Below are 115343 nucleotides of genomic sequence, written 5' to 3'. Positions count from 1 at the left end.
ACGAGCCGCCAGCGGCCCGCGCCGGGCTGCGGCGCGCCGTCCAGCGTGGAGCGCACCAGCCGCACCTCGGCGGCCACGCCCTCGCGGAAGAAGCCCTCGTCCGCGTCCACGCGTCCCTCCACCGCGACGAAGCCGAGCCGGAAGGCGCGGTTGGCCGAGCGCGTCTCACCGCCCTCGTCCGTCGCGTCCGCTTCGATTCGATAGCGCCAGGTGAGCCCCGGCGTGCGCGAGGAGCGCTCGTCCACCTCGGGGGTGAAGGTGATGCCGAAGCCGCCGTCCTCGGCCAGCGCGGACGTGCCGGACGCCACCACCTGCCGCTTCACGGGAATGGAGGACGTGTCCCACCACCACCACCAGGGCAGCACCGGCTCGCGGAAGGCACGCCAGCGCACGGTGCCGGACGCCACCGGCAGGCCGAAGTAGTAGCGCGCCTCGCCCTTGAAGGTGGCCGGCCGGTTGATGCGCAGCGGCGCGTCCGGGTCCTTCAGCGTCACCTCGAAGGTGGGCCGCTTGTACTCCTCCACGCGGATGCTGGCGGCGCCACCCGACTCCACCCGCACCGTCCATCCGCCGAGCACGCGGCCGGTGGGCACGACGAACTCTCCCGCCGCCGAGCCGAACCCGTTGGTGCGCACTTCCTTGCGCTCGACCACCTGGTGGTTGGGGTCCATCAGCGACACCACCAGCCGCTCCGCCGGCAGCGTCCGGTAGCGCGCCTGGTCGCCGCGCCCACGGAAGGCCACGGCCTTCCACAGCACCTTCTGCAACGGGCGGTACACGGTGCGGTCCGTGAAGACGAGCGACGAGGTGTGCTCCTTCGGCTCGTCGCGCGAGTAGAACGAGAAGCCGCCGGGGTGCAGCAGCGTGTCGCGCCCGCGCCCCGCCACCAGGATGTAGCTTTGGTACCGCTGCCCCTGGGGCGCCGGGAAGGTCACCTCCCCCTGCGGGTCCGTGGTGGCTTTGGCCGCCTCGCGGAAGCCCTTGTTGTAGTCGACGAGGATGAGCCTCACGGGGACTTCCGTCGCGGGCCGGCCGGAGTCGCCCTGCAGCACCCGCGCCTCCACCGAGGTGCCGCCGGTGCTGCGCGTGACGATGACCCACGGCGACACCGTCATGAACACCGCCTGCACGCGGTTGTCCTTGGTGCCGAAGTCCTCGCGCGCGGAGACGGCGATGATGTATGTGCCCGGCTGCTCCAGCGGCGGCGTGACGAAGGTGCGGTGCTCCCGGAAGTCCTGCGTCTGGGGAAGCTGGACGCTCCACGAGGCCACCGGCTTCTGGCCCGCCATCTGGCGGAGTATCGCGTCCCCGTAGGGCAGGATGTTGTAGTCGTCCACCTTCGTCAGCCGCTTCTCCAGGTCGAAGGCGTAGGCGCGGAAGTGGACGGCCGGCACGTTGCGGTGGGTGAGCTCGACGGAGCGACGGCGCGGGCCATCCGACTGCATGGAGGTCAGGCGGAAGTCCGGGGCCTCCAGCGCGCTCAGCAAGGCGGCGCAGCGCTGCGAGCCTGGCGTCTTGGGGAAGGCGTCCACGCAGGTCTTCGCCAGCGCGTGCGCGCGCACCGCGTGGTCCGCGGCGCGCTCCAATTCCGCGAGCAGCCCCTGCCCCATGCCCCACCACGCCACGTCGCGGAAGGGCGCGAGGTGCGCGGCGAGGTGCTGGCGGATGCGGGTCTGGTCGTCCTTCTCGGTGAAGTGCGCGTACAGCACCTCGTAGCGCTTCAGCCGCGCCTCCAGCGCCGCCTCGCGCCGGCCGGCGGCACGGTGCCACGCCTCCAAATCGCCCAGCACCGCCGTCACCTTCACCAGCGGGTGGACGTTCGGGTCCGTCAGCGCCACCGTCGGCGTGCCCTCCAGGAGCGCGCGCAGGTCCAGGCGGTACACCTCGTTGGCATGCTCGGGCCGCCAGTGGGAGCTGTCCGCCAGCACGCCCACCCACAGGTACGAGACGGCGTCACGCAGCGTGGAGCGGATGCCCGCCGGGTACGTGTTGGGCTGGATGTACTCGGCCAGCGCCTTCACCGGCTCGGTGCCCAGCTGCTCGCGCTGCTTCCACACCTCCTCGTAGGCGCGCTGCGCCTCGGTGAGGATCTGCTCGTACGTCCACGACTTGAGGTCCACCGGGCCGGTGGAGGCCACCGCCTCGCGCTGGCGCACCTCCCACCCGTACGCCTGCGCGTACGTGACGAGCGAGCTCGCGTAGAAGAGGTTCAGCGTGGCGCGCGGCAGCACGCCCTTGGGCCAGGCCTGCTCGCGCAGGAAGCGCACCGACGTCTCGTACCCGTGCAGGGCGGTGCGCAGCTGTACCGTGCGCACCAGCGCCTTCACCCACTCCGCCTCGTCCGCGCGGCCCTTCGCCCGCTCCAGGCGGGCCTCGGCGCCCTGCGCCGCGGCCTCCACCTTCTGCTCCGACACGAGCGCGTCGATGGCCTTCCACGAAGGCGGGGCCTTCCCCTGCCCCAGTGCGGGCGAGGCGGTCAGCAGCAGCGACAACAGCAGCAACAGGGCGGAGGAGGACGCGCGGGTCCAGAGGGTCCGATGCATGGGCGGCACTCTAGACACAGCCGGCCGCTACTTCGTTCCACAATGAACGTCAGGGTGCCGGAGTCTCGGGCGCCTTCCGGCGCAGCCCCACGAGGTAGACCTCCATGCTGGCGCCGCGCGTGGCCTCGGGACGCACCACCTTCACCTCCTCGAAGAGGGCGCGCACCTGGTTGCGGAAGTCCTCGAAGTCCCCGCCCATGAACACCTTGGCCACGAAGGACGAGCCGGGCCGGCCCCGCGCGACGGCCAATTCCAGCGCCTTGCCCGCGAGCCGCAGGCTGCGCGCCTCGTCCGTGGCCTTGATGCCGCTCGTCTTGGGCGCCATGTCGGAGATGACCGCGTCGAAGGGGCCGTCGTACAGCGCGGACAGCTTCGCGTCGAAGTCGTCCGCCAGCACGTCCAGCACCGCGGTCTGCACATACCGCTGGGTGAAGGGACGGATGGCGACGATGTCCACCCCGATGACCCGCCCCGACGTCCCCACCGCCTCCGCCAGAATCTGGAGGAAGCCTCCCGGCGCCGCCCCCAGGTCGAGCACCACGTGCCCCTTCTTCACCATGGGGAAGCGCTTGATGAGCTCGTCGACCTTGAACGCCGAGCGGGCGCGCAGCCCCTCTTGCTTGGCTTTCTGGAAATAGTGGTCTTTAGGACGGTAGGGCTTGCCCATGTCAGGGGGGCTCCCTACCATCCGCTACTGTCTTCGGGAAGCCGGAGCAGTCGCGGGTGTCCAGACCCGCGCAACGGCGGGTCCGGAGGACGTTGAAATGGGTACCCGGAGCGTGACTGCGGCGTTGTGCATCTCCCTGCTGTCAGCGGGTGCGGCGGGTTACTGCTACACGCGCGCGGACGCCCTGCAGGTGCAGGGGCAGTGGCTGATGGAGCGCGGCACCGCCCAGGCCGAGGACTACGCCAACCGGCTGGACGGCACGGCGGCGGACGCGCAGCTGAAGACCTTCGCCGAGCGCCGGGCCGTACTGGGGCGCGCGCACCAGTGGCAGCGCGGCATGATGCTGGGCATCCTCGCGTCGGTGCTGGCCGCGGTGTCCGCCTACATGCTGTTCCTGCTCAAGCGCCTGGACGACCAGCTGGTGGACGCCATGGGCGAGCTGCGCCCGTCCTCGCCGCCGGTGCACGTCTCCTCGGAGCCCACTCCGGCGTTCGTCTCCAGCCCGCAGCGCTGAAGACCCACCGCGCCTCCGCGCGCACTGGCACAATGATGGCCCCTTTCGCTCTTGGAGGTGGCCATGCCCGGCTGCGCGCACTGCGGACGCCCGCTCGACATCATCGCCAACCAGGTGGGGAGGCGCGACACCTGTCCCGGCTGTGATGAGGACGTGCGCTCGTGCCGCAACTGCCGGCACTTCGACCCCGGCGTGGCCAAGGAGTGCAAGGAGCCCTTCGCCGAGGTGCCCAAGGACAAGGACGGCGCCAACTTCTGCGAGCTGTTCCAGATTGGCGAGGGCGGCATCCACGAAAAGGAGAGCCGCGACTCCCTGCTGAGCGCCGCGGAGGACCTGTTCCGGAAGAAGTAGGTCCCTGCGGCCCCAGCTCGCCCCGAAAAAATCAATAATGACGCATCTTTCTAGTGTTGACGTCCTGACACTACTCTCCGGGTATGCACCTGGAACGGCGTCACTTTCTGCGGCTCTCGGCGGTGGGAGCCGCCTCGTTCATCCTGCCCGTCGCGAGCACCGGCTGCTCCGGCTCGCAGGGGCTGACGGCCCTCCAGGTGGGAGGGCGGGACGCGCTCCTGTACTTCGACGCACAGGGGAGCGTCCTGGAGCTGCGACCGCGTGAGCACCAGGTGCTCGTCCGTGACGTGGCGGGCGCGGAGGTGGCGAAGCTGGGAGGGTTTGGCCGTGGGGCCCGGGAGCTCAACGGCCCGGCGGCGCTGGCGCTCGGCACGGAGGGACGCGTGTACGTCGTGGACCGGGGCAACCACCGCGTCCAGGTCTACACCCGTGACGGCGCGCACGTGGGCCAGGTGGGCCGCGCGGGCAAGGAGGACGGGCGGCTCCTCTACCCCGCGGGGGCGTGCGTGGATGCTCGGGGGCGGCTGCTGGTCGCGGACTCGCTGAACCACCGCGTGCAGGTGTTCTCCGCCGAGGGCGACTGGCTGGGCACGTTCGGCGTGGGCGAGCTGCAACTGCCGCGCGCCCTCGCCGTGGGTCCGGACGGGCGCATCCATGTCGTCGACTCCGGCCACGCGCGCGTCGCTGTCTATGACGCGAATGGGCGCGGCGTGGGCAGCTATGGCCACTATGGCCACGAGGGCGCGGGAATGCGGTGGCCGCGCGCGCTCACCGTGGACGCGGCCGGCACGGCGTACGTGGCGGATGCCACCTGCAACGCGGTGCACGTGTTCGACGCGGACGGCGGCTTCGTCGAGCGGCTCCCGCTCCAGCGCGAGAGCGGCCCCGCCTCGGCCGTTCACCTCGCGCTGTCACCCGCGGGGGAGCTGAAGGTCGCGGGGCGCGCGGGAAGGCCGGACTGATTCACCCGGCCCGCCGGGCTCCCGGCGTGGCACGGCTGCGCACGTGAGCCCGGCGTTCCCTCTACCGCGATGCCAGCTTCGGATACTTCGCCAGGCGCGCGTGGATGCGGCCACACGCGTGACACTGGTACACGTTGAAGCTGATGCAGGGCTCACGGCCCGCGCGCACGTCCTCCAGCGCACCCATCCAGAGCCCGGAGTAGCGCAGGTCATCCAGGGCCTCGGCGGAGAGCGGCAGGTGGCTCCGCTCCCAGTCCGCCAGCTCTCCCGCGGTGGGGTTGACCAGCGTCAGCACGACAAGCCGTTGGCAGCACACGGGCCACCACGTGGGCGCGAACTCCGCACCCACTTCGCGCGTGGTGCTCAGCCGCTCCTGCTGCGCTTCCAGGGGGCCCTCGGGAGGGACAGGCGCTGCCGGGTCGACAGGCGCTACGGGTGCGCGTGCGAACAGCTCCGGCGTCACGGGGACGGCCAGACTGCCCTCCTCGCCGATTCCGACGAGCTCCGTCTCACGCAGGTTCTCGAGGGCGAAGCGCGACCACTGGCGACGCTGCCTCCAGACGCGGTCCGCCACCCAGGCATGCGGTGAGGGCTCGTCGAACTCGGGTTCGGTGACGACGTACGGGGCCTCGGCCTTCGGGTCCGTCATGGGGCGCGCTCTCTCAGCGAATGGGCCCCGGGCCGACCGCCACAGCCGACCCGAAGAACGGGAGGACGCTCGAGAAGTTCTTCGGCGTCGGGGTGATGACGGTGGGGCCCGCCTCGCCCCACTGCGTGATTCCGTGCGGCAGCAGCCGCCGCAGGTCATACCGCTGACCGTCGAATTCGAACTCCGTGGTCCACACCAGTCGGGCGGTAAAGACGTTGAGCGAGAGCGCCCGCTGCGTGGCGGGCACACCGCTGAACGCGCCGCCCGCGACGACGCTGGCCCTGCGGAACGTGGCGATGCGCAGGCCGTCGGAGAACGACTCCGGGTCGTCGAAGGACGCGCCCACGTGCTTCTCGCGCTTGAGGTACAGGCTGAAGTCGCCCACCGCGTCGAGGCTCAGCGACAGGTCCCCATTGGTGACCTTCCTGGCGGTGAAGGGCTCGGACCTGAACGTGAGCCGCGCCGTCGCCTCGCTCGGGTTCTTCGGGTCCGTGAAGAGCGCGCCGTCCAGCCCTTCCAGGTGGAGGAAGTAGCCCAGGTCCTGAGACGTCGTCCCGTCCAGCGACGCGTAGAACCGGCCCGTCACGTACCACACCACGCTCGCGGCCATCAGCGGTGTCATCAGGTCCCCTCACCTCTCCGCGACACGTCGGCGCGGAGGAATCCAGCCCGACACGGGCCGGGAGCCCGAACGTACGTCAGAAATGCCTCGCTTCCTGCTTGAGCAGGTCGATGGAGTGCGAGCGGGTGGACTTGCTCGCATGGTCGCTGCCCGCCGGGTACGGGAACGAGTAATAGACGGGCGTGGCCGCGCCGTGCTCGCCATGGTCCGTCAGGAAGTTCTCCATGGTCGCCCGGCAGTTGCGCATGCCGCTGCCCGCGCCGCAGCACTGCAGCTCGGTGTAGACGAACTCCACCGTCTTGCCCGCCGCTTCCATGGCGTAGCAGTCGATGAGCACCTGCTCCGCGTGCTTCGCGTAGCCCAGGCCGATGCCGGCCACCATGGAGGACTCACTCATCTGCGCCATCCAGGTCCCGTCCGTGAACTTCAGATACGCCACGCACCGGCCACCCATGGACATGTTACCGAACAGGCCTGGAAAGTTGCTGAGGGTCTCGCGGTAGTTCGTCGCGGGCTCCGCGCGCGGGTCGCTGTACGCAACCGCGATTTCGTTGAGTGCCATGAGGTGTGCTCGTTTCGTCTCGCCGGGCGCCAGTGCCCGGCCCCAAGTTAATTGAACGGGCGCGCTCCCGGATAGCCGGGGGGCACGAGCGCCAACGCTCCGGTTATTGTCGGGCCATGGCCGCCATGGAACCCGAAGCCCTCCGGGCCGCTGTCCGTCGCGGCAGCCTTCGCGGCCCGGCGCTCGCGGCGCTGCTGGAGTCGCTCCCGGTGTTCGAACGCGATGCCTGGGTGGAGCGCCTGCTCGGCATCGACACCGTGCCACTCACGCCCCACACGAGGCACGGGGAGCTCATCGGCCACCATGCGAGCGGAGTGGGCGCCCTGCTCCAGCTCCTCCGTGACGTGCCCGTCCGCGCGACGGATGTGTTCGTCGACCTCGGCTCCGGGCTCGGCAAGGCCACACTGCTCACGCATCTGTTGACGGGGGCCACCGTGGTGGGCCTGGAGCACGAGCCCGCACTGGTCGACGCCGCGCGACAGCGGGCCACGGACCTGGGCCTCACGGGCGTCACGTATGTCCTCGGGGACGCGCGCGCGTCCGTGCCGGAGGGAACAGTCTACTACCTCTACCTTCCCTTCACTGGCGCGGCGCTCGAGGCCGCCATGGCACGACTGGAAGCGGCATCCCGTGGGCGCGAGGTGGTCGTCTGCACCCTCGGGCTGGACCTCGCGCGCTGGCCCTGGCTCCGCGCGCGAGAGTCCTCCGACTTCTGGACCTGCATCTACGACCGCGAGCCCTAAGTCCCCGCCCGTGCACAGCGGTACGCGCGCGCGGGAGGCACCGCACCAAAGAGAAGGGACGGGAGCGTCGCCGCCCCCGTCCCTGAGTCACTGCTCGCCGTCAGCTCACTGGAGGAACGGCGTGTTCTCCGCGAAGTACTCGTGGTTGTCGGCGTTCCCCAGGGCCTGCGTCGGGTTGGAGATGGCCAGCGACTTCGCGCCGCTCTGGCCGTAGACATGGTCGTCCGTGCCCGCCACCACGTTGAAGTGGCTCAGCTCGTGGATGAGCGTGCCACCCTTGGAGTCGGTGCCCGTCATCGGCGCGGACCAGAAGGCCTTGCAGACGTAGATCTTGTACGGCTGCGCCGGGTACACGTAGGCGTAGTAGGTCTTCTTGCAGCCGCAGTCGATGGTGATGGGCCTGGTGTCGAGCGCGTCCTTGATGGCCACGAAGTGCGTCTTCGCGGTGTTCCAGCCGCTCGACGAGAAGGCGCCGAACCAGGTGGTGTAGCGCGGCGTGCCCGAAGCCGTGCCGTTGAGGTACGCCGCCGAGTTGTTCGCCATGTTGGTGGCGGCGTTCAGCGCCTCGAGGGCGGTGGCCTGCTGCGTGGTGGTGCACTTGGTGTACATCACGGCGCCCAGCGACACCGTGCCACCCGGCGCGGCTGAGGCCTCGCGGAGGGCGCTCTCACGGCCCTCCACCCACAGCTCCACGTCGTTGGAGCGGAACGCGGAGACCTGGCCGCCATGCAGCTCGGCCGCGTAGCGCACGCGGTAGGTGCCCGTGCGTGACAGGTCGTAGAAGGAGGACAGCGACACCGTGCGCGTCAGGCTCTCACCCGGAGCCAGCGTGAGGTAGTCGCCCGCGCCCGGCGCCGGGCGCTTGTAGTGCGGGCCCTCGAAGGCGACCGCCTGCCCATCCACCGTCACGTCGAACAGCGCCTCCTCCACGTCCTCCGCCGGCGTGTGCCACTTGAGCAGCCGCGCCGTGCGGCTCCCCTCGTTGCGCAGGGTGACGGAGATGAGGACGTCCTCACGCGCGCTGAGCGCGGCCTTCGGCACCGACAGGCTCACGGAGATGTTGCCCGCCTCGGCCGTGTCGGCCGCCACCTGCGCGTCGCCCGCGGGGACGGTGTCTTCGGGACCGGCACAGGCACCCAGCAGGGACGCACCGACCAGCCACCCGGCCAGCCAGCGGGAGGGAACGCGAAGTTGCTTGCTCATATAGGGCTTCCTTGTGTGACGAGGATGCCCGGTAGCGGCGGGGACGCGGCCGGGGTGGGCCGTCTACAGCAAGCCTCGCGCCAACTTCAGACCTGTGAGGGAACGCGGGGTTGGCGAGGCTGCCTCGTCACACTGGAGCACCGCTGCTCCAGGCCCGACGCAAAGAAACCTTGCAAACGCACCCGTGCAGAGAGGAATCCCCAGCAGAACCCAGGACTTGCATGGGGGCCGGGGTGACCTGGAACAGATCAGCCGCCCGTCCCACGAATGCAACGCGAGGCGGGAGGCACGGCCTCGCGCGGCCCCGCCTCCCGGAGCCACGCCCGCGCGTGGCCCCGGATATGCCCCGGAACACGCACACTCCGCGCAGCGCGCTGCTTCCTCCGCACCTTCGCAGCGCCAGCAGGGGCCTCGGCGGGCGGTGTTCGCCCTGCAGCGGCGGAGGGCACGGCGGCAGGGTCCGTGGGGTGGGCAGGTCGGGGCCGTGTCGTGCATCCCATTCTTCGGCTCCGCCTTGCAGGTAAGGCCGCACTTGCACTCGCTGGTACCGGACGGTGTCTTCGAGCCGGGGGAGGGCGGCGTGCGCTTCACTTCTGACATCGTCGAGCGGGGCCTACTCCTGATGGATGTCGATCCAGATTTCGTTCGACACGAACGTGTCGAGCACGGCCTGGGCTCGGTATCGGCCCTTCCCGCGCGGAAGGTCGAAGAACGCCAGGTCCGCGTCGAAGGTCGTCCCCACTTCCGTGGTGTCCTCCGTCGCGGCGAGTAGCTCAGGCGTCAGCGGAGGGACCCTGGAAGGCTCCAGGTACGCAGGACTGATGTTCATCCCTCGCGGCTGATCGAGCGCGGAGAACGTGTTCTCCCAGCGCCTGCCTCCGTCTTCCTGGGTGACGATGAGCCGGAGCCGCTCGGTGGCGCCGTGGAGCACGCCGGGGAGCGTGACGTGCGCGGTGACCATGTCCACGGGGCCCACCCACTCCGCGTGCCGTTTTGGGGCGGGCAGATGCAAGACCGCGGGGCCTTGAAGCTGGAGCTGGAAGACGTCCGTTCCGCGCACCGTGAAGGCCCTGGGAGCCTCGCTGGGCGGGGTGCGGTACCAGACGACTCCCGCGACCAGGAGAATCACCAACACACCCGCGAGTACCCAGAGCATTCGCATCAGGCTAGCAGAGCGTCAGAGTTCGGCCGAAGCGTTCAGGAGCGTCAGTCCCCGAGCTTCGCCTACGTATAGGCGGACTTGGCGGCCACTTTCACCTCGGCGGCCGGTAGCCGCTCTGTGCGCCCCCTCGGACGCTGGCGGGCCGTGGCCCTCGAGGGGGCGCACGGCCCCCCGCCGCCTGCCTGCGCGCGCACTCCTTGCCTGTCGGGCGGCCTCTGTGGCCCTGCCGGTGCCGCTGAAACCGAGGTGTCGGGGGGGCTCTGCCATTCAGCGCAGCCACTCCCCTTGGGGCGGGCCTCGTGCAGAGGCCAGGGGCAAGGGGACGGTGGGCAACCCCAGGTGCCTCAACACCTCCTTGACACCGGGGCCTTTGAGCACCGCCAGTACCGTCCGGCGCCCGCCGCAGCCAGGACAGGTGAAGACGTCGAAGTCGAAACTGCGCTTCAGCGGCGTCGCCCAGTCCAACCGCGCGGCGCGCTGCTTCCTCCGCACCTCCGCAGCGCCAGCAGGGGCCTCAGCAGCTTCTGGAGCGACTTCACCTCCTCGTCCAACTCCCGGGCTCGCTCATGAGCCTCTGCTGTCTTCTCCCAGACCTCCTCCTACTTGGCATCGGCCTGGAGCGACAGGCCGTACTCCGTGGCGGCCTCCTTCCACTCCATTCTGCTCGCATGCTCGAGGCCCTTGGTCCGGTGGAGTTCCGCTGACTCGAGCCGCGACGCGCTATCCGTCGAACTCGCAGCAGAGAAGGAAGAAGAGGAAGTACTGCTCCCTGCGGGACCGGGGGTGCCCGGTGAGGCACAGGCGGCGAGCACCAAGAGTGGCAGCAAGAGGCGCGAGTTCACAAGCGTGCGAGGTTCCAGGACGCAGCCGGAGAATGCAACCTGCTTGAGGATGTGCTGTGGGTTCGATCCCCGCCGCTGCGCATAGGACGAATAGGAGGCCTGTTGGGGTGCGGGCTGGAGCAGAGGGGCCGAGGAGGACCACTGACGGGTGCGGTGGCCCGAGTACGAGTAGTTGAGGTCGCCCCTGTCGCTCCCGGTGAACAACATCAGTTCAGCAGGGAGCGAACGGGACTGGTCGCGAACAACATGGGTCCCCCATTGCCCAACTGCCCATCGGAGTTGGAGCCCCAGGACGTCATCGTGCCATCGCCGTGCACCACCAACCCGAAGGGTTGCGAGAGATAGGCATTGCCAGCGGTTACGGCCTGGGCTCCACCCAGTCCTGACACCTGCACGGGCACGGAGCTGTAATGAATGGCGGTGCCATTCCCCAATGCACCATATGCATTGTTGCCCCAGGCCCACACAGTCCCGTCATAGCGCACCGCCACGGAGTGCTTGGCGCCCGCGGCCACGGAGACGATTCCGCTCAGCCCGGACACCTGCACGGGCGGGGAAGTATGGATCGTGCTGGCGATTCCCACCTCACCCACGTGGTTGAAGCCCCAGGCCCATACGGTGCCGTCATAGCGCATCGCCAGGGAGTGGGCCTGACCCGCAGACACGGCAACGACATCGCCCAGCCCCAACACCTGCACCGGCAGCGTGCGAAGGGTGGTGGTGCCATCTCCCAACTGGGCCACGGCGTTGCGTCCCCAGCCCCACACGGTGCCGTCGTAGTGCAGCGCCAGCGAGTATCCCTCTCCTGCGGACACGGCCACGATGCCGCTCAACCCGGGGACCTGCACCGGTGTGGTCCGGGGGCTCGTCGTCCCGTCTCCCAGTTGGCCGTCCGCGTTCTTGCCCCAAGACCACACGGTGCCGTCGTAGCGCACCGCCAGCGAGTGGTATTCCCCGGCATCCAGCGCCACAATTCCACTCACTCCCGGCACCTGGACCGCGGAGGTCCGGCTGCTCGTACCAATGCCCAACTGGCCATGGGCGTTGTTGCCCCAGGACCACACGGTGCCGTCGTAGAGCAGCGCCACCGAGTGGTATCCCCCTGCGGACACGGACCCCACATTGCTCAACCCCGGCACCGGCACCGGAAGGGAGCGGCTGCCCGTGGCGCCATTCCCCAACTGCCCGAAGGTGTTGTAGCCCCAGGCCCACAACGTGCCGTCGGAATGCAGCGCCAGCGAGTGGAACGCCCCCGCGGACGCAGCGAGGACCCCGGACAGGCCCGACACCGGCCCCGCCGTCGCGGGAATGTTCGAGACGCCATCCCCGCGCTGGCCCTGGGTGTTGGATCCCCATGCACTCAGGGTTCCATCGGAGCGCAGCGCCAGTGAGTGGTATCCGCCTGCGGCGACGACGACCATTCCGCTCGGTGTCGCAACCTGTGTGGGATTGGCGAGCCCCAGCCGGGTTCCATTCCCCAACTGGCCTTTGGCGTTCTGGCCCCAGGACCAAACGGAGCCGTCGGAGCGCACCGCCAGCGAATGGAACGCTCCCGCGGACACGGCGGCGACCCCGGACAGTCCCGACACCTGCGTGGGAAAGGAACGGGTGAGTCCACTCGACCCGTTCTCCACTGTCTGGAAATAGAAGGTCGAGCCCCAATGCCATACCGTCCCGTCGGAACGCACGGCCAGGGAGTGGTAGCCGCCCGCAGATGCCGACTTGACCCCGCTCAACCCCGCGACCTGGCCTGGGATGAGGCGGCTGTTCGAGGTGCCGTCCCCCAGTTGTCGAGAGGTATTGGATCCCCACGCCCACACGGTCCCGTCCGAGCGCACCGCCAGGGAGTGCGCATGGCCCGCAGCCACGGCGACGATTCCGCCCAGCCCCGACAGCCGGACGGGCACGGCGCTGTTGAGCGTCGAACCGGTGCCCAGTTGGCCCTCGGAGTTGGAACCCCAGGCCCACACCGTGCCATCAGAATGCAGCGCCAGTGAGTGGTTGCCCCCCGAGGCATAGGACGAGCCCGCAGCTACCGCCACGATTCCATTCAGCCCCTGCACCTGAAGTGGTGTTGAGCGGCCGGTCGTCGTGCCGTTGCCCAACTGGCCTGCGCTGTTGTTGCCCCAGGCCCACACGGTGCCGTCGGAGCGCAGGGCCAGCGAGTGGTTTGCCCCAGCGGCCACGGCGGTGATTCCGCTCAGGCTAGACACCTGCACCGGCGAGGCGCTGCTTATCGTGGTGCCATTGCCCAACTGGCCAGAGGCGTTGTACCCCGCCGCCCAGACGGTGCCATCCGGGCGCACCAACAGGGAATGATCCGCGCCCGCCGCGATGCAGGCCGCGCTGACGCAGGGGTGCGGGCGGTTGAGGAACTCCTCGTTCACGCTCTTGCGGTGCGGCAGGAAGACGGTCAACAGCGCCGGGGAGAGCCTGAAGCGGATGCCGTCCGGGCCGCTCTCCGTGAACTCGCTGGTGTGGGTGAAGCCCAGCGACCGGGGCCACGTCTGCGGGGTGCCCACGTTGGCGCTGTTGCTGAGCTCGTGACAGCCAGCGCACGAAAGGGCCTTGGCGCGCTGGACGATCTGCTCCGGGGTGAGCGGACTGCCAAGGCGGGTGAGCTCCGCCTGGATGGCGACCTTGAGCGTGCCGCCCGTGCCGAACTGGCTATTGTAGTTGTTCTCCGAACCCTGCGCAAGGCTCTGCCCGCCGTTGAAGCGGTCCGGCACCTCGTAGTTGAAGCGATTGATGTCCGGCGTGGCCAGCATCGCGACCTGTCCCGGCAGGAAGGCCCGGAAGTCCGCCGTCAACGGGTGCGTGGAGGATGGGCTGAACAGGCCACCGAACGGGTTCACCTTGTCCGTGACGATGACGGCCTTGAGCTCGGTACAGCTGGTGGGGTCGCAGGTCTTGCGCAGCTTGAACTCACGCAGCAGCCAGTTGCCCCCCATGAACATGTTGACGCGGAGCTGCCCCGTCCCCCGGGCGATGTCCGCACCATAGTTGTTGAGGTGCACCACGGGCGAGAACCCAGGCAAGCCCTGGAAGTAGAACTTCTTCAGGGCGGCGGCGCGCGAGGCCAGGTCATTGTTGGTCGACAATCCCTGCCAGAACCTCGCCACCGGCAGACAGCCTTCCAGACCCAGGGCGGGATTGGGATTGGGCAGCGCTGCCTCGAAGATGATGAAGTTGCGATTCCCTCCGTTGGTCACCCCCGAGCGCTTCGCGAAGACGATGCGGTACTCCCCGCACTCAGAGCCATCCACCGGCGCCAGGTCGAAGCGGTTGAAGAGCCCCACCGCCATGTAGGCATTGCCCGAGTTCGGATCCGTGAAGGGATCCGTCTGCGCTTGCGCCCCCTCGCCCGGGCGACACTCGTAGCGATAGCCGTTGAAGACAGGTTGATTGTTGGAATCCACTTGGTCGTTGCAGTGCCCTCCCAGTCCGAGCCCCGGCCCCGGGTTCTGGGTGTCCCAGAGCTGGCGGAAGAGCTGGAGGCTGGTGAGGCCCGGGACGCCTCCTTGCGCCACGAGCTGATCCATCACCTCCTTCAGCGTGAAGTTTTGGACGATGTCCTGCTCCGTCACGGCCAGCGAGCGCCGGATGTCCAGGGCCACCAGTGGATTGAGCGTCGTCGTCCCGGGCGCGTGGAATTGCAGGCCAATCCCTCGACGTTCGGAATGGAGTAACGCGCCCTTCGTGGTCGTAGGAGATGCCAGCTCAATCCTCGCCTCAGATTCCAACGGGGCCAAGTCGGATTCAGCGGGCGGAACAGAACAGCCCGCGAGCAAGGCGAGCGCGAGCGCCCACTTCCGGTGGTGAAAGGTTCTTCGCATGGATGGGTCTCCGGTCCTGGAGCGGAAAAGCCATGCGGAAGAATTCCGAGGGCTGCCAGGGATGCGCTCCGGGTGAGTCGCACGCAAAGCGTAGCAGGCAAGTATTTCTCGTATTGTCCTCCCCCGGTGCGACGGGTCATTCATTGAGAGACAGTCGGATCCATGTCGCCGACGACGAGGTGGGGCCCCCATCTCACCGAAATCGCCGGTACCCAGGGACCCGCCCGGTGATTTCGGCCCGGTTCTCCGCCCGAGCCGACAGCGCGCCGAAGCCGCAGGGCCGTGTTCCGTCCGTGGTGGCGGCGGTTCCGAGGTGCACTGCGCCTCCTCGGTGAGGGCCGTGGTGGGCTCCAAGTCGTTCGCTACGCAGTTCCTCGGCTCCGGGGCGGGGGCCTACAGCCCCCGAGCCCCCAGTGGCTCCCGATCGGCCCGCACGTGATGCTGCGCGGCCCGTTCCGGAGCTTGTAGCGGCTGATCGTGCGGGAGAGGAAGCTGAACAGGCGCTCCGGTCTCTGGCCTTCTCTATGCCCGGCTCGGTCTCATCGAACGGTCACGCGGGGTTGGTCCCCTGGTCCCCGGTGATTCCGGTGGAAGTTGTCCCCTTTCTGGTCGGTGGTGACAGATCCACGTCGCGCACATCTCCGCGAGGCGGTGGGAGTCCGCACCCAGGGGAGGGGAATTCGTCCGGAACTCCGGGATCCTCGTCCCATGCACTCGTCTCAGGTGTTTGCCCTCTCCGTTCCGCTCATGCTCTGCGGGTTCTCGGGCGTGGCCTCGGCCCAACGTATAGGCGGACTTGGCGGCCACTTTCACCTCGGCGGCCGGTAGCCGCTCTGTGCGCCCCCTCGGACGCTGGCGGGCCGTGGCCCTCGAACAACCAACCTGGTGTCTTAACAATCCGGTGCGGTACATCGCGCAGCAGCCCGCGGTGGAGTTCGTGGACCGCTACGCGAGCGCCGAGTCGTGCCTGTCGTTGCGCGACTCCGCGAAGCGCCTGCGCATTCCTCCGATGACGCTCAACCGATCACTGGTGGAGGACCGCGTCCTCTTCCGGAACCCGCGCAAGGTGTTGGAGCCCTACGCCGACTTCATCCAGCGCGGGCTCTTCGTCTTCCCTCCTCACCTCGTTCCGGTGAAGAAGCCGGAGGGCGAGGTGATGAAGGACTTCTCCCAGACACGCGTGACGACGGCGGGCGTCGTGTGGCTCGGGGAACGCTACGCCCACCTTTCGGCGCCGCTGCCGCACTGAGCAGCGTCCGGGGCCGCTGTACGGCAAGTACAACGGCCCAGCGGTCATCATCACGGCGGGTTGTTCCCCTGGTTGGGCTCCTTCCGCGGCGGCGCGATGACGGCGGCAGGCGTCGAGGGGTGATGGTGCTCGGTGGGTACGAGCGTCGAGATGTCGCGAGGACTGAGCAGGATGAAGAAGACGTCAATGACGCGATAGCAAGAGAGTCCTGCCGTGATGACCAGGAAGAGCCATGCGAAGACGACGAGTTCCCACACCAACGTCGAGTGGTTGAGCGCCTTCTCCAGGAAGACGGTGACAAGGCTCCAGGTAGCCAAGGCAAAGGCCGCTCGAATGGCCTTCAGGATGAAGCGGAGTAGCCCCTCGTACAGGCCACTCCCACGCATCTTCGTGACGGCAGGACTCCCTTGAATGGAGAGTAGCACCGTCTTCGCAGTTGCCAGGAAGCCAATGGCGATGGCTCCAATATCCATCGTCGAGGAGAAGAGCTGGCCCAGGTCATTTGGAAGCTTCCACTCGGGATACCTCCAGCGAGCCACGGCCGCACTCGCAGTCACAAGCACGCCGATTGCGCTGGGGTACACCCGCTCCCAGATGATGGCGGCTTTTTTCCGCTTGGACGGCTGTGTCGGCTGTGTCGGCTGTATCGAAGAAGCCGGGGTGCTTTGCGTCGTCATGTAGTCACTCTGGGGCCATAGACGCTTCGAAGTTCCTGCTCCATGGCTTCGTAGGCCCCTTTAACGAGGGGACGCCGCACAGTATAGGGGACGTATCTGTCGTCCCATTCGTACCGCAGATAGGAGACCATTCGTTGGGAGAGCAGGTCGATAACTGGCGCCTCGACATCCTCACCAGTAGGTCCTCCTACCCGCAGCTTGCGGATTGCGTTTTTTCCGTGCTCTTCCTCGGCGAGGACTCGCAAGAGGCCACTGAGGATGTTGTCCACGAAGCCGCGTCCGATTGCGCCTCCGCGAGTCCTCCCCATTCCCATCGAAAGGGTGACTCGAGTAGCCCCCGACTCTGCCTGCGCCCTCGCCAGCGCCTTCAACGTGTCCATGCCGTGGAACACGTCCGTCGGAACCGGAGCAACCTCTACCTCGAAGGTCTTCACCTCAGTCAGGCGCGTCATCTGCCGGATTGGGTCGTTGTTCAGCACGACTTCCAATCCGAACGCTTCTGACCCGTTGGCGAGGAAACGACGGAAGTACTTCGCGAAAGCACCGGCGGAGACCCCGCCATGAACTTTCTGAAGTGCCAAGATGTTCAGCTGCGAGTCGTAGATAAAGGCCGTTTCCTCACCGATGAGTTCATCGTCCGCGAGCCCAAGGTCGGTTGCCCCTTGCTCGTCCATGCGGTACTTGCCTGGGTGGTAGTCCTCGCGCAGGCGAATCATCTCCCCTTCGTAATACCGGCCACTCGCAATGAGTGTCTCCAGTCGATAAGGGACGGCGCTGACTTCGATAGAGCGTATGGCGGTTGAGAAACCGAACACGCCGGTCAGAAGGTCTTCGAAGTTCTGACCGTGAGGCATGTTCACACGATAGAAATGAACTGTCATCCGACGCGCCGTCGCCATCCTGCGATTCCCCCGTGGTTCGTTCGAAGAGTGGGCGCGGAGCGTGTGATCGGCTGGTGCGCGAAATCAAGCAGCTACGAATGAGTCTTCGGCCACCCTGGCTTTCGCATTGCGCGTCCTCGTTAAGATGGGTGGAAGGCGCCCCCCTCTTTGGGAGTATCGACACGGGCTCTGCGCTACCGTCGTTGAACCTCCGGCGCGACGAACTCCGCAGCCTTCGGGGCCCACGGGCGCAGGTAGTCGGCCAGGGCCTCCTTATTGAGGACGTTGCCCTCCGCGTCTCGAAGGACGTAGCCATCGGGCGTCGAGTCAACGGAGAGGTGAGTCCCGGGCGTCAACACGAGGGTATCCACGCGGTCCCATCCGATGGACTTGGCCCCCGCGAGCCGGTGCCGCCCCGACAATGCCAGGAAGTGGAACTTCTTGTTCGGCGACGGCACCGCGACGAGGGGACGACGTATACGTAACGCATAGGCGGAATTGGCGACGACGTATAGGCGGACTTGGCGGCCACTTTCACCTCGGCGGCTGGTAGCCGCTCTGTGCGCCCCCTCGGACGCTGGCGGGCCGTGGCCCTCGAGGGGGTGCGCGGCCCCCCGCCGCCTGCCTGCGCGCGCACTCCTTGCCTGTCGGGCGGCCTCTGTGGCCCAGCCGGTGCCGCTGAAACCGAGGTGTCGGGGGGCCTCTACCCTTCAGCGCAGCCACTCCCCTTGGGACGGGCCTCGTGCAGAGGCCAGGGGCAAGGGGACGGTGGGCAACCCCAGGTGCCTCAACACCTCCTTGACGCCGGGGCCTTTCAGCACCGCCACGACCCTCCGGCGCCCGCCGCAGCCAGGACAGGTGAAGACGTCGAAGTCGAAACCGCGCTTCCGCAGCGTCGCCTGGTCCCACCGCGCAGCGCGCTGCTTCCTCCTCACCTCCGCAGCGCCAGCAGGGGCCTCAGCTCCGCGATGGCGTTGCTCACGGCGGTGCCAATGGCGCCCGACGAGCTGTCGACGTGCTCGAGTGCCGGCGAGACGCGCTCGAGGAACGCGATGGCGCCTTCGGCGGCGACTGCCGGGTCCTTCTTTGCGACCTTCTTGACCTCGGCGACGGCCTGCTTGACGCGCGTGAGCGCCGGCTGCGACTTCCAGCCGAACGCGTGACGGCGGAACCGCGCCTTGAACTCCCACGGGTGGGCTACGGCCGGCGGCGTGGGTCGCTTCGCGCTCATGAGGCTCCCAGTGCTCGGTCGAGCTCGGCGCGGAGCGCCGGGAAACGCCGGTGCTCGGCCCTGAGCGCCGCGACCCAATGCGCCGTCTCCGGCGACGGCTCACACCCCACGCAGGCCGCGACGAGCTCGGCCGCGTGCGCATAGTAGCGGCGCCGCTTCTGCTCGGTGACTCCGGTCAGCCGGCGCTCCGCGGCCTTTCGCATGGCGGCGAGCACGGCGCGCCGAGCCGTGGCCTCCGGGATGCCGTCGATGCCAGCCTGTCGGAGGAGCTCATCGGCCTCGGGCGCGGCGAGGCGGGAGTCCTCGTCGTCGGCCGTCATCAACGCGAGCTCCTCGAGGTCCATCCCGCGGTGCGCCAGCAGCTCGCTGCCTGGCGGTGTCAGCCCCCGCTCTTCGCCGAGGAGGCGTGCGAACAGCGGGAACAGCAGATGCCCGGGATGCTCGCCGTCGGACCACCCGAGCCCCGCGGCCGTCGCGAGCGGCTTCGCGGCCGATTCGAAGTCGCCCTGCAGCAAGTGCAGGAACGCGCGCTGCCGGGACGCCTGCTTCGGGCACGCTTCGAGCGCTTGCGCTGTACGCTTCCGCAGCGCCGCCTTGCCGCTCGCCGAACCGAGCCAGCGGCGAAGCCGCAGCATGCTCGGACCGGCGCGCCACGCACGCTCAAGCCACGCGGGGAGGTCGCCGCGACCGAGCTTCTGCGCAGCGAGCGCGGCGCCGTCCAGTAGCTCAGCTCGCGCGGACTCCTTCTCGGCGACGAGTCCGGCCGCCTCGTCGAACGCCGAGAGCGCGGCCTTCCAATTGCCGGCGTCGACCAGGCTCCGGCACCACGCGCGCAGATCTTCGGCGCGCCTCGTCGATCTCGCGACCTTCGCCAGGCCCGCGGAACCCTCCAGCCGCTGGACGACCTCGCGCAGCCATCGGTGCTCCTCGGTGTCCCAGTCGCGGGTGCGCTCGTCAGAGGGCTTGCACGCGATGAGCGCCCGCCACCGTGGGAGGAAGTCCTCGATCCCTGGAAGCGGCTCCACGGCCGCGCGCTCCAGCTTCCCTCCTTGCCGAGATGCGACCCACAACGCGTGAGTGGATGGTCATGGCCCCCTCGGTGAGCGTTTCAGAGTTGGGTTCGATGCGCGGACCTCCTTGTCCGGCGAGAGCTGCGCGTACAACTCGTGGAGCTTCGCGCGGAGCAGTTCCTTCGGAGGCAGGAACGTCTGGTACTCGGCCACGAGCGTGGGCGACGTCGTACGGGCGAGCGCGTACTCGACGACCTCGTCGTCCTTCGTCGCGCAGAGCAGCACGCCGATGGAAAGACGCTCATGCGGCTTCTTCACGTCGCGGTCGAGAGCCTCGACGTAGAACGAGAGCTGACCGAGATCGGCGGGCTTGAACTTGTCGACCTTCAGCTCGAAGGCGACGAGGCACTGCAGCCCGCGGTGGAAGAAGACGAGGTCGATCGCGAAGTCTTGATTGCCGACCTGCACCGGGTGCTGCGAGCCCACGAAGCAGAAGTCACGACCGAGTTCGGCGAGGAAGCGGCCGAGGTTTCGGAGCAGAGCGCCGTGGAGGTCGGCTTCCGAGTGTTCGGCAGCGAGGCCGAGGAACTCGACGTTGTAGGCGTTCTTGAACTCGTCGATTGCCGTCGGGTGAATTTGTCCTACCGCTGGTGAGACCCTCTTCGTGGCGTGCACCTCTCGAAGGACGGCGCCCGACCGGATCTGTCGCTCGAGCGCGCGCTTCGACCAGCGCTCCTTGATGGCGGCAAGGATGTAGAACTCCCGCGTCTCGACGGGCTTCGCCTGGCTGAGGATGATGAGATGGTGGGTCCAGGGCAATTGTCTCACCAGTGGTGAGACTTTTCGGTTCGAGCGGTACGCCTCGTAGAACTGGCGCATCCGAAAGAGGTTCGGGCGCGTGTAGCCCCGGACGCCGGGGTAGCGCCTCGCGAGATCGGCGGCGAGCTCCTCGACGACGCCGTCGCCCCATTCGGCGCTCGCGATCTTCCGGCTGATGTACTCGCCGAGCTCCCAGTAGTGGGCGACGAGCTCCGTGTTCACGGCTTGGTACGCCCGTCGTCGAGCCGCCTCGATGAGCGCGATGACCTCGGCGAACCGCGTGTCCCCGCCGTCCACGAGCGCCCGCTTTGCACGAGGCACGGCAAGCGCCGTCGCCTTGGTGGCGGTGGGCTTCGCGCGAGCGACGCGCTTCTTCGGGGAGGTCTTCGTGGTCATGCGGAGAGCGCACATGTTCCGGCGAGGCTCACGATTTCACAAGCGAATCTGCCGGGCCGATTTCGTGTCCCGTTTCGGCGGGGAGGACCGCATTTCCCTCTCACACCCCGAAAGGACACGTCCATGCCCAGACCCCGCACCACCTTCACCATGGTGGCGATCCGGTGGACCCCAGCAACATCATCCCCGTAGAGCCGGGCGTGCACACCGTCTTCACCAGGGCTCAGGCACCACCCGGGGCCGCAGCGCCGCGCCCGGGGCAAAGAGGCCATGGAAGCGGACAAGGTTGCTGCCGGGCGGAGGTACCAGCGCGGCCAGACGCCGCAGGAAGGCGTCCACCGGCAGCACCAGGTGCCTGGTGCCGTCCGGCAGCGGCCGCTTCATGCGGTAGGAGAGGTACCCCCGCCCGCACGGCCCCGACTCCTGCCCCCCACCCCCACCACCGCCCCTCCCCCCGACGCCTACCCGGAAGGACGCTACCGGGCGAGGCCGACAGAGAGGGCTTCAAGGGCGAGCTGGGCCTGGACCGTTCACGCCTCAGGCTCCTGCTGCAGTAGTACTAGAAGCCGTACAGCTTGGAGAGAATCTCCTTCATCACCTCGGACGTGCCTCCGCCGATGGTGATGAGGCGCACGTCCCGCCACATGCGGGCGATGGGCGTCTCCTCGATGTAGCCCATGCCGCCGAAGAACTGCTGGCAGTCGTAGGCCACGCGCTGGGCCAGGTCTCCGGCGAACAGCTTCGCCATGGAGATCTCCTTCACCGCGGGGACCTCCTTCCGGTCGAACACGTCCACCGCGTGGTAGGTGAGCCGCTTCGCCGCTTCGATGCCCGTCAGGTGCTCCACGAACTTGTGGCGCCACACCTGGAACTTCATCAGCGGCCGGCCGAACGCCTCGCGCTCGTTGCCGTAGCGGATGGAGTCCTCCACCATCCGCTCCATGCCGGCCACCGTGGTGATGGCCCCCACCAGGCGCTCGCCCTGGAAGTTGGTCATGATGGAGTAGAAGCCCTCGTTCTCCTCGCCCAGCACGTAGCGGGCGGGGATGCGGCAGTCCTCGAAGTAGAGGATGGCCGTGTCCGAGGACAGGTTGCCCACCTTGTCCAGCTTCTTGGAGACGCCGAAGCCCTTCACGTCCGTGGGGAACGTCACCAGCGAGATTCCGCCGTAGCCCTCTCCGCCGGTGCGCACGGCCAGGGTGATGAAGTCCGCCCGGGTGCCGTTGGTGATCCACATCTTCGAGCCGTTGATGACGTAGTCATCCCCGTCCCGGCGCGCCGTCGTCTTGATGCTGGCCACGTCCGAGCCACAGCCCGGCTCGCTCACGCCCAGCGCGGCGATCTTCTCGCCCTTGAGCGCGGGCTCGAGGAACTCGCGCTTCTGCTCGTCCGTGCCGACCTCGTTGATGATGGGCGTGGCCATCTGGCTCTGCACCAGCAGCGCCATGTTGACGCCCGCGTTGTAGCTGCGCGCCAGCTCCTCCGCGAAGGCCGTCACGTACCAGTAGTCCAGCCCGCTGCCGCCGTACTTCGGGTCGTGGTTGATGCCCAGGAAGCCCAGCTCGCCGCACTTCTTGAACAGCTCGCGCGGGAAGATGCCGGCCCTGTCCCACTCCAGACCGTGGGGCGTCATCTCCTTCTCGACGAAGGCCCGCACTGACTTACGGAAGGCCTCGTGCTCCTCGGTGAACGGGTTGGGCATGCGCTCCTCACTTGGGGGAAAGGCGGGGGAAAGGATTGATTCTTGAATCAATAACAGGCGCTCCCGAAGGCCACAAGCGCCGCGACTGTCCCACCCCGGACCTGCTTTCCCCCTCTGAGAAGGCGCCTCGAAGGGGCCGTGCACGCTCCCTTGCTCTTCTGCCTGGCGAACGTTAGAGCGGCGCGTTAAACACCCCCCGGTAGAAGATAGTCCGCGTTACGGAGTATCTTCTTGACAGACAGTATAGGGAATGTAGTTTCCGCCCCGCAGACTTTCCAAAAGCAGAAGCCGGAAGGGCCCTACCCGCGAGGTTCGGGGCCGCTGACCGGCAGGAGCAGGACGACCGTGATTCGACGCATGTGGATGGCCGCGGTACTGGCGACGGTGGTGACGACGGGCTGCGCCAAGGGCAGCGACAAGCCGCCCCTTCCGGCGGAGCAGGGCCCGGCGGCGCTGGGTGTGAAGGCGATTACCCCGGCGACGGAGCTGAGCGCCAACGTCACGCGCGTGACGGGTCAGGTGCGCTCCAAGCAGGAGGCCACGCTGAGCGCGCAGGCCACCGGCACCATCGCGAAGATGCACGTGAAGGTGGGCGACAAGGTGAAGAAGGGCCAGTCGCTGGCGGTGCTCGACACCTCCAACGTCGCCATCGGCGTGGAGCAGGCGCGCGCGGTGAAGGCCGCCGCGGACGCGACGCTGCAGCTGGCCACGTCCAACCTGGAGCGCGTGCGCAAGGTCGCCGAGGGCGGCGGCGTGGCCGCGGCCAGCCTGGACCAGGCGGAGATCGGCCAGAAGCAGGCTGCCGCTCAGGCCGCCCAGGCCGGCGCCGCGGTGAAGATGGCGGAGGAGAACCTCCGGGACATGGCCATCATCGCCCCCTTCGACGGCGTCATCACCGCGCGCACGAAGAACATCGGCGACACGGTGGCGATGATGCCGCCCACGCCCGTCTTCACCCTGGTGGACACGACGGGCCTGGAGGTGCGCGCGCTGGTGCCGGAGTCCGTGGTGGACAAGGTGAAGCAGGGCTCGCGCACGCAGGGCACGGTGAGCCCCAGCGGCATGCGCTTCGAGGTGCAGGTGGCCACGGTGGGCGCGGTGGTGGACGCCACCAACCGCACCGTGGAGGTGCTGGCGGACGTGGTGGGCGAGACGGCCTCGCCGCTGCGCCCCGGCGCCCTGGTGGAGCTGGACTTCTCCTCCGCGGGTGAGTCCGACGACAAGGGCGTCTTCCTGCCTGCCCAGGCGGTCAACGCCAAGGGCCAGCAGGGCTTCGTGTGGGTGGTGCAGGACGGCACGGTGCGCAAGCGCGACGTGCGCGTCGAGCGCGTGCTGCCCGGTTATGTCCGTGTGCTCCAGGGACTGGCGGCTGAAGAGCGCGTGCTCGCCGACTCCTCCCTGGACGTGAAGGAGGGCACGGCCGTCCGCGTGGTGCAGTGACGCCTGCCCTCCCCTCTCTTGACTCTGGGACCTCCTGAATGAGCCCGCTTAAGACCTTCATTACCCGCCCCATCTTCACCGCCATGCTGATGCTCGCGGTGGTGGTGTTCGGCGTGAACGCCTACCCGAAAATCGGCGTGGACCAGTTCCCCGACGTGGACTTCCCCATCGTCACGGTGACGACGGTGCTCCCGGGCGCAGACCCGGAGACCATCGAGAAGAACGTCAGCGACCCGCTGGAGGAGGCACTCAACACGCTCAACGGCGTGGACCAGCTGCGCTCCATCAACCTGGAGAGCGTGTCGCAGATCATCGTCCGCTTCGACCTGGACACCAACGTCGACGTGGCCTCGCAGGACGTGCGGGATCGCGTGCAGGCCAGCCTGCGCAACCTCCCGACGGAGATTGAGACGCCCGTCGTGGAGAAGTTCGACATCGGCGCGGCGCCCATCATGACGCTGTCGCTGTCCGGCGCGCTGCCTATCGAGGAGCTGACGCGGACGGCCGAGGACATCATCAAGCCGGCGCTGCAGCGTCAGGGCGGCGTCGGCAGCATCGACGTCATCGGTGGCCGCGAGCGGGAAATCCAGCTCGTGGTGGACCCGGAGCGGCTGCGCGGCTTCGGGCTGGCCATCAGCGACGTGAGCCAGGCGGTGCGCGCCCAGAACCTGGACGTGCCGGGTGGCCGCACCATGGACAGCGGCCGCGAGCGCGTGGTGCGCCTGACGTCCGAGGTGAAGAGCGTGGATGAGCTGCGCAACCTCATCATCGCCAGCCCCAACGGCGCCCCGGTGCGCGTGCGCGACGTGGCGGACGTGGTGGATGGACCGGAGGAGGCCCGCTCGGGCGCCAAGTACGGTGACCGCAGCGCGGTGGCGCTGGTGGTGCGCAAGCAGTCCGGCGCCAACACGGTGCAGGTCGCGGGGCTCATCAAGGAGTCGCTGGGCGAGCTCAACAGCCTGCTTCCCGAGGGCGTCAAGGTGGAGATGGTGACGGACAACGCGAAGTTCATCCGCTCGTCCATCGCCGCGGTGCAGTTCGACCTGGTGCTGGGCGGCTTCCTCGCGGTGCTCATCGTGCTGGTGTTCCTGCGCAACCTGAACTCCACGCTGGTGGCGGCCGTCGCCCTGCCGGTGTCGGTGGTCGGGACGTTCGCCGTCATGGCGGCGCTGGGCTTCACCTTCAACGTCGTGACGATGCTGGCGCTGACGCTGTCCATCGGCCTGCTCATCGACGACGCCATCGTGGTCATCGAGAACATCGTCCGTCACCTGGAAGAGGGAAAGACGCCCATGCAGGCGGCGCTGGAGGGCACGGGCCAGATTGCCCTGGCGGTGCTCGCGGTGACGCTGGCCATCGTCGCGGTGTTCATCCCCGTGGCCTTCATGGACGGCATGATGGGCATGTTCTTCTACGAGTTCGGCGTCACGGTGGCGGTGGCGGTGCTCATCTCCTACGCCGTGTCCATGACGCTCACGCCCATGCTGTCCTCGCGCATGCTGCGCCACCACGGCTCGCCCACGGGCGTGTCCGCGGTGGTGGAGAAGGTGCTGGTGGCCACGGAGTCCGGCTACCGCAATATCCTGGCGGCCATCCTCCGGCGCCGGGCGCTGACGCTGGTGGTGGCGGTGGCGGTGCTGTTCATGACGTTCGGCATGGCGCGCTTCCTGAAGTTCACCTTCATTCCCGAGCAGGACAACGGCAACATCAAGCTGGCGGTGGAGCTGCCCATCGGCTCGACGCTGCAGGAGACGCAGGTGGAGCTGGACCTGCTGTCCGCGCAGGTCGGCGCGCTGCCCGGCATCTCCTCCACCTTCTCCACGGCCGGCGGTGGCGTGCAGGAGGAGGTCCACAAGGGTGAAATCATCGTCAACCTGGTGCCGCTCAAGGACCGCAGCTTCGGCCAGGGCGAGCTGAAGACGTACCTGCGCAAGGTCATCCACCCGCGCCAGGGCGTCAACGTCACGGTGCAGGACATCGCCGGTGTGTCCGGTGGTGGCGCGCGCACGCAGGCGGTGCAGTTCAACCTGCGCGGCGACAACTGGCAGGAGCTGGTGGCGTCCGCGGAGAAGGTGCGCCAGGAGATGCTGAAGAACCCGGGCCTGGTGGACGTGGACCAGACGTACCGCTCAGGCAAGCCGCAGTACGACGTGCAGGTGGACCGCGAGCGCGCGGCCAGCCTGGGCGTGCCGGCCGCGTCGCTGGGCAGCACGCTGCGCGCCTTCCTGGGCCGCGACAAGTTCGCGGACTACCGCGAGGGCGGCGAGACGTACGAGGTGAAGCTGAGCCTGCCGACGGAGACGCTGGCCTCCGCGGACGCGCTGGGCAAGCTCACCGTGCGCGCTCCCAACGGGCAGCTCGTGGAGCTGCGCAACCTGGCGAAGATCACCCCCGCGGATGGCCCGGTGCAGATCGACCGCGAGGCGCAGAAGCGGCAGATCACCGTCCTGGCCAACCTGGCCAGCGGCTACGCGCTGAGCGACGCGATTACGTTCCTCAACGGCTACGCGGCGAAGGAGCTGCCCAAGACGGTCATCTACGACTTCGAGGGCAACGCGAAGGAGATGGGCAAGTCGGTGGCGGCGTTCGGCTCGGCGCTGCTGCTGGGAATCATCCTCATCTACATGATTCTGGCGGCGCAGTTCGAGAGCGTCATCCACCCCTTCACCATCATGATGTCGCTGCCCTTCGCGCTCATCGGAGCCATCGGCGCGCTGCTCATCACCGGGCAGGCCATGTCGATGTTCGCGCTCATCGGCATCATCATGCTCATGGGTCTGGTGGTGAAGAACGGCATCCTCCTGGTGGACTTCACCCTGCAGCTGCGCGAGCAGGGGAAGACGGCCACGGAGGCCCTGCTGGAAGCCGCTCCGGTGCGTCTGCGGCCCATCCTGATGACCACCATCGCGATGATCGCCGGCATGATTCCGGTGGCGATGGCCCGCGGCGACGGCGCGGAGACGCGCGCGCCCATGGCCATCACCATCATCGGCGGCCTCGTCACCTCCACGTTCCTCACGCTGGGCGTGGTGCCGGTGGTGTACTCGCTGATGGATCAGCTGACGGAGAAGTTCAAGCGCCGCCGGGGTCCGGGCCTTGCCTCGGGCACGGGGACGCCGCATGCGGTGGGCCCGCATGGTGAGTCCCAGCCGGGGGTCGCCGCGGCGGCCCGGGTGGAGACCGCCTGATGCGGCGGCCGGACGACAAGCCGGCCCTGCGCGTGCAGCGGCTCGCCGCCGACAGCGACGGCGAGCTGGAGCATGACCTCACCGAGGAGGGCGGCCCGGCGGAAGAGGGCCTCCCTCCCGAGGTGGACGAGGACACGTCCACCCCGGAGTCCCGGAAGCTGCATGAGCTCATCATCCAGCTCGGGCGGTACCGCTCGCTGAGGGATCCGCTCCACGGCATCTGCGAGGACAATCAGCTCACCCCCACGCAGATCCACGCGTTGATGTGGCTGGGGAACGACGGCCCGACGCACGTGGGCGTGCTGGCGCAGCGCATCGGCATCACGAAGAAGACGATTACGGGCGTGGTGGACCGGCTGGAGCACATGAACCTGGTGGAGCGCGGCAGGGACGCCGAGGACCGGCGCGCTGTCGTCGCCCGCCTGACGGACAAGGGCCAGGCGCTGTTCCACCGCATCAGCCGCAGCGTGGACCAGGGGCTGCGGCGCGTGCTGGACCTGCTGGAGCCCGAGGACCGGGAGTCGCTGTTCGGACTGCTGGAGCGGGTGCTGCAGCGGCTGGGTCGCAGCACCGCGCAGGCAGTGTGAGAAAGTAGCGGCGCGCGTCGACGGGACACCCTGTCGACGCGCGCACTGCTTCTTCCGCCTCGCATGCACTCCCCCTCACTTCTCATTGCTGGACTGGTTGCCCTGGGTGGGACTGCGCTGGCGGCGACGCCGGCCGGGTCCCCTGCCCCGGCCTCGCGGCTCGCCACGCAGTGCCGGGCGTGGGCCTCCGACGCGCGCAACCCCTGGGCCCTGGCTCATGGCATGGCCCTCGACGGGCGTAGGTTCCGCGCGCGAGACGGACGGCTCGCGGCGGACGTCGTCATCTCCGACTTCCTGCGCCGGACGCCCCTGTCGCGAGACTCCGCGCCGGAGGCGGGCTCGCCCGGCACCAGAGCGTCGGCCCCCGCCGCGCACGGCGCGGGAAGCGCTGGTGCATCCCGTCCCGGGGACCTCTTCTTCGACGCCTACGCCCCCGACGGCACTCCGGTCGAGCCCCACCCTGCCCTGCACGTGAAGACGCTGCTGCTGGCGGGCCATCCGCTGTCCCAGCGCTTCAACGCGGCCTGGGGCCCGGTGACGCTCCGGGAGCTGGTCGAGGACCTGAAGCGCGACTTCCGTCCCGCCCTGGCCACCTCGCCGGAGGGCGCCTGGACGCTGGATGCGCTGTCACTGGCGCTGAAGCCGGGAGCCACCTTCCGCGACGCCGCCGGCGCCACCGTGCGCTTCGACACTGTGATGGAGACGGCGCTCGCCACGCTGGAGGCGGCCCACGCCGAGCTGGCCGCGGGCCTGAAGGCCCGTCGTCCCGAGGTGCCCAAGCGCCGGCAGGGCATCTACGCCCATCCGTGCGGCGGCCTGCACTACTTCCAGGCCGTGGCCGGCTGGGCCCGGCACCCCTCCGTGCGCAAGGCCTGGCGCAAGCGGCTGGACGCGCAGGTGGACGTGCTGCTGTACCGGCTGGACTCGGAGACGCGGCAGTACGAGAGCGCCCTCGCCGCCGCGCCCGCGTACCGGCTCCAGGTGCTCGTCCAGATGCTGAAGTTCCACGGGCACCTGCTGGAGACGCTCGGGCGCTACCGCGACGACACGGGCTGGCGGCCCACGGCGGACCAGCGACAGACTGTCGAGCGCGCGCGCACGTACCTGGAGGGCACCGTGCGACGGCTGGACGAGGCCGGAGCCTTCAAGGACCTGGAGGCCCTCGCCGCGAGGGAGCGCCAGCTCGCGCTCGACCTCGTGGGGGACACCTGCCACGCCGCGCACGGCGAGGCCCTGTGGGCTGACTGATGCGAAGCCCGTTGACGGGTGCCCCAGGCGCTCGGCACGGACGCCAGCCCAGGTCCGTTGCCAGCCCCCTCAGTGCCCCAGGCGCTTCAGCTCCTCGGCGCTGAAGCCGGCCTCGGAGAGCACCTCCCGCGAGTGCTGGCCCAGCGCGGGCGGCTCGCGCAGCGGCGTGTCGCCCATCCGCAGCGGCGTCAGCAGGTGCGTCACCTTGCGGCCCAGGCGCGTGTCCTCAGCCTCCACGAAGAGCCCCCGCGCGCGGAGCTGCGCGTCTTCCAGCACCTCGTCCCCGTCCGCCACCGGCTCGATGCACAGGTCCGAGCCCGCGAAGCGCTCCTTCCAGTACGCCAGCGGGTGCTCCGCGAACAGGCGCGTCAGCTCCGCCTTCACCCGCGCGCCCGCCTCGCCCGGCGCGTAGGCGTCCTCCATCAGGTCCATCCGCCCCAGCCGCTCACACACCCCCGAGAAGAACTTGGGCTCCAGCGCCCCCACCGCCAGCCACCGGTCATCCGCCGTGCGGTAGAGGCCGTAGCACGCGTACCCGCCATTGAGCGCCTCGCGCCCTCGCTGGAGCGGCCCACCCTCCGGGCCCATGAAGAGCCGCGCCGCCAGGTGCATGTGCAGGAAGGCCAGCGCCCCGTCCGTCATCGACACGTCCACCAGGCGCCCCTTCCCCGTCCGCTCGCGCTCGTGCAGCGCGGCGAGGATGCCCACCAGCGCGAAGAGGCTGCCCCCACCGATGTCGCCCATCTGCACGCCCGGGAAGGCCGGCGCCCCACCCGCCTCGCCGCCGTACCCGAGCAGCCCCGCGCGCGCCACGTAGTTCAAGTCGTGCCCCGCCTTCAGCCGGTCCGGCCCCGTCTGCCCGTAACCGGAGATGGCGCAGTAGATGAGGCGCGGGTTCTCCGCCCGCAGCACCGCCTCGCCCACGCCCAGCTTGTCCATGACACCCGGCCGGAAGCTCTCCACCAGCACGTCGTAGTGGCGCACCAGCCGCTTCAGCGCCTCGCGCCCCTCGGGCGTCTTGAGGTTCAGCGTCACCGAGCGCTTGTTCCGGTTGAGGCCGTAGAAGAGCGCGCTGACGTCGTCGCGCAGGGGCGGCATCTGCCGCACGTAGTCCCCGCCGTCGGGCTCCTCCAGCTTGTCCACGGAGGCGCCCAGGTCCGCCAGCACCAGCGTGGCGTAGGGCCCGGGCAGCAGGCGCGACAAATCCAGCACGCGCAGGCCGGTGAGCGGAAGCGACGACATGGGGACTCCTCCAGGGGACACGGCGAGGGGGGTGGAAACGACAGCGGCGCGGCCCCCGTCAGGAGGACGCGCCGCGCACCGGGAGACGTGGCCAGCGAACCCGCCGGCCGCCGCGCTCCAGGTCGGTACCGCTACGCCAGCAGCTTCGCCAGCTTCATCGCAAGGCCCATGTCCATGGGCTTGAACTTCAGCTTGCCCTGCATGGCGGCCATCTGCGCGTTGAGCTTCTTCTCGCGGATCTTCACGAAGTCCTCGTTGCTCACCGCAACGGTCATCTTCGGCGTGCCCTCGGCGCCCTTGGTGACCCAGTTGTCCGGCTTCGTCAGGTCCACCGTCCACTTGCCGCCGCCGTCGCCGGAGATGTCGAAGTGGATGATCGCGTTGATCTCCTTGGCCAGCTCAGGCTTCTGCTTGAGCACGTTGGGGATTTCGGTCTCGATAATGTCCTGCGCGGTCACGGCTCGCTCCTTGGCGTGGTCGTTGATTTCTGAATCAAGACTGTTGGGACCGTAATGGCGCCCCCCTGGCAGGTCAAGACAAGCGATACGCCATCCGTCAGGCGCTGGTGGAGGCGGCGGCGGGGTTCAGCGAGCGGCGCACCATGTCCAGCAGGTCATTGAGCTCGAAGGGCTTGGCCAGGTGGCCCACCGCGCCGATGTCCGCGGCCTTGCTGCCCACGTTGCGGTCCGCGCTGAGGACGATGATGGGGATGCTCGCAATGGTCGGAGGACGCTGCCGCATGCGCTGGGCGAACTCCCAGCCGTCCATGACGGGCATCATCAGGTCCAGGAGGATGAGGTTGGGCGGCTCGGGCTCGAGTCGCTCCAGGGCCTCCTTGCCGTTCCGCGCGCGGCGAATCTCGAAGCCCTCGGCCTCCAGAATCTCCGAGAGCGCCTCCAGGATGTCCGGGTCGTCGTCGACGACCAGAACCACCGGAGCACCAGCATGCTGTGCGTTGTTCAGGGTCAGAGCAGTCTCCCGAGGTGCGACGCCACCGATTCTCCCACCATCCCTCCACTCGGCGGCGCAAGAAAGTGCGCCCGCCACTCGAAGCTGGGGCACACGTTGCCAAACCGACAGTGGCTGCCCACCCTTTCCGTGACCTGCTGGACTGGAGGCGGAAAACGTGGCGAGCCCGAGGGAGATGGGAGCAGGCAGCACCCCGGTGGCACCCGGTCTCGTCCTCCTCCCCCGCCAGGGGAGCCCTCGCCTGCTAGGCCGCACGCTGCTCGAGCACCTGGGCCTGGAGGAGCTGCCCTCCGCCGCGACGTCGATGCAGGCGCTGCTCGCCGCCGCCGGCTTCCGGCGACGCTCGCGGGACGGGGGCGTCTGGGAGCGGGAGGGCCGCGCGGTGGTGGCGGGCGAGACGGCGCTGGAGGACGGGGCGCGGCTGCTGTGGACCTTCCCGGTGCCCTGGGACGAGGACTCGGTGCGCGAGCACGTGCGGTACCTGGGCCTGGCGTCACATGACTTGCGCGGCTCGCTGGCCAACATCCGCTCGTACGCCGCGCTGCTGCTCAACGGGCGCTCGCCCCTGGATGCCAAGGTGAAGCGCGGGCTGGAGACCATCCTCCGCAACGCGGACCGCTCGCTGTCCTTCGCCCAGGACTTCTTCGACGCCAGCCGCGCGGACCTGGGCTCGCTCCCCTGTGAGCCGGAGCGGCAGTCGCTCCTGCCGCTGCTGGACGCGGCGGTGGAGCGTCAGCGCGCGACGGCCACGGCGGCCAACGTCACGCTGGTGCTGGACGTGGACCCCCAGGCGGGCCTGCCGGACGTGGCCGTGGACGGGGCCCGCATCCAGCATGCGGTGGAGTCCTTCATCCAGTACCAGCTCCTGCGCGCCCAGGCCGGCGAGGTCATCCACCTGCGCGTGCGCCCCTCACCGCCCCACGTGAGGGTGGAGGTGCGGCGCGAGGGGGTGCCCCTCTCCGACGATGACGCCTCGGCCGTCTTCCTGCGCGAGGAGCGCGCCTTCCGCGAGAAGAAGCTGGAGGACCCGCTGCGCATCTACCTCGCCCGGCAGGAGGTGGAGGCCCACGGCGGCGGTGTGGGCGTGGAGACGGACCGCGCCGGTAGCACCCTCTTCCTCACACTCTTCCTGGCCCCCTCGGCGGAGCTTGGTCCTCCAGCGAGCATGCAGGCCTAGTCCGGGCTCCGGACTTGCTGGCGGATGGTGGCGCCCACCGGTATGCTCCGACGCGATTTTCGCGAAGGAGCCGTGTGATGGGTTTGAAGGGAATGGAGATCCTGCTGATCATGGCGGTGCTGCTGCTCCTGTTCGGGGCCACGCGGCTGCCGCAGCTCGGCTCGTCCCTGGGCAGCGCGATTCGCAACTTCAAGCGCGGCTTCGGCGGCGAGGGCGAGGAGACCGGCGCCCCCGGTGAGAAGAAGGCCGGCGGCACGCTCGCCAGCAGCAGCGGCGTGGAGAAGGACGTCTCCAAGGCGCAGACGCCCAGCCACCACGGCTGAGAGCGAGGACCTCCGGGACGGCCGCCCCGCCCCGGAAGCCCCTGAAGCACCAACGCCCGAGCCACCCCGCTGACACGGGTTGGTCCGGGCGTTGTCATTTCCACGACTTGCCGTCCCCCACGTCCCGGCCCCCCATGAGAGGGGCCAGACGGGGCCGGCCCCTCCGTGAGAGGGGCCGGGCGGGGCCGCAGCGTCAGTCGATGACGGCGGCGCCTTCGTACATGGAGTCGATCTGCGGCTTGTACTTGGCGCTGCAGACCTTGCGCTTCACGCTGAGCTTGGGCGTCAGCTCACCCGTCTCCTGCGAGAAGTCCGCCTCCAGCACCGAGAAGCGCTTCACGGTGGAGTACGGCGGCATCTCGCCGTTGACGGAGTCCAGGGCCGCCTTCACCGCCGCGTGCACCTCGGGCCGCTTCGCGTTCTCCGCGTAGGTGCCGACCGGGGCGCCCTTCTCCTGGAGGAGCTTGCGCGCGCCCTCTTCAGAGACGGTGATGAGCGTCACGAGGTACGGGCGCTTGTCGCCGTACACCATGGCCTGGCTGATGATGGGGTGCGTCTTGAGCAGGTTCTCGATGTTCTGCGGCGCCACGTTCTTCCCGCCCGCCGTGACGATGATGTCCTTCTTGCGGTCGGTGATGCGCAGGTAGTTGTCCGCGTCCAGCTCGCCGATGTCACCCGTGAAGAACCAGCCCTCGGGGTTGATGGCCTCGGCCGTGGCGGCGGGGTTCTTGTAGTACCCCTTCATCACACCCGGACCGCGGATGAGGATTTCCCCGTCCGGGGCAATCTTCAGCTCCGTGCCCGGCATGGGGGCGCCCACGGTGCCAATCTTGATCTTGTTCTCGCGATTGACGGTGGTGCCGGCGGACGTCTCCGTCAGGCCGTAGCCCTCGAGCACCTTCAGGCCCAGCAGGTCGAAGAAGTAGCCAATCTTCGAGGACAGCGGCGCGCCACCGGAGATGAACAGGCGCATGTTGCCGCCCAGCTTCTCGCTGATGGCGGCCCGCACCTTGGCGAACACCAGCTTCTTCGCGAGGCCGAAGGCCAGGGTGTTGTACTCGCGGCCCTGGTTGCGCGCCTCGACGTACTCGTCGAAGAGCTTGAAGGCCCAGCGGAACAGCTTGCCCTTGAGGCCCGGCGCCGAGGAGCCGTTGGACACGACGTTGTTGTAGACCTTCTCGAAGACGCGCGGCACCGAGGGCAGCACGGTGGGCTTCGTCTCCACCAGGTTGGCGAGGAGCTTGTCCACCGACTCGGCGATGATGAGCCGGTAGCCCATGGACAGCCAGGCCGCCTTGACCACCTGCGCGAACACGTGCGCCAGCGGCAGGAAGAGCATCACCGAGTCGGTGGGCTCCATCATGCCCACCGACTGGGAGGCCTTGGCCTCGTACGCCCAGTTGCTGTGGGTGAGGATGACGCCCTTGGGCTCGCCCGTGGTGCCCGAGGTGTAGATGAGCGAGTTGGTGTCATCCATCTTGATGGCGGCCACGCGCTCGTCGAAGGCGGCGGGGCGCGCCTGGACCTCGGAGCGGCCCTGCGCCATCAGGTCGGCGAGCGACATCTCCACGCCACCCGCGACGGCGCCGTCGAAGAGGACCACCTTGCGCAGGCTGGGCATCTCCGCCAGCTTCTGGCGGATGCGCGTCAACCGGCCGGCCTGCTTGGCGTCCTTCTCATCGTTGTCGATGAAGAGGAACGACGTCTCGGAGTGGTTGATGATGTAGCGACACTCGTCCGGGGTGTTGGACGAGTAGATGGGCACCGTAATGGCCTGCGCCGCGCTGATGGCGAGGTCACAGATGATCCACTGGACGCTGGTGTTCCCGAAGAGGGCCACCCGGTCTCCGGGCCGGATGCCCTGGGCCACCAGGGCCTCGGAGAGGGCCTTGACCTCCTCCAGGACCTGCACCCAGGTCACGTCCTGCCAGCGCCCGTCCTTCTTGTGCGTGACGCCCACCTTGGAGGCGTTGCGCGCGTTCTGTACGAGCAACTGGACGAGGTTCCCATCTTGCGACCCCCCGGCCGCGGGAGCCGGAGCTGCCATCTGATTCTCTGCTCTCATTTGAGCTCCTCTTCAATGTCCGCTTCGACCTTCTTGGCCAACTCCTGAACGCGCCGACCCTCGGGAGGATCGAACGCGACACTGCCCTGCTTCACCTTCTGGATGGCGTCACGCGCCTTCTCCGCCTTGCCGTCCCGCAGGAGCGTCTCGCCGAGGAAGAGGTACGCGCGCAGCATCTGGGGGTGCTTCGCGATGACCTTCTCGTACAACGCCGCGGACTTGCCCAAATCCCTCTTGGGCCACGGCAGCTCGTAGTAGTAGCGCCCCTTTGCCAACAGTGGAGCCCCCAGCTCGAAGTCGGGATTGAGCTTGATGGCCTTGTCGAGGCGCTCGTTGAACTTGCTCTCCAGCCCCTCGCCCAGGGCCTTCATGACCCCCACGGCCTGGGAATACGCACCAATGCCGGTGGCCGCGAAGTAGTTGCCCTCCACGCGCTCCGGGTTGAGCTTCACCGCCCGCTCCCCCGCGTCCCACGTCTGGCGGCCGAGGACCTTCTTCAGCTTCTCGTCCCTGGCGCCGTCGGCCTGCCAGTGGAGGATGCGGGCCTTGCGCCAGGCGACCTCGTAGTCGTCCGGGGCGGCGTCGAGGGCCTTCTTCAGCTCGGCCTCCAGCTCCTTCACGGCGGCTGGGTCCGCGCGCTTCTCATAGATAGAGTCCAGCGTTGCCAGCAGCCCTGGGTCCGCCGCACCGGCTGGAAGGGCGCCAAGCAGGCACAACGCAAGCAAAATCAAGCGCATGGCGGGTGGGTTTAGCACGCACGCTCGCTTGTACGCAAACCAACCGCCCACCCTTCATCACCAAAAAACAAGGGCGGGGCCGGTCGGGTGGAAGACCCGTCCAGTCCCGCCCTGGTGGGGCAGCTCCCCGGGAGGGGAGGCCGCTGTGACTCAGGCTGCGTCGGCCGAGGCCAGCTCTTCAGGAAACTCCTCGTTCTCGTTGAACGCGGAGAGGTAGCGCTCGAGGAAGTTCTTCGTCTTGAGCTCCACCTGGCGCACGCGCTCGCGCGACACGCCCCAGCGCTGACCCAGCTCCTCCAGGGTGAGCGGCTTGTCCTGGGTGAGACGCTCCGTGAGGATGTCCCAGCCGAGGTCGCCGATGCGCTTGCGGACCTTGGCCAGCGCCTCCTGGATTTCGGTGTCCTGCTCGCGCGACAGGTAGACCTGCTGCGGAGAGGGCCCGCCGTCCTCGATGCGGTCCAGGAAGGTCGTCTCGCCCTCCTCGTCGATGGTGGCGTCCAGGGAGAAGTCCACCATGCTGCCGCGCTCCGCCTCGCCGCCGCGGACCTGGCTGCGGTTGTCCTTCAGGTAGCGGGTGATGTAGGCGCGAATCCACCACACCGCATAGGTGGCGAAGCGCACGTTCTTCTTGGGGTCGAAGTGCTCAATCGCCTTCATGAGGCCGACGTTGCCCTCCTGGATGAGGTCATCCAGGCGTGAGCCGCGGTTGGCGAACTTCTTCGCCACGGCGACCACGAAGGCCAGGTTGGAGCTGGCGAGCGTCTGCCTCGCGGACTCGTCGCCCTTGCGAGCGCGCCGAGCCAGCTCGTACTCCTGCTCACGGGTGAGCTGGTGGTGCCCACCGAGGTTGCGCAGGTAGTGCGACAGGCCCTCGGCCGCGTACTTCGTCGAATTGGCCATGATTTCCCGTCCTCCGTTCGATGCCGGACGCGATCTGCTCGCCGCTCCGCGTCCACCTGTCTCTAGGACGCGCAACGGACGAAAGGGTTTCTCATTCCGAAGTCAGAGGGCATTTCCGTCACTTACCCCTGACACAAGCACGTCAATCTCCAGCCCTTCCCGGCACTTGGAAGGTAAGGGCCGTGACGTCCCGGCGAAAATGAGCCCAAACCGGCTACGAATTAAGAACGCCTGGGCGCGGGGAACATTTTCTCGGGATTGAGCAAGCCTGATGGGTCGAAGAAGGACTTGAGCCGCCGCTGCAGGTCGATGAGCGCTGGCTGCTGCTCCAGCGACAAATATTCCCGCTTCGCGTGGCCTACACCATGCTCGCCTGTGATCGTGCCGCCCAGCTCCACCGTCATCACCAGCATGCGGCGCAGCGCCTCCTCCACCAGCGGCCGTTGGTGCGGCCCCTCATAGAGGATGTTGGCGTGGAGGTTGCCGTCTCCCGCGTGGCCGTACGTGGCCACCGTCAGGCCCAGCTCCGCGCCCATGGCCTTCAGGCGCTCGATGATTTCCGGAATCCGAGAACGGGGCACGACGATGTCCTCGGAAATCTTGTGAGGCTTGAGGGCCCGGAGCGCTGGGGAAATGGAGCGACGCGCGGCCCAGAGTTTCTCACGTTGTGAGTCGTCCTGAGCGACCAGCGTCTGGGTGGCCCCTCGCTGTGTGCAGATGTCACCGAGCTGCGACAGCTCGGCCAGCAGGCCCTCCTCGTTGTTGCCGTCCACCTCGGCGATGACGGCGGCACCGGCGCCCGGCGGGAAGCTGAAGCCACGGCCGTCCACCGCGCGCAGGGCCACGTCGTCGATGAGCTCCAGGCAGCGCGGGAGGATGCCGGCGGCGAGCACCGCGGACACGCCGCGCGCCGCGTCCAGCACGGAGGGGAACACCACCAGCGCGGTCATCACCCGGCGCGGCAGGGGGATGAGCTGGAGGGTGATTTCCGTGGCCACGCCCAGCGTGCCCTCCGAGCCGACGAAGAGGCCCACGAGGTCATAGCCGGCCACGCCCTTGATGGTGCGGCGCCCCACGCGGACGACTTCACCGTCCGGCAGCACCCACTCCAGGCCGATGACGTAGTCGCGCGTGACGCCGTACTTGAGGGCACGCGGGCCCCCGGCGTTCTCCGCCACGTTGCCGCCCAGCGTGCAGAACTCCCACGAGTTCGGGTCCGGCGGGTAGAAGAGGCCCACCGCCTCCACCGCCTTCATCAAGTCGCCAGTCACTACGCCGGGCTCCACCACCGCGGTGAGGTCCTCCACGGAGATGGAGCGGATGCGCGTCATCCGCTCCAGGCTCACCGCCACGCCACCGCACAGCGGCAGCGAGCCCCCGCTCTTCCCGCTGCGCGCCCCGCAGGGCGTGAAGGGCACGCCATGCGCCCCGCACACCTTGAAGACGGTGGACACCTGCGCGGTGTCTTCCGGAAAGACGACGGCGTCCGGTGGGTACACGCCGCTGTCGGACTCGTCGCGCGCATACGCGGCGAGCGTGTCCGCATCGCGGCGCACCTGGCCCGGGGAGAGTGCCCGCACCAGCTCCTCGCACGCGCGCTCCACTCGCTCGGGCTCCACGCGGGGGAAGCTCGCGGGGGTGCCCGGCGGGCTCATCGCCGGGACCCCAGCCGCGCCCACAGCTCACGGCGCAGCGGCCCGTCGCGCCGCAGGGTGCCCTCGTAGGCCTCGGCATGGGTGACGGCGTCACGCTGCTTGTCGCCACGCAGCCGCATGCAGGACTGCTCCGCCTCGATGATGCAGGCGGTGGCGGGGCTGCCGAGCACACGCGACAGGGCGCTGGCCACGTTGCGCGCCAGGTCCTCCTGGAGGGTGAGCCGGTGCGCGAAGCAGTCCACCAGCGCCGACAGCCGGCTGAAGCCCACCACGCGTCCACCCGGCACGTAGGCCACGTGGGCACGGCCGGTGAAGGGCAGCAGGTGGTGCGGACACATGGAGTGGAAGCGCAGGTCCGTCACCAGCACCATCTCCCCGGCCGAGCCCTTCGGTGCGGCATACGTCTTCCCCAGCACCTCCTCGGGCGTGCGGGCATAGCCGTCGAGGAACTCGCACATCCAGGCGTCGGCCACGCGCTGGGGCGTGTTCACGAGGTTGGCGTCCTGGAGGGACAGGCCCGCGGCGCGCAGGAAGTCTTCCACCGCGCGGGCCATGGCCGCGCGGTCCGGGACCACGGAGGGAGACGGGGCGGCGGAGGCCTTGCGGCGGGCTCGGGACGGACTCAAGGGGCAATCGCTCCTGGTGTATGGGCCGGCGTTCAGCGGGCCGGGAAGCTACCCGATGCGGCCACGAGGATGTGCTCGCCCTCGACGCGCACTTCGTAGATGCGGACACGGGCGTCCGGTTGCCGCGAGCACCGCCCCGTCCGGACGTCGAACGGCCAGGCATGCAGCGGGCAGTGCAGCACGTGCCCGTCCAGGTCTCCCTCCGAGAGCGGCCCTCCCCGGTGGGGGCAGGTGTCTTCCAGGGCATGGAGGTGCCCTTCCACCCGGACGAGCGCCACCCGGGTGCCGTCCACCGACACCACCGCCCGGCCCCGGTCGTCCAGGTCGGCCAGCGTCGCTACCGGAATGAACGTTCCGTCCGGGGGTCCTTGCATGCGCGGGTCTCCAACGCCTCGGGGGGCATGACGCATCCCGGCGCCGTGAATGACGCACGGGCAAACACGTCCACCCTCCAGAACACGCCGTGATACCGTGTCTTGACACTTCCGGGGCACCGTCATTACAGCACCCGGACATCCTTCCTTGAAGATGCTCCAGCAAGCCCACACCTTCGCCCGCTGCATCGCGACGCTGCTCGTCGCGCTGTGGGCGTGTCAGCCGGTGGGCGCGCTGCTGCACGGGAGGGACGCCCACGCGCACCGCTTCTGCCCGCAGCACCAGGCCTTCGAGGAGACGGCGGGCGGCACGGGTCCGGGGCTGTCCCGGCTGGCCGCCGAGCGGAGCCCCCTGCTGACCGCGCGCCCCGAGGCGGGGACGGACTCCACGCGCGTCATGCACGAGGCGTGTCCGCTCGTCACCTCCAGCTCGCGCGACGAGGTGTTCGCCTCGCGCCCGGCGGCCTTCCCGCCCGAGCGCCTGACGGTGAGCATCCCCGCCACCGCGCCGCCCCGGGGCTCCCCTCCCCTCGCCGTCCTCGCCACCGCTCCGAAGGCCTCGCCTCCCGCGCGCGGCTGAAGCCGTGTCCTGTCGGGGCCTCCAGCCCCCCTGTATCTGGTCGACGTCCGCGCCGCGGGCGTCCGGTACGAGGAGCATCCCAGGTGTCCACTGTTTCATGGCGTCCCAACGGCGCCTTCATCGTCGTGTCCATCGTCACCCTCCTGTCCGCCGCCAGCGCCGCGGCCCAGGAGTCCACGCCTCCTGACGCGGGCCAGCCCGGGGCCGACGCCGGCACGGCCGCGGAGGCCACGGAGTCCCCGCCCGCCGAGCTCAGCCCGGAGGAGATGGCGGAAATCGAGAAGGCGCTGGGCGGCGACGGCACCGGCCAGCAGAACGCGCCCGCCGGCACCGCCAGCGCGCCGCAGTCCTCGCCCGGTGGCAGCGCGCTCTCGCTGCCGGGGATGAACACCGGCGGCACCAGCTTCCTGGACCTGAGCCTCGTGCTGGACGTGGCGGCGGCGGCCTTCACCGCGAAGGAGCCCCTCCAGACGGGCGGACACGACCCCACCCGCAACGGCTTCAACCTCCAGCAGTTGGAGCTGTCCATCGGCTCGGTGGTGGACCCGTACTTCCGCTTCGACGCCAACATCGTCTTCGCCCAGTTCGGCGTGGAGATTGAAGAGGCGTACGGCACCACGCTGGCGCTGCCCGCGAATCTCCAGGTGCGCGCGGGCCAGTTCCTCACGCGCTTCGGGCGCCTCAATGGCACCCACCCGCATGCGTGGGACTTCGTGGACCAGCCCTTCGCGGTGGGCCGCGTCTTCGGCGGCGAGGGCAACCGCGGCCTGGGCACGGAGCTGTCGTGGCTCACGCCGCTGCCCTGGTACGTGGAGCTCATCGGCAGCATCACGGACGCCACGGGTGAGGGCACCGCGCGCAGCTTCCTGGGCGCGTCCGCCGAGCGCGTGCTGTCGCCGCTGGACCTGCAGCTCACCGGCGCGGTGAAGCAGTTCTTCTCGCTGTCGGATGACTTGTCGCTGCTGTGGGGCCTGTCCGGCGCCACCGGCCCCAACCCCACCGGCTACCGCAACCGCACGGACGTGTACGGCACGGACGTGTACCTGCGCTACCGCCCCATCACCGAGGCGAGCACCACGCTCGTCACCCTCCAGGCGGAGGGCTTCTACCGCCGCCGCCAGGTGCCCGACGACGTGCTGACCGACTTCAGCGCCTACGCCCAGGTCGCGTGGCGCTTCTCCCAGCGGTGGGCCACCGCGCTGCGCTACGAGCTGGGCACGCCCGCGAGCGGCGACAGCGCCGAGGTCGTGGACCCGCTGGACCCGGAGTGGACGGAGGACCGGCACCGCGTCTCCGCCGCCGTCACCTTCTGGCCCACCGAGTTCTCCCGCCTGCGCCTCCAGGGCGCCATGGACAACGCCGGCTGGCGCGAGTCGCCGGACTACTCCGTCTTCCTCGCCCTGGAGCTGGTCACCGGCGCCCACGGCGCCCACGCCTTCTAACCCCCCTCACAGGAGCTCTGCCCCATGCGACCCTTCCGTCTCCTCGCGGCCCTGTGCGCCGCCCTCACCGTCCTCACCGCCCTGCCCGCGCGCGCGGACCTCAACGTCGTCACCACCGTGCCGGACCTGGCCGCGCTCACCAAGGCCGTGGGGGGCGACCATGTCCAGGTGCAGTCCCTGGCGCTGTCCAGCCAGGACCCGCACTTCGTGGACGCCAAGCCCAACCTCGCGCTGGCGCTCAACCGCGCCGACCTGCTCATCAGCATCGGCCTGGACCTGGAGATTGGCTGGCTGCCCAACCTCCAGCTGGGCGCGCGCAACTCGCGCATCCTGGTGGGCAACACCGGCTTCCTCAACGCCTCGCAGTTCCCCCGCATCCTGGAGATTCCGCCGGGCAAGGTGGACCGCAGCGCGGGCGACGTCCACCCGGGCGGCAATCCGCACTACCTCTATGACCCCAGGCAGGCGCTGGCGGTGGCGCGCGGCATCACCGAGCGGTTGGCGCAGCTGGACTCGAAGAACGCGGCGGCCTACCGCGCCAACCTGGCGAAGTTCACCGAGGAGCTGGAGAAGGCGCGCGTGGGCTGGGAGCAGCGGCTGACAGGCCTGAAGGGCGCGCCCATCATCGCGCACCACCGGACGATGGCGTACCTGGCGGACTGGCTGGGCTTCGAGCCCATCGCCTTCCTGGAGCCCAAGCCGGGCATTCCCCCCAACCCGTCCCACATCGCCAGCGTGCTGGTGCAGGGCCGGCAGCGCAAGGCGCGCATGGTGCTCATCGAGAGCTACTACCAGGACACGCCCGCGAAGCTGGTGGCCTCCAAGATTCCGGCCCCCGTCGTCACCCTCCATGGCGGCACGGACTTCCGCGCGGGTGAGACGTACATCCAGCACGTCGGCGAGATGGTGGACCGCCTGGAGAAGGCGCTCACCGGCAAGGGGGGCTGAGCCATGCGGGCACGACTGCTCCTTCCCCTGCTGCTGCTGTCCGGCTGCGCGCTGGACGCTGGCGAGGGCTTCGCCGTGCTGGAGCCCACGGTGAGCGCCGGGTACACGCCCCTGCCCTCGCGCGACGTGGGCAATGGCTTCCAGCAGCTCGCGTCCGACTACCAGGTGCGCGTGGACGCCGCGGCGCTGGGCGTGTCGCACGTCGAGCTGCTCAGCGCCGCCACGGGAGGCGGCGGAGGTGGCGGTGGCGGCGGCACCTTCGACCCGGCCAACCCGCCCCCGGGCTACAGCCTCTGCCATGGCGGGCACTGCCACCGCGATGACGGCGCGCTGGTGGACTATGAGGACATCCAGGCGGAGCTGGATGGCGGTGGCGGCTCGTCGGCGGTGACGCTGGCCGCGCTGCACGTGGACGCGGAGCTGGACCTGCTCGCCTCGGAGACGCTCACTCCCGAGTGCGAGCCGGACTGTGAGCTGCCGCGCGGCACCGTGTCCCGGGCCCGGTGGGACGTGACGGCCCTGCGGCTCCAGGGCGTGGTGAAGGACCGCCGCGCCACGCCGCGCTTCGAGGGCGAGCGCCCCTTCCGCCTGGACCTGGCGGTGGAGGGCGGCGAGGAAGCCGAGCCGCTGATGGAGCTGAGCGCCCCGCTGGACATCCCCTCGGACCGCGAGCACAAGCCGCGCGTGCTGCTGGCGCTGGCCCTGTCGCTGTCCCCCACCGTGTTCGATGCGCTGGACTGGGCGGCCGCCACGCCCGGCGCCGACGGCGTGGTGGACCTGGGCGCGGAAGAGAACGAGGCGCTCTTGAGTGAGCTGCTGGAAGCCGTGGCCGGGCTGACGCCCGAGGCGGAGGTGCAACGTGAAGACCGGTGAACCGACGGAACCCAAGGGCGGCGAGCACGCGGTGCCCCCCACCTTCACGCCCGGCGAGCCGCTGCTCACGTGCGAGCAGCTGGTCATCGGCTACGGCGACAAGCCGATGCTGCCGCCCATCGACATGGTCATCCGGCGCGGCCAGTTCGTCGCGGTGGTGGGCCGCAATGGCTCCGGCAAGAGCACCTGGTTCAAGACGCTGCTCGGCATGATTGAGCCGGTGTCCGGCACCATCCGCCGCGCGTCGCCGGCGATGCGCAGCGCGTACGTGCCGCAGTCGTCCGCCATCGACTCGCTGCTGCCGCTCCGGGCGCGGGAGCTGACCGCCTGGGGCCGGCTGCGCGGGTGGAGCTTCCTGTGGCCGTTCTCCCGGAAGGTGGACCGCGACGCGGTGGAGAGCGCGCTGGAGACCGCCGGAGCCAAGGCCATTGCCCCGCGGCAGTACCGCGAGCTGTCGGAGGGCCAGAAGCAGCGCACGCTGCTGGCGCGGCTCATCGCCACCGAGGCGGACCTGGTGCTGCTGGACGAGCCCACCGCCGCCATGGACGCCGTCGCCGAGCGCGAGACGATGCAGCGGCTGTGCGCGCTGGCGCGCAAGCGCGGCCTGGGCGTGGTGGTGGTGGTCCACGACCTGGAAGTGGCCGCCGAGCACGCCGACATCCTGTTCTTCGTGGACCGGGAGACGTCCGCCTTCGTGGTGGGCGACGCCCGGACCGTGTTCTGCCACCCCGCCTTCCGTCGTCAGTACGGCGACGAGTACTGCCAACGCGCACCCGAGGGACCCCACCGTGGAAACGACGCTCGCTGAACCCTCCAAGTGGCAGGAGTTCATCGCGGGGTTCGAGCTGTTCAGGGACCCGCTGCTGTGCGCCCTCATCGCCGGAGGCGTGCTGGGCTTCCTCAGCGTCTACGTGGTGCTGCGGCGCATGGTGTTCGTCAGCGCCGCGGTGGCCCAGTCCGCCGGCCTGGGCGTGGCCCTGGCCTTCTTCGCGACCATCCACCTGGGTGTCCACGTGGAGCCCGTGGTGGGCGCCACCGTCATGGCCCTGGCGGCCACGCTGCTGCTGATGACGGAGCCCGCCAAGCTGCGGCTGACGCGAGAGAGCCTGCTCGGCCTGGCCTATGCGCTGGCCGGCGGCGCGGCCGTGCTCATCGGCGACCGCATCGCCCAGGAGGCCCATGACATCCAGGGCATCCTCTTCGGCACGGCGGTGCTGGTGACGCCCGAGCAGCTCCACACGGTGATGGTGGCCGGCGCGCTGGTGATGTTCATCCAGCTCTGGTGGTACCGGGGCATCACCTTCGCCAGCTTCGACCGGATTGGCGCCCACGTGCAGGAGCTGCCGGTGCGCCTGCTGGACGCGGTGCTGATGGTCTCCATCGGCGTCATGGTGGGCGTGTGCGCCCGAGCCCTGGGCGCGCTGCCGGTGTTCGCCTTCTCCACCCTGTCCGCCATCGCCGCGCTGATGCTGGACTTCCGGCTGCCAGCGACGTTCTTCATCGCCACCCTCGCGGGCGCCATCTCCGGCGTGGGCGGCTACCTCTTCGCGTACTTCTTCGACTTCCCGGTGGGCGGCTCGCAGACGGTGCTCGCCGGGGCGTTGGTGGCGCTGGCCATGGGCGCCCGTTCCCTCATGGGCCTGTTCCAGCGGGCACGCTGACGGACGCACGGAGGGCGCCAGGAGCCGGCGCCCTCCCCATCACTCCCCGATATACGGGCCCCCCTCGTGGCGTTCTCGCGGAAGAGCATGCTGCTTGCTCCTGGCCGGAGGACATTCCATGTACGCCCGTTGGTTGATGCCGTGGCTCGTCATGTTGGCGGTTGGCTGTGCGCACTCGCCGAAGTCCGCGACGGGAGGGGTGCCGGAGTACGAGCACGTCTTCCAGAAGCCGCTGGCCGAGGCGCTGGCCGCCACGCGTGAGCTGCTGGAGTCGAAGGGCTACACCTTCGAGGAGACCCAGGACCCCAGCCAGCTCCTCACCACCTGGGAGGAGCCGGACCTGAAGGGAAGCCGCAACAACACCTTCACGCGCTACCTGGTGACGGGCATCGCAGTGGGCCCCCGACAGTCCGTGGTCCGCATCTTCCGGATGAAGCAGGAGACGTTCGGAAACGACATCGAGTGGCGCACCCCGTGGTGGAAGGTGCTCGCCGAGCGCCAGGAGGCCCTGGGCCAGGCCTTCGTCAAGCACGCCGACCTGAGCGAGAGCAGCATCAACAAGCGCCTGAGCGCCCTGCGCGGCCTGCAGCGCGGCACGCGCGACCTGGAGCTGGAGAAGGAGCTCACGCTGCGCCTGGAGTCGGGCCCGTCCATCGAGGTCATCAGCGGCAACGTGAAGCAGGACCCGCTGCCCACGCCCGTGCGGGACTCCGACTTCTACCTCGCCCGGTGGAAGGACACGGCGCCGAGCGTGGACGCGGGCCTGTGCGGAGACGCCGTGCGAGGCCTGGACGAGCTGCTGATTCCCGGCCTCACGCTGCTCATCGGCGAGCAGCTCGGCTCACGCGAGGCCCCCGCTGTGGTGGGCAACGTGGTGTGCCAGTCGGCCGGCACCGGACTGCCCGTGGTGCTGGGCCTGTCCATCCCCCGCACGGAGCAGGAGCGGCTGGACCGCTACCTCGCCAGCCCCGGCGCTCCCGCCGACCAGGATGCGCTGCTGGAAGGCCGCTTCTGGCAGCGCCCCTACCAGGACGGCCGCAGCAGCCGCGCCATCTTCGGCCTCATCGACCACGTGCGTGCGATGCGCGCCGCGGGCTTGCGCGTGACGCTGGTGGCCTATGACACCGACACCGCCCGCGCCAGCGAGCGTGACGCAGAGCTGGCGAAGGTGTGGGCGCAGCGCCGCAAGGCCCATCCGGACGAGGTGCACATCGTCCTGGCCGGCAACACGCACACACGCACCGTCTCCGGTACGCCGTGGGACCGCGACTTCACGCCCATGGCGCACCACCTGAAGGAGGGACTCCTCGTGGTGCTGGAGCTGGGCTACGCGCAGGGCACGCGCTGGGGCTGTGACCTCAACCGCGCCGGCAAGCTCCAGTGCGGCTACATCGGCGCGACGCCCTCCGAGCGGGTGGCTGCGCCTCCCGGGCAGTCGGCCTACATCCAGCGCTTCGAGACCCCCACGGACGAGGGCTTCCACGGGCTGCTCTACGTGGGCGAGCTGACGCCGTCGCTCCCGGCCATCTCCAAGGACCTGGCGCCGCCGCCGCCGACCGGCATCCGCCCGCCACCGCCGACGTACAAGCCGCCGTCGATGTACTAGCGGCGCCGGGGCCCTGGCGTCAGCGGACCGCGGCGGAGACCTTCTTGAACTCGGGCGTGCCCGCGCGCCCGAGCAAATCGAACAGCGCGGTCTCCACGGTGGCGACCTGCGCGCCAGCATCCCGGCACAGGTCCAACCCCACCCGGCGGTCCTCCGCCGAGCGCGACAGCACCGCGTCCGCCAGCAGGAAGGGCGACAGCCCGCGCTCGACCAGGTCTCTCACCGTCTGGAAGACGCAGATGTGCGCCTCCATGCCGGCCACCAGCACCTGCCTCCGCTGACCGAGCGCCGCCAGCACCTCCGGCACGGCCGCGCTGAACTCCAGCTTCTCCACCGGCTTCACGTCCCCCAGGCGCATGCGCACCAGCGAGTGCGTGGGGCCCAGCCCCTTGGGGTACTGCTCCGTGAGGATGATGGGGAGGCCGAGCGCGCGCGCCCCTTCGATGGCGGCGTTGGTGCGCATGAGCATCCGGTCCAGTGTGTCCCGGTCCATGGCGGCGCACAGCCGCTCCTGGATGTCCACGACGAGCAGCGCGGTCTGGTCCAGCGTGAGGCGGAAGGTGGGCATGCCCTCCTCTCGCGCGAACCGCTCCGGCCCGTCAAGCGGCGCAAGCAGGGCACCGCCCCCGGGCGACGCTCCGGCTCACGTCGCTTCGGCAGGACAACAGTCCCGGCACAGCGTGCGGTTGCGCCCATGGGCCACCGCCATCACCCCGCCGCCCAGCAGCGTGAGGCCCGTCTCCCACGGCCCGGCGGCGTCCTCCGGCACGAGGAAGGCCCCGCCCGCCAGCAGCCCCACCCCCAGCGCGGCGAGCCCCAGCGCGGAGGCCCGCCGGTGCACGCGCCAGCCCGGCACGAAGGCCGCCAGCGCGCTCACCGCCACCAGCGCGAGCAGCCAGCGGTGGATGGCCTCGTCCGCCAGCACTCCGGCCACCGCCACCGGCAGGAGGCCCAGCACCATGGGCAGCAACACACAGTGGACGATGCACAGCGCGGAGAGGAACTGCCCCACGCCGTCCCAGCGTGAATTCGTCGTCGTCGTCGTATCCAAAGCGGTCAACAAGACACCTTCTCCAGGGCCCGGAAGGCCGGAGCGTCGGCCTCCTGGGCGGTCAGCAGCTCCGCGGGGCGCACCAGTCTCAGGACGCGGCCCCGGCCGGCGATGAAGGTCCGCGCGCGCCGCAGCTCCGGCAGGTGCGCGTCCGCGTGGCGCCAGCAGTCGAGGAAGGCGGTGAAGCCCGCCACCGCATCGTCCCACGCGCCGAGCGCCACGTGGACCTCGGCCTCGAGCAGGCGGAAGTGTCCGCAGCCGGGCCGCTCCGACACCAGCTTGAGCGCCAGCTCCAGGGCCCGGTCCTCGCGGTCCGAGCGCAGCCGCAGGCGGGCCAGCGTCTCACGGGCCGGGCGAGAGAAGGACGCGGGGCCGGCGGCGCGCAGGCGGCGCTCCAGGCGCAGCGCCCGCGTCAGCGTGGCCTCGGCGCGGCCCGTGTCTCCGCGGCGGGCCTCCAGCGAGCCGCGCAGCTCGTGCGCGGCCACCTCCACCACCCGGGCCACGTCGCGCGGGCACAGGAAGCGTCCCTCCGAGCGGCGCTCCTCCGACAGCGGCGGGTGGAGCGCATCGAGCGCATCGCACGCGCGCTCCGCCTCCACCAGCTTCCCCGCCTCCAGCGCGCTCACCCCGCGCGTGTAGTGGCGCACGCCGTCGCGCAGGGCGCGGTCCGCGAGGGTGGCGGACTCCTGCAGCTCCAGGGGCACGTCCGCCGCCGCGCGGCAGAAGCCGAAGCGCAGGTGCGCGGACACCATGGACAGCGCCGCGAAGACGAGCGCCTGGGGCTCGCTCCCCGCCCCCTCCACGCGGTGGCGGAGGCGCCGGGCCCAGGACTGGGCCTCGGTGTACTGCCCCGCCTCCAGGCAGCCCTGGGCGAGCAGCCGCATGGCGGCCTCCGCGCTCGGGGCCGCCGGAGCGGGGAGCGCTTCCCGGGCGAGGTACGCGTCATCCGAGACCACCGCGGCCTCCAGCGCGCGGCGCGCCTCGTCGCCCCGCCCCACCCGCTGCAACAGCCGGCCCGCAGCGAGCAACGCCGGGCTTGCGGCGGGCGCCAGTTGCACCAGCCGCCGCGCGCTCTCCAGGGCCGCCTCGGGCCGCGCGCTGTGCAGCATCGCCTGCACCCACGCATGGTGCACGCCCGCGTGGTCTGGGTGCGTGCGCAGCAGCTCGCGCAGCAGGGCCTGCGCATACGGCTGGCCCTGCCCGGGGCGGCCGTCCGTCTCGTAGCCGTCCAGCAGGAAGCCGGCCAGGAGCAGCCGCGCCTCGGCGTCCTCGGGGTAGCGGTCCACGAGGCACTCCATGTCCCGCACGAAGGCCTGGCGGCCATTGGCGGGGCCCTTGTCCGCGAGCAGGCTGGCGGCGACGACGTAGCGCTGCTCCAGGTCCGACGAGCCCTCGCTCAGCGCCAGCGCGCGGCGGGTGGCCTCCGCGCGAGGGCCGGCGAAGCGCGCGCCCGGGCCCCGCGTCAGGGCCAGGCCCCACCACGCCATGGCCAGCTCCGGGTCCTGCCGCGCCGCCTCGGCGAAGGCGCGGCGGGCCTCCGCGCCCCAGCCCAGGTGCAGCAGCCGCAGCCCCTGGTCGAAGTACGCCTGCGCCAGCGGCACGCGGGTGCGCACCTCCAGGTGCGCGGTGCCCAGCCCCTCGCGCAGCGGAGGAGGCGGAAGGGCGTCATCCGCGACGTCCTCCCAGGGGACCTGGATGTAGATGGACGGCTCGTCGGCTCGGAGAAGTCGCGCCAGCATGATGTCCTCCTCAGGCCCCGGAGACCGGGGCGGTACAGGCGTTGAATCCAGAATCCAGTGAGCGGATGCGCGAGCCGAGCCGCCACCAGGCGGAGGCCAGCGCATCCGCCGGCACGGGAGACGCCTTCCGTCGCGCCTCCAGACAGGTGTGCCTCCAGCCGGGACCCATTTCCCGCGCCACCCATTCCTCATGACGAGCCAGCCAATCCGCCATCGACACCAACACCTCGCGGGCACCTTGCTGCTCCGCGCCCGTGGCGGGCTCGCGCCACGGGCCCAGGTCCTGCACCCGGAAGGCAGGCCGCGCGGGCGCCGCCTCCAGCAGGCGCGGGGTGAAGCCGTCCCTGGGAACGAAGACGGCCTCCCCGCACTCACACAGCACTCCGAAGCCCCACATCACCAGGCGCCCTCCGCCCGGCAGGTCCACCGTGTACGCGCTCTGTCCCTCCATGCCCTCGGGACGCACCTGGCGGACGAGGCCCCGGCGCGCGAGGAGGTTTCCCTCGGGACAGAGGACGTCCCTGCCGAGGCACCACATGGACACGTCGAACAGTCGCTCCCCCTCGCGGAGCAGCTCGCGGGGCAGCATGGGAGTGGACCTCCCGTCGGGCAGGGAGCGCGAAAAGGCATCCATGTGCTGCACCTCTCTGGGGGTAGAGAGGCCGGCGCTCGCGCCGGCCCGGGGTTGTGAGACAGCAGCCGCGGCGGTGTCGCCGGTCCTGCTAGTCGTGGTCGTGGTCCTCGTGCGCCGCCTCCTCGATGACGATGGAGACGGACGCCGTGGGAGTGGGACCGAAGGTGAGCGTGTGCGTGCCCACCGTCATGGGCACCACGTGGCGGCCCTTGATGTCCGTGCACTGAGAGGAGCTCTTCGTGCTCTCCTCGATGTCCACCACGGCGCCGCTGGAGTCGCGCACGGTGAGGGGCACGTCCGCGCCGGTGAAGATGACGTAGTCGGTGGCCTCGTCCGCGGCGAAGGACACGGAGCCCGTCTTCCCGCCCGCGCCATCCACCAGGGTGATGTCGTAGCGGCGGTGGTCATTGTCCACGGCCGGTGCCGTGCCGGTAAGGGTGGCGGTGACGGCGGTGGACGGCCCTTCCTGGAGGTGCTCGCACCCCTCGACGTCGACGTTCTCCTCTCCTTCTTCGTCGTCGCCACAGGCGGTGGCGAGGAGCGCGGTGGACATCAGGAGGGCGGCCAGGAGCTTCTTGTTCATGGTGTAACTCCACGGGTTGTACTGCGGGTGTGCCATGGCCACCACGCCGCCCCGGACACCGCCTGTAAAGGCAGTGCCAACGCGGACGCGAGGCAATGGAAGACGGGGCGTAGCACGCGCCTACAACGGCGAACCGAGGCGGGCGGCGTCAGCGGGGAGCGCGCGAATGGACGTCAGGCGATGCGCGAATGGGCCTGTATTCCCCGCGGCCCAGGGACGACGGGCGCAAGGCAGGGGTCATCCACGGGCGACGGACGCCGCACGGCGTACGGGTGCCGTACCGACGTGCGGAGGAACACGCTCCCAGGGCTCACGCGCGAGGCGGAGACGCCTTGGGAGCCAGGTGCAGCCGGGCCACGGGCTCCGCATGGAAGCGGAACACCGCCAGCGCGGGCGCGGAGCGGGTGGGTGCTACCGAGAGGAGCGCGGTGCTCTCCACCGGAGGCGGGGCCTCACGGCGGAAGAAGGCGTGGACACAGTGGGCGTCCATGCCATGCGCCTCGACGGCTTCCCGTCGGGACGCGACGCGGGCATCGTCGAAGGAGTCCTCGACCTCGCCCGCGCCGTGCGCGCCTGCATCCTCCACGTGAATCACTTCGCCGTGCTCCAGACACGTGACGTGCTGGACGAGGGCGAAGTGCATGACGCTGCCCACGTACGCCAGCGCACACACGAGCGCGAGCGGCAGCGCCAGGCGGCGCGACCGGACGAGACTCACGGGCTGGCGGTGGGTGGAGCGGCTCACGTCGGGGGATTCCTGGATGAAATGCGATTGCATTTCTAAGCCAGACTCACGGCGTGTGCAAGTCAGACCGTGTCACTGATTCACACGGCATACCCCATCGCACCTGCCTTCACCGGAGCGTCCGGGTCCAGCAACACGTTGACGCACGCCACGGTGCCGCTGGCGAGCGCGCGCTCCAGCGCGGAGCGGATGTGCGAGGGCTCCGTCACGAACTCTCCATGTCCGCCAAACGCCTCCACCACCTTGTCGTAGCGCGTGGGCGCCAGCCGCGTGGCGGGAGACTTGTCCTCGCCGAACATCTGCACCTGCGGCAGGCGGATCTGCCCCCACGCCGCGTCGTTCCCCACCACGCACACCATGGGCAGCTTGAAGCGCACGGCCGTCTCGAAGTCGAAGCCGTTGAGGCCGAACGAGCCGTCCCCCTGCACCACCCAGCAGGTGCGCTCCGGATGCAGCACCTTCGACGCGAGCGCGAACGGCGCGCCCACGCCCAGGCAGCCAAGCGGTCCCGGGTCCAACCACCGGCCAGGGCGCCGCAGCTCCAGCACCTTGGCCGCCATGGCCACCCAGTTCCCGCCGTCCGCGATGAACACCGGGTCCTGCCCCGCGGAGTTGGCCACCTCGGACAATTCCTTCGCCAGCCGGTAGTGGTGGATGGGCGTGCTGTCGCTCTTCGCCCACTCGTCGATGGTCGCCTGCCGGCGCGCCTCGCCCTCGCGCAAGGTGGAGAGGAGCGTGTCGCGCCGCGCGCGGTCCGCGCCCTGCTCCAGGGCGGTGAGCGCGCTGAAGCTGTCCGCGATGAGGCCGACGTCCACGGAGCGGTTGCGGCCCAGCTCCGTCGGGTCGATGTCCACCTGCACGATTTTCGACTCGGCGCCGAAGGTGGGCTCCGCGCCGTAGTTGAGGCGGAAGTCGAAGGGCGTGCCGATGACGAACACCACGTCCGCGCCGCTCAGCGCCTCCTTGCGCGAGTGCTGGAAGAACAGCGGGTGGCCCGCGGGCAGGCAGCCCCGCCCCGCGCCGTTGAGGAACACCGGCACCTGGGCCCGCTCCGCGAAGGCGCGCAGCGCGTCCCACGCGCCGTCCCACCAGATGGACGAGCCGGCGAGGATGGCCGGGCGCTCGGCGGCGCGCAGCAGCGCCAGGGCCTCGTCCACCTTGCGGGGGTCCGGCGCCACGCGCGCGTCCGTGCGGTAGCGCTCCGGCATGCGCAGCGACTCCTCGTCCACGCCGTTGCAGAGCACGTCCCACGCCAGCTCCAGGAACACGGGCCCCGGCCGTCCGGAGAGCGCCACGCGGAAGGCCTTCGCCAGGTAGTGCGGCACCGCCTCCGGCGAGGGCACCCGGTCCGACCACTTGGAGATGCGGTGGAACAGGTCCACCTGCTCCATCTCCTGCAGCGCGCCCCGGCCCTGGTTGAACGTGGGCGCCGCGCCACCGAGCAGCAGCATGGGCGAGCTGGCCGCGTACGCATTGGCCACCCCGGTGAGCGCGTCCGTCACGCCCGGGCCCGCCGTCACCACCGCCACGCCCATGCCGCGTGTCAGCCGGGCATAGGCGTCCGCGGCGTGCGCGGCGGCCTGCTCGTGCCGGGTGTCGATGAGGGAGATGCCCTCCTCCACGCACGCGGCGTAGATGGGAGCCACATGCAGTCCGGAGAGCGTGAAGAGGTGCCGCACGCCCTCCTTCTTCAGCATCCGCGCGACGAGCTGACCACCGCTGACCATGCCCATGCCCGAGCCTCCTGTGCTGGAAACAGCGGGCCGGGAGCCACCCACCCGGCGCCAGCCCCCCTGGCGAGGAGGCAATCGTGGCGCAGCGGGTCCTCGCTGACCACGGGTATTCAAGAATCGCGGGGATTGGGGCCACCGGGCGGATGGACCGGTGAACCAGTCCGGGCGTAGGGTGCGCGCGCCCGGGGAGGCCCGGGCCATCCTCCGAGGACAGGACTTCGTGCAAGAGTTCATCGACGTGCTGCGGAGCCAGGCGCGCCACATCGCGCCCGAGCTGGCCCAGCTCGCCTACAAGCGGGGCCTGGCGGTGACGCAGCAGGACGGCACCACCCGGCCCATCCCCATCACCGCCACCCCCGTGGTGCTGGACGCCGCGGAGATTCGCCGCCGCGCCGAGCTTTCCGCCCGACTGGCGTCCGCCACCGTGAAGATGGCGCGCGCGATTCTCGGCGGAGACGATGCGCAGGAGCTGCTGGGCGCCCTCTCTCCGCTCGAGCGCTCCCTGGCGGAGCAGACGTGGCGCCAGTCCGCGCGGCTGACCACCACGCGGGTGGACTACTTCGTCGCCGACGGCAAGCCATGGGCGCTGGAGGTCAACGCCACCATCCCCGCCATGCAGGGCTATTCGGACATCGCGGCGCGCACCTTCATCGAGGTGGTGGGGCGCTACTTCCGCTACCCGGAGAAGGCCCTGGGCTCGCTGCTCGCCCTCAACGGCAGCAACTCGCTGGCGCTGTACCGCGCGCTGCTGGACGGGTACGCGGCGGAGCGCAACGGGAAGCTGCCGGACACGGTGGCCCTGCTGTGCCGCCGCAACGACGCGCAAATCACGGAGCTGCGCTGGCTGTGCGAGCGCTTCCGCGAGTACGGCGCGGACGCGGACGTGGTGCACCCGGACGAGGTGTCCGGCGACGACGCCTTCGTGGTGCGCGGCAAGAAGTATGACCTGGTGTACCGGCACCTCTTCGTGCGGCGGCTGGAGGAGACGCCCTCGCCGTGGGTGGAGGACTTCCTGCGCGTGGTGCCGGGGAAGAAGGCGGTGTTCCTCAACCCGCCCGCCTCGCAGGTGGAGGTGAAGGCGACCTTCGCCCGCCTGTCGCAGGCGCTGTCCGAGCCCCGGCTCGCGGAGGCCGCGGGCCTCACTCCGGACGAGCTGGAGGCCGTGCGCGCCTCGGTGCCGTGGACGCGCGTCTTCCGCCCCGGTCCCGCCCTGGGGCCGGACGGTGCGCGCACCGAGGACCTGGTGGCGCTGGTGGCCGCGGACCCGAAGCGCTTCGTGCTCAAGCGCTCCTGGGACTACGGCGGCAAGGCCGTGTTCCTGGGCCGCTCGGTCGGCACGGTGCCGTACACGGAGCGCGTGAAGGCCGCCTACGGCGAGCCGCTGGGCTGGCCGGAGCTGTGCGCTCGCGCCGCGGCGGACCCGGCGGGCGGCGGCTTCGTGGTGCAGGAGATCGTGGACACGAAGCCCGAGGACCACCTGGTGTGCGAGCAGAACGGCACCGTGCTGCCGTCGTCCTTCTTCGTGGATTACTCGGCGTATGCGTCGGTGGGGCTCGCCCGCCAGCCTGCCTGGGGAGGGGTCTGCCGGGGCTCCATGTCGGAGATCGTCAACATCGTCGGTGGAGGCGGGGTGCTGCCGCTCATCACCACGGAAGTGGCCTCCAAGCTTTTGCTGGCATGGAAGGCCATTTAAGGGGCTTCACGTGGGCCGGTCCGCGAGCATGACGCGGATGGACACGCTATAAGGACGCGTCGCCGGGAACACCCCGGCATGAAAGGAACCAAAGTTCATGGCCTGGGAAACTTCCGGATGGCAGCAGGGCGCGAGCGCCCCTGTCGACTCCGTGCTGGTGCAGGAGTCGCAGCGCGCGTTCATGTCGCGCGTCCACGGATGGATGTTCGGTGGGCTGTTGGTCACCGCCATCGCGGCCCTGATGACGGTCAGCAACGAGCCGCTGCTTCGCGCGGTCATCAACTTCCGCATGCCGCTGCTGCTGGTGCAGTTCGGCGCGGTGCTGGCGCTGTCCTACCTCGCTCCCCGCCTGTCGGGTCCGGTCGCCGCGGGGATGTTCCTCGGCTACTCGGCGCTCACGGGGATGACGCTGTCCATCTTCTTCCTCATCTACACCGCGGGCAGCATCGCCCAGGCGTTCTTCCTGACATCGGCTGTCTACGGCGCGATGGCGGTCTACGGCACCGTCACCAAGAAGAACCTGAGCGCCTGGGGCACCTTCCTCTTCATGGGCCTCATCGGCGTGGTGCTGGCCAGCGTGGTCAACATCTTCATGCGCAGTGACGCGATGTCCTTCGTCGTCGCCTGCGCGTCCGTCATCGTCTTCGCGGGCCTGACGGCGTACGACACCCAGAAGCTGCGGGAGATGCACGCCAACCACGGCTACAGCAGCGCCGCCACGGTGAGCATCGTCGGCGCGCTGACGCTCTACCTGGACTTCATCAACCTGTTCATCGCCATCATGCGGCTGGTCGGCAAGCGCCGTTAGTCGCCCGCGAGCCACGGGCTGTTTCACGAAGCGGCGGTGCGAGCCTCTCCCGAGGCAGCACCGCCGCTTCTTTTTTGTCCGGGGGCGATGACCCGAAATCCCATCGTGCGTCCTCCCTTCCTCCTGCCGCATTGCTCACAGGAGGAAGGGATGTCCCCCGCAACCTCGAAGTCCTTCGCAGCATCGCTCGTCGTGTGTTCCCTGCTGTCCGCCAGCGTGGCCCTGGCGCATGGTTCCATGGAGGTGCCACTCAGCCGTGTCTACGGTTGCTTCAAGGAGGGACCGGAGACGCCGAAGTCCGCCGCGTGCAAGGCCGCCGTCCAGGCAGGAGGCACGCAGGCGCTCTACGACTGGAACGGCGTGCGCCAGGGCAATGCCAATGACCGCCACCGGGAAATCATCCCGGACGGGAAGCTGTGCAGCGCCGCGAACGAGAGCCACAAGGGGCTGGACCTCGCGAGGACGGACTGGCCGGCCACGCTGATTACTCCCGACACCAGCGGCCGCTTCGAGTTCGTCTTCCACGCCACCGCGGTCCACGCCACGGGGTACTTCCAGCTCTACGTGACGCGGGAGGGGTACAACCCGTCGCTTCCGCTGAAGTGGTCGGACCTGGAGGCGAACCCGTTCTGCTCCGTGACGAACGTCTCCGCGCAGAACAACCGCTACCGGCTGAGCTGCCCCTTCCCCCAGGGGAAGACGGGTACGCACGTCGTCTACGGAATCTGGCAGCGCTCCGACAGCCCGGAGGCGTTCTACGCCTGCACCGACGTGAAGTTCAGCGACACGCCGCCGCCGCCGGCCACCTGGAAGGAGCTGGGCCAGGTGCAGGCGCGTGAGGACCTGCCCTCCGGCAGCAAGGTGACGTTCCGTCTGTTCGACGCCGAGGGCCGGGATGCCGAGTCCCATGTCCTGTCGCTGGACACGGCCTCCACCGCGGCGAACTGGATGTACCGCCTCGCGCAGCGGGTGAACACCGCGTCCAGCCGCGTCCAGGTGGGCGTGCTCCAGACGTCAGGGAGCGTGGTGCCGGTGGAGAGCGCCACGGGGAACCGCGTCTACGCGCGCGAGACGAGCTACTCCTTCCAGGTCGACCTCGTGAAGCCGCCGCCCGGAGGTGGTGACGGAGGCACGGGCGCGCTGAAGTACCCCGACGGGCTGTCCGGCTACGTGGCGGGGACGGTGGTGGAGGGCACGGATGGGCGGCTCTACCGGTGCAAGCCCTTCCCCTACTCGGGTTGGTGCAAGGGCGCGGCGTCCCACTATGCGCCGAGCTCCGGCAGTCACTGGCAGGACGCGTGGGAGCTCATTCCCTGAGTCGTGAGCCCTCCTCCGGTGGCGGTGGGCTTCGAGCCCTCGCCACCGGGAGCGGGCGTCATTCCCCCGGGCACCCGGCGCCCGCGTCGAGCACGTCGGCGTCGTAGTGAAGCCGAAGGGGCGCGGCGGCCTCGAGGTGCCGGACGAAGACAGAGCCGAACACGTCCGCGTTGCCGCTCAGGCTCAGCTGCGCACCCGGAGCGTAGAGGTTGCCGGCGAGCGTGCTGCCAGCGGAGACGGAGAGCACGCTCGAACGCGTCAAGTACACGCGGACTCGCGAGGGCATGGACGTGGAGCCCAGCACGAGCGGCCCCGCCACCGAGACACGGCCGCCGATGAACAGGTCCAGCTCACCCGGAGGCTGGACGTCCACCGTGAGGCCCTCATCCAGGTCGGCTCCGTCCTGGATGAAGAGCGCGGTACGGGCGCGAATGGTGAGCGTGGCCGGGCCGACTCCGGTGATGCGGCTGAGGAGGAAGCGCCCGCATGGCAGCTCCAGCGTGCGCTCGCCGGGGAGGTCTTCCAGCGCCGCCGCGTCGAGGCCGATGGCCGCGTTGTCGTTGTCCCGAGCGTGGTGGTCGATGAGCGCGGCGACGTCGACCTGGGACGCGGCCTCACAGGCACAGGGAGTGACGGCGTCCACGGGCTCGCGGCGCACCTCCGCTGCCTGCGCGGGGCCTGGGGTGAACTCCGGTGGCACGGTGAGGATGCCGCCGACGGTGAGGGAGGCGAGTGACACGTCACCGCGCACACGGGCATCCCCCATGACGGATGAGGAGCCGCTGCTCCCGGTGAGCGGCCCGCTGCTGGCGAGCCCTCCGGCCACCTCGAGCGTCCGTCCGACCTGGATGCCGCCGGCACCACCCACGCGCAGCGTGCCTCCCACGGAGACCGAGTCATTGACGGAGAGGCCGCCATTCACCCCGACGTCACCGCCCTGCCCTCCCGGCGAGTACGGCCCCTGCGAGCCACGGAAGGCATCGGTCTCCATGGCGGCACTGAGCGCGAGCCCTTCGCAGGTACACAGCGCCTGACGGAAGGTCTGCTCGGCGAGGCGTCCGCTGCACGTGCGTGTCCCTCCGTCGGCGTCACCCAGGACGATGAGCGGTCCCTGCCCGGCGCAGTACGCGGTCCAGTCATCGGGAGGAAGTCCGCTGTCGGCCAGGCCCCCGTCCACCGGCGGCACGTCCTCCCCCGCGTCCGACGAGCCCGCATCCCGCGAGTGAAGCGTGGCCACGAGGTCGCCGCGGGTACAGCCGGTGGTGAGGACTCCCGCCAGCAGCAGCCAGGGCCCCCAGTGTCGCGTCCCAGGCCTCATGGGCCGGAGAGCTCCCCCAGCCGGAGCCTCACCCTGGCGCCAGGCGGCGAGTCGGGATGACGTGCGAGCAACGCCGCCACGCTGCCGTGTCATGGGCCGGAGAGTTCCCCCAGCCGGGTCCTCGCCGTGGTGCCGAGCGGCGAGTCGGGGTGGATGGCGAGAAACTCCTCCAGCGCCCGCGCCTCGGCCTCCCTGTCACCGAGCGCGCGCCAGGCCTCCGCGATGCCGTGGCGGGCCTCCTGACCGAGCACTCCATGTGGCTGGATGCGCAGTGCCTCCTGGAACTGGCGGAGCGCACCGCGCGCATTCCCCAGGTGCTCCAGCCGGAGCGAACCCGAGGCGACCCGCGCGACATACGACGCCAGGGACGAGGGCTGCGCGCGGATGACGTGCAGGTAGAGCGCCTCCGCCTCCTTCCACCGGCCCACGGCCCGGAGCTCATTGGCCTTCCGCAACAGGTCCTCCGGCTCGGCGTCGGGAGGAATCCGCGCGGGTGCCTCCGGCCGGGGTTGGCGGACGACAGGCGCGGCGTCGTCGCGCGGCGAGGCCTCCGAGGGAGCCGGAGCCGGTGGCCTCGCGACACGCGGCGGAGCGGAGGCAGGCGGCGCGGAGCCCACGGCCTGCGCGGGGACGGGTGGCTCGGCCTCCACGGGCCGTGCGGAGTCCTCGGTCGGCTCGGAGCCAACCCCCGGCGCACTGTCGCGCTCGGCCCGTGGCGTCTCAGGAATGGACGTCGTCACCTGGGGCTCTTCGGTACTCGCAGGACGCGCGAGGCTCCAGGCGGTCGCCGCCGCGGCGCCAGCGAACAGGACCGCGCCCGCCATCAACCACACCGGGGGCAGCTTTCCCCCCACACGCGGCCGGGGCGGCGTCTCGGGAGTCCCCGCCTCCAGCGCGGCCAGCACCAGCGCGGCCGACTTCTGCCGGGAGATGCGACGCGCCGGCCCCGCCTCGCCATCGAGCGGCGCGAACAGGTCATCCACCGACTCATCCCCCTCTTCTCTCGACCGACTCATCCCTCCCCCTCCCCCGCGGCGGCCAGCGCACGAAGCGCCGCGCGCCCCAGTCGGAGCCGGCTGCGCACGGTCTCGAACGGAATGCCAAGCTCCGTGGAGATCTCCGGCACGCTCAGCTCCAGCACATGGTGCAGCACCAGCGCATGTCGCTGCTCCGTCGACAGCTTGTCCAGCAGCGTCACCATGTGGCGCCGGTGGACATACTCGTCCGGCTGGGCGTCCTCGGACGGCACCGCGACCAGCTCCATCGGCCCATCAGCGTGCCGGGCCTCGCGGCCTCTCGCTCGCTTCAGCCAGGCGAACGTCGCACGCACCACCACGCGGTCCGCCCACGCGTTGAACCGGCCCTCGCTCCGATAGCCAGGAAGCCCTCGCATCAAGGCGATGAGCCCTTCCTGGGCGATGTCGTCCACGTCCGCGTCACCCCGCACCAGATAGCGCACCAGGTTGCGCACGCGGGGCAGCAACTCCATCAACAGGGACTCGGTCGCCTCGCGCCGGCCCTGGATGGCCGCCTGGATGCGGGGGTCCTCTGCCTCGCGGGGGGCAACGGTGACATGTGAGCCCGAGCTCCTCATTTCCGACATGGAGAGCACCGGGGTCGAAATCGGGTCATCGGGCTCACAGAAAAAACACCATCGCCAACCCCAGCCGGGGGCGGACGGCCCATCCATCACCGCGAGGCACGAAGTTCCCATCGATTGCGTATCCCAGCGCCGGCCGTCCCAGGAGCAGCTCGGCGGAGAGGCTCGCCTCGAGGGCGAACCGGGTGGCGGGGCTCCAGCGGGCGGAGAGTCGTGGCCCCAGGAGCAGCGCGAGCATGGAACTCGAAGGCTCGGCCTCGACTTCTGGCGTGAGCGCCTCCGTGCCGCGGGAGAAGGCCACCGCCCCGACTCCGAGCCCGGCGGAGCACTCCAGGGGTCCGGTGGACACGAGGAGCAGGTCCGCCCACAGCGTGGCGGCGTACTGGCCCAGCGACACGCGGGTGTACTCATCCCGCAGCCGGGCCGGCCGCCCCGCGAGGAACTGGAGCCCCAGCCGCAGTGAGCGGCCCTCCCACCCGGCCCCGAGCAGCAAGCCCTGGTGGCCCCCCTGGGTGTACCCGTCGAGCGCCGCTTGCGCGCCCACAGCCAGCATCCAGCGGTCTCCTGAAGACGCGGCCGGAGACGAGGCTTCCGAGATCCGCTCGGGGGCGGGCGCGGACACAGAGGACGAGTTCATCCCCCCGTCCACGTCTTTCACCGGGGCCTCGGCGGTGTGCGGTGGCAGGGGCCTGCCCGCTTCCACGGCACCTGCCGGAGCAGAGCCCCCGGACGTCTCCACCACCTCGCCGAGAGGCTGGCCCGCATCCACCGCCCGCAGCGCGGAGCGGACGGCGAGCGCCAGGGCCTCGGCGCCAGCGGACCACTCCAGCGAGCCGGGCCTTCCATCCAACCGGGCGGAGCGAACGAAGAGGTGCCTGCTCGCGGGCTCGGCGACCTGGACGCGCACGTCAGGCCCCTCACGAAGGAACCAGAGGACGGCGCGGGCCTCGTGGCGCTTCGCGAGTTGCTCCGCCGCGCGCCAGCGTGAAGCAGGTGCGCCATCGAGCGGAGCCCCCGACTCCGCCACCAGCAGCACGGGCAAATCACTGCTCTGCCCGCGCACGCGCTCCAGGAGGGCCGCGTCCTCGGCGGTGGCGACGCGGGCCACGGTCCGCCACGGCGCGGAGGCCCTCGCGGCGCCCGCGAGCAGTACCAGCAGCACGCTCGCGAGCATGCGCCGTGACACGACGGCCGCCGCCAAGGACATGCGATGAACCCTAGCGCCTGCACCGCGAGGACAGAAGCTCCGCGCGGTGCGAGCGCCACCGCATGGGTCCGTGCGTGTCTGCCTTCACGGACCCACGTGCGTCTGGTGATACGGGAATGCGCCGCTCTCAGTGCAGCTTCTGGTAGAGCGCGTCGACCAGGGTGCCGTCGTCGCCGCTCAGCTCCCAGAACATCGCGCCGCCCAGGCCCTTGCTCAGGATGTAGTCCGACTTGGCGCCCATGCTCTGCGCGTCGTCATACGCAATCCACACCCGCGACGAGGGGCTGTACACGTAGGCCTGCTTGCTCTCCGGGTGGAAGAACTTCGTGTACCCGGAGCCCGCGCGCTCGTAGTTGACCTTGATGTCCTTGTAGTCGAACACGCCCGTCAGCCCCGAGGAGCCGTCATCCCACGTGCCCTTCGTGGGGACGCCGCTCTGGAAGAGGCCGTTGTTCACGTTGGGCACGCTGCCCCACCCACGGCCGTAGAACGGCACGCCGAGGACAATCTTGGACGCGGGCACGCCCAGCTCCAGCATCTTCGCCACCGTCCCGTCGCTGTAGAACCCGTCAGCGGCTCCGGGGTCTCCGGTGACGCGGTTCAGCGACGAGTGGAAGTTCACGGTGCTCTCGAAGGCACCGTGGTAGTCGTAGCTCATCACGTTGATCCAATCGAGCACGTCAGACAGCTTCTTCGTCTCCTGCTTGTTGGCGAGCAGGTCCGGCGACGCGCCCGAGGCGATGGTGAGCAGGTACGCCTTGCCCGTCTGCGCGGTGACGGCGTTGAGCTGGCTGCGGAACTCCTGCATCAGCAGCGTGTAGTTCTGCTTGTCCGCGGGGCTGTTGGAGTTGCCCGGCAGGCCGCCGCCGACGGGGTACTCCCAGTCGATGTCGATGCCGTCGAACACGCCCGTGCCGTGGACCGGGTCGACGCCGGGGAACTGCCCCCGGATGTAGAGGTCCACGCAGGACTTCACGAACGCCGAGCGGGTGGCCGTGGTGGCCGCCACGCGCGAAAAGTGCGTGGACCAGGACCAGCCGCCCACGGAGATGAGCAGCTTGAGCTGCGGGTTCGTCCGCTTCAGCTCCTTGAAGGCGCGGAAGTTGCCGCGAAGCTGCCCGGGGTCCCACTCGCCGGGGTAGCCACCGCCCTTGTCGATGTCCGCGTACGAGTCCCCGAGGATGCACTTCCCATCCGCGGAGACGTTGGAGAAGGCGTAGTTGATGTGCGTGAGCTTCGCGGCCGGCACGTTCGACACGTGGTAGTTGCGGCCGTAGATGCCCCACGCGGTGAAGTACCCGATGATGCGCTTGCCGCCGCCCGGAGGCTGACCGGGCAGCTCCACCGCGACTGTCACCGTCTTCGTGCCCACGTTCCCCGCGGCGTCGTAGGCGCGCACCGCGTAGACGTACGAGCCGTTCTGGTTCCAGCTCGAGAAGGAGCGGCTGTACTGCCCGCTCGTGGCCACCACCGCGCCGTTCTCCAGAATCTCCACCTTCGTCACGCCCACGTTGTCCGTGGCGGTGGCGTTGAGGTTCAGCGTGCCGGCGGCGGTGAAGCGCGTGGCGCTCGCCGTGAGGTTCGCGGTGGGCGCGATGACGTCGCCGCCCGTGCCCGCGTCGCTCCCGCTTCCCGCGTCCGGGTTGCCCGTGCCCGCGTCGGTGCCGCCACCGGAGGCGCCCAGGTCCAGCCACAGCGCGGCCACCGCCACGGGCGTCCAGTCCGCCTGCGAGGTGTGGGCCTGACGGCACTCATAGAGGCGCCCGCCGTAGGTCACCTGCGTGCCCACCGGGTAGTAGACGCCGACGGACCAGGCCGCGGCGAGCGACGCCGTGAGCTGCGACTCCTCACCAGACTCGGGCGCGGAGGCTTCCGGACTGCAACCAGCAACGGACAAAGCGGTGGCGACAAGGCCCCAGGCCCACCTGCTGCGACGCATGCGTGTGCTCCTCGCCGCGATGGAGGACAGCAGGACAGCGGCCCGGGACGAGCGTGTCCCGGGGCCCTGCACCTGTCCGTCTCCGCGCGGCCTCTCTGCGGGTTCACGCAGAAGGAGTCACGCACCGATTATTTCGGGTTAATCCCGTGAAGCGCGGCGTCTGGCGCGCCCGGGGCGTCAGCCCTCCGACTTCTCCTTGCGGGTGAAGGGCATCATCAGCCGCTCCACGGGGCGGCCGTTGATGAGGTGCTGCTCCACGATCTCCGGCACGTCCTCCACCTTCACGCCGCCGTACCAGGTGCCCTCCGGGTAGACGACGACGGAGACGCCGAAGGCGCACGTGTCCAGGCACCCGGCGGCGTTGGCGCGCATGCCACCCTTGAGCCCGCGCTTGTCGAGCTCGTCCTTGAAGGCGGCGCGCACCTCCTCCGCGCCCTTGCTGGCGCAGCACCCCTTGGGGTTCCCTTCCGGGCGGCGGTTGGTGCAGACGAAGACGTGGCGCTTGAACGGAGGAGGCATGTCCGCCTCCTAACGCGACGGACACGTGAAATCGACGCCCGCGTTCACCACCGGACCGCCCGGCAGCGGACCCGGGCTCCGCTTTCTGGCCGGGCCACTGGTCTCCCGTAGGATCCGTGCACAGACTCCCAGCAAACGTCTTCCAGTGATCACGGCTGCTTGCCCGGGAGTGACCATACATGACTCGCCATATGGCCTCTGGCACTGCAAAGCATCTGTTGCTACCGCCACGGACTGGCTCTAGATCGTCGGTCCCCGCCGCGTGCCGCTACAAGCATGCAGCCAGCCGTAGCACCCGTCATCTTCAAGACCAAGACACCATTGATAGTGGGTGTGACAATGCCTAGCACTATACATGGTGGATGCGGTTTCTTGACGGAGTTGCCACGGAGATCGTATCTATCCGCTCGCCCGGCAGGCAGGCGGGCACTCTCCAAGACAGCTTCCGGCGCGGTTGCGCCCCTCGAAACGCTTCCCGAGTCCCGGCTGGAGTCCCCCCGCAGCTGTTCGCGGGCGATCTCCAGATCCTGAGGGATCTCGCGGCCTTGGCGTTTTGCAAAATTTTGCATTCTGACACTCAGTGAACCCCGCGGAGGTGGCGAGATGGACAAGGAGCTGAGCCCGAAGCCGTCAGTGAACGGGAAGGAGCGACGCAACGGGCGAAAGGGGCGCGCGGCGGCTACGGGATTGACCGTGGAGCGCTTCTTCACCACTCCGGGGGTGGACCCCGCGGATGAGCTGGCCTGGGAGTACCGCAGCGCCAGCATCACCGGAGAGGACGGCAAGGCCGTCTTCGAGCAGAAGAACATCGAGGTGCCGAAGTCCTGGTCGATGCTGGCGACGAACGTCGTGGCGTCGAAGTACTTCCGGGGCACGCCGGGCACGCCGGAGCGCGAGACGAGCGTGCGCAAGCTGGTGGCGCGCGTGGTGGACACCCTCACCCAGTGGGGCGTGCAGGGCGGCTACTTCGCCACGGAGACGGACCGCGAGTCGTTCCACGCGGAGCTGACGCACCTGCTGCTGCGGCAGAAGGCGTCGTTCAACTCGCCCGTCTGGTTCAACGTGGGCGTGGAGGCGCAGCCGCAGTGCTCCGCGTGCTTCATCAACAGCGTGGAGGACTCGATGGACTCCATCCTCACGCTGGCCCGCACGGAGGGCATGCTCTTCAAGTACGGCAGCGGCACGGGCAGCAACCTGTCCTCCATCCGCGGCAGCAAGGAGCTGCTGGCGGGCGGCGGCACCGCGTCCGGCCCGGTGTCCTTCATGAAGGGCTTCGACGCCTTCGCCGGTGTCATCAAGAGCGGCGGCAAGACGCGCCGCGCCGCGAAGATGGTCATCCTCAACGCGGACCACCCGGACATCCTCGAGTTCATCCGCTGCAAGTCCGCCGAGGAGAAGAAGGCCTGGGCGCTCATCGACGCGGGGTATGACCCGTCGTTCAACGGCGAGGCGTACTCGTCGGTGTTCTTCCAGAACTCGAACAACTCGGTGCGCGTCACCGACGACTTCATGAAGGCCGTGGTCAACGACGGCGCGTGGACGACGAAGAGCGTCCGCGACGGCCGGCCCATGGACACCCACCGGGCTCGGGACTTGTTCCGCGAAATCGCGGAGGCCGCGCACCTGAGCGGCGACCCGGGCATGCAGTTCGACAGCACGGTGAACGGCTGGCACACGTGCTCGGGCACGGCGCGCATCAACGCGTCCAACCCGTGCTCGGAGTACATGTTCCTGGACGACTCGGCCTGCAACCTGTCGTCGCTGAACCTGATGCACTTCCGCACCATCGACGGCGAGTTCGACGTCACGGCCTTCAAGCACGCCGTCGACATCATGCTGATGGCGCAGGAAATCATCGTCGGCTACTCGCGCTACCCCACCGAGCGAATCGAGAAGAACAGCCACGACTTCCGTCCGCTGGGCCTGGGCTACGCGAACCTGGGCGCGCTGCTGATGGCCACGGGCCTGCCGTATGACTCGCCCGCCGGCCGCAACTACGCGGGGGCGATTACGTCGCTGATGTGCGGCGAGGCGTACGCGATGAGCGCGCGCATGGCGGAGAAGCAGGGCGCGTTCGCGGGCTACGCGAAGAACGCGGAGCCCATGCTGGGCGTCATCCGCAAGCACCGCAAGGCGGCGTACAACATCGCTCCGGAGGGCGTGAGCGAGGAGCTGTACGCGGCGCAGAAGGAGTCCTGGGACGCGGCGCTGGCGCTCGGTGAGGAGCACGGCTTCCGCAACAGCCAGGTGACGGTGCTGGCCCCCACGGGGACCATCGGCTTCATGATGGACTGCGACACCACCGGCATCGAGCCGGACATCGCGCTCATCAAGTACAAGAAGCTGGTGGGCGGCGGCATGCTGAAGATCGTCAACCAGACGGTGCCGCTGGCGCTGGAGAAGATGGGCTACCCCCAGACGCAGGCGCAGGACATCATCAGCTACCTGGACAAGCAGGAGACGATTGAGGGCGCCCCGCACCTGAAGCCCGAGCACCTGCCGGTGTTCGACTGCGCCTTCAAGCCCGCGCGCGGCCAGCGCAGCATCGGCTGGATGGGGCACATCCAGATGATGGAGGCATGCCAGCCGTTCCTCTCGGGCGCCATCTCCAAGACGGTGAACATGCCGTCCAACGCCACGGTGGAGGACATCGAGAAGGCGTACCTGGAGGCGTGGAAGCGCGGCCTCAAGGCGATTGCCGTGTACCGCGACGGGTGCAAGCGGACGCAGCCGCTCAACACGTCGAAGGACGCGGTGAAGGAGACGAAGGCGAAGGTGGCCGAGCCCGTGGCGCAGCAGCCGGCCGTGAAGCCGGAGCCCCGCGCGGTGCGGCGGCGCCTGCCGGACGAGCGCCGGTCGATCACGCACAAGTTCTCCATCGGTGGCCACGAGGGCTACCTGACGGTGGGCATGTACGAGGACGGGACGCCGGGCGAGCTGTTCATCGTCATGGCGAAGGAGGGCTCGGTGGTGAGCGGGCTGATGGACAGCTTCGCCACCAGCGTGTCCCTGGCGCTCCAGTACGGCGTGCCGATGAAGGTGCTGGTGGACAAGCTCAGCCACACCCGCTTCGAGCCGAGCGGCTTCACGGGCAACCCGGCCATCCCCATCGCCAAGTCGATTACGGACTACATCTTCCGGTGGCTGGAGCTGAAGTTCCTGCCGAAGGAGGACGAGACGGAGGACGCGGTGCTGGCCTCGCCAGCGGTGGCCCCCGCGCAGCAGGCCCTGCCCGCCGAGGTGGTGGCTCCGCCGCCGCAGGTGTCGGGGCTGCGCGCCACGTGGCTCAACCAGGCGGACGCTCCGCCGTGCCACACCTGCGGTGCGATCATGGTGCGCAGCGGCGCCTGCTACAAGTGCAGCAACTGCGGCGCCACCAGCGGCTGCAGCTGAGCCTCGCGCACCGCGCATGAAGTGAGGAGGGCTCCGGAGCACATCGCTCCGGGGCCCTTCCGCGTTTCTCCCCTCCCCTCGCGTCACCGGTTCCCGCCACCGACGGAAGGCGCGGAATGACGGTTCCTTCCGCGTCGACCTGGCCTCGGGAGGGTGAGCGCCAGTCGACGGACGAGAGCGGAATGACGGTTCCTTCCGCGCTCGTCATCGAGGGGGCCGGCTTCGGCTCGAGGAGAATCGGTCAGGCGCCCCGGTGCGTGGGGAGTCGGTCGTAGGCCTCCGACGCCTTGTCGATGACTCGGGTGAAGTCGTCGAGGAGTGAGGTGTCGACGGGCTCCGCACCAGGGTCCGCCACGACGAAGGCGACAGGACGGCCCCGGCTCCGAAGCGCGACGACCAGCAATCGCGAGGAGGCTTCACCGAGCGCGGAGAAGATGGCCTCGTCCTGGGCGCAACCCGGGCTGTTGAAGAGGCTCGGGCCGGTGCCGGCCATCGCGGCGGTGAGCAGCGACGGGGCTTCCAGATCCACCTTGAGGGCGGAGACGGCGGGGCTGTCGCTACCGGGGCCCCAGGCGTGCCCCACCCGCGCGAGGCCGAAGCTCTCGCCGAGGAGGAAGGCTCGTCGGAAGCGCCCCGCGCAGTACGCGAGCAGCACCTTGCCGAGCGTGCCCTGCGTCCCCACGCCGTCCAGCGCCGCGAGCACCTGCTCCGCGGTGACCGCGGGCCCCGACGACGAGGTCTCGGTGGAGGCGCTGGCCGCGGCCAGGAGGGAGGTGAGCACCTCGGAGGGCTCGCCCGCCGGGGGCTGCCAGGGCTGCTGGATGAAGTCCCAGGCCGAGGCCAGTGGGAGCTCGGTCGCCGGAGGCGCCTCCGGCACGGCGGAGATGGCCGGGCCGTCGAGGTCCACGGCGCGGTCCGCCCAGGTCGTCTCGGGCGTGTGGCCGATGGTTCCATTGCCCTCGCCGCCCTGCCAGCCCACGAACTCCCACGTCGACGCGAGCTCCATCGTCTCACCGGACGAGGCCGGAACGTCGTCGAGCTCGATGGGGGCTCGCGGAGCGGGCTGCACCCGCGCGGGCGCGACTTCCGGAGTGGAGGAGTCGGCGGGTGCCTCGGAAACAGTGCTGGCCGACATCGGGCTGGCCGGAGCCTCGGGCTCGGCGTTGTCGTTGGCCGTGATGACGGGCCCGGGGGATGCGTGGGCCGGCGCGGCGAGTTCGGTATCGGCGCGGGGCGTGACGGCAGGCTCGGTGTCGGCACGGGGCGTGGCGACGGGCGCTGTGTCGGCGCTGGCCGCTACGGCGGGCTCGGTGTCGGCACGGGGCGTGGCGACGGGCTCGGTGGCGGCGGGCTCTGCATCCGCACCAGCCGCGACGACGGGCTCGGGGGCTGCATGAGCCGTGTTGGCGGGCTCCGTGTCAGCGCGGGCCGCAGCGGCGTCCTCAGTGTCAGCGCGGGCCGTGACATCGGGCGAGGTGTCAGCGCGGGCCGCAGCGGCGTCCTCAGTGTCAGCGCGGGCCGTGACGCCAGGCGCGATGTCAGCGCGGGCCGCAGCGGGCTCGATGTCGGTGCTGGCCGTGATGTCGGGCGAGGTGTCGGCGCGGGCAGTGACAGCGGGCTCAGCATCGGCACTGGCCGGGACGGCAGGCGCGTGGGCCGTATTGGTGGGCTCGGTGTCCGCACGGGCCAGGACACCGGGCTCGGTGTCCGAATGGGCCGGGACGCCGTGCTCGGTGCCCGAATGGGCCGTGACGCCGGGCCCAGTGTCGGCGCCGGCCGAGACGGCAGGAGCGTGGACTGCGTGGGCCGTGGCGACGGGCTCGGCGGCACGAGAGTCCGCGTGCTGCTCGGTGCTCGTACCAGGGGCTACAGGCTCCACGTGGGCGTGGGTCGTGGCGGCGGGTTCGGCAGAGGCGGAGGCAGGAGACGCGACGCTCGAACCGAGCGCATCGGGCTCCGCGTGGGAGCGCGTCGTGGCCGCACCTTCAGCCGCGGCAGGAGCCTCGTGGGTCGCAGTACTCGTCCCGGGGGCCACAGGCTCCACGTCAGCGTGAGCCGAGACGGCGTGCGCGACGGCAGCATCGACCGGGAGCAGTTCCGCCGCAGTCGGCTCGGTCTCCGCGTGGGCGTGGACCGTGGCGGCAGGCTCGGAGTCGTGGGCCGGAGTCGGTTCGGGCTTCGCGGCCTCCGCGTCCATGCCGACCAGAGTCGGAGCAGCGTCGACCGAAGGCGGCGCGGGCACAGTGTCCGTGAAGGCAGGCCCCTCCTCCGCTGTGTCGCGAGAGCCGGCGCGCGCTTCACCCTGCTCCATCCCCGCGTGCGTAACCGCATCGGGCGGTGTGGCCGCGTCGGGGACGGACACCGGGCCGTCAGCCTCGAGGTTCATGTCGAGCGACGGTGAGACTGCGACCTGGGCCGCAGTGAGTCCGGCTGCATCCGGGACTGGCGCGACGGCTGGAGCCCCGGCCTCGACCGGAGTGCTCGACTCGGCATGCACGTCGGGCGACACGGGCAGACTCGCGACGTCGAGCAGCTCCTCGACCTCGTCAGTGAGGTCCTCCGCGGACAGGGCGATGCCGTACGCCGTGGTCACCTCGACGGCGGCCGACGGTGACGCTACTTCCGCGCCGACCATCGACATCCGAGTCGTCGCGGGCACAACGTCGGCGGATGCCGTCAGCGTGCTGCTCACCGACGACGGCTCCGTGGCCGGATGGGCCGATGCTTCCTCCTCAGCCTGGGCCGCGACCTCGGACGCCCCGAGCGCGGCGTCCGAGCTTCCGACACCCGCCATGGCAACCGCGCCGGACTCGTCGAGGAGGGGCTCGGTCGTGAGCAGCTGCTCCGGAGCAACCTCCTCCTCCGTCGAGGCAGGCACCTCCGCGCGCGTAGCTCCCGACAGGTCCGAAGCCTCGTCACCCGTGGAACTTGCGGGCGTCGCGACGGCCTCGGGAACATGGGGAGGAACGGAGTCGGCGAAGTGCGCGCCAGACGGCTCCTGCGTCTCCGGAGCGGAAGCCCTCGGGTTCGCAGCCGGAGCCGATGGCGGAACCGGAGCAGGCCCCGCATTCCGAGGCGCCGCGGGCGACATCCCTGGCGGGACCTGAGACATCCCCGGGTGCGTCGACACGGGCAGGCCCGGAGGACCCGCCATGCGATTCTGCGGAGCCTCTCCCTGCCGAGGCGGCGCGGGAGGAGCCATCCCTCCCTGCTGCGGCGCTCCCATGTTGGGAGGCGGCTGAGGAGGACGGCCCGGCATGGGCGGACCGGCCATCGGCAGGCCCGGCCCCTGCATCCCCGGAGGCATGCCCGGGCCACGGGCAGTCGCGGGAGGAATCGGAGCGCCTGGAGGCGGCCCCTGTCGCGGAGGCATTCCCGGGTGCGCGCCCATGGGGCCGCCCGGAGGCATGGGCGCGCCGGGCATCATCCCTGGCGGCGGGGGCCTCGCCTGCGCGGGCATCCCCGGCGGCATCGGCGCACCCGGCATCGAGGGGGGACGGGCGCCCTGTGCCACCATCCCCGGAGGAGGCGGCATGGGCATGTTCGCGGGTGGAGGCCCCATGGGTCCCGCGCCCTGCGGAGGCCGCGCACCGGGTGGAGGCGCCACGAAGGGATGCGCCCCGGACTGCGGAGGCACAGGCCCCGCGCCCTGCGCAGGCATCGCCCCAGGCGGTGGCCCCATGGGCATGTTCGGATGAGGCTGCGGAGGAACGGGCCCCGCACCCTGCGCGGGCATCGCTCCGCCCGGCGCCATGCCCCTGGGCGCCATCCCTGGAGGCTGCGGCGCCGCCATCCCTGGCGGGGGCGTGGGCCTCGCCATCATCGGAGGCTGGGGCGCTCCAGGAGGACGCGGCGCCGCGCCCTGCGGAGGCATGGGCTGCTGTTGCGCAGGCCCCGGAGGCGGCGAAGGCGGACGTGCCATCCCCGGAGGAACAGGTCCCTGAGGCCCGGGCACCGCCGGCAATCCCGTCACCGACGGAGGCCGTCCACCCGAGGCGGGTTTCGCCACCATCCCCGGCGGCATGGAAGCCGGAGGCCCCACCTGCCCATCCGTCCCCACGGGCCCACCCGGCGGAGGCATGGGCCGAGCCGCGTGCGGAGGCATCGGACTCGCGGACAGGCCCGGAGCCGGAGGGACACGATTCATCCCCGGAGGCTGCGGCGGCATCGCGCCCGGTGCTCCAGCCTGACGTGCCACCAGGCCAGGAGGCTGAGGGCTCCCCGCGGGAACGGGCACCTCGGCGGAAGGCTGCGCTACCGACGCGGAGAGCCGGGGCGGCGCGGCCTGAGGCTCCGGCGCGAGCTGCGGAGGCATGGCCCGAGCCCCCTCGGGCTGCGCGAGCTGCGGAGGCACCGCCACGCGCGGCACCTCCCTCGGGGTGAGCCGGGGCGGCGACGCGGGACGCGAGCCCTGCGCTGCGTGCAGGGGCTCCGGTGAAGGCGCGCTCACGGCGCCCACGGCCTCCAGCATCGGCGGTCCGGAATCGACGCCCGCGACCACGGGCATCTCCTCCAGGACCTCGCCCTCCTCCACATCCTCCTCATCCAGGACGTCGAGCTCCTCCACCTGCTCGAGCTCCGGCGCGAGCCGGGGCGGCACGGCCACACGTGGCAGCTCCGCCGGAGTAAGCCGGGGCGGCGGGCCGGAGCGCACGCTCCCGGCTTCCTGCGCGCTTCGCGTCGGGTCCTGCGCAACGAGCCGAGGCGGCGCGGGAGGCGGCGCGGAGCTCACAGGCTGCGCCGTGCCCGAGTCGACCTCTTCCACATCCGAGTCGTCGCTCAGGTACTGGCCCGGGGCCAGCCCGCCGAACATTCCCTCCGCACCCGGGTCGGGACGCACGGGCGCTGGGGGCAGTGCCACGGTGGCCGCCGCCGGTGCGCTCGCTGCCCCCGCGGTGCCCGCGGCCTTCGGCTGGCGCTTCGCCGCGGACAGCTGGACGAACCGTGACTCCTTCTTGAGGCCGTAGCGCTTCGCCTGGTACCGGAACAGCCGCAGCTCGGGCGCGACATACGGGACGATGCGCAGGCCGGTGGCGAAGCCGAGCGCATCCGTGTCCCGGAGCTCCAGCGGGTTCACCATCGCCACCTTGAGCCGCCGGCCCTCCTGGCCCAGGGGGAAGGCGAGGTGTTTCTCCGCCAGCGCGGCCGGCAGCAACGCCAGCGTCGCATCCGTCACCGCGTCGAAGTCCGCGTCCTGGGCGACGGGGTAGCGCGACTGCTCCCCCAACGCCATGGCCAGCGTGTCGATGTCGAGGATGTCCAGCTCGACGAGGTTGGTGCCCAGCCGCCCACCGTAGATGAGCTGGGCCTTGAGGGCCTCGTCGAGCTGCGCCTGCGTGATGAGGCCCTTGCGGACCAGGATCGCTCCAAGCTTTTCGGCCATGCTTCCCGCAGTCTAGACGGCTTCGCGTCCGGGAGCCCCGTGCCCCGCCTTGCCGCTCGCTTCTTTCCTTGCTCCCGTACTCCGAGGCCACGGCGCAGGACGGAAACAACCGCTCCGCGTGAAACCAGCGGCGCACGCCTGCCTGTCCTGCTCCAGCCTTCGCGACGCCTCAGGTAGGCACGCACACCTCCGCCCCACCCTACCCGCGCCCCGTCCGCCTGAGACGGGAGAGCCGCCCGAGGCGGGCCCTTCTTGCAACACGATAAACAACGGCTAACCACGGAATGTCGGGTATGCCCGGTATAACTGGGAGTGCAGCCCATGGCTGCGAAGTCCCCCATTTCCACAGGAGAACCGATGAAACGAATCCAGCTCGCATGTCTCGTCGCCGCGCTTTCGCTGGCGGCGCCAGCCGCGCTGGCCTCGGCGCCCGTGTGCAAGGCGGAGCCGTCGCCCGCCTCGCAGGGGCCCACCAAGGTCGGCGAGGACGTGTTCCGGCGCTTCGAGACGGCGCACCCGTACGCCACCACGGCCGTGCGCGCCGAGAGCGGCCCCGTACACAGCGACGTCATCCACCACCCGGGCGCCGCCTACATCGCGCCTCACTTCGAGCGCCTGGAGCTGGAGGAAGGCGACTTCGTCGTGGTGCGCTCGCCGGACGCCCGCCGCACGTGGACGTATGACAACTCCCACCCGGGCGCGAGGGACGGCTTCTGGGCCATCCACATCCCCGGCGACACGGCCATCATCGAGCTGCACAGCAAGGACCACGACGGCCGCCGCGGCATCCTCAACCGGCACGGCTACTCCGTCGACCTGTACGCCCGGGGCTACACCAACCAGGAGATGGGCTTCGCCGGAGTGAACAAGGCGCTGTGCGGCGGTGACGACTCCGCCTGGGCGCCCTGCTACGCCTCCAGCGACCCGGCCATCTACGGCCGCGCCCGTCCGGTGGCGCGCCTGCTCATCAACGGCTCCGGCGGCTGCACGGGCTGGCTCGTGGGCAGCCAGGGCCACCTGATGACCAACCAGCACTGCATCGGCACCGCGTCCGACGCGCAGAACACCAGCTACGAGTTCCTGGCCGAGGGCGCCACCTGCGCCACGAGCTGCGCGAGCTGGTTCGGCTGCCCGGGCAACGTCATCTCCGGCGCCACGCTGGTGAAGGTGGACGCCCCGCGCGACTACGCGCTGGTGCAGCTGGCGCAGAACCCGACCAACACCTACGGCTACCTGCAGCTGCGCTCCACCGGCGCCGTGGTGAACGAGCGCATCTTCGTCCCGCAGCACCCGGCGGGCTGGGGCAAGAAGATTGCCGTCACGTCCACCGACGCCAATGACCAGTCCGGCTTCGCCGAGGTCTACAGCCTGACGGAGGCCTCGTGCCAGACGGGCGGCCCCAACGACGTGGGCTACTTCGCGGACACGCAGGGCGGCTCGTCGGGCTCGCCCGTCATCGGCCACAGCGACAACCTGGTGGTGGCGCTGCACCACTGCGCCAACTGCCCCAACCGCGGCGTGCCCATCCAGTCCGTCATCACCCACCTGGGCGCCAGCCTGCCCACGTGCGCGCTGCCCACCGCCGGCTGCCCCAGCCCCAACGGCAATGGCGAGCCGCCTCCGCCCCCTCCCCCGCCCCCGGCCAACTCCTTCGAGTACACCGCCACCAACACCAACAGCGCGCAGCAGAACACCACCAACAAGAAGATTGCCCTCACCGCCGGCCAGAAGCTCACCGTGGCCACCTGCGGCCTGACGGGCACGCAGCTCTCCGGTGACACCTGGCTGCGCCTGCTCAGCCCCGCCGCCGCCGAGGTCGCCTCCAACGACGACGCCTGCGGAGGCCGTGGCTCCAGCATCACCTTCACCGCCTCCGTCGCCGGAGACTACGAGGTCCGCGCCGGCTGCTACTCCAGCGGAAGCTGCGGTGGCCGGGTGGTGTGGGAAATCACCGACGGCCAGCCGCCTCCGCAGCCCACCACGGGCTCGTTCGCCTTCAGCGGCAGCAACACCAACAGCGCGCAGCAGAACACCACCAACCGCGACGTCAGCATCACCGCGGGCCAGCGCATCACCGTGGCCACGTGCGGCGTGACGGGGGCCTCGTTCACCGGGGACACCTACCTGCGCCTCTACAACGGCGCCACGCAGGCGGCGTCCAACGACGACGCGTGCAGCGGCGTGGGCTCCAGCCTGAGCTACACGGCGACGGCCACCGGCACGCTGCAGCTTCGCGCCGGCTGCTACAGCAGCAACACGTGCAGCGGCACCGTGGTGTGGAGCATCCAATAACCGCGTGAGTCGTCGGGTCCGGGCCATGGCGCTTCCCGCCGCGGCCCGGGCTCGCGGCCCGGCGGTGTCCGAGCACTCGCGGGGCGCCTTGTGTCAGCGCGAGCCGCGCCGGTAGACCTCGGGGTCCCACTTCTCCATGAAGCGCTCGGGCGCGCTCAGCGGCGTGAAGCCGTGCTGGGCATAGAGCGTGTGCGCGTCACTCGTGGCCAGCAGCCACCGTCGCAGCCCCTGGAGTTCCGGGTGGGCGACCAGGGTCTCCACCAGCCACTTCCCCAGGCCCTGACCTCGCAGCGCGTCCGCGATGAACACGTCCGCCAGGTACGCGAAGGTGGCGAAGTCCGTCGTGACACGCGCGAAGCCCATCTGCTCCCCCGTGCTCAGCCGATACAGGCCGAAGGGCAGCGAGTGCTCCACCGAGCGGCGCACCACCTCCAGGGGAATGCCCGCCGCCCAGTACGAGGACTGGAGGAAGCGATGCACCGCCTCCACGTCCACCCGGGCCCGGTCCGTGCTGATGACGAAGTCGCCCCGCGTCCACTCGTGCGCGCTCACGTGGCGCCTCCGTCTTCAGTACGCGTTCTTCGACAGGAAGCCGCCCAGCGCCGTGCGCACCAGAATCTTCAGGTCCATCAGCAGCGACCAGTTCTCGATGTAGTACAGGTCGTACTCGATGCGCTTCTGGATGCACGTCTGGCCGCGCAGGCCGTTGATCTGCGCCCAGCCGGTGATGCCCGCCTTCACCTTGTGCCGCAGGTGGTAGCGCGGAATCTGCCGCTTGAACTCCTCGATGAAGACGGGGCGCTCGGGGCGCGGGCCCACCAGGCTCATGTCGCCCAGCAGCACGTTGAAGAACTGGGGCAGCTCATCCAGCGAGTACTTGCGCAGGAAGGTGCCGATGGGCGTGCGGCGCGGGTCCTCCTTGGAGGCCATCATCGCCCCCGAGCACTCCGCGTCCACGCGCATGGTGCGGAACTTGAGGATGGGGAAGGTGCGCCCGTCCATGCCCATGCGCTCCTGGCGGTAGAGCACGGGCCCGCGGCTCGTCAGGCGCACCGCCAGCATGGTGGCCAGCATCAGCGGCGAGGTGGCGAGGATGGCCAGCAGCGAGAAGGTGATGTCGAAGGCCCGCTTGGCCACCCGGCTCCAGCCCTCCATGGGGTCGCCCTGGAGGCGGATGATGGGCAGCCCGCCGAACTCCTCCAGGCCGCCGTAGAGGGTGATGTACTGGTACAGGTCCGGCACCACCCTGACGTCCACGGTGCGCAGCGCGAGCTGCTCCATCAGCCGCTTCACGTGCGCCTGGTCCTCCAGGGGCAGCGCGAGGATGACCTGGTCCACCGGCTGCGCGTCCAGCACCTGGCTCACCGAGTCCACGTGACCGATGACGCGCACGCCACCCACGTACTGGCCCACCTTCTCCGGACGCAGCGTGAGCACGCCCGTCACCCGGAAGCCCAGCTCGCGGTGGCCCTCCACCGTCTCAATCACGCGCTGGCCCAGCTCCCCTGCGCCAATGACGAGAATGGACTTGAGGTTGTGGCCGCGGCGGCGGATTTCGCTGAGCACCCAGCGGAACACCAGCCGGTTGCACGTCACCAGCGTGAAGGCGTAGCCGACGAAGATGACCAGCGTGAGGCGCGAGTAGCGCTCACGGGCGAAGTACATCGCCGCGACGAGGATGAGCGTCGCGGTGATGGTGGACTTGAAGACCTCGAAGACCTCGCCCGTGTTGGTGCGCGAGCGGTTGGTGGCGTACAGGCGCGACTGCTTGAACGTCACCGGGAAGATGACGAGCGCCATCAGCAGGGAGACCAGCGTCTCATCCAAGGGGGGAATGCCCTCGGTGACGGGAACGATGCCGGAGAAGCGCGTGGCGTACGCGAGGCCGAACGCCACCGCGAGCATCACCATGTCCGCGAAGACCTTGATGGACGTGTAGAAGCGCTGGAGACGACTGAACACCGCAGTACTCCTGTAGCCTGGTCAACGGGCGGCCCCCCCCGCTGCAAGACTCGCACCCCATGCAAACGGGCACGTGTCCTGATCAACACCCTGTGACGGGCGCGTGTCCTAGCATGAGAAAACCCGTGAAACCAATGGGTTGCGTTGACCCCTCCCCTACAGCCAGGTGTGGCGGACAGGCGAGGGCCACGGAAGACGGAGAGGGGGATGACAACGGAGTCACACCCCCGTGGCGCGGACTGGGGAGGACTTCCCCAGCCTGAGGAGTTCCTCCACCTCGGCCAGCATGGCCCGCTGGAAGGCGGCGCGGCTGAAGCGCTCGGCCTGCGAGCGGGCGTCCTCCGGCCGGAAGCCGGGCTCCCACGCCTCGAACTGGCGCACGGCGGCGGCGAGCGAGGCCGGCGTCTGCTCGTAGAAGAAGAGGCCGGTGCGCGATGTCACCGTCTCCAGCACGCCGCCCCTGCCGTAGGCGATGACGGGGCGGCCGGTGGCCTGGGCCTCCAGCGGGGTGATGCCGAAGTCCTCCTCGGGGGTGAAGATGAGCGCGCGGGCGTCGCGGTACAGGCCCGGCAGCGCGTCATCCGGCACGTTGCCGAGGAAGCGCAGGTTCGGTGGCACCGGCCCGGACATGAGGCGCGAGGCCTCCTGGCCCGTGCCCACCACCCACAGCGGGGCGCCCAGTTCGCGGAACGCCTCCAGCGCCACATCCAGCCGCTTGTAGGGAGCGAAGGCGCCGAGCCACAGGAAGTAGCCGCCCTGCCCTCCGCCCTCCAGCGGCTGGCGGGCGAAGCGCTCCAGGGCCACGGGGGGGTGGACGACGGTGGCCTCGCGCCCCCAGAAGCGCTGAATCTTCCCGGCGATGTGGTGGCTGTTGGCGACGATGCGGTCCACGCCCGAGGCCGTTGTGCGGTCCCACCGCTGGAGCCACGGCCGCACCGCGTGGGCGGCGGCGCGCACCGGCAGGCGCGCACGGCCCGGGCCGAAGTAGTCGTCGAAGAGGTCCCACATGTACCGCATGGGCGCGTGCACGTAGCTGAGGTGCGGGGTGCCCGGCGGGGTGCGCAGTCCCTTGGCGACGCAGTGGCTGGAGGAGAGGACCAGGTCGTAGTCGCCCTGGAGGCGCAGGGCCTCGATTGCGCGCGGCATCAGCGGGAGGAAGTGCCGGTAGCGCGCGTGGATGCCGGGGATGTGCTGGAGGAAGGAGGTGAAGATGCGGCGGGACTCAATCGCCGGGGACTGGCTGCCGGGCTTGTGGACAAGGGTGTAGATGTCCGCGTCCGGGAGCACTTCGCAGAGCGCGTCGAGGACACGCTCTCCCCCGCGGTGGGTGACGAGCCAATCGTGGACCAGGGCGACCTTCACGGAAGGGGCTTCTAGCACCCGGAACGCGTGGTTCCGAAAGACAGGCGGCCTGTCTGCCTGCCCACCCCCCAAACAGGGCCGCGCGTGTGGTACGCCCGGGTCCGTGGCCCACGTCCTCCTTGACCTGCGCATGGTGCGCGGCCGGCTGCATGGCATCGCCCGGTACGCGCTGGAACTGGCCCGGCGGATGCCGGCGCTCGCGCCCGATTTGCGCTTCACCGCGCTGGTGGCACCCGAGGGGTTGCCGGCCGGGCTCGGCGCGCTCACGCCGTCCATGCCGCAGCACCGCTCGCTGGCGGGGTTCCTCTCCCCCTTCGAGCAGCCCGCGCTGGCGGCGGACCTGGCGCGGGTGAAGCCGGACGCGTTCCACGCCACCTCCTTCTCCCTGCCCCTGTTCTGGAGCGGCCGGCTGGTGGCCACGCTGCATGACGCGAACCACCTGGCGCTCGCGGACCAGTACTCGCCGGCGCAGGCGCTCTACTACCGGGTGGTGGTGGGGCCCCGGGCGAAGCGGGCGTCGGCGCTGATAACCGTGTCCGACTTCTCACGCGACGAGCTGGCGAAGTACCTCCAGCTGTCGCCCTACCGCCTGCAGGTGATTCACAACGGCGTGGACCCGCGCTTCCAACCGGCGACACCAAGCGAGGCGAAGGCCTTCCGCGAGCGGCACGCCTTGCCCGCGAGGTACGTGGCCGCGGTGGGCAACGCGAAGCGGTTCAAGAACCTGGAGCTGCTGAAGCACTTCGCCGCGGAGCTGCCGGTGCCGGTGGTGCTGCTGGCCGGCAAGGGCGCGGTGGCGCACGAGCTGGGGCTGCACGAGAACGTGCTGGATTTGGAGGAGCTGTCCGAGGAGGACATGCCGCTGTTCTACGGCGCGGCGGCGGCGCTGCTGCTGCCGTCGAAGTACGAGGGCTTCGGGCTGCCGGCGCTGGAGGCCATGGCGGCGGGCTGCCCGGTGCTGGTGGCGGACGCGACGGCGCTGCCGGAAGTCGTGGGCGCCGCGGCGCTGAGGCTGCCTCCGGATGACGCGGCGATGTGGCGGGAGACGACGCTGCGCGTGCTGCGGGATGAGGTGCTGCGCAGCGAGCTGATGGAGCTGGGCCGCGAGCGGGCCGCGCGCTTCACCTGGGACGACTGCGCGCGGCGCACGCTCGCGGTGTACCGGCGGGTGCTGGAGTCGCCTTCAGCTCCAGCTCCCCGGGACAGGTGAGCTACGGGCAGAACTCGTAGCAGAAGCTGCCGACGTGCTCGCAGTCCCTGGAGGACAGGCAGTCCGAACAGTCGCTGCACTTGCCCCACATGCCCGGTGCCGCCCCCGACTCCTCGATTTTCCGGGGCCCCTGCGCCGAGGAGCGCCCCTCTTCGGGAGTGCTCATCGCGGAGAGGACCGAGGACGACTTCCCGGCACAGCGACTGGGGCGCTCGCGCACGTAGTCCACCGCGGATGCCGGAGCCGAGGCTTCGGCTCCCGACGACACCTGCCAGACAGCAGCGACGGCCAGCGCGAACACGACGAACGAGGACAGCTTCAGCGTACGCATGAGGGGCCTCCTGGGGTGAGGAGACGAGTGTAACAGCGTGGCAAGAAGCACGCGCCGGACTATGCCGCTATTTCAGGTTCCCAACGATGGAGCCCGCGAAGGGCGCCTCTGGCGCCGCGCCCCGCACATCCTCGCGCACCACCCCACTGCCCTCGCACAGCCCCAGTCCCCACACGAGCGCGAAGGACAGGTGCACACTGGTGTGGAACGGCAGGTAGTGGACCAGCGCCAGCACGTGGAAGCCCACCCAGGACAGCAGCGCGCCCGTGGCCGCCAGCGAGCCCGCGCGGTGGCGCCGGATGAGCGCCCGAGCCAGCAGCGCGTGCATGCACGCCAGCAGCAACAGTCCCACCAGCCCCGTCTCCGCCCACGCCGTCAGCCACAGGTTGTGCGAGTCCGTGGCGAGGAAGTCGTTGATGCCCGTCCGGTCCGCAGTGGCCATGGCCGCGGGCCGGTGGTTGCCGAAGCCCACGCCCGTCAACGGGTTCTCACGGACCAGCTCCCAGCCCACCGACATCGCCAGCTGCCGCTCGCCGCCGTAGATGTTCCCCAGCGCCTTGCCCAGCCGCGCGCGCCACGCCGGAGACATCGCCACCGCCAGCACCACCACCGTCAGCAGCGCAATCCCCACCTGCCGGGCCCTGCCCCGCACCAGAAGCAGCAGCGCCACCACGCTGACAATCAGCGCCGCGCCCAGCGCCGCCCGCGCGAAGGCGTTGTAGATGGACACCAGCATCCCCAGCACCACCACGCCGGCCAGCGCCCGCCGCCGCGCCAGATCCGAGCCGCCCAGCACCGCCAGCGCCGGCCCCAGCGCGGCAATCGCCCCGTGCGCGTAGCGCAGCCGGTGGAAGAAGAAGCCGCCCGCCGCGAAGCGCGGGGACTCCTCCGTGCCAAAGTTCTCGTGCAGGCGCCCCGTGCTCAGCTTGAAGAAGGCGGGCGGCTCCCACGGCCACTTCACGCGGTTCTGGAACAGCCCCAGCACCGCCGCCAGCAGCCAGCCTCCCGCCACCACAGCCGCCAGCAGCAGCCACGGCACGCCCACCGTGCCGATGCTCGCCGCCGCCGCGCCCGCCACCGTGTCCAGCACCTGGCCATAGCGGGAGCCCCGGGGCCATCGGAACGCCGCCCCCGTCAGCAGCGCCACCGCGGGCGACACGAGCTGCCACGCGCACAGAGCCAGGCTGGCCAGCACGTACGCGCGCACGTCCGGGGCCAGCCGCAGGCGCCCGCGCACGGCCATCAGGCCCGCCACCAGCACCGCCGCGCCCGCCGCCACCTGGAGCACGACTTCGGCCAGCACGAGGCCCACCGCCCAGAACACGAACACTCCGGCCACCACGCGGCGGAGGCGCAAGTCCACCGTCGGTGGGGACACGGAGGGCATGAGCGGCGCCACGCTACCTCACCGTCAGCCGACCGCGAGGCAGCTGCAGCAATCCCTCCCGCCGCAGCCACACTGCCCCAGCCGCCAGCACCAGCAGGAAGGTGGGCATCCACGCGGCCACGAAGGGCGACAGCCGCTCCGTGAGCACCAGCGTGCGGCACACCACCATCAGCCCCCACATGGCCACCGCCGTGAGCAGGCCCTCGATGATGGCCGCCGTCAGGTGGCCCCGGCGATTGGTGCGCAGCGCCAGCCCCACGCCCAGCAGCGCCGCGGGCAGCGCCGCCATGGGGTAGGAGAACCGGTTGTGCAGCGCCAGCTCGAACTGGCGCGTCGCCAGGCCCACGTCCTTGCGCGCGGCAATCTGCTCGCGCAGCTCCGCCACGCGCATCTGCTCCGGCCGCCCCGGGCGGATGCGGAAGACGTTGGCCGCCACGCCGAGGTCATACTCGGCGGACTCGAGCTGGCGCACCGACGTGCGCCCCTCGCCGGAGAAGCTGCGCTCCACCACGTCCGACAGCTGCCAGCGCGTGCCCTCCACCGAGCGCATCTCCGCCGCGTCCAGCCGCTGCCGCAGCTCGAACTCCTTCGACACCGTGAAGATGGACACGTCCCGGAAGCCGTCCTGCGCGCTGCCCGAGCGGAGGAAGAAGATGCGGTCCCCCCGCCGGAACCACTGCTTCGGCGTGTAGTAGAAGCGCCAGTCGCCTCCGCGGTTGAAGCGCTGGGTGGTGATTTCATCCACCCGCCGCCCGGCATGCGTCGCCACCAGCTCGTCGAAGGCCACCAGCCCCACGCACGCCGTCAGCGAGCAGACGAGGATGGGCACGTACAGCGCGGACGGGCCGAACGTCAGCGCGCGGATGGCCGTCACCTCGCCCTGCTTGCGCAGCGCGGACACCGCCGTGCCCGCCGCCAGCAACAGCGCCGCCGGCCCCAGCTGCTGCACCGACATCAGCGCCTTGTAGCCGTACAGCCTCGCCGCGGCCTCCACCCAGCCGGGCCCCGTGTACGACTTCGCGCGGTCCACGAAGTCCACCACCACGAAGATGACCACCAGCCCCGTGAGGATGCCGAGCGCGAAGCGCAGGTACGTGCGCAACACGTAGCCGAAGAGGGTGCCCTTCACCGGACCGTCCCCGAGCGGTTCACCCGGTACAGCGCCACCGCGCCCACCAGCATGAAGATGACGTTGGCCAGCTGTCCGGCCACCTCCACCGGCAGCCGCCCCTTCTGTCCCATCTGCTCGAAGGCGCGGCTCAGCAGGTAGTAGAGAACATACCCGCCCAGCGTCAGCAGATAGCCCCACGCCCGCCCCGACTGCCGGCGGCCGATGGCCAGCGGAGTGCCCAGCAGCGCGAAGGCGATGGGCGCCAGCGCACTCCCCAGCCGGCTGTGCAGCGCCATCATGAACGAGCGCGAGTCCCCGCCCCGCTCCTCCGCCTCCCGCGCCGCCTGCATGAGCTCGATGGGCGTCAGCTCTTCCTTCGCGGAGGTGAAGCGGCTGCGCTTGCCCATGGACACGCCCACGCCGACGCTGATCTCCGACTTGTCGAAGTGGATGACGCTGTAGTCCTCGCTCGCGCGCCCGGAGCGGTGGACCTCGCCGTCCTCCAGGGCGAAGCGCAGCACCTCGCCACGCCCGCTGACGCCCACCTGCCCGCGGTGCGCCAGCACCAGCAGCGGCGCGCTCGCCTCGCGGTCGTCGTGCAGCAGCACGTTCGTCCAGCGCCCATCCGGGGACACGCGCTCCGCGTACAGCGTCAAGTCACTGAGGTCCTCGTAGAAGACGCCGGACTTCACGTCGCCCACCACGTTCTTCCGGATGACCTCGCTCACCAGCTCCTTCACCCCGGTGAGGCCCCAGGGCTGCGCGGTGGAGGTAATCAGCATCATCAGCGCGCTGAGCGCCACCGCCACGCCCATCGGCGCGGCCAGCAGGCGCATCGGCCCCACGCCCAGCGCCTGGAGCGCGGTCAGCTCCCGGTCCTCGCCCAGCCGCCCCAGCCCCAGGAGGATGGCCAGCAGGAAGGCGATGGGCAGCGCCATCATCAGGAAGTGCGGCGCCAGGTAGGCAATCAGCCGCCCCAGGTCCACCACCGTCACCGAGGAGCCCAGCAACACGTCCGTGCCCCGCAGGAACTGCATGACGAACAGGAGCAGGAACATGAACGCCACCCACACGCCGAGCGGCACCAGCAGCTCCCTGAGCAGGTAGCGGGAGACGCGATTCACAACGCCGCCTTCATCCCTCGCGCGCCGATGTCCCGGCGGAAGTGCATGCCCTCGAAGCGCACCGCCTCCGCCGCCGCGTAGGCCCGCTCACGCGCCCGCGCCAGGTCCTCGCCGCGCGCGCACACCGTCAGCACCCGGCCGCCGCTCGTCACCAGCGCGCCGTCCTTCGCCTCCACGCCGGCCAGGAACACCGTCGCGTCCGGCGGCACCGCGTCCAGCCCGTCGATGCGCTGCCCCTTGCGAGGCGCGTCCGGGTAGCCCTGCGCCGCCAGCACCACGCCCACCGAGGCGCCGGAGTTGGACACCAGCGGCCGGGGCTCCAGCCGGCCCCGCGCGCAGGCGTCCACCAGGGGCAGCAGGTCCTCGCCCAGCTGCATCATCAGCACCTGCGTCTCCGGGTCGCCGAAGCGCGCGTTGAACTCCAGCACCTTCGGCCCGCTTCGCGTGAGCATCAGCCCCGCATACAGCACGCCCCGGAACGGAATTCCGCGACGGCGCAGCACCGTCAGCGTGGGCGCGACGACGCGCTCTCCCACCTCGGCCAGCTGCGACTCGGACAGGAACGGCGCCGGGCTGTACGCGCCCATGCCGCCGGTGTTGGGCCCCGTGTCCCCATCGCCCACGCGCTTGTGGTCCTGCGACAGCGGCAGCATCACATAGCGCTCGCCGTCGCAGAGGGCCATGGCGGAGACCTCCTCGCCCTCCAGCAGCTCCTCCAGGACCATCGTCTGGCCCGCCTCGCCCATGGCGCCCACCGCGCGCACCGCCGCGCGAGCGGCCTCCACGTCGTGCGCGACGATGACACCCTTGCCCGCGGCCAGTCCGTCCGCCTTGACGACGATGCGGCCCTGCGCCACCGCGTACGCCTCCGCCTGCGTCACGTCCGTGAAGGTGCGGAAGGCCGCGGTGGGCACGCCCGCCTCGGCCATGATTTCCTTGGCGAAGGCCTTGGAGCCCTCGATGAGGGCCGCGCCCGCCACCGGGCCGAAGCAGGGGATGCCCGCCCTGGCCAGCGCGTCCGCCACCCCCGCCACAAGCGGCGCCTCGGGCCCCACCACAACCAGGTCCACCGCCTCGCGCTTCGCCAACGCCACCACCTCGTCCGGCACGTCGGGCCGCACGGGGACGTTGGTGGCCAGCCGCGCGGTGCCCGGGTTGCCGGGGCCACACAGCAGGCGGGTGAGCCGGGGGCTCTGGGACAGCTTCCACGCGAGCGCGTGCTCACGGCCTCCGGAACCGAGCAGCAGGACCTTCACATCCACCTCACCGTTCCAACTGGTAGAGCATCCGCTTGGCGGGGAGGTACGCCGGGTCCAACCCCACCACCTTCACCAGGGTGTCTCGCGCCAGCTCCTTGCGCTGCGGCGCCTCCAGCTCCGCCAGCCGCGCCTGCGCCGACAGCAGCCCGGGCGCCAGCGCCAGCGCGTCCCGCAGCGAGCGCTTGGCGGGCTCCACCTGCCGGCCCTCCGCCAGCGCCAGTCCCAGCGCGAGGTGGCCGATGGGCATCTGCCGCCCCCCCGCCACCGCCCTCGCGCCCAGACTCTTCGCCTCAGTCACGTTGTTCCGCTTCAGCGCGATGAGCGAGCGGTACGCCAGGGCGCCCGCGTTGTTCGCGTCCACCTCCAGCACGTCGCGGAAGTTCCGGTCGGCCGCGTCGAGGTTGCCCTGGTGGAAGAGCAGCAGTCCTTCATAGAGCAGCGGTGACGGGTCCTCGGGCCCCGTGGCCAGCGCGAGGATGGCGCCCTCCACGCCCTCCACCGTCTCGCCCGGACGCATCCAGAAGCGCGTCACCAGCGGCCGGGGCTCCAGCCGCAGCGGGTCCGACTGGAGCGCCGGGTTCAGCGCGCGGAACGCATCGTCCCGCCGCTTCGCGCTCGCGGCGGCCACGCCCGCCAGCAGCTGCGCGTCCAGCCTCCGCCCGTCCAGCCGCACCGCCTCCTGGAAGCGCTCCAGCGCCTCCACGGGCTTCTTCTCCAGCAACAGCAGGCGCCCCTCGAGCACCTTCTCCAGCGCGGCGTCCTCCAGGCGGCCCCCGAAGCCCGTGAAGTGCTCTCGCGCCCTCGCGGCATCCCGGCGGCCCAGCGCCACCAGGAAGACCTGGAGGTGCGCCTCGGGCAGTCCCTTCACCAGCGTCAGGGCCTCCTCGGCCGCCTTCGCCGCCGCCTCCGCGTTGCCGGTGGAGCGCTCCGCCGCGGCCAGGTGCACCAGCACGTCCGCCACCTCGGGCTTCGGGTAGCGGGAGCGGTTCTTCAGCAGCGCGCGCAGCTCGCGCACCGCGGCGGTGGGGTTGCCCTCGGACTGGTAGCGCAGCATGGCCAGCGGCAGCAGCGCGCGCAGCTCGCCAGGCTCCGCCTTCACGCGCGCCTCGTACAGCCGCCGCGCCTCGGCGGGCTCCCCTACCTCCTGGTAGATGCGCGAGGTGACGGCCAGGCTGTCCCAGTCCTGCGGGTTCGCCGCCAGGCGCTTGCGCAGCATCTCCAGCGCGAGCGTGTACTCACCGGCCGCCTCGTAGGCCAGCGCACGGAAGTACGCCACGCGCTTGAGGCCCGGGGCGAGCTTCTGCGCGGTGTCGAAGTGCGAGCGCGCCAGCTCCCGGGACGAGGACAGGTAGGCACGCCCCAGCACCAGGTACGCCTCGGCCTTCTGCGCATCCGGCACATCGGGAAGGGCCAGCAGCTCCTCGGCCAGCTTGCGCGCCTGCTCGACCTGCTCCGGCTGCCGCGAGCGCGTCAGCAGCAGGTTGGCGTGCGCCAGCAGCAGCGGCGCCGTACGGCCGGAGCGCGACTCCGCGGCCTCGACCAGCGCGCGGGCCTCCTGGAAGGAAGCGTCGTCCATGCCGGCGCTCCGGCCCAGCGCCAGCGCCTGCACGTAGCCGGCGATGGCCGCATCGCTCTGCGGGTCCAGCAGCAGGGCCTGCTGGAAGGACTCCTCCGCCTCGCCGTACGCGAAGCGCTCGTCGCGGGCGAGCTGCTGCTGCCCCTCCGCGAGCCGCTCCGCGCTGGTGCCGGTGAGCTCATCCAGGTACTTCAGCTTCCAGCGCGACAGCGAGGCCTGCACCGCTTCCGGGATGGGCGGCGGGGCCGCTGGCTTCGCGTTGCGGCGCGCCTCCTCCTGGTGGCGCGCGTAGAGGAAGTACCCTCCGACGCCCACGCCGATGAGCAGCAATGCCAGCGCGCCCATGAGCAGGCCGCGCCCACGCCCACCGGACCGGTCCGGCTCCTGGATGGCCGCGGAGCCCGACCGCGCCGAGGAGATGGTGGAGTTGCGCGTGCCCGTGCGCGGCTCGGCCCCCAGGGACGGCGCGGAGGCGCGAGGACCACTGCGCGGCTCCGGGCCCATGTCTGGGATGATGTCCGTGCTGATGGGAATGCGCGGGCTGCTGTTGCTCCTCGGCTCCGCCCCCAGGGCCGGGGCGGCACGAGGGCCGCTGCGGGGCTCGGGAGGCAGCGCGGGAGCGGGTGCGGACGGAGCGCCCCCTTCCAGCGTGGTGAGCGGCGGCAGGAAGTCCATGCTCACGGGCGCGGAGGCCGCCGGTGCCGGAGGTGTCGCGGAGGGAGCGGCCGACGCCGGCTCACGTCCCCGGCAGTCGTCACAGATGCCGAGCGCCTGGTCGAAGGAGTCCGTCAGCGGCTTGCCACAGGAGCGGCAGCCGACGGTGGCGGGCCTGGGCGCGGAGGCAGCCGAGGCCGCCGCGGGAGGCGACACCGGAACGGGCGCGGCGCCGGGCGAGGCGGGGATTCGCGACACCGGAGCCGGCGGCGCGGCGGGAGCCGGCCCGAGGAAGTCGAGCAGCGGGTCCCCGCCGGGCGAAGGCGGGGCACCGGCCGGAGCGGCCTGCCCCGGAGCGCCCACGTCCGCGAACGGGTCCACTGGCGGCGCCAGGGACGGGGCGGGATTCGGCATCGCCCCGAAGTCGCCGAACAGGTCCGAGCCCGGCGCGGCGCCCTGGGCGGGACGCGCCCCGGCGGGGGCGGCCCCCTGCGCGGGACGGGGCACGGCGGGAGCAGGCCCCTGCGAGGGAGCCCCTGGCGCCGGAGCGGCCGAGGGCGGAGGCGCGCCGAAGTCGCCGAAGAGGTCGTCCGCGGCCTGGGGACCGGGGGCGGCGCTCGGGGTGGAAGGCGCCGCGGGCTGCGGCGTGGGAGCCGGCGCGCCAGCTGCGGGCGCGGCCGTGGGATCGCGCCGGACGAGCTGCAGGTGCCGGCAACGGGGACACTGCGCGCGAACGCCCTTGGCGGTGATCAGTCGATCATCGATCGCATAGGCAGCCGCGCATTTCTGGCAGACGATGCGCATGATTCAGTGACGGAAGTGTCGCACTCCCGTCAGCACCATGGCCATCCCATGTTCGTCCGCGGCGGCGATGACCTCCGCATCCCGGACCGAGCCGCCAGGGTGGATGACGCAGGAGGCCCCGGCCCGGGCCGCTTCGTCCAGGCCGTCCCGGAAGGGGAAGAAGGCGTCCGAGGCCACGGCGCTCCCCTTGAGCGCCTCCCCGCCCCGCTTCATCGCGATTCGCACCGAGTCCACCCTGTTCGTCTGGCCACCGCCCTGTGCCAGCAGCTGGTCGCCCGAGGCGAACACGATGGCGTTGCTCTTCACGTGCTTGCACACCTTCCAGGCGAAGCGCAGGGCCCGCTCCTCGTCCGGCGTGGGGGCCCGCTTGGAGGCCACCTTCCAGGTGAGCGCGGGCTCGACGGCGTCCCGGTCCATGAGGAGCAACCCGCCGGACACGCTCCGGGCGTCGAGCTGGGCCCTCGGCCGGGCCTGCGTCGAGGCCAGCGCGGGCCCCGCCTCCAGGAGCCGCAGGTTCTTCTTCGCCGCCAGCACCTGCTGCGCCGCGGACGAGTAGGACGGCGCGATGACCGCCTCCAGGAACGTCTCCGCCATGGCCTGGGCCGTGGCCTCGTCCACCTCGCGGTTGAGGGCGACGATGCCGCCGAAGGCGGACACCTCGTCCACCGCACGGGCCGTGCGATACGCCTTCACCAGCGAGTCATCCACCGACACGCCGCACGGGGTGTTGTGCTTGATGATGACCGCGCAGGGCTTCTCCGGGAACTCCAGCAGGAGCCCCAGCGCCGCGTCCAGGTCCAGGATGTTGTTGTAGGAGAGCTCCTTGCCCTGAAGCACCTTGGCGAAGGCCACCGTGGGCTCGGCCGACGCGGAGTGCTCGCGGTAGAAGGCGCCGCGCTGGTGCGGGTTCTCCCCGTACCTCAAGTCCTGCGCCTTCTGGTACGCCAGCGACAGCTCCCCCGGGAAGGGCTCGCCCGCGCCACCCGACAGCCACGCGGAGATGGACGCGTCATAGGCCGCCGTGTGCGCGAAGGCCTTGCGCATCAGCTTGCGCCGCGTCTCCTCGCCCACCGCCTTCTGCTGCTCCAGCTCCGCGAGCACCGCGGGGTAGTCATCCGGGTCCACCACCACCGCGACGTGCCGGAAGTTCTTCGCGGACGCGCGCACCATGGCCGGCCCGCCGATATCAATCTGCTCGATGACGTCCGCCTCGGCGGCGCCCGAGGCCACCGTCTGGCGGAAGGGGTACAGATTCACCGCGACCAGGGAGATGGACTCGATGCCGTGCGCCTTCATCTCCGCCCGGTCCCCCTCCAGGTCCACCCGGCCGAGGATGCCGCCGTGGATGCGGGGGTGCAGCGTCTTCACGCGGCCACCGAGGATTTCGGGGCTCTGCGTGTGCTCGGACACCTTGGTGGCGGGCACGCCAGCGCCCTTGAGCGCATCCAGCGTGCCTCCGGTGGAGAGCAACCGGAAGCCCAGGCGAACCAGGCCCTGGGCGAAGGGGACCAGACCGCGCTTGTCTGAAACGCTGAGGAGAGCCAGCACGTGTGGGCCTCGGTGTGCGGGGAGCGGCGGTAGTAGCAACCACCCCCAGGGGTGTCAACGCAACACTAGGCCCTCCGTCAGCGGGCGAAATCCCCCGGGTCTTTCAGGGCTTGCGGGCCGAAATAGGAGGCTCGGCCTCGGTGGCCTCGCGCAGCTTCATCAGGCCGCGCGTCTCCACCTGGCGGATGCGCTCACGGGTGAGGTTCATGATTTCCCCCACCTCCTCGAGCGTGATTCCACCCTTCTCCGCCACGTCCAGGGCGCAGGTGTGCTCCAGCTCCCAGATTTCCTTGTCGGGGAAGTTGAGCTTGATGGACCCCGTCTCCGGATTCACGTCCAGGTAGAGGTTGTGCTTGCAGGAGACGAACATGCACGGGCGCGGGCCGTTGATGCAGTCGGCTCGGGTGCGCGGGCGCGTGTCGTCCATCTGCTTCAGCAGGTCCGCCTCTTCCGGGTCCACCTGACCAGTCAGACGCCGCCGGCGCAGGTCTCGCGCCATCTCCTTTCGCGACATCGTCTTGGAACGGCGGCGCTCCTGCGCCTGCTCCGTTTCCTGGTCCCCGCCCTCCTCCTGCAGTTGCTTCACTTCCGACATGTCCCCTCCACGTGAGGCCAGTCTACCCGGTTCCGGGCATCTTATTGCGAACGGATGGTTTCGTCTGCGCGTGCGGTGACGGCGCTGCCCAGCCGGGCCACATCCCGGACCAGATCCTGCGCTCTTTGCCGCAGTGTTGCCAACTCCGCCTCGAGCGAACGCCGGTGTTCGCCCCCAAAGGCTCGGTCCCCCAGCTCCTCCTGGAACCCGTTCAATAGACCCGCCAGGTCCCGCTCCAGCTGGTCGATGTGGTTGCGGTGGAAGACGTAGGAGCGCTTGATGTCCTCCAGGGTGTGCCCCTCCGCCATCATCTTCTTGATGACATTGATGCGGCGCACCGCCTCCACCGGATAGAGCCCCCGGCTCCCCTGGTGCTTCCCCTTGCGGCCCACGCGGCGGCTGCGCGGTAGCAGCCCTGCCTGGACGTACTTGCGGAAGGTCGCCTCCGACAGCCGCACGCCCCGAGGCCGGAAGATCTCCAGGATGGCGCTCGCGGGCAGCCCCCCCGCGTTCTCGCGCTCGATCCGCGCAATCTCGTCGGGGGCCAGCAGGTCCATCGGTTCCATTGAATATAGGCTACTGAATGGGGGCCACTGAGTGCCAGAGCCGATCGGCGGAGTCAAGGCAGACCGCTACAGGGCTGATCGACGGAGGACGATTCAGCCCGTGTGGGCGGGGCGTGGAGGGAGGCGTTTGGGGGTGGCGGCAGGCGTCGCCGACGGCGCCAGGACGGGCCCTGGCCGGGGCTCAGGCCCGGGGCGTTCCGACAACGTTCAGTGGCTGACGGTCAGTGCCCCTTCGTCGCGCGGAACTCGCGAGTCACGGAGGTTCCGGCGGCGATGGTGACGTCGAACTGCTTGGCGCCGGACGGGTGCTGGAAGACCAGCCTGTAGGTGCCCGGGGCCAGCTTGTAGGAGGCGCGGCCCGTGACTTCGCCGAGCTTCTTCCCGTTGAGGAACACCGTGGCGTACGGGGAGGCCCGCACCTGGAGCATGCCGGTGGACGCGGCGGCCTTGACGTCCTGGGCGGCCACGGCCGCGGGCCGGGAGTCCCCGGACACGGGCCTGGGCTCGGCGCCGAGGACCTCCTCGCGCTTCAGGCCGTCCACCTCGGCGGTGTCCGAGCCGGAGGGCTCATCACCGCTCGCGGCCACGGCGGCTCCGGCACTTCCGGTGGCCGCCGGAGCGCTACCCGAGGCGGGAGGAGGCGTGGCCTCGCCGGCCTTGACCGTGTCCGTCCCCGAAGGGGCGGAGGCTCCGGCCCCACCGGGAGGAGCCTCGTCACGGGTCCCCGACGGGGTCGGAGCAGCGGGCCGGGGGGCCTGGGCCGCCACGGGAGCCGAGGGCCCGGCCTCCCCTGGAGCCGGGGACCGGGACGTCCCGGCCCCCTCGAGAGTCGAGACCTGCGCGGTGTCGGTGGAGGCGGAGTCCGCGCGAGCGCGCATCACGGCCACGCCACCGCCGACGACGGCCAGGCCCAGCGCGGCGGCCAGGCCCAGCGACAGCGGGTTCCGACCCGCTGCGGGCTTCCCTGTGCCCTGAGCGTCGCGGCCACCGGCGGAGACGGACTCCGTCTTTGAAAGTTCCGACCGCTCCGCCGGCTCGACGGAGGCGGACTCGGGGCCCCGCGGTCCGGCCGACGCCCCGGTGCCCGCTGACCCGGAGGAGGCCGTCCCTCGCTGGGAGGACGGCGCCCCCATGTTGGCGGAAGGAATGTTCGTTCCGCCGGACTCGTCAGCGAGGGCCGCGCCTCGCTGGGCGGACGATGCGGTGTCGGAAGGAACGTTCGTTCCACCGGACTCGCCGGCCGGGACCAGGCTCCGAGAGGCCGGTGTGGCAGGGCTGCTGCCGGAAGGAACGTTCGTTCCACCGGACTCGCCGGCCGAGGACACGGACGACATCCCCTCGGGCTGGCTCGGCCGACGGCCGCTCGAAGGCCCCGGGCCACTCCCCTCCCCCACCCCTGCCGGGGCCACGGAGGGAGTCCCCTCCGGACGGCTCGGCCGCACCGCGGCGATGGGCGCGGCCAGGGGCGGCAGGACACTGGCGCGAGGCACCGGGGAGGACGCCACCGCCGGCAGCGGCATCATCGGCGTGGCCATGGGCGGCAGCGGCACCGACTCGACGGCGGCCTCGTCCCGGCGCGGCAGCACGAACGTGGGCGCGTTGAGGTCCTCGTCCGGAGACGGCGCCATCGCCACGCCGCGCCCGCTGGAGACCCCCGGCATCACCGCCGTGGGCTCGCGCCGTGCAACGACGGGAGCGTCACTCCCCGGGGGCACCGGCGCGTTCTCGACGTGGGTCCGCTCCTGCACCGTGGGCATGGCCTGGGTGAGGCTGGTGGGGAACAGGCGCCGCATGAAGGCGCTCAGGTCCGTGTCGTCCACCGTCTTCGCGTGCTTCAGCACGCACTGGGCCAGGGCGCGCTCCAGCTCGCCGGCCGTCTGGAAGCGGACCGCGGGGTCCCTGTCCAGCGCCCGCACCACGGCGGCGTCCAGGTCCGCGGGCACGTCCGGGTTGAGGCGGGCCGGAGGCGGGATGGTGCTCTGCTGCACCGCGCGCAGCACCGCCACCTCGGAGTCCCCGTCGAACAGCCGCCCGCCGGTGAGCATCTCCCACAACACCACGCCCAGGGCGAAGATGTCCGTGCGCGCGTCCACGGCCTCGCCGCGGGCCTGCTCGGGAGACATGTACGCGAACTTGCCCTTGAGCACGCCCGGCTGCGTCAGCTTGTTGCCCGCCTTGGCGATGCCGAAGTCGGTCAGCTTCACCGCGCCGTCGAAGGACAGCAGCACGTTGTGCGGGGTGACGTCCCGGTGCACCAGGTCCAGCGGCTGGCCGTTCACCTTGACCCGGTGCGCGTAGTGGAGCCCGCGCGCCACCTCCGCGCCGATGTGCGCCACCATCACCGGCGGCACCGGCTCCATCAGCTCCTTGCAGCGCTTGCGCAGCTCCCACAGCGAGCAGCCGCGCACGTACTCCATGGCCAGGTAGTACGTGTCCTCGTGCTTGTCGAAGTCGAAGATCTGCACCACGTTGGCGTGGTTGAGCCGCGAGGCCAGCCGCGCCTCGGCGATGAACATCCCGACGAACTCGGGGTCGCTCGCGAGGAAGGCGCGCACGCGCTTGATGACGACCTCCTTCTCGAAGCCCTCCGCGCCGCGCGCCGTGCACAGGTATATCTCCGCCATCCCGCCTTCGGCGAGCTTGCGGCGGACGACGTACTTGCCGATGTGGGTGCCAGCTTCGAGTGTCAAGGGAGCATCCGGAGGTAGCACTTACTCGAGCTTCACGTTCACCACGTTGAGGTCGATGGCCCTCACCTCGATACGTCGGTTGAGCGTCTTCTTGCTCTCGGGATTGAAGAACCTGCACTCATGGCTGCCCACGCGCAGCTCCACGGCGTCGAACGGCGTCTCCCCCAGCCGCTTCCCGCTGCACGTCACCTGCGCCCAGGGCTGCACCGCGAACTTCACCCGGGCCGTGCGTCCGTCGCTCCGGGCCGGCTCCTCACGGGTGCTCGCGCCGGCCTCGGCCAGCACGAAGCGCTCCACCTGCGAGGGCCCGTTCCCCATCTTCACCGCGCGGACCAGCGGATGGTGCAGCGGCGCCTCCACCCGCACCGCCACCTCCCGGCCCGCCACCACGTCCAGCTCGACGGGCGAGGGCCCCTGCCGCTGACCATCCACGGAGACGAGGGCCGCCGAGGGCTCCGTCTCCACGCGGAGCCGCACCGGAGCGATGGCGCCCGACGGGCCTGACGGGGGCGACGCGGAGGGCTCCCCGCGAGGCAAGGCCGCGGGCGAGGCCTCCGGAGCCGCGGGCGCCAGGCGCAGCAACCCGGGCGACGCCGTGCCCGTGGCCGGCACCTCCACGGTGGCCCGCAGCTCCTCGTAGCCGTCCCGGCTCACCACGACGGGGTACTGGCCCGCCGCCACCGGGGGCAGCACCAGCGGCGTCTTCTCCGCCAGCTCCTGTCCATTGAAGACGACCGTGGCCCCGGGCGGCACCGTCTCCAGCCGCACCGTGGCGGGAGGGGACTTCGGCCAGGCCCACAGCAGCGCGGCCAGCAGCACGGCCACCCCCAGGACCACTCCCGCTCCCAGACCCCAGCGCTTCGGGGCTGGCGGAATGGCCACCTGACGCGGCACCACCGGAGGGGGCCGGCCCGGGCGAGACATGCCCAGCGACAGCGTGGGGGCGTCCTCCTCCGCCTCGTCCTCGTGCGGCACGGGGACCACCACGCGAGAGGAGCGAAACACCACCTCCGGCATGGCCAGCGTGGGGGCGTCCTCCTCCGCCTCGTTCTCCGGCAACACGGGGAGCACCACACGCGAGGAGCGCCCCATCTCCGGCATCGCCAGCGTGGGCCCTTCGTCCTCGACGTGCATCACATAGGGCGGGCCTCCCTCGAGCCGGCCCGGAGGGGGCGTGACGCGGGAGGCGGGGCGCGCCTCCGGCACGGGAGGAGGCTCCGCGCCGAGGCCCAGCTTCACATCCGTCAGCGTGGCCCGCGAGGCGGCGCGCCCGTCCAGCGTCGGCGCGTCCTCCTCCACGCGAGGCGGCGTCGGTGACACCGTCCCCAGCCCCGTGCGGGAAGAGCGCTCCCCCGGCGAGGGCTCCACCGCGCGTCGCGAGCCCGTCATCCGAGGGGCCTGACGCTCCGGCTCGGGCTCCGACTCGCCCCGCCGGGAGCGAGGGCGCAGCGCGGCCGTCGCATCCTCTGCCGTCGGGCTGAGCCGCGGCGCCTGCCGCGGTCCCGAGCGGCGCGAGGGCGGCTCGGAGCGCGGGGGCTGCGGCGAGGACTCGGAGTCCTCCCCCTGCACCTCGCCCGAGCGGCCCTCCGCCTCCAGTCGCTCCGCGTAGAGCTCCATCATGAACGCGGACAGGTGCGCGGGCGACGAGGGCAGCCGGTGCGCGTCCAGCCAGGCCTCCAGCGCGGCCTGGAGGTGCGCCGCCTCCTGGTAGCGCTCCGCCGGGTCCTTCGCGAGCGCCTTGAGGACGATGGCGTCCAGGTCCGGCGGCACGCGCGCCGTCACCTGCGACGGCGGCATCACGCGGCACTCGCTCACCGCGGTCAGCGTCTGGAGGTCGCTGGAGCGCTTGAACAGGCGCATCCCCGTGAGCAGCTCGTACAGCACCACGCCCAGGGCGAAGATGTCCGAGCGGCAGTCCACGCGCTGCCCCGCCGCCTGCTCCGGGGACATGTACGAGTACTTCCCCTTCAGCACCCCGGAGCGCGTAATCGTGGCCTGGTCCGCCGCCTTGGCGATGCCGAAGTCCACCACCTTCACCCCGCCGTCGAACGTCACCAGGATGTTCTGCGGCGACACGTCGCGGTGGACGATGCCCAGAGGCTTGCCCGTGGTGGGGTCCGTCCGCTTGTGCGCGTAGTCCAGGCCCGCGGACGCTTCGATGAGGATGCGGCACACCAGGGGCACCGGGAGTGGCTGCTCCTGCGTCTCCGAGTGCTTCCACAGCTTCCGCAGGTCCTCGCCGTGGATGTACTCCATGGCGATGAAGAACGAGTCGTCCTGCGCGCCCAGGTCGAAAATCTGCACGACGTTGGCGTGGTTGAGCCGGGCGGCGATGCGCGCCTCGTCCAGGAACATCTTGACGAAGTCGTCGTTCTCCGTGAGGTGCGGAAGAATGCGCTTCACCACCAGCAGCTTGTCGCCCTCGGGGCCTCCGGGACGGCGCGCGAGGTAGATCTGCGCCATCCCGCCCGTGGCGAGACGCTTCAGGAGCTGGTACCTGCCGTAGGTTTCGATGGACACCGTCGACCTGACCGCTCCCCCAGGCCTGCCACCACCAGTGGCCCCCGGGGTCCGAACGCGGAGAGGTCCCGAGCGTAAGCGCACCCGCCAGGGGGGTCAAACGCCCGACCAACAGAGATGCACCGCCCCGGGCTACCGGCGGGCGGCCCGCACCTCGCGGGTCTCCCGCATCAGCGCTTCCAGTTCGTCCAGGTGCCGCTTCAGCACCGGCATCAGCACCGGAGCGACGTCCACCCGGTCGAACAAGTCCAGGACCCGGTCGACCTTGCGCTCGATTTCCGCCGCCCTCGCGGGGCTGATGCGGCGGAGCAGCAGGTCCGCCCCCGCCTCCATCAGCACGCGCGCCACGGCATTCCGGCAGGCAAGCGGTTCTTCCCTCCGCTGCCCCTCGCCCCGGATGACCCGCAGCCCGGGCGCGCGCACCGGCGCGCGCGCCGCGGTCGTCATCGTTCCTTCGTCATCACGGGAGCTCACCGGGTGCCTCCTCGGCAGCAGCGGGTACGACCTCAGGGTACACACCGGGAGGTCCCCTCCAATTTTCTGGTCATTCGCACAGGCACGTGCAGACCTGTAGCACCCGGGACTGACACGAACGTCGAGGGCCGGATGACCGGCCCATCGACTGCGTCACATCTCCCGCCTGCCTGCCTGCCCTACAGCGCTGCGCACGAGCGGCGGTAGGTGATGGAGATTCTCGCGCCCGGCCCCGGCACGTTGGCGAACACCACGCTGTTGGTGGCCCCGTCGTACGTCCAGCCCGTCGTCACCGGCGAGCCGTCCACCGTCACCGCGATGCTGCCCGGCTCCGGCACCTCGCTGAGCGGGAAGCGTGACTGCGCGGAGAAGGCCTTGTCCGCCACCGCGCGCAGCAGCGGCCGGTAGTCCGGAGCGCACACGCTCACCACCTCGCCACCGGTGCGCGCCGTGGCCTCCGCGTAGCGCGTGCCCGCGCCACCGGCCGTGTCGCAGCCGTCCTCCGGAGGCGCAATCGCGTAGAACGTCGCGCGCTGCGGCTGGTTGACGCCCTTGAGCTGCTGGGCCCACTGCACGTAGGTCTCCACCGCGTCCGGCGAGTGGTCGTCCTCGTCGCTGACGAAGAGCACCACCAGCGCGGCCTCGTCGCGGAGGAAGCCCAGGTTGCCGTCGCGCGGCAGGCGGGTGCGCGCGTCATCCACGCTGTCGACCAGCGGCCGGGACAGCGCGCGACGCATGGCCTCGAAGCCCTCCTCCACCTCGGCGCACTTGCCCACCTGCACGTTGCGCTGCAATTGCGCGGACAGGTCCGCCATGCCGCTGTCGAGCAGGCGGTTGAAGCTGTTGTCCGCCGGGAAGAAGCGGCCGGCCTCACCGCCCAGCGCGCCACCCGGGCAGTTGTCCGCCGGGTTGGACTGGGGCGCCTGCTGGATGCCGGTGGTGGTGACGGCCACGTGCAGGTTGACGTTCTTCTCCGCCGCGGTGTCCACGAAGGTGGGGACGGCCTCCACCAGGCGCGTCTGCTCCACCGCCATGGAGTCCGTGTTGTCCACCACGAAGAGGACGTCCACCTTGCTCACGTCCTGCTGCACGAAGAGGTCTGTCTTCTCCACCCGCTTGGAGGACTCGCCGATGAGCGGCACCAGCAGCGGCTCCGGCAAGTCGCTCGAGTCCACGTAGAGCGGCGACACGTTCAGCCCGTTGACCTGCGCGAAGTACTCCACGCCCACCGTGAAGCCCTGGTTGGGCTCCAGGGTGAAGGGCAGCGGGTCCGGCACGCTCTGCAGCGCGAACTCGGAGTCCGTGGTGCCCGGGCCAATCGACACGTTGTCCACCGTCACCGGCGCGGTGCACGCGTTGAGGAAGTTCACCTCCAGGGGCTCGGGCGGACAGTCGCGGCGCGCCACGCCCCAGTCGAGGTAGCGGCGCGACGCCACCAGGCACGCCGTCTGCGAGTTGGCCCGCAGCGGCAGCAGGAGGACGGGGTTGGCCGGGTCCATCTGCTCCACCTGGAGCAGGCCGGTGAACTGGCCGCCCGTGGGCGGCGAGGTGAAGGACACCAGGAAGCTGAACCAGTCTCCCGGGTACATGATGCCGCCGTACAGCGCGCCGCCGGGCATGCCGAACACGCCGCCTCCGTTGTCCCGCAGCTGGATGTTCTTCACCGGGCACAGGTCCGTGCCCCGGTTCTCCAGCTTCACGCCCAGCACCGCGCCCTGCGCCGGCGGCACCGTGCCGAAGTCCAGCGCCAGCGGGGTGACGACGAGCTGGCAGGGCGCGTGCTCCTCCGCCTGGCCGCGGAAGTCCATCTGCACCGTGGCCGCGGAGAAGGCGTTGGTCGTCATCACCAGCGAGCCCGTCGCCGAGCCCGCGCGCGTGGGCTCGTAGAAGACGGCGATGTTCACCTCCTGGCCCGGCTGCAGCGTGTACGGCATGGCCAGCGGCGTGTGGTTGAACTGCAGCTCACCGCCCGGCGCCGGCTGCCACCCCAGGGTGTTGAGGGTGAGCGCGCCCGCGTTGGACGAGCCGCAGTTCTTCACGTTGACCATGACGCGCGTCTTCGAGCCCAGCGGCTGCTTGCCGAAGTCGTAGGACAGCGGCGACACGCACAGCTCCGCCGCGCCGCCATAGCCGCGCAGCCCCACCGGCAGCGTGGGGTGGCGACGGCTCTCCACGTGGTACAGCGCCCTGTCCTGCGCCGGGCCCTGGTGGTCCGGGCTGTAGCGCAGCTGGAAGCCGCGCACCTCGCCGGGCTGCAGCACCAACGGGAAGCCGGCGTTGGCCTGGCTGAAGGACGCGTCCTTGCCCTCCAGCGTCAGCCGCGTCACCGTCGCCGGCTCGGTGCTGATGTTACGGATGCGCGACTCGCGGTAGGACTCGCGGTCCACCGGCACCGCGCCGAAGTCCACCACCTCGGGCTCCGCCACGACGGCCCGCTCCAGCGCCTCCGCGGCCACCTGCACCGGCAGGTCCGCGCAGCCGCGGCACGGCGACACCGCCAGCGCCACCTGCTTGCGCCCCACGCGCACCGGGCTGAACGTCACCGGCACCTCCCGGCTCTCACCGGCCGCCAGCGTCACCGGCTCCAGGGTGAACTCGTCCCGGTCCGCCCCCACCAGGCGCGGCGTCACCTCCACCGGCATCTCCGTGGGGTTGTCCAGCTTGAGCATCATCGTCTTGCTGGAGTCCGCCTCGATTCGCCCGAAGTCCAGCCGCCGCGGCGACACCTCCGCCCACGCGGCCACGCCCAGCCCGCTGAGCGGAATCTTCAGCAGCGGTTCGATGCGCGTGTCCGAGCGCACCACCAGCATCGCCGGCAGCGCTCCCGGCTTCGGAGGCGCGAAGCGCACGCGCAGGCTGCACGCGCTCCCCGGCTGCAGGCTGTGCGGCCCCTCATGGGTGAACTCGGCGAGGTAGGAACCCTCCGGCCCCTCCACCCACACCTCAGTCACGTTGATGCGCGCACGGCCCACGTTGCGCAGCGAGATTTCCGCCTCGCGCGCGTCGAAGATGGCCACCTTCTGGAAGTCGACCCCGCCGGGAGTGGCCGTCAGCCGTCCGTCCGCCAGGGCCGAACGGTCCCTGTCCGCACACCCGGCCAGCAAGCCCACCACCGCGAGGGCCAGCATGCCCCAGCGCCCCGTCATGGCACCCACCCCTTCCCCACACCCATCGCCCATGACCGCCGTTCTCCCCACATAGAGGAGGTCAGGCGGATCGGTGGCGAAGCTAGGCACCCACGGCGGGGCGGGCAACCACCCACCGGTGGGAAAAACGGGGCCTCACGGGGGGAGGCTGTCCGCTTTCAAATCTTGGGGATGCGCAGTGTCTTGCTGATCATCGCGCTTCCGCTGGCGACGTACAGCAGCGCGAGCGGATGCAACACCACCGGCCCCACGTCCCACACGCCGCCCAGCAACTGGGGGCCGATGCGGTCCATCCACGTGGCCACCGCCAGCACCATGACGAGCGCGAGGCTGGTGGGGATGGGCGTACCCTCGAAGTACTTCACCTTCCCCGTCGCGTCCGCCAGCTCCGCGGAGGTGACGTTGAAGCGCGCCAGCCGGCTGATGCCGCACGCGACGAAGTAGAGCAGCGCCGCCACGTCGAGCGCCCCGCGCATCCCCACCGCGAAGGCCAGCGCCGCCGGTGCCATGCCGAAGGAGATGACGTCCGCCAGCGAGTCCAGGTCCGCTCCGAGGGGCGACTTCTTGAAGCGCCACCGGGCGATGCGCCCATCCATGACGTCCAGCAGCAGCGCCATCGGCATCAGCCCGAAGGCCACCCACAGCCAGAGTCGCTCACCCGACGCCAGGAACTGCATGGCGGCGAGGATGGCCCCTGCTCCCGCGAAGCCGTTGCCCAGCGTCACGAAGTCGGCGAGCACGAACGTGCGGATCATCGAGAAGTGGCGGCGCGGGCGGCGGGCACCCTGCGGCTCGGTCGTCATATGCGCGCTCTCCTAGCACACCGTTTCTCCACTGCCCGTACGCTCGTTCCCGGAAGTCTCGTCTGGTACGGTAGGGCGGGAAAAAGTCGACTCCCAGAAAACTTTTGACCTCGTAATCAACCCCTCCCTACGCTCGAACACTGTCATGCATTCAACCCATCCCGTGTCCCCTCCGCGCGGAGTGCTCCGGCGTCATCGGAGCACCCGTTGGCAGCTGTCCCTCCTCGCCGGGCTGAGCCTGGCCTTCACCACCGCATGTGGTGACGAAGATCTGCCGCCTCCGACGCCGGAGCCCGAGCCGGCGCCGGCGTACGAGGCCACCATCCGCCGCACCGCCCACGGCATTCCCCACATCCAGGGCAAGGACATGGGCAGCCTGGGCTATGGCCAGGGCTATGCCTTCGCCAAGGACCATGTCTGCATCCTCGCGGATCAGATCCTCAAGGTCCGCGGCGAGCGCGCGGAGCACCTGGGCCAGGGCCAGGGCCAGCTCTACGCGGCCAGCGACTTCGCGTACCGCCTGCTGGACCTGCCCTCGCGGGCCCGCGCGGCCCTCCCGAATCAGACGGCGGACCTGCAGGCGCTGCTGAAGGGCTACGCCGCGGGCTTCAACCGCTACCTGACGGAGACGCCGGCGGCCAACCTGCCCCAGCCGTGCAAGGGCGCCACCTGGGTCAAGCCCATCAACGAGGTCGACCTGCTGGCCTACCACATCAGCGTGGGCCTGGCGGCCAGCAGCTACCAGCTCATCCTGGCCATCGCCGCGGCCGAGCCGCCCGGTGCGGTGGGCGGAGGCTCCGTGGGCCGCCCCACGCCGGGCAGCTTCAAGATTGAGCGCCCCGCGGAGCACAGCGTGGGCAGCAACGGCTGGGCCCTGGGCAAGGACAAGACCACCACGGGCCGCGGCATGGTGGTGGCCAACCCGCACTTCCCCTGGGAGGGTGAGCTCAAGCTGTGGGAGAGCCACCTCACCGTGCCGGGCCAGCTGAACGTCTACGGCGTGGGGCTCATGGGCGTGCCCGCGGTGCTCATCGGCTTCAACGAGAACGTGGCGTGGACGCACACCTTCTCCTCCGGCCAGCGGATGACGCTGTACCGGCTGCCGCTCGTGCCGGGCAAGCCGACCAGCTACATGTACGAGGGCCAGGAGCGGGCGATGACGACGAAGCAGATCGACATCCTCGTGAAGCTGCCCGAGGGCTCGCTGACCAAGGTCACCCGGACGATGTACTCGAGCCACTACGGCCCGATGATGGTCATCCCCCGCTCGTCGCTGCCCGTGCAGGCCGCGCCCCTGGCGATGGAGTGGAACACCCAGTACGCCTACACCCTGCGCGACGCGAACATCGACAACACCGCGCTGATGGCCCAGTTCGTCGGCATGGACAAGGCGAAGAGCCTCCAGGATTTCAAGAGCGTCTACGCGAGCGTCCAGGGCATTCCCTGGGTGAACACCATGGCGGCCGACCCGCAGGGCAACGTCTGGTACACGGACGCCACGCCCACGCCCAACCTGCTCCCCGAGGCCATCGCCGAGTGGCGCGCCACCAGCGCGGGGGCGGACCCGCAGGTCGCCTTCTACTTCCAGAACCAGGGCCTGGTGCTGCTGGACGGCAGCAAGGCGGCGAACGAGTGGCAGAACGAGCCCGCGTCCCGCGGCCCGGGTATCGTTCCGTTCGCCAAGGTGCCCCAGCTGGACCGCACCGACTTCGTCTTCAACGCCAATGACAGCTACTGGCTGGCCAACCCCGCCGCGCCGCTGACGGGCTTCTCGCCCATGCACGGGCTCGAGGGCGTGGGCCAGAGCCCCCGCACGCGCATGAACGCCGTCCTGCTCACCGAGGTGCGCGAGGACGGCGCGTCCGGCCAGGATGGCAAGTTCACCCGGACCGAGCTGCAGGACGCCATCCTCAACAACCGCAGCATGACGGCGGAGCTGCTGCGCGCACAGGTCGTCGAGCGCTGCACGGGCGTGACGACGGTGCCCTATCAGACGTCCACCGGGACGGTGGAGGTGAACCTCCAGCCCGCGTGCCAGGCGCTCGCCGGGTGGAACGGCCGCTACGACACCGACAGCGTGGGCGCGGTGATGTGGCGTGAGTTCGCCGCCACCTATCCGCTGACCACGCACAGCAATGGCGGCTCGCTCTACGCCGTGCCCTTCAACGTGGCGGACCCCATCGGCACGCCCAACACGCTGGGGCCGGAGCAGGGCCCCGCCCCGGTGCTGACGCGCCTGGCCCAGGCCACACTCGTGCTGGCGGCCGCGGGAATCCCCGCGAACGCCCCGCTGGGTGACGTGCAGTACACGCCGCGCACCGGCACGAAGATTCCCATCCACGGCGGCATCGCCGTGGACGGCACGGCGAACCAGGTCGCCTATGGCTCCCTGAAGTCCACCGCCAACGAGGCCGAGTACACCGCCCCGCGCGGCCCGCGCATCAACCCCAACTCGGGCCTCACCAGCACCGGCTACGTCATCAACAACGGCAGCAGCTTCATCATGGCCATGGAGTTCACCCCGGAGGGCCCGAAGGGGAACGCGGTGCTCACCTACAGCGAGTCCAGCGACCCGGCCTCGCCCTACTTCGCGGACCAGACGCTGCTGTTCTCCGAGAAGAAGTGGCGCCCCATCCTCTTCACGGAGGCGGAGATCGCCGCCGCGACGCAGGAGACGCAGACCATCTCCGGCAACTGAAGTCTCCAGGGGCCCCTCCCTCCGGTGAGGGGTTCCTGTCCGAAGTCATGAAGTGACGGGCCCCCGGGGTCCGAGGCCCTCCGGCCTCGGGCCCCGAGCCTTGCTGGGAGTCCCGCTGGAGCCACGTTCCCGCTCGCGGTCCTCCGTCCGAAGCCCGACACCGGGCACCGCCGTGCGGGCCGCCTCTGTCCTCCCGGCGATGTCCGCCCCCGGGGCTGATTCCATCGCCCCCCGCCACGCGCACCATGGGCGGCCAGACCGCCAGGCAGCGCCATGCGTTTCCTGGCGAGAGGGGGGACCGGGAGCACCCGGTCTTTAGAGCGAAGGAGCAGTGGGACGTCATGCCAACGCCGGTCTTCAAGACAGCCATCATCGACAGGGTCTTCTTCCTCCGCTGGGAGGCGCCGCCCAGCCAGGAGGAGGTTCACGCCGTCTTCAATGAGATGAAGGACGTCTACGAGCAGCTCAGGCCACCGCTCGTGCTGGTGGCGAGCCTGAATCCCAGGTCCTCCGTGCCCAACACCGAGCAGCGCCGCCACCTGTCCAACCTCCAGTCGGACGTGCGGCCCCTCTTCTCGGAGATCCACGCCATCCTCGAGGGCAGTGACCTCCATTACAACCTCCAGCGGGTCATCATCTCCGGCATCAACCTCGTCACGCGCACCAACGACGAGGCCTACCACCGCCTGCACAAGCACGCGGACCAGGTGGCGCCGTACCTCAGCCAGCGGCTGGGCGTGGACGGCGTGAAGGTCATCCACGAGGCGCGGACGCGCGGCGTGGTGTGAGCTGGCGGCCGGGCTGAATCGAGGCCCGGACGTAGCGGTGGTCGAAGAGGTCCACGTAGAGGTACTCGGGCCAGGACACCATGGCGCGCGGGCCGAGCATCACCCCGCGCACCAGCTCGCTCACCATCATCCCCGCCGCGGTGGTGGCCCCCACCACGCACGTGGGCGCGTGCCCCTGGCCCTGGTAGCACGCGTCCATGTACTCCTGGAGCATGTAGCTGCCCAGGTGGGGGATGATGGCCGGCAGGTCGATGCGGCCATCCGGCAGGAAGTAGAGCGCCTCGTAGAGCGGCGCGTCCGGCTGGAAGACATGCAGCGCCGCGCCGAAGCCCAGCATCAGCCCCGTCATGACGGGCACGCCGCGCTGGCGGCAGGCACGGTGGAGCGCCTGCTTCGCCCGCGCGCCCGCGATGTCGATGACCTCCACCACGAAGTCCACCGGGGGCAGGCCCGCGCCGCCCGCGAGCACCGCCTCCGCGTTGTCGTCGGTGATTCCCTCGCCCAGCTGCCGCAGCCGCAGGTCCGGGTGGATGTCCAGGCACATGCGCCCCACCACCTCCACCTTCGGCTGCCCCAGCGTGCTCTCGAAGCAGCCTGCCTGCCGGTTCATGTTGTGCCGCTCGTAGATGTCGAAGTCCGCGAGCGTGACGGCGCCGAAGCCCAGCCGGGCCAGGTCCACCGCGCACTGCCCTCCGGCCCCTCCCACTCCGGCGACGAGCACGTGCGTGCGCGACAGCCGCTCCATCGTTTCAGGACCAATGACTCCGAGGTTGCGCTGGAAACGCGGCTCCACCATGAGGCCTCCCGGGTAGGGCGATGACACCCAGGTGCGCCCTCCCCTGGAGGGCGGCGAGGGCCGGAAGGACCCGTGTGTTCAGCATCCCCTGACACCCGCTGGTGCTGTCAGGACCCAGGCAGGCGTGCCGTCCTCCAGGATTAAACGGCCCTTGCTGGATCTCCTGTCATGTGTTTATTGGCGCACGCTCGTCGCCCCCAATGACATGCGCTGCCCGGTGGTGCCTCGCTCCCGCGAGGTGGCGCACGGGTGACGTGCCCGCTTCAGTGATGAAGCAGGCACGGAAGTCCCGTACCTGGCAGGGCATGTCAGGGGTTCGATCCAGAGTGGCCTTCACGCGTGAAGCCCACGACTGGAGGGCACTCCAGGGATTCCAGGCGTTTGGGGGGTGGCTTGGATTCTGCTCAGAGGGCGACACGACGGGGGAGTCCTGGGCCGGCGGTGACGGCTCCCCCAACCCCTTCCGCTGGTTTTGAGGTCTGTATGCGTTCCTGGTTCATTCTCTGTGTTGCGCTGGCCAATCTGGCACTCGGTTGTGGCGGTGGCGAGGTGGCAGCCGCCGAAGAGTTGCAACACGTCGTCTCCGCGGCGGCCCCCCTGGAAGGTGTGGGCGCGGCCCAGGTGTCCGCCCCACTCGTCACGCGGGACACCCTGTTCGGCGACGTGGCGCACTACCGGTTCCGGGTCCGGGTGGGCGCGGGCGCGCACGACTTCGTCACCCTCCACCGGGTGGTGCGTGAGGACGCGGCCTGGCGGCCGGCGCGGGCGACCCGCTCGGTCTTCATGGTGCACGGCGACGGCTGGGGCTTCGAGGCGGCCTTCCTCTCCAGCGTGGGCTCGGCGCACGTGCCGGTAGACCACTCCATCGCCGCCTATATGGCGAAGGAGGGCGTGGACGTGTGGGGCATCGATTTGCGGTGGGTGGGGGTGCCCCAGGCCACGCAGGACTTCTCCTTCATGGCGAACTGGACGCTGGGCACGCACGCCCAGGACGTGGGCACGGGCCTGACGGTGGCGCGGGCGGTGCGCCTGGCGACGCGGAGCGGCGCGGGCGCGCTGCACCTGATGGGGTGGAGCCGGGGCGCGGCGGTGACCTATGCGTACCTGAACCTGGAGGCGCGGCTGCCGCGCGCACTGCGCCAGGTGGACGGCTTCATCCCCGTGGACATGGCGGTGCGCTACTCCCCCCAGGACGCGGAGCAGCGGGACTGGGCCTGCGAGCGCCACGCCGTGCTGAGCGCGGCGCGGCAGGCGGGCCGCGTGGAGGGCGGGCTTCTCGGCCCCGCGCCCGGCATCACCCTGCAGACCATCGGCTTCCTCGCCGAGACGGCGCCGAGCGCGCCGTCGCCGCTGCTGCCGGAGGACGTGTTCGGCCCCGGCACCGGCATCCCCTCCAACCGGAAGGTGGCCATCGTCTCCGCGGCGGCCACGGGCGCGCTGCTGGCGCCCTTGAAGCCCGTCGCCCCGGGCTACCACCTGATGGCCGGGGCGCCGGACGCCACGGGGCTTCCGGCCTCGCTGGTCTTCACCCGTGAGGAGTACGTCTATGAGTACAGCCAGCGCGCCGCGCCCTACCAGAGCCTCAACGAGGTGGTGGAGTCGGACGCCTGGGCGTGCGGCCTGGACGTGCCCTACGACGACCACCTGAGCCGGGTGAAGGTGCCGGTGCTGTACGTGGGCGCCGCGGGAGGCGTGGGCCGCTACGGCGAGCACAGCCTCACGCAGCTGGGCAGCCAGGACGTCACCGTCCTCATCGCGCGCACGCTGCCGGAGTCGGCGCGCGCCCTGGACTACGGGCACGCGGACCTGTTCCTCGCGGACGACGCGCGCGAGCGCGTCTGGAAGCCGATGCTCCAGTGGGTGCGCAGCCACTGAGGCGGCGTCAGTCCGCCTTCCACAGTCCGTGGCGCCGGGCCCTGCGGCCCAGCGTCACCGGGTCCATCCCCAGCGCCACGGCCGCGCGCCGCAGCACGCCGCCATGGCGCTCCAGCGCCTCGCGGATGAGCTCGCGCTCCACCCGCTCCAGCCGCGCGCGCAGCGAGCCATCTCCGGTGTGCTCGTTGCGCACCGGCACCGCGGCGCCCAGCACCGGAGGCAGCAGCCTCCGGGTGACGACCTCGCCCGGGCGGGACAGGAGCACGGCGCGCTCCATGACGTTGCGCAGCTCGCGCACGTTGCCCGGCCAGGAGTAGGCGCGCAGCGCGTCCTCCACGTCCGGCCCCAGGCCGCTGGCGGAGCGCTTGAGGGCGCGGTTGAACAGCTCCAGGAAGAAGCGCGCCAGCTCCGGCACGTCCTCGGGCCGCTCGCGCAGCGGGGGGATGTCGATGGTGAAGCTGTTGAGCCGGTAGAAGAGGTCCGCGCGGAAGCGGCCGGCGCGCACCTCCTCGCCCAGGTCCTTGTTGCTGGCGGCCACCACGCGCACGTCCACGTGGCGCACGTGGGTGCCGCCCACCGGCCGCACGTCCCCCGTCTCCAGCACGCGCAGCAGCTTGGCCTGGAGGTTGGGGGTGGTGTTCTCGATTTCGTCCAGGAAGATGGTGCCGCCATTGGCGAGCACGAACAGGCCCGGGTGGTCCGCCACCGCGCCGGTGAAGGCGCCCTTCACGTGGCCGAACAGCTCGCTCTCCAGCAGCGTCTCCGTCAGCGCGCCGCAGTCCTGCACCACCAGCGACACGTCTCCGCGCCCGCTGAGCCGGTGGAGGATGCGCGCCAGCACCTCCTTGCCGGTGCCCGTCTCGCCCTGCAGCAGCACCGCGACGCGGTGGGGCGACACCAGGCGCACCATCTCCATCACCCGCTGCATGGCGCCGCTGCGGAAGCCCACCTCGTCACTGCCCCTGCCGCCCAGGGCCGCGGGCAGGGCCTGCGACAGCGCCCGCTCGCGCAGGAGGTTGCGCTCCAGCTCCAGCGCCATGCGCCACTGCTCGGTGCGCATGCCGTGCTCACGGCCGGCCTGCAGCACCGCCTGGCGCACGGCCTCCTGCGTGGGGTGGGCGCCGAGCGCGCGGAAGATGCGGCCGGAATTGAAGAGCTCCACCAGCCGCTCGGGGGCGGCGGGCGCGCAGTAGACGATGCGGGAGGCCAGGTCGCTCGGAGGGCCCGCGCCGGACAGGTCCACCTCCGTGCGACGCGCGGCCAGCGACTCCACCAGGGCCAGCGCCTCGCCCTCGTCGTGCCCGCACACCAGCAGCACCGCGGCGTCGCCTCGCGTCAGCAGCGAGTGGACCTCGGCGGGGCTGGAGGCGAAGTGCGGCGTGGCCTGCCCGTCCAGCGCGGCGCGCACCCCGTGGGCTTCCAGCTCGCTGGCAAACGCCACCACCACCTGGAGGTGCGAGGTGGACAGGTAGCGCGCCAGCTTCCCCCCATCCGAGCCCTCGAAGGTGCGGAAGATGACTCCGAGCGACGTCACCGCCCCGGACGCGTCATGCCGCCACCGCACGTCGCCGAGCACGCGGACGTGCTCTCCCGAGTCGGGCAGTGAGAAGGACAGCTCCACCTCCTCGCCCTCGCGAGGCCCCTCCGAGGCGTCGCGCGGCGTGGCGATGAGGCCAATGCCCGTCTCGCTGATGTTGACCGCCCAGCACCCATGGAGCGCGGGCTGCGTCACCACCTTCACGTACAACGGCTTGCGCTCGCTTCGAGGGGCGTAGGCGGACACAGGCCGCGTCATGGGTGGCGCACTCTACTCCAGGGATGAAGCTCTGACGGGAAATTGCCGCAAAAGAGGATTCAGCACCCATCACTCGCGCGCGGGGTGGGTGTGCGCTTCACGGTCCGCTCCTTCCAGGAGTGGCGGAAGTGACGCAGCGCCGCTCCGGAGAAGCCCGCACCGCCCGTCCGGATGGCGGACCGTGGGGACGTACCGGGAGTCGCGTGGTCGATATCTCTCCGTGTCCCTGGGAGTTCCGCGGCCGGGCGAGCCGGGCATTTCCTATCGTGTGCCGCATGAATCGACGTTTGATTGCGCCGCGGACCTCCTCACGCGCTCCGCTTCGCCTCGCCGCCCTGGTGGCCTTCACCGTGGCCTTCACCGGGGGCTGCGGCGAGGTCGAGCCGGAGACACCCGCCGGCCGCGGAGTGCTGCTCATCGGCAACAGCCGCGCGGACAACGTGGTGCGGTTCGACGCCCGGACGGGCGAGTTCCTCGGGGACTTCATCGAGGACGATGGCCCCGCGGGCCTCATCGCTCCGGATGCGCTGGTCTTCAATCAGGGGGGCGACCTGTTCGTGTCCAGTGGGGACACGACGGAGAACTCGGCCATCGTCCGCTACGACGGGCAGACGGGGGAGTTCCTCACCGTGTTCGCGGTGGCTCGGAGTCTGGTGCGCCCGACGGGCCTCGCCTTCGGGCCGGATGACCGGCTCTACGTCAGCAGCCTCCTCACCGACCGCATCCTCCGCTTCGACGCGGAGACGGGGAGCTTCATCGACGTGTTCGCCACGGGGAACGGAGCGCCGGGGGGACTCAACGGCCCCAACGCGCTGGCCTTTGACAGGGCCGGACGGCTCTACGTGAGCACGCAGGGCAGCGTCGCCGTGGACGGTCAGCCCACCTTCCCCGGGCTGCCCAGCCAGGTGCTGCGCTTCGACATCGCCACGGGCCAGTCCGAGGTCTTCATCGACCAGCCCGAGCTCTCGCCCGCGGGACTGGGCTACATCCGCCTGCTCGGCCTCGCCTTCGGGCCGGACTGCGAGCGCTCCGGTGGCGAGTGCGACCTGTTCGTCAGCGACTTCGCCAATGACATCCGGCGCCATGACCTGGAGAGCGGCGCGCTGGAGGCCACGCTCTCCACGAACTACTCCGGCACGGTGCCGGCGGGGAACAACCTGGGCGGCCTCGCCTTCGACGACGAGGGCCGGCTCTATTCCGTGGGGTTCGACAACACCCAGGGAGGCGAGCTGCGCGGTGCCCTCCTCCGCTTCGACGGACGGACGAACGCGCCCCTTCCCTCCTCGGGCAACACCGGAGCCGTCTTCGTACCGCCCACGGGGGAGCTGGTGCGTCCCATTGGCATCACCTTCACGCGCCAGTAACCTCGCCCTCCGGAGGCTCCGGGAGGGGCCGGTTCCCGCCAGGCAGGCCGGGGACGTCCGCATGAGGGGGAAGTCACCGTGACGATGAGCACCACCGCGGTCGCCAGCGGCGAGGAGCACGAGCTCGCGCTGCTGCTGGGCGGCCGCTGCCGCCGCTGCGCCGAGAAAATCCCGGGCGGCGCCGTGCTGCGAGGCAGGCCGTGCCCCCGGTGTGACGAACAGACCCTCCCGAGCCCGACGGACCGGGAGGTGCTGCATCAACTCGCCACGGAGCGCGCCTCGGCGCGGCTCTGGGTGGCGGTGACCGTGGTGGCCGTGGCGAGCCTGGCGGCGAGCTGGTTCCCGCTGCTCACCTCCCTGCTGCTCGTGGCGGCGCTGCTGTGGATTCGCGTGACGATGGTGAAGCCGGCGCTGCAGCTGCTCACGCCGCAGCGCAGGCAGGTCTCACAGCTGACGCTGCGGCTGGCGGCGGGCTGCTTCGTGGCGGCGGCCATCCTCCTGGGCGAGGTGCTCACCTTCATCCCCGCCGTCGGAGCGCTGGCCAAGGTGGTGCTGAGCACGGGCCAGGTCGCCGCCGCGGGCATCTTCGCGCGCCGCTACCTGGCGTGGCAGACGGAGCGCGAGGCGCGCGGAATCCCAATGGCGCGGTGGGAGGTGGTGCTGCTGGTGGGGTTCCTGACGTCGCTGCTGGTCTTCACGGTCGGCTCGGTGATGTTGCTGTGGTGGCTGTTCGAGAAGCTCGGGGTGCTGCGTGGGCTCCTCTCCAGCCTGGTGGGAGGCTGAGCCATGATTTCCTTCGCAATCCTTTCCCAGCTCATCGGACTGAGCAGTGCGTCCGGGACGCGCGCCGGGGCCAGCCTGCTGCTGGTGGCGGCGGCCTCGCACTTCCACTACGTGGCGCTGCCGCCTGAGATGGCGTGGATGGCCACTCCCGAGGCGATGGGGACCTTCGTCGCCCTGCTGGCCTTCGAGATGTACACGCAGCGGGACGCGGACCTGCGCCTGTTCCTGGGGCTGGCACAGTTCAGCCTGAGCGCCGCGAGCGGCGCGGTGGTGGCAATGGCCTCGATGGGGGTGCAAACGGAGCAGCTCCCCCCGTGGGCCGTGGGCGCGGTGGGCGCGGGCATCGCCGTGGCGACCTATTCGATGCGGCAGCGGCTGCAGGACAGCGTGGGAAATCTGGAGACCGACCTGGCCCACCCCTACCGCTGGCTGCTGCGCATGGAGGACTTCGTGGCCCTGGCCGTGGCGGCGGCGGCCATCTTGTTTGCTCCGCTGGCCCTGGCGCTGGTGATTGTCTTCACCGTGGGGTGCGTGGTGGCGGGGCTGTTCGCGCGGCGGCTGGAGGGGCGCTCGCGTCGGCCGTGCCCGGCGGGGTGCGGCGCGTCCATTCGCAAGGAGGCCTCACGCTGCCCGAAGTGCCGGGCCGATGTGCCGGTGCTGGTGAAGCTGGAGCTGCGGCTCGCGGGTCGGGCGCAGGATGCGATTCGTGGGGCTCTGAAGTCGGCGGTGGACGGAGGAGCGACGCTGGTGCGAAGGAAGACCGGATGACCGCTCCGGGCGTCCTGGCAGGCCACGAGACGCGGCGAGGAGCCCCATGTCCCATGAGCTGATGAGCGAGGCGCTCGAACGCTTCCTGGAGGTCCATCCTCCGGTGGGTTCCCTGCCGCGATGGGATGAGGCCGTGCATGACGCGTTTCGGCTGAGCACGCGGTCCGCCGCCCTGTGCGATGGCACGCACCTGGGGGAGTACTTCATCGAGCTGCGCAAGCAGGCCACCGCGGAGCTGGTGTCGTTTCATCGCGAGCTGACGGTGACGCCGTACCGGGGTCTGGAGGTGCCCTGTCCTGATGGGTACTCGCTGTGGCAGGTCGACATTTCCCTGACGCTGTTCCCGATGAGGGGCCAGGGCTTCTCGCGCATCGAGTGCCTCGTGGAGTTCAGCACCGAAGTGGAGAGTCCAGACGCCTTTCGCGTGCTCAAGCTGTTGCCGGAGCAGGGCGCGGAGGTGAAGGCGCGCAAGGAATTGAGCGGCTCGCTCCAGCTCGACACGCTGAAGAAGGTGGGGCTCTGGGTGCCACTGCCCACCGCGCGACTGACGGCGGAGGTCGCGGTGGAGCGCTACGGCAAGGAGGGCGTGGGCCCTCTCATCTCCGAAGCGGTCCGGAGGTGCGCTCAGACGGAGGTGCTCGGAGTTACAGGGGCACGCTGGCGCCTGAAGGCCCTCGCGCAACGTCAGATGCCAGGCGCGGAGAGTCACCAGTTGTCTGTCATTCTCGCCGTCAAGCAGGGGACTCCGGCGCTCCAGGCCGCCGGGAGCCTGCTGGCCTGCAGCGACGAAGACTGGCTGAGCCAGTCCGTGGGCAGCATCTTGCTGGAGTTCGACTCCGACGTGCGCAGGTTCCTGAAGAGCGGCGCACCCGCGGAGGGCTATGGCGAATGGAAGGACATCCTCGTTGGCCCACCAGGTCTGTCTTGATAGGGTGATGGCTCTTCCCTGAAAGGCATTCCGCAAATGAACAAGCTCTCGCGTGTGATGTGTCTGGGTTCTGTCCTGACTCTTGCCGCCTGTGGTGGACCGGAGCAGGTGGAAGGCGAGGAACTGGCGCGGCAGTCCGCAGCCGTCGTGATTCCCGCGACGGCGTCGTCGCAGGGCTGCGACTTCACGCTCAACGCCATCCAGACCCTCCCGGCGCCGCCGACCTACAATGTCATCCTCACCCGCAACGGCGGCGAGGGCTGCCCCCATCCCGCGGACGTCTCGACGGTAATGGGGACCTCCTACGGCTCCGAGCCCAAGCTGTCGATGAAGGGAAACGCCCTGGGGCTCGCGGTCGCGTTCACGCTGAAGGGGACCTACAGCGGCTCTTCGCCCACCTACCTGGGTCTCAGGCACGTGGACCCGGCGACCCTGTCCACGGTGCGCAGCGCGGACATCCGCGGTGACTACCCCTACGGGCAGATCACCTCGGGCGGAGTCTCCATCCAAGCCGATGGCACGACGCTGAAGGTGCAGGGCTACAAGTCGGGCACCCTCCAGGGCCTGGGGGGCAACTACTACGTCGCGACGTTCGTGAACTTCTTCACCAGCACCACGCCGCCGACCTTCACCACCCTCAACGTCCCCTACTGACGCAGCCCCCTACCCTGCCCGCCACCGGCCAATCCAGTGACGGGCGGGGAGCAGGAGGTGCTGCGGCGCCACCCACTCCGCGCTGCTCAGGGCAGGCTGGAGGACCAGCCGCCGTCCACGGGGTAGGCGCCGCCGGTGCAGTAGCCGCTGTCCTCGCTGGCGAGGAAGAGGTTCAGCCGGGCGACCTCCTCGTTGGAGGCGAAGCGCTTGAGGGGCACGCGCCCGGCGACCCAGGCCCGAATCTCGGCCTCTTTGCCGGGCCCCATCATCTGCTCCACATTCGTCATCATGTCGTTGTCGACGGGGCCAGGGCACACCGCGTTGACCCGGATGCGGTGGGGCGCACCGTCGATGGCGGCCGCGCGCGCGATTCCCACGACGGCGTGCTTGCTGGTCACGTACGGCGAGGAGACCCCCATCCCACCGAGGCCTCCCGCCGAGGAGGTGAGGATGATGCTTCCGCCGCCGCGCTTCTGCATTTCGGGGAACGCGTACTTGATGGCCAGCCACGTACCGCGCACGTTGATGGCCATCACCGAGTCGAAGGACTCCACGGAGATGTCGGAGATGGGGCGGAACTCCCCCTGGATGCCCGCGTTGCTCACCAGGATGTCGAGCCCACCGTGGCGCTCCACCGCCTCACGGAGGTAGCGCTGGGTGTCCTCGACCTGGGAGACATCCGCCACGGAGTAGCTGACGTTCTCGTGGTTGATGGCCTGCACCGTCTTGCGGAGCTTCTCCGCGTTCCGGCCCACCACCACCACCCGGGCGCCCTCCTGGACGAAGAGCGCGGCCGTCGCCGCTCCGATGCCACTACCGCCGCCGGTGATGACCGCGACCTTGTCCTGCAACCGCTTCATGATGTGCTCCCCCTTGAGGAGGCTGGTGCGCCAGCCGCCTCGGATACTAGCCCGGTCGGAAGCGGCGCTCGATTCGCGAGCGCAGGAGCGCTACCAGCTCCCGCTCGCCCTCGGCCAGCTCGGACGCGAGCGAGCCCCGGTCCGCCTTGCGGATACCGAGCGTCAGCACGGGCGCATTGACTCGGGCCTCGTCCTTCAGCGCGCGGGCCCCCTCCTTCACCACCAGGTCCGCGTGCTCCGCCGCGATGCCGTACGGCTTGAGGTACAGGTCCGTGAAGAGCTGCTTGAGCGCTCCCACTCTCAGCGCCTCACGCGACACGGGCAGGAGCTGGAAGGCAATGCCCTTGCCCGCGAGCTTCACCACCACCTCGTCGACGAGGCCGACCTTCAGGGCGAAGGGCAGGAGCGCCTCCTGGCCCTCGGACCAGTTGAAGAGGAAGTAGCTCCTGCCGACGTGGCCGCAGGCCGGGCACACCAGGCCGTTGAGCTCGTCCAGGCCCCGGGTGCGCAGCAGGTGGACGAGGAAGACGTCCGCGCCACAGCCCTTGCACTGCTCGCGCGGGCCGAGGTGCGCGAGCACCCGCTGCGCCAGCGTCGCGACGGTGTGGCGCTCGAGCGCAATGGGCACACCGGCGAGCAACCCGACCGACTTGAGCTGGAGCCCGAAGCGCACCTTCCCCCCCTGGGAGCGGAGCCCGAGCTCGAGCGGAGGCGGCAGCCGGGTGAGGAGTTCCTCGAAGGACGGGGCTTCCGGCCACGCCGCGGCCATGGCGGCGTAGCGCTCGGCCCAGCCCTCCCGGTTCGCGAGCGCGTCGGGAGGACGCCCCGCGCGCTCGACGAAGAAGGCCATCAACACCAGCGTGGCCTCCCACGGGGCCTGCTCCACCGCCTCCTCCAGCGTCTGCGCGAGCGTGCGGGCCTCGGACGACGCCCGTTGGCGCTCGAGACGCTCCGCGCCCTTGCGCACGAGGGGGCTCTCGAGAATGGGGTCGAAGGTGCGCACCGCCCCTTCGGGCTTCGCTTCGGTGAGCGATTGCTTCAACGCGGTCAGCTCCCGGGCCGCCCGGTCCAGCCGGCCCATGCGCGCCAGGGCGTCGCGCATCGTGCGCTCGGCGTCCTCGGCAAGCTCGGTGAGGGTCTCCTGGAAGTAGTCGCGGCCCAGCTCCTGGAGCCCCGTCCATTCGGCATGGAGACGGAAGGTGGACGACTCGCGCAGGCGGCCGAGGTCCGCGAGCAGCGAGCGGCGCACGGGTGCCAGGGCGGCGATGCGCTTCTCCAGGTGGGTGAGCCGCTCGTCCACGGACACCGCCGTGTCGAGCAGCTCGCCCCGGTCCACGCGAACGAGGAAGAGCTCCAGCGCGGTCCGGTCCCCCTTCTCGAAGGCGAGGTTGACCTGGACCATCAACTGGTGGAGCCGCTGCCGCTCCTCCTCCGTCCGGGCGAGGTCCGGGTGGAGCAGTCGCGCGAGCCTGCGATAGAGCCGCTTGAGGGTCTGCGCCTCGGACGCGAGGTCGGGAGGGGGCGAGAGCGGCTCGGGCACGTCGTCGTCGAGCGTGGCTCCGGGCGTCCAGGGACGCTCGCCTTCCGACTCTTCTTCCGCCGCTTCCCGCACGGCCCGAGGCGAGCGCGCGGGCTTGCGCGACTTGCGGCCGGACGCCTTCGGCGTGCGCAGCTCGGCGTCGAGCCGCGCCAGCTCGTCCTGCAGGGCCTGGAGCCGCCGGACCAGACGCTCACGCCGCTCGAGGCAGGCGAAGGCGGCCGACAGCTCCCGCTCGTAGCGCGCGGAGAACGCGGCCAGCTCCGAGGCCAGGGTCTCCACCTCCAGGTCGAGCGTGGAGATTTCATCGAGCAATGCGAGGAGCCGCCGCTCGGCCTCGGCGGCGGCATCCTCGGCATCACTTTGAGTGCGCACGAGTGCGACGGAGCGCACCAGCGCGTCGGAAGCGCTCATCCCGCGTCCTTCTACCACCAGCCTCCCCTTCCCGCCTCTGCCAGTCCGGCCTCCAGGCGAGCGAGCAGGCTGGACGAGGCGGCCGGTGGCCGCGAGTGGGCGGCGGCGGGGCTGAGGGCCGCTCCCGCCTCCCGCGTGCAAGCGCCGCTCGTGGAGGGCTGCGTGGGGTGGCTGGAGTGCCGCGTGCTGTCCGAGCCGGACGTCCAGCGCAAGTACGACCTGTTCATCGCCGAGGTCGTCGCGGCCTGGGTCGAGGACTCGGTGTGGAAGGACGGTGGGTGGGACTTCAGCGCCGGAGACGAATACCGCCCCATCCATCACCTGGCTGGCGGTGTGTTCTTCGCCACGGGTGAGCGGATGCAGGCGCACAAGCCCGAGGGGACGAAGAAGTAGCACCGCTGCGCTGGAGGGACTGGCCGCCTCCGCGGCTCTTCGTGTCCGGCCAGAACGCCCCCGCGAGGCCGTGCGAGCGGATGCACGCCACTGATATGACGCGGCCCCCATGCCCGATTCGTCTCCTGGAGCAGGTGCTGCCTGGGCCTGGATGAGGCTCTCACCGCAACGCCTGATGGCCGCCGCCGCCCTCCTCGTGGCGCTCTGCGCCGGAGGGGCCGTGCATTTTGCCCTGCGCGCCCCCGTGCTCGGCCTGCGGCTCGCCGCCGACACGGCGGAGGGGCTGCGGGTGCTCGAGGTGGCACCGGACTCACCCAACCAGGGCCGGGTGGCCCCCGGAGACGTGCTGCGC

The 115343-nt window shown here is 70.4% G+C and carries 93 protein-coding genes and 1 pseudogene (2 of these 94 cut by a window edge); 34 read left to right on the top strand and 60 right to left on the bottom strand.

The annotated features are described in order from the left end of the window. A protein-coding gene (locus tag G4D85_RS27535) for an alpha-2-macroglobulin family protein (protein WP_164016977.1) crosses the window boundary here: on the bottom strand, positions 1-2543 show its 5' portion. Its footprint begins 3511 nt before the window's first position; only the first 2543 of its 6054 coding nucleotides appear in the window; its start codon is at positions 2541-2543; its stop codon lies off the left edge, out of view. A 49-nt stretch (positions 2544-2592) separates the two neighbouring features. Continuing rightward, positions 2593-3231, bottom strand: a complete 639-nt coding sequence (locus G4D85_RS27530) for an SAM-dependent methyltransferase (protein ID WP_164016976.1) — start codon at positions 3229-3231, stop codon at positions 2593-2595. Between the two features lie 76 nt (positions 3232-3307). Between G4D85_RS27530 and G4D85_RS27525 the strand changes: the two genes are divergently transcribed. From G4D85_RS27525 to G4D85_RS27515, 3 genes are all read left to right on the top strand, one after another. Next, on the top strand, positions 3308-3724 hold the full coding sequence (locus G4D85_RS27525) for a hypothetical protein (RefSeq protein WP_164016975.1): 417 nt from the start codon (positions 3308-3310) through the stop codon (positions 3722-3724). Between the two features lie 63 nt (positions 3725-3787). Continuing rightward, entirely contained in the window at positions 3788-4075 is a 288-nt protein-coding gene (locus tag G4D85_RS27520) for a hypothetical protein (RefSeq protein ID WP_164016974.1), read from the top strand. Positions 4076-4158: 83 nt separating this feature from the next. Further along, a complete protein-coding gene (locus tag G4D85_RS27515; protein WP_164016973.1) occupies positions 4159-5037 on the top strand; it encodes an NHL repeat-containing protein in 879 nt (292 codons plus the stop codon). Positions 5038-5098: 61 nt separating this feature from the next. On the opposite strand, the gene G4D85_RS27510 is transcribed toward G4D85_RS27515, so the two are convergent. The 3 genes from G4D85_RS27510 to G4D85_RS27500 form a co-directional block, all read right to left on the bottom strand. Then, entirely contained in the window at positions 5099-5686 is a 588-nt protein-coding gene (locus tag G4D85_RS27510; RefSeq protein ID WP_164016972.1) for a hypothetical protein, read from the bottom strand. Positions 5687-5699: 13 nt separating this feature from the next. Continuing rightward, positions 5700-6308, bottom strand: coding sequence for a hypothetical protein (locus G4D85_RS27505; protein ID WP_164016971.1), 609 nt, complete (start codon positions 6306-6308; stop codon positions 5700-5702). A 76-nt stretch (positions 6309-6384) separates the two neighbouring features. Further along, positions 6385-6870 carry a nucleic acid/nucleotide deaminase domain-containing protein gene (locus G4D85_RS27500; protein WP_164016970.1) on the bottom strand — a complete coding sequence of 162 codons (486 nt, stop codon included), beginning with the start codon at positions 6868-6870 and terminating at the stop codon, positions 6385-6387. Between the two features lie 116 nt (positions 6871-6986). On the opposite strand from G4D85_RS27500, the gene G4D85_RS27495 reads away from it, so the two are divergent. Next, positions 6987-7613 (top strand): methyltransferase domain-containing protein, encoded by a 627-nt coding sequence (locus G4D85_RS27495; RefSeq protein ID WP_164016969.1) that lies wholly within the window; start codon positions 6987-6989, stop codon positions 7611-7613. Positions 7614-7718: 105 nt separating this feature from the next. Here the strand turns inward: G4D85_RS27495 and G4D85_RS27490 are convergent, their stop codons facing one another. The 3 genes from G4D85_RS27490 to G4D85_RS27480 all read right to left on the bottom strand — a co-directional run bounded on the left by G4D85_RS27490 (position 7719) and on the right by G4D85_RS27480 (position 14437). Beyond that, complete coding sequence (locus G4D85_RS27490) at positions 7719-8816, bottom strand: M35 family metallo-endopeptidase (RefSeq protein WP_164016968.1); 1098 nt, start codon at positions 8814-8816, stop codon at positions 7719-7721. 613 nt (positions 8817-9429) lie between these two features. Then, positions 9430-9945, bottom strand: coding sequence for a hypothetical protein (locus tag G4D85_RS49695; RefSeq protein WP_240359521.1), 516 nt, complete (start codon positions 9943-9945; stop codon positions 9430-9432). Positions 9946-11026: 1081 nt separating this feature from the next. Beyond that, on the bottom strand, positions 11027-14437 hold the full coding sequence (locus G4D85_RS27480) for an RCC1 domain-containing protein (protein ID WP_240359520.1): 3411 nt from the start codon (positions 14435-14437) through the stop codon (positions 11027-11029). A 1120-nt stretch (positions 14438-15557) separates the two neighbouring features. Between G4D85_RS27480 and G4D85_RS27475 the strand changes: the two genes are divergently transcribed. Beyond that, positions 15558-15905 (top strand): phage antirepressor KilAC domain-containing protein, encoded by a 348-nt coding sequence (locus tag G4D85_RS27475; protein ID WP_164016966.1) that lies wholly within the window; start codon positions 15558-15560, stop codon positions 15903-15905. 50 nt (positions 15906-15955) lie between these two features. Here the strand turns inward: G4D85_RS27475 and G4D85_RS27470 are convergent, their stop codons facing one another. The 8 genes and pseudogenes from G4D85_RS27470 to G4D85_RS27435 all read right to left on the bottom strand — a co-directional run bounded on the left by G4D85_RS27470 (position 15956) and on the right by G4D85_RS27435 (position 22621). Beyond that, positions 15956-16582 carry a hypothetical protein gene (locus G4D85_RS27470; protein ID WP_164016965.1) on the bottom strand — a complete coding sequence of 209 codons (627 nt, stop codon included), beginning with the start codon at positions 16580-16582 and terminating at the stop codon, positions 15956-15958. Then, entirely contained in the window at positions 16579-17481 is a 903-nt protein-coding gene (locus G4D85_RS27465; protein WP_164016964.1) for a DUF6731 family protein, read from the bottom strand. Before G4D85_RS27465 ends, G4D85_RS27470 begins: the two co-directional genes overlap by 4 nt. A gap of 176 nt (positions 17482-17657) precedes the next feature. Next, positions 17658-17834, bottom strand: a complete 177-nt coding sequence (locus G4D85_RS27460) for a hypothetical protein (protein WP_205525732.1) — start codon at positions 17832-17834, stop codon at positions 17658-17660. A 560-nt stretch (positions 17835-18394) separates the two neighbouring features. Further along, complete coding sequence (locus G4D85_RS27455; protein ID WP_205525731.1) at positions 18395-18694, bottom strand: hypothetical protein; 300 nt, start codon at positions 18692-18694, stop codon at positions 18395-18397. Then, complete coding sequence (locus G4D85_RS27450; RefSeq protein WP_164016962.1) at positions 18691-19719, bottom strand: hypothetical protein; 1029 nt, start codon at positions 19717-19719, stop codon at positions 18691-18693. The genes G4D85_RS27455 and G4D85_RS27450 overlap by 4 nt, the downstream gene beginning before the upstream one ends. A gap of 60 nt (positions 19720-19779) precedes the next feature. Next, the gene (locus G4D85_RS27445) at positions 19780-20919 is read right to left on the bottom strand and encodes a PDDEXK nuclease domain-containing protein (protein ID WP_205525730.1); all 1140 of its coding nucleotides are present in this window, start codon (positions 20917-20919) and stop codon (positions 19780-19782) included. Between the two features lie 213 nt (positions 20920-21132). Continuing rightward, positions 21133-21312, bottom strand: a pseudogene (locus G4D85_RS27440) (transposase); the annotation flags it as partial. 166 nt (positions 21313-21478) lie between these two features. Beyond that, the gene (locus G4D85_RS27435) at positions 21479-22621 is read right to left on the bottom strand and encodes an acyl-CoA dehydrogenase family protein (RefSeq protein ID WP_164016960.1); all 1143 of its coding nucleotides are present in this window, start codon (positions 22619-22621) and stop codon (positions 21479-21481) included. A 357-nt stretch (positions 22622-22978) separates the two neighbouring features. Between G4D85_RS27435 and G4D85_RS27430 the strand changes: the two genes are divergently transcribed. The 4 genes from G4D85_RS27430 to G4D85_RS27415 all read left to right on the top strand — a co-directional run bounded on the left by G4D85_RS27430 (position 22979) and on the right by G4D85_RS27415 (position 29084). Beyond that, entirely contained in the window at positions 22979-24061 is a 1083-nt protein-coding gene (locus G4D85_RS27430) for an efflux RND transporter periplasmic adaptor subunit (protein WP_240359535.1), read from the top strand. A gap of 38 nt (positions 24062-24099) precedes the next feature. Then, a complete protein-coding gene (locus G4D85_RS27425) occupies positions 24100-27249 on the top strand; it encodes an efflux RND transporter permease subunit (RefSeq protein WP_164016959.1) in 3150 nt (1049 codons plus the stop codon). Next, a complete protein-coding gene (locus G4D85_RS27420; protein WP_164016958.1) occupies positions 27249-27836 on the top strand; it encodes a MarR family winged helix-turn-helix transcriptional regulator in 588 nt (195 codons plus the stop codon). Before G4D85_RS27425 ends, G4D85_RS27420 begins: the two co-directional genes overlap by 1 nt. A 222-nt stretch (positions 27837-28058) precedes the next feature. Continuing rightward, a complete protein-coding gene (locus tag G4D85_RS27415; RefSeq protein WP_338052910.1) occupies positions 28059-29084 on the top strand; it encodes a hypothetical protein in 1026 nt (341 codons plus the stop codon). 69 nt (positions 29085-29153) lie between these two features. Here the strand turns inward: G4D85_RS27415 and G4D85_RS27410 are convergent, their stop codons facing one another. The 3 genes from G4D85_RS27410 to G4D85_RS27400 form a co-directional block, all read right to left on the bottom strand. Continuing rightward, positions 29154-30326, bottom strand: a complete 1173-nt coding sequence (locus tag G4D85_RS27410) for a CaiB/BaiF CoA transferase family protein (RefSeq protein WP_164016956.1) — start codon at positions 30324-30326, stop codon at positions 29154-29156. A gap of 131 nt (positions 30327-30457) precedes the next feature. Then, positions 30458-30784, bottom strand: a complete 327-nt coding sequence (locus G4D85_RS27405) for an SCP2 sterol-binding domain-containing protein (RefSeq protein WP_164016955.1) — start codon at positions 30782-30784, stop codon at positions 30458-30460. 97 nt (positions 30785-30881) lie between these two features. Next, the gene (locus G4D85_RS27400) at positions 30882-31259 is read right to left on the bottom strand and encodes a response regulator (protein ID WP_164016954.1); all 378 of its coding nucleotides are present in this window, start codon (positions 31257-31259) and stop codon (positions 30882-30884) included. 211 nt (positions 31260-31470) lie between these two features. Between G4D85_RS27400 and G4D85_RS27395 the strand changes: the two genes are divergently transcribed. After that, entirely contained in the window at positions 31471-32472 is a 1002-nt protein-coding gene (locus G4D85_RS27395) for a sensor histidine kinase (protein WP_164017088.1), read from the top strand. Positions 32473-32549: 77 nt separating this feature from the next. Beyond that, complete coding sequence (locus tag G4D85_RS27390; protein ID WP_164016953.1) at positions 32550-32795, top strand: twin-arginine translocase TatA/TatE family subunit; 246 nt, start codon at positions 32550-32552, stop codon at positions 32793-32795. 193 nt (positions 32796-32988) lie between these two features. On the opposite strand, the gene G4D85_RS27385 is transcribed toward G4D85_RS27390, so the two are convergent. The 6 genes from G4D85_RS27385 to G4D85_RS27360 form a co-directional block, all read right to left on the bottom strand. After that, positions 32989-34860, bottom strand: a complete 1872-nt coding sequence (locus G4D85_RS27385) for an AMP-dependent synthetase/ligase (protein ID WP_164016952.1) — start codon at positions 34858-34860, stop codon at positions 32989-32991. Continuing rightward, positions 34857-35597, bottom strand: a complete 741-nt coding sequence (locus G4D85_RS27380) for a tetratricopeptide repeat protein (RefSeq protein ID WP_164016951.1) — start codon at positions 35595-35597, stop codon at positions 34857-34859. The genes G4D85_RS27385 and G4D85_RS27380 overlap by 4 nt, the downstream gene beginning before the upstream one ends. Positions 35598-35747: 150 nt before the next feature. Beyond that, the gene (locus G4D85_RS27375) at positions 35748-36497 is read right to left on the bottom strand and encodes a sigma-70 family RNA polymerase sigma factor (protein ID WP_164016950.1); all 750 of its coding nucleotides are present in this window, start codon (positions 36495-36497) and stop codon (positions 35748-35750) included. A gap of 221 nt (positions 36498-36718) precedes the next feature. Next, positions 36719-38152, bottom strand: coding sequence for an FAD-binding oxidoreductase (locus G4D85_RS27370; RefSeq protein WP_164016949.1), 1434 nt, complete (start codon positions 38150-38152; stop codon positions 36719-36721). Next, positions 38149-38706: a GTP cyclohydrolase I gene (gene folE, locus G4D85_RS27365; protein WP_240359534.1), complete on the bottom strand. Its 558-nt coding sequence runs from the start codon at positions 38704-38706 to the stop codon at positions 38149-38151. Before folE ends, G4D85_RS27370 begins: the two co-directional genes overlap by 4 nt. Positions 38707-38810: 104 nt before the next feature. Then, positions 38811-39152: a Rieske (2Fe-2S) protein gene (locus G4D85_RS27360; protein WP_164016947.1), complete on the bottom strand. Its 342-nt coding sequence runs from the start codon at positions 39150-39152 to the stop codon at positions 38811-38813. 154 nt (positions 39153-39306) lie between these two features. Here G4D85_RS27360 and G4D85_RS27355 point away from each other — a divergent pair, with 154 nt between their 5' ends. The 7 genes from G4D85_RS27355 to G4D85_RS27325 all read left to right on the top strand — a co-directional run bounded on the left by G4D85_RS27355 (position 39307) and on the right by G4D85_RS27325 (position 46262). Further along, the gene (locus tag G4D85_RS27355) at positions 39307-39732 is read left to right on the top strand and encodes a hypothetical protein (RefSeq protein ID WP_164016946.1); all 426 of its coding nucleotides are present in this window, start codon (positions 39307-39309) and stop codon (positions 39730-39732) included. Positions 39733-39815: 83 nt separating this feature from the next. After that, positions 39816-41174 (top strand): zinc-regulated TonB-dependent outer membrane receptor, encoded by a 1359-nt coding sequence (locus G4D85_RS27350; RefSeq protein ID WP_164016945.1) that lies wholly within the window; start codon positions 39816-39818, stop codon positions 41172-41174. 24 nt (positions 41175-41198) lie between these two features. Continuing rightward, positions 41199-42122 (top strand): metal ABC transporter substrate-binding protein, encoded by a 924-nt coding sequence (locus G4D85_RS27345; RefSeq protein ID WP_164016944.1) that lies wholly within the window; start codon positions 41199-41201, stop codon positions 42120-42122. A gap of 3 nt (positions 42123-42125) precedes the next feature. Beyond that, entirely contained in the window at positions 42126-42995 is an 870-nt protein-coding gene (locus G4D85_RS27340) for a hypothetical protein (protein WP_164016943.1), read from the top strand. Beyond that, positions 42982-43803, top strand: coding sequence for a metal ABC transporter ATP-binding protein (locus tag G4D85_RS27335; RefSeq protein ID WP_164016942.1), 822 nt, complete (start codon positions 42982-42984; stop codon positions 43801-43803). Before G4D85_RS27340 ends, G4D85_RS27335 begins: the two co-directional genes overlap by 14 nt. After that, the gene (locus G4D85_RS27330; protein WP_164016941.1) at positions 43784-44656 is read left to right on the top strand and encodes a metal ABC transporter permease; all 873 of its coding nucleotides are present in this window, start codon (positions 43784-43786) and stop codon (positions 44654-44656) included. The genes G4D85_RS27335 and G4D85_RS27330 overlap by 20 nt, the downstream gene beginning before the upstream one ends. Positions 44657-44774: 118 nt before the next feature. After that, entirely contained in the window at positions 44775-46262 is a 1488-nt protein-coding gene (locus G4D85_RS27325; protein WP_164016940.1) for a TraB/GumN family protein, read from the top strand. Positions 46263-46281: 19 nt separating this feature from the next. Here G4D85_RS27325 and G4D85_RS27320 read toward each other — a convergent pair whose 3' ends face one another. The 7 genes from G4D85_RS27320 to G4D85_RS27290 all read right to left on the bottom strand — a co-directional run bounded on the left by G4D85_RS27320 (position 46282) and on the right by G4D85_RS27290 (position 52747). After that, the gene (locus G4D85_RS27320; RefSeq protein ID WP_164016939.1) at positions 46282-46830 is read right to left on the bottom strand and encodes an isochorismatase family protein; all 549 of its coding nucleotides are present in this window, start codon (positions 46828-46830) and stop codon (positions 46282-46284) included. Positions 46831-46905: 75 nt separating this feature from the next. Beyond that, on the bottom strand, positions 46906-47325 hold the full coding sequence (locus tag G4D85_RS27315) for a MerC domain-containing protein (RefSeq protein ID WP_164016938.1): 420 nt from the start codon (positions 47323-47325) through the stop codon (positions 46906-46908). Beyond that, positions 47319-49052, bottom strand: coding sequence for a tetratricopeptide repeat protein (locus tag G4D85_RS27310; protein ID WP_164016937.1), 1734 nt, complete (start codon positions 49050-49052; stop codon positions 47319-47321). Before G4D85_RS27310 ends, G4D85_RS27315 begins: the two co-directional genes overlap by 7 nt. Before the next feature lie 10 nt (positions 49053-49062). After that, entirely contained in the window at positions 49063-49641 is a 579-nt protein-coding gene (locus G4D85_RS27305) for a hypothetical protein (protein WP_240359519.1), read from the bottom strand. Between the two features lie 133 nt (positions 49642-49774). Beyond that, on the bottom strand, positions 49775-50269 hold the full coding sequence (locus G4D85_RS27300; RefSeq protein WP_164016935.1) for a hypothetical protein: 495 nt from the start codon (positions 50267-50269) through the stop codon (positions 49775-49777). Between the two features lie 310 nt (positions 50270-50579). Further along, positions 50580-51014, bottom strand: coding sequence for a hypothetical protein (locus tag G4D85_RS27295; protein WP_164016934.1), 435 nt, complete (start codon positions 51012-51014; stop codon positions 50580-50582). 80 nt (positions 51015-51094) lie between these two features. Next, positions 51095-52747 carry a thiamine pyrophosphate-binding protein gene (locus tag G4D85_RS27290; RefSeq protein ID WP_164016933.1) on the bottom strand — a complete coding sequence of 551 codons (1653 nt, stop codon included), beginning with the start codon at positions 52745-52747 and terminating at the stop codon, positions 51095-51097. A gap of 220 nt (positions 52748-52967) precedes the next feature. Between G4D85_RS27290 and G4D85_RS27285 the strand changes: the two genes are divergently transcribed. The 3 genes from G4D85_RS27285 to G4D85_RS27275 all read left to right on the top strand — a co-directional run bounded on the left by G4D85_RS27285 (position 52968) and on the right by G4D85_RS27275 (position 56565). Continuing rightward, entirely contained in the window at positions 52968-54440 is a 1473-nt protein-coding gene (locus G4D85_RS27285) for a hypothetical protein (protein ID WP_164016932.1), read from the top strand. Positions 54441-54537: 97 nt separating this feature from the next. Continuing rightward, entirely contained in the window at positions 54538-55248 is a 711-nt protein-coding gene (locus G4D85_RS27280; protein ID WP_164016931.1) for a Bax inhibitor-1/YccA family protein, read from the top strand. A 150-nt stretch (positions 55249-55398) separates the two neighbouring features. Then, positions 55399-56565 carry a lytic polysaccharide monooxygenase gene (locus tag G4D85_RS27275; RefSeq protein WP_164016930.1) on the top strand — a complete coding sequence of 389 codons (1167 nt, stop codon included), beginning with the start codon at positions 55399-55401 and terminating at the stop codon, positions 56563-56565. A 58-nt stretch (positions 56566-56623) separates the two neighbouring features. Here G4D85_RS27275 and G4D85_RS27270 read toward each other — a convergent pair whose 3' ends face one another. The 6 genes from G4D85_RS27270 to G4D85_RS27245 all read right to left on the bottom strand — a co-directional run bounded on the left by G4D85_RS27270 (position 56624) and on the right by G4D85_RS27245 (position 63148). Further along, positions 56624-57883 carry a DUF7305 domain-containing protein gene (locus G4D85_RS27270; protein WP_164016929.1) on the bottom strand — a complete coding sequence of 420 codons (1260 nt, stop codon included), beginning with the start codon at positions 57881-57883 and terminating at the stop codon, positions 56624-56626. A gap of 89 nt (positions 57884-57972) precedes the next feature. Beyond that, positions 57973-58899 carry a tetratricopeptide repeat protein gene (locus G4D85_RS27265; RefSeq protein WP_164016928.1) on the bottom strand — a complete coding sequence of 309 codons (927 nt, stop codon included), beginning with the start codon at positions 58897-58899 and terminating at the stop codon, positions 57973-57975. Continuing rightward, on the bottom strand, positions 58896-59486 hold the full coding sequence (locus G4D85_RS27260; protein WP_420821727.1) for an RNA polymerase sigma factor: 591 nt from the start codon (positions 59484-59486) through the stop codon (positions 58896-58898). The genes G4D85_RS27265 and G4D85_RS27260 overlap by 4 nt, the downstream gene beginning before the upstream one ends. A 34-nt stretch (positions 59487-59520) precedes the next feature. Then, on the bottom strand, positions 59521-60690 hold the full coding sequence (locus G4D85_RS27255) for a hypothetical protein (protein WP_205525729.1): 1170 nt from the start codon (positions 60688-60690) through the stop codon (positions 59521-59523). A 127-nt stretch (positions 60691-60817) separates the two neighbouring features. Next, a complete protein-coding gene (locus G4D85_RS27250; RefSeq protein WP_164016927.1) occupies positions 60818-62629 on the bottom strand; it encodes a glycosyl hydrolase family 18 protein in 1812 nt (603 codons plus the stop codon). 177 nt (positions 62630-62806) lie between these two features. Then, positions 62807-63148 (bottom strand): (2Fe-2S) ferredoxin domain-containing protein, encoded by a 342-nt coding sequence (locus tag G4D85_RS27245; RefSeq protein WP_164016926.1) that lies wholly within the window; start codon positions 63146-63148, stop codon positions 62807-62809. Between the two features lie 603 nt (positions 63149-63751). Here G4D85_RS27245 and G4D85_RS27240 point away from each other — a divergent pair. Further along, positions 63752-66541, top strand: coding sequence for a vitamin B12-dependent ribonucleotide reductase (locus G4D85_RS27240; RefSeq protein WP_164016925.1), 2790 nt, complete (start codon positions 63752-63754; stop codon positions 66539-66541). A 241-nt stretch (positions 66542-66782) separates the two neighbouring features. Here G4D85_RS27240 and G4D85_RS50375 read toward each other — a convergent pair whose 3' ends face one another. Then, complete coding sequence (locus tag G4D85_RS50375; protein ID WP_164016924.1) at positions 66783-71924, bottom strand: GspE/PulE/PilB domain-containing protein; 5142 nt, start codon at positions 71922-71924, stop codon at positions 66783-66785. Between the two features lie 357 nt (positions 71925-72281). Here G4D85_RS50375 and G4D85_RS27230 point away from each other — a divergent pair, with 357 nt between their 5' ends. Then, on the top strand, positions 72282-74216 hold the full coding sequence (locus G4D85_RS27230; protein WP_164016923.1) for a serine protease: 1935 nt from the start codon (positions 72282-72284) through the stop codon (positions 74214-74216). Between the two features lie 93 nt (positions 74217-74309). On the opposite strand, the gene G4D85_RS27225 is transcribed toward G4D85_RS27230, so the two are convergent. The 3 genes from G4D85_RS27225 to G4D85_RS27215 form a co-directional block, all read right to left on the bottom strand. Then, on the bottom strand, positions 74310-74768 hold the full coding sequence (locus G4D85_RS27225; RefSeq protein WP_164016922.1) for a GNAT family N-acetyltransferase: 459 nt from the start codon (positions 74766-74768) through the stop codon (positions 74310-74312). Positions 74769-74783: 15 nt separating this feature from the next. Further along, positions 74784-76178 (bottom strand): undecaprenyl-phosphate glucose phosphotransferase, encoded by a 1395-nt coding sequence (locus G4D85_RS27220; protein WP_164016921.1) that lies wholly within the window; start codon positions 76176-76178, stop codon positions 74784-74786. 219 nt (positions 76179-76397) lie between these two features. After that, positions 76398-77540 carry a glycosyltransferase gene (locus tag G4D85_RS27215; RefSeq protein ID WP_164016920.1) on the bottom strand — a complete coding sequence of 381 codons (1143 nt, stop codon included), beginning with the start codon at positions 77538-77540 and terminating at the stop codon, positions 76398-76400. Positions 77541-77643: 103 nt separating this feature from the next. Here G4D85_RS27215 and G4D85_RS27210 point away from each other — a divergent pair, with 103 nt between their 5' ends. After that, positions 77644-78750, top strand: coding sequence for a glycosyltransferase family 4 protein (locus tag G4D85_RS27210; RefSeq protein WP_420821726.1), 1107 nt, complete (start codon positions 77644-77646; stop codon positions 78748-78750). Position 78751: 1 nt separating this feature from the next. Here G4D85_RS27210 and G4D85_RS27205 read toward each other — a convergent pair whose 3' ends face one another. The 14 genes from G4D85_RS27205 to G4D85_RS27140 all read right to left on the bottom strand — a co-directional run bounded on the left by G4D85_RS27205 (position 78752) and on the right by G4D85_RS27140 (position 99338). Then, positions 78752-79081 carry a hypothetical protein gene (locus G4D85_RS27205; protein ID WP_164016919.1) on the bottom strand — a complete coding sequence of 110 codons (330 nt, stop codon included), beginning with the start codon at positions 79079-79081 and terminating at the stop codon, positions 78752-78754. A 67-nt stretch (positions 79082-79148) separates the two neighbouring features. Next, complete coding sequence (locus tag G4D85_RS27200; protein WP_275900319.1) at positions 79149-80468, bottom strand: O-antigen ligase family protein; 1320 nt, start codon at positions 80466-80468, stop codon at positions 79149-79151. A 13-nt stretch (positions 80469-80481) separates the two neighbouring features. After that, the gene (locus G4D85_RS27195; RefSeq protein ID WP_164016917.1) at positions 80482-81597 is read right to left on the bottom strand and encodes an LptF/LptG family permease; all 1116 of its coding nucleotides are present in this window, start codon (positions 81595-81597) and stop codon (positions 80482-80484) included. After that, positions 81594-82703, bottom strand: a complete 1110-nt coding sequence (locus tag G4D85_RS27190) for an LptF/LptG family permease (RefSeq protein ID WP_164016916.1) — start codon at positions 82701-82703, stop codon at positions 81594-81596. Before G4D85_RS27190 ends, G4D85_RS27195 begins: the two co-directional genes overlap by 4 nt. Then, the gene (gene purD / locus G4D85_RS27185; protein ID WP_164016915.1) at positions 82700-83965 is read right to left on the bottom strand and encodes a phosphoribosylamine--glycine ligase; all 1266 of its coding nucleotides are present in this window, start codon (positions 83963-83965) and stop codon (positions 82700-82702) included. Before purD ends, G4D85_RS27190 begins: the two co-directional genes overlap by 4 nt. 1 nt (position 83966) lies before the next feature. Next, the gene (locus G4D85_RS27180) at positions 83967-86996 is read right to left on the bottom strand and encodes a zinc-ribbon domain-containing protein (protein ID WP_164016914.1); all 3030 of its coding nucleotides are present in this window, start codon (positions 86994-86996) and stop codon (positions 83967-83969) included. Positions 86997-86999: 3 nt separating this feature from the next. Further along, entirely contained in the window at positions 87000-88544 is a 1545-nt protein-coding gene (purH, locus tag G4D85_RS27175) for a bifunctional phosphoribosylaminoimidazolecarboxamide formyltransferase/IMP cyclohydrolase (RefSeq protein ID WP_164016913.1), read from the bottom strand. A gap of 103 nt (positions 88545-88647) precedes the next feature. Then, on the bottom strand, positions 88648-89139 hold the full coding sequence (locus G4D85_RS27170) for a sigma factor-like helix-turn-helix DNA-binding protein (protein WP_164016912.1): 492 nt from the start codon (positions 89137-89139) through the stop codon (positions 88648-88650). A 41-nt stretch (positions 89140-89180) separates the two neighbouring features. Further along, positions 89181-89705 carry a MerR family transcriptional regulator gene (locus G4D85_RS27165; protein ID WP_164016911.1) on the bottom strand — a complete coding sequence of 175 codons (525 nt, stop codon included), beginning with the start codon at positions 89703-89705 and terminating at the stop codon, positions 89181-89183. Positions 89706-89926: 221 nt separating this feature from the next. Further along, positions 89927-92395, bottom strand: coding sequence for a serine/threonine protein kinase (locus G4D85_RS27160; RefSeq protein ID WP_164016910.1), 2469 nt, complete (start codon positions 92393-92395; stop codon positions 89927-89929). A gap of 21 nt (positions 92396-92416) precedes the next feature. After that, a complete protein-coding gene (locus tag G4D85_RS27155; protein ID WP_205525728.1) occupies positions 92417-94915 on the bottom strand; it encodes a protein kinase domain-containing protein in 2499 nt (832 codons plus the stop codon). Positions 94916-95047: 132 nt separating this feature from the next. Continuing rightward, on the bottom strand, positions 95048-95434 hold the full coding sequence (locus G4D85_RS27150; protein WP_164016909.1) for a hypothetical protein: 387 nt from the start codon (positions 95432-95434) through the stop codon (positions 95048-95050). A 134-nt stretch (positions 95435-95568) separates the two neighbouring features. Continuing rightward, positions 95569-98535 (bottom strand): choice-of-anchor D domain-containing protein, encoded by a 2967-nt coding sequence (locus G4D85_RS27145; protein WP_164016908.1) that lies wholly within the window; start codon positions 98533-98535, stop codon positions 95569-95571. 158 nt (positions 98536-98693) lie between these two features. Next, positions 98694-99338 carry a CDP-alcohol phosphatidyltransferase family protein gene (locus G4D85_RS27140; protein WP_164016907.1) on the bottom strand — a complete coding sequence of 215 codons (645 nt, stop codon included), beginning with the start codon at positions 99336-99338 and terminating at the stop codon, positions 98694-98696. A 145-nt stretch (positions 99339-99483) separates the two neighbouring features. Between G4D85_RS27140 and G4D85_RS27135 the strand changes: the two genes are divergently transcribed. Together G4D85_RS27135 and G4D85_RS27130 are read left to right on the top strand one after the other, a co-directional pair. Continuing rightward, on the top strand, positions 99484-102036 hold the full coding sequence (locus G4D85_RS27135; protein WP_164016906.1) for a penicillin acylase family protein: 2553 nt from the start codon (positions 99484-99486) through the stop codon (positions 102034-102036). A 341-nt stretch (positions 102037-102377) separates the two neighbouring features. Beyond that, on the top strand, positions 102378-102824 hold the full coding sequence (locus tag G4D85_RS27130; RefSeq protein WP_164016905.1) for a DofA protein: 447 nt from the start codon (positions 102378-102380) through the stop codon (positions 102822-102824). Here G4D85_RS27130 and G4D85_RS27125 read toward each other — a convergent pair. Next, positions 102790-103620, bottom strand: coding sequence for a ThiF family adenylyltransferase (locus tag G4D85_RS27125; protein WP_164016904.1), 831 nt, complete (start codon positions 103618-103620; stop codon positions 102790-102792). The genes G4D85_RS27130 and G4D85_RS27125 overlap by 35 nt on opposite strands. A 483-nt stretch (positions 103621-104103) precedes the next feature. Between G4D85_RS27125 and G4D85_RS27120 the strand changes: the two genes are divergently transcribed. Then, positions 104104-105495, top strand: coding sequence for an alpha/beta fold hydrolase (locus G4D85_RS27120; RefSeq protein ID WP_240359517.1), 1392 nt, complete (start codon positions 104104-104106; stop codon positions 105493-105495). A gap of 7 nt (positions 105496-105502) precedes the next feature. Here the strand turns inward: G4D85_RS27120 and G4D85_RS27115 are convergent, their stop codons facing one another. Next, on the bottom strand, positions 105503-107290 hold the full coding sequence (locus tag G4D85_RS27115) for a sigma 54-interacting transcriptional regulator (RefSeq protein WP_205525727.1): 1788 nt from the start codon (positions 107288-107290) through the stop codon (positions 105503-105505). A 275-nt stretch (positions 107291-107565) separates the two neighbouring features. Here G4D85_RS27115 and G4D85_RS27110 point away from each other — a divergent pair, with 275 nt between their 5' ends. From G4D85_RS27110 to G4D85_RS27090, 5 genes are all read left to right on the top strand, one after another. Beyond that, entirely contained in the window at positions 107566-108654 is a 1089-nt protein-coding gene (locus G4D85_RS27110) for a Vgb family protein (RefSeq protein WP_164016903.1), read from the top strand. Between the two features lie 84 nt (positions 108655-108738). Next, complete coding sequence (locus G4D85_RS27105) at positions 108739-109437, top strand: hypothetical protein (protein ID WP_164016902.1); 699 nt, start codon at positions 108739-108741, stop codon at positions 109435-109437. A 3-nt stretch (positions 109438-109440) separates the two neighbouring features. Beyond that, a complete protein-coding gene (locus G4D85_RS27100) occupies positions 109441-110205 on the top strand; it encodes a DUF4126 domain-containing protein (RefSeq protein WP_164016901.1) in 765 nt (254 codons plus the stop codon). Between the two features lie 46 nt (positions 110206-110251). After that, a complete protein-coding gene (locus tag G4D85_RS27095; protein WP_164016900.1) occupies positions 110252-111133 on the top strand; it encodes a hypothetical protein in 882 nt (293 codons plus the stop codon). Positions 111134-111169: 36 nt separating this feature from the next. Continuing rightward, positions 111170-111787: a hypothetical protein gene (locus G4D85_RS27090; RefSeq protein ID WP_205525726.1), complete on the top strand. Its 618-nt coding sequence runs from the start codon at positions 111170-111172 to the stop codon at positions 111785-111787. 86 nt (positions 111788-111873) lie between these two features. Here G4D85_RS27090 and G4D85_RS27085 read toward each other — a convergent pair whose 3' ends face one another. Both G4D85_RS27085 and G4D85_RS27080 read right to left on the bottom strand, forming a co-directional pair. Beyond that, a complete protein-coding gene (locus G4D85_RS27085) occupies positions 111874-112647 on the bottom strand; it encodes an SDR family NAD(P)-dependent oxidoreductase (protein ID WP_164016898.1) in 774 nt (257 codons plus the stop codon). A 46-nt stretch (positions 112648-112693) separates the two neighbouring features. Next, the gene (locus G4D85_RS27080) at positions 112694-114598 is read right to left on the bottom strand and encodes a molecular chaperone DnaJ (RefSeq protein ID WP_164016897.1); all 1905 of its coding nucleotides are present in this window, start codon (positions 114596-114598) and stop codon (positions 112694-112696) included. Here G4D85_RS27080 and G4D85_RS50370 point away from each other — a divergent pair. Next, entirely contained in the window at positions 114548-114991 is a 444-nt protein-coding gene (locus G4D85_RS50370) for a flavin reductase (RefSeq protein ID WP_275900317.1), read from the top strand. The genes G4D85_RS27080 and G4D85_RS50370 overlap by 51 nt on opposite strands. 151 nt (positions 114992-115142) lie before the next feature. Next, positions 115143-115343, top strand: the beginning of a protein-coding gene (locus G4D85_RS27070) for an ATP-binding protein (RefSeq protein ID WP_164016896.1). 1971 nt of this gene lie beyond the right edge of the window; 201 of the gene's 2172 nt are visible here — the first part of the coding sequence; it begins with the start codon at positions 115143-115145; its stop codon lies beyond the right edge, outside the window.

The organism is Pyxidicoccus trucidator, from assembly GCF_010894435.1.
Taxonomy (GTDB): domain Bacteria; phylum Myxococcota; class Myxococcia; order Myxococcales; family Myxococcaceae; genus Myxococcus; species Myxococcus trucidator.
Note: the sequence above shows the minus strand (reverse complement) of the source record. Positions and strands in the feature narration are given on the sequence as shown.

Coding starts and splice junctions, on each gene's coding strand:
- G4D85_RS27305 (WP_240359519.1), bottom strand. CDS start 49,641: ATGCTGCCCCGCGAGCTGCTCCGCGAGGGGGAGCGACTGTTCGACGTG.
- G4D85_RS27420 (WP_164016958.1), top strand. CDS start 27,249: ATGCGGCGGCCGGACGACAAGCCGGCCCTGCGCGTGCAGCGGCTCGCC.
- G4D85_RS27515 (WP_164016973.1), top strand. CDS start 4,159: ATGCACCTGGAACGGCGTCACTTTCTGCGGCTCTCGGCGGTGGGAGCC.
- G4D85_RS27110 (WP_164016903.1), top strand. CDS start 107,566: ATGAATCGACGTTTGATTGCGCCGCGGACCTCCTCACGCGCTCCGCTT.
- G4D85_RS27465 (WP_164016964.1), bottom strand. CDS start 17,481: ATGGCGACGGCGCGTCGGATGACAGTTCATTTCTATCGTGTGAACATG.
- G4D85_RS27490 (WP_164016968.1), bottom strand. CDS start 8,816: ATGAGCAAGCAACTTCGCGTTCCCTCCCGCTGGCTGGCCGGGTGGCTG.
- G4D85_RS27120 (WP_240359517.1), top strand. CDS start 104,104: ATGCGTTCCTGGTTCATTCTCTGTGTTGCGCTGGCCAATCTGGCACTC.
- G4D85_RS27280 (WP_164016931.1), top strand. CDS start 54,538: ATGGCCTGGGAAACTTCCGGATGGCAGCAGGGCGCGAGCGCCCCTGTC.
- G4D85_RS27290 (WP_164016933.1), bottom strand. CDS start 52,747: ATGGGCATGGTCAGCGGTGGTCAGCTCGTCGCGCGGATGCTGAAGAAG.
- G4D85_RS27085 (WP_164016898.1), bottom strand. CDS start 112,647: ATGAAGCGGTTGCAGGACAAGGTCGCGGTCATCACCGGCGGCGGTAGT.
- G4D85_RS27255 (WP_205525729.1), bottom strand. CDS start 60,690: ATGTCCTTGGCGGCGGCCGTCGTGTCACGGCGCATGCTCGCGAGCGTG.
- G4D85_RS27260 (WP_420821727.1), bottom strand. CDS start 59,486: ATGTCGGAAATGAGGAGCTCGGGCTCACATGTCACCGTTGCCCCCCGC.
- G4D85_RS27245 (WP_164016926.1), bottom strand. CDS start 63,148: ATGCCTCCTCCGTTCAAGCGCCACGTCTTCGTCTGCACCAACCGCCGC.
- G4D85_RS27300 (WP_164016935.1), bottom strand. CDS start 50,269: ATGAACAAGAAGCTCCTGGCCGCCCTCCTGATGTCCACCGCGCTCCTC.
- G4D85_RS27520 (WP_164016974.1), top strand. CDS start 3,788: ATGCCCGGCTGCGCGCACTGCGGACGCCCGCTCGACATCATCGCCAAC.
- G4D85_RS27240 (WP_164016925.1), top strand. CDS start 63,752: ATGGACAAGGAGCTGAGCCCGAAGCCGTCAGTGAACGGGAAGGAGCGA.
- G4D85_RS27525 (WP_164016975.1), top strand. CDS start 3,308: ATGGGTACCCGGAGCGTGACTGCGGCGTTGTGCATCTCCCTGCTGTCA.
- G4D85_RS27140 (WP_164016907.1), bottom strand. CDS start 99,338: ATGACGACCGAGCCGCAGGGTGCCCGCCGCCCGCGCCGCCACTTCTCG.
- G4D85_RS27340 (WP_164016943.1), top strand. CDS start 42,126: ATGCGGGCACGACTGCTCCTTCCCCTGCTGCTGCTGTCCGGCTGCGCG.
- G4D85_RS27395 (WP_164017088.1), top strand. CDS start 31,471: ATGGGAGCAGGCAGCACCCCGGTGGCACCCGGTCTCGTCCTCCTCCCC.
- G4D85_RS27170 (WP_164016912.1), bottom strand. CDS start 89,139: ATGTCGGAAGTGAAGCAACTGCAGGAGGAGGGCGGGGACCAGGAAACG.
- G4D85_RS27250 (WP_164016927.1), bottom strand. CDS start 62,629: ATGCGTCGCAGCAGGTGGGCCTGGGGCCTTGTCGCCACCGCTTTGTCC.
- G4D85_RS27145 (WP_164016908.1), bottom strand. CDS start 98,535: ATGACGGGGCGCTGGGGCATGCTGGCCCTCGCGGTGGTGGGCTTGCTG.
- G4D85_RS27360 (WP_164016947.1), bottom strand. CDS start 39,152: ATGCAAGGACCCCCGGACGGAACGTTCATTCCGGTAGCGACGCTGGCC.
- G4D85_RS27130 (WP_164016905.1), top strand. CDS start 102,378: ATGCCAACGCCGGTCTTCAAGACAGCCATCATCGACAGGGTCTTCTTC.
- G4D85_RS27230 (WP_164016923.1), top strand. CDS start 72,282: ATGAAACGAATCCAGCTCGCATGTCTCGTCGCCGCGCTTTCGCTGGCG.
- G4D85_RS27270 (WP_164016929.1), bottom strand. CDS start 57,883: ATGAGGCCTGGGACGCGACACTGGGGGCCCTGGCTGCTGCTGGCGGGA.
- G4D85_RS27325 (WP_164016940.1), top strand. CDS start 44,775: ATGTACGCCCGTTGGTTGATGCCGTGGCTCGTCATGTTGGCGGTTGGC.
- G4D85_RS27500 (WP_164016970.1), bottom strand. CDS start 6,870: ATGGCACTCAACGAAATCGCGGTTGCGTACAGCGACCCGCGCGCGGAG.
- G4D85_RS27180 (WP_164016914.1), bottom strand. CDS start 86,996: ATGCGCATCGTCTGCCAGAAATGCGCGGCTGCCTATGCGATCGATGAT.
- G4D85_RS27430 (WP_240359535.1), top strand. CDS start 22,979: ATGTGGATGGCCGCGGTACTGGCGACGGTGGTGACGACGGGCTGCGCC.
- G4D85_RS27370 (WP_164016949.1), bottom strand. CDS start 38,152: ATGAGCCCGCCGGGCACCCCCGCGAGCTTCCCCCGCGTGGAGCCCGAG.
- G4D85_RS27115 (WP_205525727.1), bottom strand. CDS start 107,290: ATGACGCGGCCTGTGTCCGCCTACGCCCCTCGAAGCGAGCGCAAGCCG.
- G4D85_RS27375 (WP_164016950.1), bottom strand. CDS start 36,497: ATGGCCAATTCGACGAAGTACGCGGCCGAGGGCCTGTCGCACTACCTG.
- G4D85_RS27345 (WP_164016944.1), top strand. CDS start 41,199: ATGCGACCCTTCCGTCTCCTCGCGGCCCTGTGCGCCGCCCTCACCGTC.
- G4D85_RS27165 (WP_164016911.1), bottom strand. CDS start 89,705: ATGGAACCGATGGACCTGCTGGCCCCCGACGAGATTGCGCGGATCGAG.
- G4D85_RS27410 (WP_164016956.1), bottom strand. CDS start 30,326: ATGTCGTCGCTTCCGCTCACCGGCCTGCGCGTGCTGGATTTGTCGCGC.
- folE (WP_240359534.1), bottom strand. CDS start 38,706: ATGGCCCGCGCGGTGGAAGACTTCCTGCGCGCCGCGGGCCTGTCCCTC.
- G4D85_RS27415 (WP_338052910.1), top strand. CDS start 28,059: ATGGCCCTCGACGGGCGTAGGTTCCGCGCGCGAGACGGACGGCTCGCG.
- G4D85_RS27205 (WP_164016919.1), bottom strand. CDS start 79,081: ATGCGTACGCTGAAGCTGTCCTCGTTCGTCGTGTTCGCGCTGGCCGTC.
- G4D85_RS27510 (WP_164016972.1), bottom strand. CDS start 5,686: ATGACGGACCCGAAGGCCGAGGCCCCGTACGTCGTCACCGAACCCGAG.
- G4D85_RS27080 (WP_164016897.1), bottom strand. CDS start 114,598: ATGAGCGCTTCCGACGCGCTGGTGCGCTCCGTCGCACTCGTGCGCACT.
- G4D85_RS27100 (WP_164016901.1), top strand. CDS start 109,441: ATGATTTCCTTCGCAATCCTTTCCCAGCTCATCGGACTGAGCAGTGCG.
- G4D85_RS27200 (WP_275900319.1), bottom strand. CDS start 80,468: ATGCCCTCCGTGTCCCCACCGACGGTGGACTTGCGCCTCCGCCGCGTG.
- G4D85_RS27435 (WP_164016960.1), bottom strand. CDS start 22,621: ATGCCCAACCCGTTCACCGAGGAGCACGAGGCCTTCCGTAAGTCAGTG.
- G4D85_RS27320 (WP_164016939.1), bottom strand. CDS start 46,830: ATGCCCACCTTCCGCCTCACGCTGGACCAGACCGCGCTGCTCGTCGTG.
- G4D85_RS27125 (WP_164016904.1), bottom strand. CDS start 103,620: ATGGTGGAGCCGCGTTTCCAGCGCAACCTCGGAGTCATTGGTCCTGAA.
- G4D85_RS27445 (WP_205525730.1), bottom strand. CDS start 20,919: ATGACCACGAAGACCTCCCCGAAGAAGCGCGTCGCTCGCGCGAAGCCC.
- G4D85_RS27355 (WP_164016946.1), top strand. CDS start 39,307: ATGCTCCAGCAAGCCCACACCTTCGCCCGCTGCATCGCGACGCTGCTC.
- G4D85_RS27105 (WP_164016902.1), top strand. CDS start 108,739: ATGAGCACCACCGCGGTCGCCAGCGGCGAGGAGCACGAGCTCGCGCTG.
- G4D85_RS27495 (WP_164016969.1), top strand. CDS start 6,987: ATGGCCGCCATGGAACCCGAAGCCCTCCGGGCCGCTGTCCGTCGCGGC.
- G4D85_RS27385 (WP_164016952.1), bottom strand. CDS start 34,860: ATGAGAGCAGAGAATCAGATGGCAGCTCCGGCTCCCGCGGCCGGGGGG.
- G4D85_RS50375 (WP_164016924.1), bottom strand. CDS start 71,924: ATGGCCGAAAAGCTTGGAGCGATCCTGGTCCGCAAGGGCCTCATCACG.
- G4D85_RS27380 (WP_164016951.1), bottom strand. CDS start 35,597: ATGCGCTTGATTTTGCTTGCGTTGTGCCTGCTTGGCGCCCTTCCAGCC.
- G4D85_RS27425 (WP_164016959.1), top strand. CDS start 24,100: ATGAGCCCGCTTAAGACCTTCATTACCCGCCCCATCTTCACCGCCATG.
- G4D85_RS27135 (WP_164016906.1), top strand. CDS start 99,484: ATGCATTCAACCCATCCCGTGTCCCCTCCGCGCGGAGTGCTCCGGCGT.
- G4D85_RS27505 (WP_164016971.1), bottom strand. CDS start 6,308: ATGACACCGCTGATGGCCGCGAGCGTGGTGTGGTACGTGACGGGCCGG.
- G4D85_RS27455 (WP_205525731.1), bottom strand. CDS start 18,694: ATGAGCGCGAAGCGACCCACGCCGCCGGCCGTAGCCCACCCGTGGGAG.
- G4D85_RS27310 (WP_164016937.1), bottom strand. CDS start 49,052: ATGCTGGCGCGACTTCTCCGAGCCGACGAGCCGTCCATCTACATCCAG.
- G4D85_RS27470 (WP_164016965.1), bottom strand. CDS start 16,582: ATGACGACGCAAAGCACCCCGGCTTCTTCGATACAGCCGACACAGCCG.
- G4D85_RS27095 (WP_164016900.1), top strand. CDS start 110,252: ATGTCCCATGAGCTGATGAGCGAGGCGCTCGAACGCTTCCTGGAGGTC.
- G4D85_RS27390 (WP_164016953.1), top strand. CDS start 32,550: ATGGGTTTGAAGGGAATGGAGATCCTGCTGATCATGGCGGTGCTGCTG.
- G4D85_RS27090 (WP_205525726.1), top strand. CDS start 111,170: ATGAACAAGCTCTCGCGTGTGATGTGTCTGGGTTCTGTCCTGACTCTT.
- G4D85_RS27265 (WP_164016928.1), bottom strand. CDS start 58,899: ATGAGTCGGTCGAGAGAAGAGGGGGATGAGTCGGTGGATGACCTGTTC.
- G4D85_RS27530 (WP_164016976.1), bottom strand. CDS start 3,231: ATGGTAGGGAGCCCCCCTGACATGGGCAAGCCCTACCGTCCTAAAGAC.
- G4D85_RS27275 (WP_164016930.1), top strand. CDS start 55,399: ATGTCCCCCGCAACCTCGAAGTCCTTCGCAGCATCGCTCGTCGTGTGT.